Here is a 101193-nt window from a genome sequence, read left to right on the forward strand (position 1 = left end):
GATTGGAGACCATGAGGCCAATAGACGGGGCTTTCGAGGCGAACGTAAACGGCAGCGCCACAAGAGCGGGAATTGCGGCGGATTCGCCGCCAGAAGATGGTCGGGACTTTGTTATCCAGTATCGGAACGTGCTCAAAGCCAAACCATTTTCGCGGCAGTATCGGGTCTTACCGAGGCCACTCTCCCGCCATTGCTGGACATGCGCCATCCAGCGAGCCGCGCGATTCTGTGCAAACTGAGTTTTCATGAAGACCTCCTTGAATTGGAGGCCCATTATCTCACATGAAAAATTTATGGATAGATGCGGACCTGTGAGCGCTTACTTTTTTTGTGCTCTTTCTCTTACAGGGTCTTTGCGTCTTCTTCCACCTGCTCGATCATCTTGCGCCGTTCTTCAAGTATCCGTTTCGTAAGCTCAGGATCGTGAAGGGCCAGAATCTGGGCGGCCAGCCAGGCCGCATTGCGTGCTCCGACCTTGTCCAGAGCCAGCGTGCCAACAGGAAATACGGGGGGCATCTGAACTGTGGCCAGCAGCGCATCCCAGCCTCCCAGCGAGGAGGCGGAAATTGGTATCCCAAGGACCGGGCGTATCGTTTTGGCCGCCACAGCTCCAGCCAGATGTGCGGCAAGGCCGGCAGCGCAGATAAAGACCTGCACACCGTCTTCCTCCAGTTCCTTGATCAGGCGGGAGGTGCGCTCTGGAGTACGATGCGCTGACGTGATGGTGAAGGTGCAGGAAATCCCCAGTTTTTGCAGAACATCCGCGCAAGGACGCACTGTGCTCTCGTCGGACTTGCTTCCCATGAAAATAGCGACCTGTGGCATCATGACCTCCTTAAGCCCTTGTTGGCGATATCTTTACGATAATAGCTGTTCTCAAAATGGATTTTGTCCACTGCCAAGTAAGCCCGTTCCCGCGCCTGGAGCAGATCGACACCGAGGGCGGTGACACCCAGTACTCGGCCTCCACTGCTGACAGGCACGCCGTCTTGCAACTGCGTGCCGGCCTGAAAGACTTTGACGGATTCAATCTGTTCCGCGTCTTCGATTCCACAGATAGCCATCCCCTTGGGATAGCTTTGCGGGTAGCCCAGCGCGGCCATCACGACACAGCAGCTGGTCTCTGCGTGGAACTCCACCTGTTCGGGAGCAAGGGTGCCGTTTACGCAAGCTAGCATGATTTCGACCAGATCCGATTTGAGTCTGGCCATGAGCGGCTGGCATTCGGGATCTCCGAAGCGAACATTGTACTCCAGAATCATCGGGCCCTGAGCAGTCATCATCAGACCGGCATAGAGCACGCCCTTGAATGGCTGCCCGATAGAAGCCAGATGTTGGGTAATGGGCCGGATGGCCAGATCGGCCATGGCCTGGTAACGCTCCTGGGGTAGAATGGGGGCGGGGCTGTAGGCTCCCATGCCACCGGTGTTGAGGCCGGTGTCGTCGTCCCCGATGCGTTTGTGGTCCTGCAGTGACGGCATGGGTACGATCGTGGTGCCGTCACAAAAAGCCATGAAGGAAGCTTCCTCACCGATCAAGGCCTCTTCGACCACGACGGTTTGTCCGGCCTCTCCAAACACCTGCGTAACCATCATGTCCCGTAGGGCCTCTTCTGCTTCGTCCATGCTCTGGGCGATGACCACGCCTTTTCCTGCAGCCAGGCCGTCCGCCTTGATGACCATGGGCAGGGCGTGCCCGCGTACATATTCAAGGGCCCGTTCATGACTGTCGAAGACCTGAAAGTCTGCTGTCGGCACTCCGGTTTCCCGCATCATGTTTTTGGCGAACGCCTTGGAGCCTTCCAATTGAGCGTCAAAAGTGCACGGGCCGAAACAAGGGATATTCACCGCTTTAAGGGCCTCGTTCAGCCCAAGGACAAGGGGCAGTTCCGGTCCGGCGACGACAAGTCCTATTTGGTTGTCGCGGGCAAAAGCGACAATGCCTTCTATGTCGTTATCCTTGAGGGGGACGTTGGTGCCCAGAAGGGCGGTTCCACCATTGCCCGGCGCAATGAACAATTTGTCCAGAAGTGGGCTTTGACTGATCTTCCATGCCAGGGCGTGTTCCCGTCCACCGGCTCCAACTATAAGAATATTCAAACAATCCTCCTGTGGTCCAATTCTGATGGAAACGAGCGCTCTAGGAGCGGCGTTTAAACAATTTTTCCAGATCGCTTACGCCCCAACGCAGCGCAACCGGGCGGCCATGCGGGCAGTAATTTTTTTCCGGCAGTTTTTGCCAGGATTCGACAAGCGCCATCGCCTCATCCGGGGTGAGGGTGTCTCCGGCCTTGATGGCGGCTTTGCAGGCCATGATAGCCCAGAGATCTTCCATGGAGGTGGCCTTCTCGGTCAGAATGTCCTGCAGAAATTCCTTGGCCTTGGATGGTGTCAGGAGCGCCGGAATGGAATGCAGCATCAGGCGCCCAGGGGCCAGTTCAAGAGAAAACCCGAGTTCATCGAGCTTTGTCCAGATTTCCTGTGCCAGAACCGCCTGCGCGGGATGAAGGGAAATTTCGAGGGGAAGGAGAAGCGGCCGTTTGTCGCCACGCGTGCCTTGGGCGCGCAGCATGTTGAAGAGGACACGTTCGTGGGCCGCGTGCTGGTCGATAAGCGTGATTTCGTTTCGTGCGGCCAGGATCAGGTATGTTTGGGCAAATTGTCCGAGATATCGCACTTCCGACGGCGCGGGAGCTTTTGGATTGCTCTCCGTGTTGGAAGCTGGCTGGAACGCTGGTGCGCTCCCATTTGGGTGATCGGCTTCAGGGAACGCGCCGTCCGGAGTTTCGAAGAGTTTTTGCGCGGCGGCTGAGGATGCAAATTTTTGTGGCCACTGCTGGTCATAGAGGGGGAGGGCCGATCCCGTTTCGGTCTGCGTCTGAATGGGTGCGGAAAAACGAGGTTCCATCACGGGCAAGGCCGTATGTACCTGGCTGACGGAAAGCGGCTGGGAGTGATCAAAGGTCTGCGTCTGGTGGGAATTGCGCTCCAAGGTCAGAAGGACGGCTCTGCGAACGATCCGGAAAATGGAGCCGTCGTCCTGAAAGCGAACTTCGGTTTTGGCCGGGTGCACGTTCACATCGACTTCGTCCGGCGGAATGCGCAGAAAAATGACCGCCTGCGGATACTCCTTGCCAAGAATTCTTCCCCGGTACGCTTCGCGGATGGCGCTCAGGATCGTCTTGTCCTGAACCGGGCGACCGTTGACGTAGATCAGAATGCGGTCCGGGCGGGCCTGGGCCATGGCGGGGTCGCCGACAAGTCCATGAATGGACAGCGGTTCATCCTCATGGCTGACTGCGTGCATGGATTCGACGACCTCTCTCGGCCAGATGGCCGCAAGTCGCTGCGTGACTTCCTGACCTGCCAGGAAGCGGTGTACGCTGCGTTCGGCATTCAGGAATTCAAAATCTACATGGGGGTTGGCAAGGGCGATGCGAGCTACAAGTTCGGCGCATTTGCGTGTCTCGGTGCCCGGTTTTTTTAGAAATTTGAGGCGGGCCGGGACGTTGGAGAAAAGATCGCTGACCTCTATTTCCGTCCCTTGGGGCATGGCGGTTTTGTCCTGACGCACAATGCGCCCATGCAAAACTTCCAAGACCCCGCCATCGCCATCCTGGCGGGCTGAGGCGATGCGAAAGCGGGAGACCGAAGCTATGCTGGGCAGGGCTTCTCCGCGAAAGCCAAAGCTTTTTATGTCCTGTAGATCCTGAAGGTTTTCCAATTTGCTGGTGGCGTGGCGCGTCACGGCAAGTTCAAGCTGATCTTCCGGGATGCCGAATCCGTTGTCGCTGACTTTGATGGATGATTGTCCGCCGTCTCGGATTTGAATGCGGATTCGGGTCGCGCCCGCATCCAGGGAGTTCTCGACAAGTTCCTTCAGGACGCTGGAGGGCCGTTCGACGACTTCGCCGGCCGCGATCTGGTTCTGCAATTCGGGAGGCAGGAGGTGGATCTGTTTTTCCGGATGCATGTCTTAACGACCCAATGATCCCAATTGCGCGAGGATGACACGAAATTCGAAGCGGGAGTCCTCGTCGGTTTGGCTCCATGATGTTTCGGCGGAGAAGCACTGGTGATCATAGCGCAGAGTCAGCCTTTTTTCCAGATCGGTGCTGGCTTCCCAATCGACGCGGTACAAAAAGGCGGCGCTCCATTGGTTGTTTATGGCAATTCCGCCTCCGAAGGAGGCGATACGCTGGCGCTCTTGTTCCTGGCGCAGGTATTCGTCGATCTCTTCCAGAAAATCCAGGCCGAACGAGGCGTACAACAGCTCGTCGTAGTAGGCTGAAAGGGAGTGTTCATGCTCGGTGATCCGGCTTTCGTACGTGGAGAACCACGTCTTGTTGTTCAGGTAAAGCCAGGGATTGATTCTGGTGGTCAGATCCGTAAGCACGTCGGAAAAGGGACGGTTGGGGTACTCGTCCGTGTCGTCGTTCCGTCTTTCTTCGCGAAGGCTGTAGGACTGTTCGAAGCGCAGCCTCGCCATTTCAAAGAAGTCCATCTGCAGACCAGGCTGTCCCTGTTCTTCGGGACTTGGCTGCCATTTTCCGGTTTTGCAGGTGAAAATATTCGTAATGGAGTATTTGAGTTCATTTTTGGCGTCGATTCGATCAGTTTCGTCAAAATAGGGATATTTTTCCTGCTCGTCATAAGGAATATAAGTGTATTCCAGACGCGGCTGAAGAGCATGTTTCAATTTTAGCCATGTAGGAGTTTGTGCATCTTTATCGATACTGTTTTCTTCATTTATGGTAAAAATTTTAGAAAATTCAGTGTAAGCAGTTGTGGAAAAATCAGGAAAAAATCTTGTCTGAGTACTCTTGTCCGTGTCTACATTGTCATCATCGCCTTCAAAGCGCTGGATAAAATAGCTTATGCTGCGAAGGCCTGCTTTCGGTATTATGGATCCGTATTCAAAGTGCATCGGCATGCCGATTATAGGATGAATATCAAATCGGCTGCCTGTAGTTCCGTATTCTCTCCAAAATGAAGCCAGTTGAGAACTTCCTTCAACGGTCAATGGAGTATCAAAAAGCTGCGTCTGGTATAAATGAAGATTGAGTTCAGGAAGTCTCTGCAGCGTGGGATCGAAAGCTCTTTGTTTTTCGGTGAGGTTATTATTGCTGCCGTATTCAAGATTTTGCGTGTATTCCAGAAGTCCTTGGAAGCCTATGTCGCCCCAGTTACGGCTCAGGAGGGCACGGTTGATCCGTAGATTGCTGTCGCTGTCTTCAATGTCGCGTCCAAAATATTGGAGAAAATCGCGGCGGCTTTTGTTGAACCCGGAGTATCCGCGAGAAAATTCACGCAGGTAATCCTGATCAGAAACCATATCCAGATCGAATTTGATATTCCAGTCAGGCTCACCGAGGTAGCCGTCGAATTTGCCGCGCGCCCACCAGCGATTGCGGTTTTCGCGCGCCATGTCGGTGTTGTCGCTGTAAAGCGACTCGCTTTCGGTCTGCTGGTCGTAGAGATAATCGAGCTTCCAGATTCCTTTGCTGTGGATGTCGGGCACCATGCGGTATTCGGCGCCGAGCATCAGGCCCTTGTTGGTCATGAGGTGCGAGTAGAGCGTGACGTCCTGTTCTTCGTCGATGACCTGATAATAGGGCTGGTCGTAGGTGATGCCGAGGCGGTCGCTGGTGCCGATCTCCGGGAGGAGAAAGCCGCTTTGTCTTTTGGTCTTGACGGGTATTACCGCGTACGGCGCGGCAAGGACGGGTTGATCGAGAATCTGAAACCGGGGCGTCCAGAGGTGTGCATAGCCGTCCACCGTGATGTCGCCTCGTGACGACTTGATCGACCAGGCCGGCCGGTCTCCATCGCAGACCGTGATGGTGGCTTCACGAAATTCGTACGTGTCCTGGCCTGTTTTTTTGAGAACCGCGCCTTCAAAATACATATGCGGTTCTTGCATGAATATCCGACCGTTCTTGAGCCATCCGGTATTGGTGTTGAGGTCGAACTCCGCTTCCTCGGCCTTCATGAAATCGCCTTGAAATCTGGCGTCGACATTTCCCTTGAGAAAGACCCATTTCGTGGACTGATAATAACGTGCATAATCGGCACGGATGTAGTCGCTACCCCTGTCCAGCACGACGTTTCCGAATGCTTCAAGATATTGGTTGTCGTGGCTTGCGGCCGTCTTGTCGGCCAGCAGTCGCCAGGACTGAGGAGCTTCGTCCTGCGCAGCGGCTGGGTCAAAGACGGCCAAGGCCAGCAAGGAAGTGACGCAAAGCAGGGAAATGAAGAGAATTCGCAGCTTCATGGATACGCCGTTGGATGGTCGAAAGTTGGTGTGGATGTGGCGGCACAGGTAGCATAAGCGACGCTGGATGCCTAGTCCGAAGTGTGCATGCGGCCCACTGGGGAGTTGACGAATCGCATAATTTGATGGTTGAGACCCGGCAGCAGCAAGGTCGATTAAAGTATTGGATTCATGACCAAGTTTGAGCCACCCCCTTGTCTTATTTTTCACAAACAGCTTGACCTTGAAGGGGAGGTGATTTAAGAACCCCGCAAATCTGTCCTGTTCTTCCAACGCGTTGCGCGGTCAACCGGCAAATAGTATAACACGCTGTGATTTAAGGTATTTATGGAACTACAAAAATTTTTGGCCGACAACCATCACGTCATTTGTGCTCAATGGTCAGAGGCAATCATCAAGACCTATCCTGAAGAGGGCGCCAAGTTTTTTTCCGGCTCTTCCAACCAGTTCGCCAATCCCGTTGGGCATACTTTTCGTAACAACGTCGAGCGTATATATAAGGTACTGCTCAGCGATGCGGACATTGATGAGTGCTCCACCGATCTGGACGGAATCTTGCGCATCAGGGCCGTACAGGGCTTCGCGCCGTCGGTTGCTCTGTGTTTTCTTCCTGCCCTCAAGGAGATAGTTCTCCGGCAGCTTGAGAAGACTTGTCCTGCCCCAGAAGCTAGCGCCATGCTGCATGACTGGAACACTCGTGTCGATAGGCTGACAATGCTCGGATTTGATCTTTACATGAATTGCAGAGAGCTTCTTTGGAAGCAAAAAGCGAATCAGTTATATAGTAGAACTCATAAATTGCTTGAGAGGGCTAATTTATTGAAAGACGAGGAGGTAGCGGGGTAGTGTCCGTTAAGTATATTTTTTGTGTTAACCCTTTAGCGAGGTAAAAGGTACATGAAAGCTCTTTACTCCCTTTTCCTGGTCTTTGCCCTCGCGGCATTAGCCCTAGTGGGCGCCGGGGCGTTGGGTATGGAAAAAGCCTTTGGGCTGTACATACCCTTCCTGGCAGTCGCGGTTTTTGTGGTGGGATTCTGTATGAGAGTTGTGGATTGGGGGAAATCGGCTGTGCCGTTTTGTATCCCTACTACATGCGGCCAGCAGGAATCCCTGCCATGGATCAAGCAGAGCACCATCGAAAATCCATCCACCACGGGCGGCGTCGTGATGCGGATGCTTTTGGAAGTGTTGTTGTTCAGGTCGCTGTTTCGCAATACCAAGGTTGATCTGCAGGAAGGTACAAAGGTTACCTACAGTTCAAGCAAATGGTTGTGGCTTGGCGCCCTGGCTTTCCACTATTCCTTTTTGATCATCGTCCTGCGGCATATGCGCTTTTTCACAGAGCCGGTGCCGGGCATTATCGCCGGCATTGAAGCCATGGACAGCATGCTGCAGATCGGCGCTCCGACGCTCTATCTTACCGACGTCGTGTTTGTCGCCGCAGTGACCTACCTTTTTGTGCGCCGCGTAGTGGTTCCCCAGATCCGTTACATATCTTTGGTGCAGGATTACTTTCCGTTGTTCCTGATTCTCGGCATCGCCTTTTCGGGAATTTTCATGCGGTATTTCGCCAAGGTCGACATCATTTCCGTCAAGCAGTTGGCCATGGGTCTGGTGACATTTTCCTGGGTCGTTCCGGAAGGGATCGGGGTGATGTTCTACATCCACATGTTCCTGGTCTCCGTCCTCTTGGCCTATTTTCCGCTCAGCAAACTCATGCACATGGGCGGCGTGTTCCTTTCGCCCACGCGCAACATGAACTGTGCTTCCAGAAAGTTCAGGCACGTCAACCCCTGGAAGTTCGAGAACGTTCATTATCACACATATGAAGAATACGAGGACGAATTCCGTGAGAAGATGGTCGATAAGGATCTTCCCGTGGACAAGCCTCTAGCAGAAGGAGCCGAGTAATGTCTGATCTGCCACGCCCTGAAGCGCTTTTTGCGAATATCGACTACACTCCGCCCAAGGCGGACTGGATGGACGTGCCGGTGGAGATCAAACCCGGCCGGTACTGTTACGCAGCCAACCCGGACAGCGTGAACTACTTGAGCCTGCCTCATGCCCGCAAGTGGAATCCTCTCGACGACGACTGGAAACTCCCGGAGAACTGGCAGGAAATCATCTTCAACGGCCTGCGCGAACGTCTGCAGAAGTATCGCTCGTTCAAGATCTTCATGGACATCTGCGTGCGTTGCGGCGCTTGCGCGGACAAATGTCATTTCTTCATCGGGTCCGGTGATCCGAAGAACATGCCGGTGCTGCGCGCAGAGTTGCTGCGTTCCGTCTATCGCGGCGAATTCACGACCTTCGGTAAGATCCTTGGCCGGTTCGCCGGTGGGCGCAAGCTGACTCCCGAAGTCCTCAAGGAATGGTGGTACTATTTCTTCCAGTGTTCCGAGTGTCGCCGCTGTTCGGTCTTCTGTCCCTACGGCATTGATACCGCCGAGGTGACCATCATCGGCCGCGAGCTCCTGAACCTGCTCGGCCTCAACATCGACTGGATCGCCACCCCGGTGGCCAATTGCTACCGCACGGGCAACCATCTCGGCATCCAGCCGCACGCTTTCTTCGACATGATCGACTTTTTCTGTGACGACATCGAAGATATCACCGGTATCCGTCCAGAGCCTTCGTTCAACAAGAAGGGCGCCGACATTCTCTTTATCACCCCCTCCGGAGACGTTTTCGCCGATCCGGGTACCTATACCTGCATGGGTTATCTCATGCTGTTCGAGTACCTGAAGCGCGAATACGGTCTGGACGTGACCTGGTCCACATACGCTTCCGAGGGCGGAAACTTTGGTTTCTTCACCTCCCACGAAACCATGAAACGCCTCAACTCCAAGATGTACATGGAAGCCGACCGCTTGGGCGTGAAATGGATTCTTGGCGGCGAATGCGGCCACATGTGGCGCGTTATCCATCAGTACATGGACACGCTGAACGGGCCCGAATTCCAGCATTCGCGCATGGAAGTGCCCTCCAATCCGATTACCGGTACGGTGTTCAAGAATGCCGCCAGCACCAAGATGGTCCACATTGCCGAATTCACGGCGGATCTGATCAAGCACGGCAAGCTCAATCTGAACAAGAAGCGCAACGCCAACATCCACCTGACCTGGCATGACTCCTGTAACCCCGCTCGCGGCATGGGTCTTCTCGACGAACCCCGTTTCGTGGCCAAGAGCGTTGTCGAGAAGTTCACCGAAATGCCTGAGGGCACCATCCGCGAGCAGACCTTCTGCTGCGGTGGCGGCGCCGGCCTGAACGCCGGTGAGAACGACGAATTGCGCATGATGGGCGGACTGCCTCGCGCCAATGCCGTCAAGTATGTCCATGACAAACACGGCGTGAACATGCTCGGATGCGTCTGCGCCATCGACCGGGCTGTACTGCCCAATTCCATGCAGTACTGGGTACCGGAAGTCGATGTTTGCGGCTTGCATGAACTTGTTGCCAATGCCCTGGTCTTTCCTGGTGAAAAGGAACGCGAAACCGATCTGCGCGGTGAAGACCTGCCCGGGATGGAGGATGAATAATGTACGACAAGAATAAAATTCTGATCGGTCTTGCCGTGTTCGTGGTCTTCATGACCTATCCGTTTTGGAACAACATCGGCAGTGCCGCATATCAAAGACCCGAGTTGGAAAAGCCCAAGAACGCCAAGGACTGTGTGGAAAGCGTCGAATTCATGCGCGCCGAGCACATGGCCATGCTCAACGAATGGCGTGATGAAGTCGTCCGCGGTGGGGAGCATGAATACCACTCCACGGCCAATCATCAGGTTTTTCAGAAGAGTCTGAGCAAGACTTGCATGAAGTGCCATGAGAACAAGGATCAGTTCTGCGACAAATGCCATGCGACCGTTTCGGTGAACCCCTACTGCTGGGATTGTCATGTTGATCCGAAGGGGGAAAACAAATGAAAACTTTGCGTAGAGACTTCTTGAAGATCGCTGCGGTGGCGGCTTTGGGCTGGGGAGTCCGTCCTGCCTCCGAGCTGTTGGCTGCCGGAGGAGGGACGGCAAGAGAAGGATTGCTTTTTGCATCCCGGCATTCTGTTCACTCCGGTCCCAATGCCCTCAAGGCCTCCCGTTGGGCCATGGTCATCGACACCGCCAAATTGACCGATGAGATAATTGCGGATGTGACAAACGTTTGCCACACTACGCATAATGTTCCGAATATTCCCGGTAATCAGAACCTTAAGTGGATCTGGGAAACATCAATGGAACATCTCTTTCTGGACAACCATCACGAATATCAGCCTGAAGCCGGAGCCAAGTCGGCCCTGGCCTTATGCAACCATTGCGATAATCCCCCCTGTGTGCGGGTTTGTCCCACAAAGGCCACTTTCCAGCGTGAAGACGGCATCGTCATGATGGATTTTCATCGCTGTATCGGCTGTCGTTACTGCATGGCCGGATGCCCCTACGGTTCGAGAAGCTTCAACTTCAGGGATCCGCGTCCGTTCATTGAAAAGATTGATCTTGATTACCCCACCCGTACCAAGGGCGTGGTCGAGAAGTGTGAATTCTGTGCCGAGCGCTTGGCTGAAGGAAAAATGCCTTCGTGCGTTGAAGTCTCCGCAGGGGCCATTACTTTCGGGGACTTGGATGACCCCGAATCCAATGTTCGCCAGTTGCTAGCTGAGCGCTTTTCCATCAGGCGCAGCCCGTACCTTGGAACCAAACCTTGTGTTTACTATCTCGTGTAAGGGGTAAGTCATGCTTGAAAAAGCCATAAATGGATCAAAAATTTATTGGGGTTGGATAGCCTTTTTGCTCCTGCTGATGAGCATCGGGGCTGCTTGTTATTGGCAACAGCTCTCGCACGGTCTGACAATCACGGGTATGAGCCGTGATGTCTCCTGGGGATTTTACATCGCGCAGTTCACCTTTCTGGTCGGCGTGGCTGCTTCCGCCGTCATGCTGGTGATTCCGAAATACCTTCACAACTACCAGAAGTTCGGCAAGATTCTCATTCTTGGTGAGTTCAACGCCGTGGCCATGGTCATTCTGTGCCTGCTGTTCATTGTCGCCGACCTCGGTTCGCCGCAGCGTCTGATGAACGTGCTGCTTCATCCCACACCCAACTCCGTGTTGTTTTGGGACATGGTGGTTCTGAACGGCTATCTGCTCATCAACATACTTGTGGGCTGGGTTACCCTTGAGGCCGAGCGCAAACAGGTCGCTCCCCCCAAGTGGATCAAGTTCTTCATCTATCTGTCCATTCCTTGGGCTGTTTCCATCCATACGGTCACGGCCTTCCTGTATTGCGGTCTGCCTGGCCGCGGTTACTGGCTGACCGCCGTGCTGGCCGCACGCTTCCTGGCATCTGCCTTCGCCGCGGGCCCCGCATTCCTGATTCTGGTGACGTATATCGCCAAGATCTTTACCGGCTTTGATCCCGGCAAGGGCGTACTGTCCACGCTTGGAAAGACGGTGGTCTACGCCATGTGCGTGAACCTCTTTCTGCTCCTGTGCGAAGTGTTCACGGTTTTCTACAGCCAGATTCCTTCGCACATGGCTCACCTTCAGTACCTGTTCGTCGGCTATCACGGACACGGCGTGCTGGTGCCTTGGATGTGGTCGGCGATGATCATGGCTGTTGTCGGCATCCTTATCCTGATCGTTCCCAAGAACAGGGAGCAGGACAACCTGCTGATCATCGGCTGTCTGCTTATTTTTATCGGCGCTTGGATCGACAAGGGCCTGGGAATGATCGGCGGCGGCTTTGTGCCGAACCCGTTGCATGAGATTACGGAATACGTGCCCAGTCAGCTGGAGCTTGGCGTATCCCTAGGCATCTACGCCACGGGCTTCCTGGTTCTGACCATCCTCTACAAAGTCGCGATCGGCGTTAAGCAGGAAATCGAATAACAAGATAATCGCGGGCGTTATTTTTAGCGCCCGCGTTTCTTATTCCTTGAAATTAAAGGATTATTTCCCTTTGTCATCAAGGTCGCTATTTAGGTTTACAGCCTTTTTGAAGGTGTGTAAGGGTCCCTTATTCAACCCGCATAAGCGGGAATTAAAAAGAATTTTGGAGGTTGATCATGGGTTATTCGGTTATCGTCGACAGCGACAAGTGCATCGGTTGTGGCGAATGTGTGGATGTTTGCCCTGTTGAAGTGTATGAGCTTCAGAATGGCAAGGCCGTCCCAGTGAACGAAGAGGAATGTCTTGGTTGCGAATCCTGCATCGAAGTTTGCGAGCAGAACGCCATCACAATCGAAGAGAACTAGGTCTTTTTTTTATGGCAGGCCCTGCCGGGGCCTGCCAGTTACCTCCGGCAATTTCAATTTTGAACTTCGCGCTGCGCCCGGCACGAAGTACTTTATCCCAAGTCCCTTTTTTTTCCATGTAATCGACATTTCTGCGGGATTGAACGTATCCCAGCGAGGGAATTTCTCCATGAATCTGGATTTATCGCAATTTTTCACGGAATATGAATCGCTTGTGGCTCAAGTCGATGCCGTCTTTCAAAAGGTTTCGGGCAATTTCGCCTCTGAAGTGCGTTGCAAGGAAGGATGCAGCGATTGTTGTCACGCTCTTTTCGATGTGACGCTGATCGAGGCCATGTATCTCAATCACAAATTTTCCGAGCTTGATGAAATCCGCAGGAATGAAATTCTGATCGAAGCCGACAAGGCTGACCGCAAGGCGTATGTCCTCAAGAAAAAGGTTTCGAAAGAGGCCGGTGAAGTCGATCATTCCGAGATTCTGCTCCGGACCGCCAAGGAGCGCCTTCGTTGTCCGCTTCTTGATTCCGCGGACAAGTGCGCTCTTTACCCTTACCGTCCCATAACGTGCCGGATTTACGGCATTCCGCTTGATATCGGCGGTAAATCCCATACTTGCGGCTTGTCGGGTTTCGAACCCGGTCGCCCCTATCCAGCCGTGAAGCTTGAGCGTATTCAGGACATGCTTCTGTCGCTCAGTAACCGGGTTCTGGATTCCGTTGGATCCCAGTATGCCGATTTCCGCCTGATGCATGTGCCTGTCTCCACGGCGCTCATGACGGTTTATTCCGATGAATTTTTTGGCACTGGCGGTGTCCAGCCCGAGGCCCCCGCAGAACGGGGAGCTTCTGAACCCGGAGGCAAAGATGCATAGACCCATGAACATGACTGACGAGCACGAGGCGCAGAAGAAGGCCATCTATGAGAAAATGGCTCCACGCAGGCGCAAGTTCGTGGATCGGATAGGTTACGATCGCTGGAATCCTTTTGCCGAGCCAAAGGAACCGATCGAATGGCGGACCGATGGAACAAAGCGCACGACTCAGCAGCTTGTGCGTGAATATCTGCAGAATCATGCCCCTGAAAAGTACAGCAATGCCTACGGGCAGGGCGTTCTTGAAATGTGTTTGGGCATGGTGAACGGTGATGAGCGATATATTGGAATGTTTGAATTTTCCAGATGGTATGCTGCAGAACTTGAAAAGCATAATATCGATATCAACGACTATATGCCCTAGGTAGGTACTTATGAAACAAAGAGCTGATTATGGTCCTAAAAGTGTCGATGCATTAAAGGCCGCATTGCAAGATAATCCGGATTCTGCTGCGCTTCTCTATAATCTGGGCGTTTCCCTGGTTGCTGACCGGAACCTGGCTGAAGCAAAGAAAGCATTTCAAGAAGTGCTTGCGCTGGAGCCGAACATCGCGGAAGCTTATGTGCAGCTTGGTGGTTTGGCAATGCACGATGGAGATCTTGATGAATGTCTCAAGATGAACAAAAAAGCTGCCGAAGTACGGCCGCGTTTTGCTGTTCCGTGGGGAAATATCGGATTTGTGCATATGCAGCAGCAAAATCCGGATAAGGCTGTGAAGGCGCTTAAAAAAGCATTGAGCTTTGATCCGCAATTCATCCAGGCTCATACTACGCTTGGCAGTGCCTATCTTGCACTTGGCGATCCGGACGGATGCATCATGCAATGCTCAAAAGCCCTCGAGATCGAACCGATGTTTGGTCCTGCCTACAACAACATAGGTCTTGCCTATCTTGACAAGGGCGAACCCAAGAAGGCGATCATGTATTTCGACAAGGCTGTAGAAACGGGGTTTGAGGTTGAAGCTCAAGTGCTTGAAGAAATCAAGCAGTACCGTTAAGCCAAGCCCAGACTGGGTTGAACGAAATACCGGTTGACAAAACGGCGGCATTGTACGAAGATTCACGAGCATCAATTTTTCAGAACTAGCTGAAATTGTTAAGAGGTTGAGGGTCGCGCAGTAGTTTAATACCAGCGCGATGACTGTGCACGGTCTAATCTTTTTAAGGAGGATGTGTAATGGCTAAACATGCGACCCCGTTGCTGGATCAGCTTCAGAGCGGTCCGTGGCCGAGTTTTGTGGCGGACATCAAGGAGGAAGCCGAGAGACGTCATAAAAACGTGAATAACGTGGAATACCAGATTCCTGTTGACGTTTGCGATGACCTTCTCGGAATCCTGGAACTGTCCTATAAGGACGGCACCACTCACTGGAAGCACGGCGGCATCGTCGGCGTTTTCGGTTATGGCGGCGGCGTAATCGGTCGTTATTGTGACCAGCCCCAGATGTTCCCCGGCGTTGCTCATTTTCATACCATTCGTGTCGCTCAGCCCGCGGGCATGTACTACACGACTGATTTCCTGAAGCAGCTCTGCGACCTGTGGGACATGCGTGGATCCGGTTTGACCAATATGCATGGCGCCACCGGCGACATCGTGTTGCTGGGAACGACCACTCCTCAGCTGGAAGAATTCTACTTTGAGCTGACCCACAAAATGAACAACGACTTGGGTGGTTCCGGTTCCAACCTGCGTACCCCCGCTTCCTGTCTTGGTGACTCCCGTTGCGAATGGGCTTGTTACGACGCTCAGGAACTGTGCTACCAGATGACTCAGGAATACCAGGACGAACTGCATCGCCCTGCTTTCCCCTACAAGTTCAAATTCAAGTTTGATGGTTGCCCGAATGGTTGCGTGGCTTCCATCGCTCGTTCCGACATGTCCTTCATCGGTACATGGCGCGACGACATCCGCATCGACCAGGAAGCTGTCGCCGCTTATGTCGGTGGCGAAATCCAGCCTAACGGCGGCGCGCATTCCGGCAAGGATTGGGGAGCCTTTGACATCCAGAAGGAAGTCATCGACCTGTGTCCCACCGAATGCATGTGGATGGAAGATGGCAAGCTGCAGATCAACAACCGCGAATGTACCCGTTGCATGCACTGTCTGAACGTCATGCCCCGCGCACTGCGCATCGGCAATGACCGCGGTCTTTCCATCCTGGTCGGCGCCAAGGCTCCGATTCTCGATGGCGCCCAGATGGGTTCCCTGCTCGTGCCCTTCATCAAGGTCGAAGAGCCCTACGACGAGATCAAGGAAATCATCGAAGGTATCTGGGAATGGTGGATGGAAGAAGGCAAGAACCGTGAGCGTCTTGGTGAGCTCATCAAGCGTCAGGGCCTGGCCAAGGCCATCGCCGCTGTTGGCCTGACTCCTGTGCCTCAGCATGTTATGGAACCCCGTCACAACCCGTACATCTTCTGGAAGGAAGAGGACGTTGAAGGCGGCTGGGATCGCGACATCGCGGATTACCGTAAACACCATCAGAGATAAGAAGGGGGTTGAAAATGGCTTTTGTTTCTTCCGGATACAATCCCGAAAAACCAATGGAAAACAGGATTTCGGACATCGGCCCCCGCCATGCTTCCGACTTCTTTCCTCCGGTCATTGCCAAGAACAAAGGGCAGTGGCTGTGGCACGAAATCTGTGAACCCGGCATCCTGATGCACAAGGCCGAGAGCGGCGACGAAGTCTACACTGTTCGTTGCGGCGGCGCTCGTCTGATGTCCATCGGCCACATTCGCGAAATCTGCGAAATCGCCGACAAGTTCTGCGGTGGGCATCTGCGCTTCACCACTCGTAACAACATTGAGTTCATGGTTACCACTCTTGATGAAGCCAAGAAGCTCAAAGAATACTTGAACGCCCAGAAGTTCGACGGTGGCAGCTTCAAGTTCCCCGTTGGCGGCACCGGCGCCGGCATCACCAACATCGTTCATACCCAGGGTTGGGTCCACTGCCACACCCCTGCAACGGACGCTTCCGGTACGGTCAAGGTCGTTCTGGATGAACTCTTCGAAGAGTTCGGCCAGATGCGCATGCCTGCCCAGGTCCGCATCTCCATGGCTTGCTGTCTGAACATGTGCGGCGCCGTACACTGCTCCGACATCGCAATCCTTGGTTATCACCGCAAGCCTCCGGTCATCGACCACGAGTGGCTGGACAACCTGTGCGAAATTCCGTTGGCCGTTGCCGCCTGCCCCGTAGGCGCCATCCGTCCGACCAAGAAGGAAATCGTCACTGAAGCCGGTGAGACCAAGACCGTGAACACCGTTGCCATCAAGAACGAGCGCTGCATGTTCTGCGGTAACTGCTACACCATGTGTCCGTCTCTGCCCCTGTCCGACCAGACTGGTGACGGCCTGGTCATCATGGCCGGCGGCAAGGTTTCCAACCGCATCAGCAATCCCAAGTTCTCCAAGGTCGTCGTGGCCTTCATTCCCAACGAACCGCCTCGCTGGCCCAAACTGGCCAAGACCATCCGCCAGATCGTCGAAGCCTATGCTGCCGACGCCCGCAAGTACGAGCGTGTTGGTGACTGGGCTGAGCGCATTGGTTGGGAGCGTTTCTTCGAGAAGTGCGGACTGGATTTCTCCGAGCACATGATTGATGACTTCCGTGATCCTGCGTACTACACTTGGCGCCAGACCACGAACTTCAAGTTCTAAACTGGTCGCTGAGAACCGACAACCTATAGGGCCGACGCAAGTCGGCCCTAAACCATAAGAGAGGCGAGCATGGCAGATCCTAAAGAGATCGTGTTGGAGTACATCCAGTCCAAGTCCAAGCAGAAATCGAAGTTTTACTTCAATGACTTGGCCGCTCTTTTTCCCGATATGAAGATGCGCGAAGCCAAAAAAGTAATCAACCAGCTTGTGTCTGAAGGTGTTCTTGAATACTGGTCCAGCGGCAGCACCACCATGTACGGTGTTCCTGGCGCTGGAAAGCAGGCACACACAGAAGGCGAAGATTAAGATTTCCTGATGCCTGCCTCTTCACTGACGTGTCCTCGGATACTTGTTGCCGGCCTTGGTGGCGGTTCCGGCAAGACTATCGTCAGCTTGGGGCTGGCTCGCGCCTTCACAGAGCAAGGTCTGACAGTTCAGGCCTTCAAGAAGGGTCCAGATTATATTGATGCCAAGTGGCTAGGATTAGCCAGTCGGAGCATCACAAGCAATCTGGATCCTTTTTTATTGTCTTCCGAAGTGCTTCGGAACCTTTTTTGGTCCAGGGCGCAAAGCTTTGACCTGGCCTTGCTTGAAGGCAACCGGGGACTTTACGACGGCAAGGATGTGCTCGGGTCCTGTTCATCCGCTGAACTCGCCAAATCCCTCAAATGTCCTGTCATTATCGTAGCCGATTGCACCAAGGTGACGCGGACCATGGCCGCCATCATTCTTGGCCTGACCATGTTCGACCCCGAAGTGGATATCCGGGGCGTGATCCTGAACCGGACCGCTGGCGGCAGGCATCAAAAGATCCTGCGGCAATCCATCGAGAAGTATACCGATGTGCAGGTACTTGGCGTTCTGCCGAAGCTTCCTGACAATCCCATCCCTGAACGGCACATGGGACTCATCTCCGATGCCGAATACAGCCGGGATCCTTTTTCAGAGCTTGCCGCCTTTTTGCGCACTCATGCCGACCTTGAAGCCTGCCTGAATATCGCCCGCCAGGCTCCTGCCGTCGAGATGGATCTGGCTCCGCTTTATTCAACGTCTCGAACGCTCGCTCCTGTGCGCATCGGTGTCGCCCGCGATGCCGCGCTATGGTTCTATTACCAGGAAAATTTCGATGCCCTGCGCCATGCCGGAGCCGAATTGGTTGAATTCAGTCTTCTGGCAGACCACGAGATTCCCGCCGTTGATGCCGTTTACATGGGGGGTGGGTTTCCCGAAACTTTGGCGGAGGGTTTGACTCAAAACACTTCCATGCGAAAGTCAGTCAGAGAGCATGTCCTTGGCGGCATGCCGCTTTATGCCGAATGCGGCGGACTGATGTACTTGAGTCGAGAGCTCCAGTACGAGGGTGTCTCCTACCCCATGGCTGATGTTTTTCCCCTGGACACCAAGGTTTTCAAAAAGCCGCAGGGGCACGGGTACACGAGCGCTCTCATAGCCTCTCCAAATCCGTTCTATCCGCTCCAAGCCCGGCTGACCGGACATGAATTTCATTATTCCCGCTGCGTGGACACCAGTGGCATAGAATCCTTTGTTTTTCAGATTGAACTCGGACAGGGCATGGCCAAGGGGCACGATGGCGTTTTGCATCGAAATTGCCTGGCGGGCTATACGCACATGCACGCCCTTGGGAATCCGCTCTGGGCCGGGAATTTCGTTTCAGCCGCCAGGATTTACAGGGATTGCCGCAACGCCGGACGAGCGTGTCCTGATATCAGACTGAAATAGTCCTCTTGACGTTTCTAGTAATTGTTATTAATAATCCATCTCAAGAGAAACGGAGGTGAATTATGGGACAGTTAAGAGCTTTCAAGGACCTGATAATCGATTGGGAAATGACCCCTGAAGATGCGGTCGCCATTTATCTGGAATGGGGAAACAACGGTTATCGTGGTGGCTACCAGTACGCGGTCAAGGGAAAGGAAGATCATTCTCACTACTTTGTCGTGAATACTTGGGATGAAAAGCCGATAGTAACCCTTTTGTACCGCAACTCCGATGGAGCCGACGAACTGGCCGTGTTGCCGCTTCCCGAGAAACTGGCCGACAAGTTCATGAAGGGCGTGTACAACCACAAGGGCATTTATCCCGTCAACGCTGATGTGAAGCAGTGGCTTGAGAGTGAACTCTACAACTAGCTACTGAAGCCATCTCGCAAATATCCTCGAAAAGCCGGCAAGTCCGGCTTTTCGCTTTTCCGGGGCATTGACTGTTTTGGTCATGGGGCTATCAGAATGAAGCAGACGACGATGGGAGCTGTGAGACTGGTTTGCTGGGTGTTGAGCTGATCTTAAGACCGTGGAGAAAAAATGACGTTGAGTACATGTCGGCGATGCGGAACATGTTGTGAAAAGGGCGGGCCCGCTCTGCACGAGGCGGATAAGGGATTGCTTGAGCACATTCCCATGAAGGATGTCGTATGCCTGAGGCGAGGGGAATTGGCTTTTGATCCACGGACACAGTCCTTGCAGCCTTTGCCTTTGGAATTGATGAAGATTCGCGGGAAAGGCGCGGGCTGGGAGTGCGTGTATTTCCTGCCCCGGGAAAAGTCGTGCTCGGTGTACGGCCATAGGCCTCTTGAATGCAGGTCTCTTTTTTGTGCCGACACCGATGCGATTCACAAGGCCATGGCCGAGCCGACTTTGACCCGCGAAGACATCGTTCAAAAGGGATCGGGGCTTTGGACCTGCATCGAAGAACATGAAAACAGTTTTTCCGTGACCGAGGCTCTTGGCCTGGCCAAGGCCGAACAAGATTGCGCGGGCGCCATCTGTTCCGAGCTGGACGACCTGATCAGACGGGAGATCCATTTCCGGCGGGTTCTTGCCGAAAAGGTGGGGGCCAAGGATGAGGATTTATGGGCGTATTTCGGACGCCCTCTTTGGCTTGCGCTTTTACCGTTGAACCCTGAATTTTCGCGTTATGATCAAGTCTGAAATTTTGTGTCAAATTGTTGACTTGATTGGGCCGGGTATTATCTATTCGCGTACATTACGAGCATAAGGAGTGGTACAGCTTTGGAATATAAAGATTATTACAATCTGCTCGGAGTGGCCAAGGGTGCAAGCCAGGAAGAGATAAGCAAGGCTTTCAAGAAGCTTGCCCGAAAATATCATCCCGACTTGAACCCCAGCGATCCCGCAGCCGAAGGCAAGTTCAAGGAAATCAACGAAGCCTACGAAGTCTTGAAGGATCCGGAAAAGCGCAAGCTTTACGATTCGCTTGGACCAAACTGGAAGGAGGGGCAGAATTTTCAGCCGCCTCCGGGGTATGAGAATTTCCAGTTCCGCTCCGGCGGATTCGGCGGAGAGGGCTTCAGCGATTTTTTTGAAACGATTTTTGGTCAGGCCGGAGGTTTTGGCCAGTCCGGGGGCTTTGGGAGTCGCTTTGGCGGCGATCCTTTCGGGCGCTCCATGCGCAGCAAGGGCCGCGACGCTGAGGTGCGCCTGACCCTGAGCATGGAAGAAGCCTATCGCGGCGGTCCCAAGACCATCACCCTGCAGGAGCAGGTTCGCGGTGCCGACGGCATGCCGCACCTGCAGTCCAAGACCCTGGAGGTCAATATCCCGGCGGGTGTGAAGGATGGCGCCAAGATCCGCCTCTCCGGCCAGGGGTCGCCGGGTTCCGGCGGCGGCCCGGCAGGCGACCTGTTGTTGCAAGTCTCCATAGCCGAGCATCCCCTGTTTCGTCTCGAAGGCGTGAACGTGATCTATGATCTGCGTCTGGCGCCCTGGGAGGCCGTGCTTGGCTGCTCGGTACGCATCCCGACCCTGGACGGCCCCGTGGACATGAACATTCCGGCGGGCCTGAGCAGCGGTCAGAAGTTGCGTTTGGCCGGCAAGGGGCTGGGCAAGGGCGCGAGTCAGGGAGACCAGTTCGTGCGCATAGTCATCCGGTCCCCCAAGACATTGACGGATCGGGAACGCGAACTCTGGGACGAACTGTCCGCAATATCCACATTTCAGGCCAGGTAGGAGCAGGGAATGACACTTGTGCAGATTCACGAACATGGGCTTCCGGCAACTTCCGAGCGCATCGGCACCAGGGAGTTTCTGGAACTGACCGGCCTTACCGAAGCCACACTTTTGGAACTTGTACGCATGGAGTGGATAGTGCCATCCACAACGGCCCAGCAGGAATTTCTGTTTGTGCGCATGGATGTGCTGCGTGGTCGAAAGTACAGGCGGCTGTGCGCCGATTTCGAGCTGAGCCCTGTGGCGGGCGTCATCATTGTCGACCTGCTGGAACGCATCGATCATTTGGAAGAGCGATTGCGCGGTCTGTCGAACCGGATTTGACTGCGCGGATATAAGGAGGATTCTTATGGATCTTGGCAAATTCACGCAAAAATCACAGCAGGCAGTGGCCGAGGCCCAGGCCGTGGCCATTCGTCTGGGGCATCAGCAGGTTGATGCGGATCATCTGTTCCGCGCCCTGGTCGATCAGGAGAATGGACTGGTCCCGCGCCTTTTGGAAAGGGCCGGATACGATGTACGTGCCCTGACTGCCGCCCTGGACCAGGAACTGGGCAAGATGCCGCGTGTCAGCGGCCCCGGAGCCCAGCCCGGACAGATATACGTCACCCAGCGCATGAACGAGGTCATGCTCGCGGCCCAGGACTTGGCCAAAAAGATGCAGGACGAATACGTCAGCGTGGAGCACGTCTTGCTGGCCATTCTGGAGAAACCCGGAACGGGACCCAGCGCCGTGGTACTGCGCCAGTTCGGACTGACCAAGGACAAGATTCTGGCCGTGCTGGCAGAGGTGCGCGGCAATCAGCGGGTCACATCGGACAACCCCGAGGAGACCTACGACGCGCTCAAGAAATACGGCCGCGATTTGGTCGATGACGCTCGCAAGGGCAGACTTGACCCCGTCATTGGTCGCGATTCCGAGATTCGGCGCTGCATTCGCATTCTGTCCCGCCGCACCAAGAACAACCCGGTCATGATCGGCGAGGCCGGTGTCGGCAAGACGGCCATCGTCGAGGGCCTGGCCCAGCGCATCCTGAACAAGGACGTGCCCGAGGGGCTCAAGGACAAGACCGTCTTCGCCCTCGACATGGGCGCGCTCATCGCCGGGGCCAAGTATCGCGGCGAATTCGAGGAGCGGCTCAAGGCCGTTTTGAAGGAGGTACAGAAGTCCGAAGGGCGCGTCATCCTCTTCATCGACGAGCTGCACACCATTGTCGGCGCGGGCAAGACGGAAGGCGCCATGGATGCGGGCAATCTTTTGAAGCCCATGCTGGCGCGCGGCGAGCTGCACTGCATCGGCGCGACCACTCTCGACGAATACCGCAAATACATCGAGAAGGACCCGGCTCTGGAACGCCGCTTCCAGCCCGTGCTGGTGGAAGAACCAAGCGTCGAGGACGCCATCTCAATCCTGCGCGGCCTGCGGGAGCGCTTCGAGGTCCATCACGGGGTGCGCATCTCCGATTCGGCCCTGGTCACCGCCGTGACCCTGTCCAGCCGCTACATCTCGGACCGGCAGCTCCCCGACAAGGCCATTGACCTCATCGACGAGGCTGCGGCCATGATCCGCACGGAGATCGACTCCTTGCCCACGGAACTCGACGAGATCAACCGCAAGACCATGCAGCTGGAGATCGAGCGCGAAGCCTTGCGCCGCGAAACCGACGCTGCGTCGCGTGAACGGCTGGAGCGTCTGGAAAAGGAACTGGCCGAGCTCAAGGAAAGCCAGACGGGGCTCAAGGCGCAATGGGAACGGGAAAAGAGCGGCATCGACGAAATCAGCCAGCTCAAGAAGGATCTGGAGGCGACCAAGGAGGCCATCGCCAAGGCCGAGCGCGAATACGACCTGAACAAAGCGGCGGAACTCAAATACAGCCGCCTCATCGAACTCGAGCGCAAGCTTGAGGCGCTCTCGGGCGGAAACGACGGTGAACAGCGCCTCCTGCGCGAAGAAGTCGGCCCTGACGACATCGCGGCCATCATCTCCAAGTGGACCGGGATCCCCGTGGTCAAGCTGGTTGAGGGAGAGCGCGAGAAGCTTTTGAAACTTGGGGATATTCTCCACGAGCGGGTCATCGGCCAGGACGAGGCCGTGCAGGCCGTGGCCGACGCCGTGCTGCGCGCCCGGGCGGGTCTCAAGAATCCGCGGCGTCCCATCGGCTCCTTCATGTTCCTGGGTCCCACGGGCGTGGGCAAGACCGAGCTGTGCAAGACCCTGGCAAAAAGCCTTTTTGATACCGAAGAGAACATGGTGCGCCTCGACATGAGCGAATACATGGAAAAGCACACCGTGGCCCGGCTCATCGGGGCCCCTCCCGGCTACATCGGCTACGACGAGGGCGGCCAGCTGACCGAGGCCGTGCGGCGCAAGCCATACAGCGTGGTGCTTTTCGACGAGATCGAGAAGGCGCATCCCGACGTCTTCAACGTGCTTCTGCAGATCCTCGACGATGGCCGCCTGACCGACAGTCACGGCCGAACCGTGGACTTCAAGAACACGATCATCATCATGACCTCGAACATCGGCTCGCCCATGCTTCTGGATGGAATCAGCGAAACCGGGGAACTGCGCGAGGGCGTGCGTGAAGGAGTGATGGGGGTGCTGCGCGGGCATTTCCGCCCTGAGTTCCTGAACCGGGTGGACGAGATCGTGCTCTTCAAGCCACTTCTCATCGAACAGATCAAGCGCATCATTGAATTGCTTCTGGACAACCTGCAGACGCGCCTGGATGAGCGCAAGATCACCCTTGAGCTGACCGAAAGGGCCAAGGAATTCATCGCCCGCGAGGCCTATGACCCGGTCTATGGCGCGCGGCCGCTGCTCAGATACCTGCAACACCATCTGGAAACGCCGCTGGCCCGGGAGATCATCGGCGGACGCCTGCACGACGGGCAGAAAGTGGTGGTGGATGAAATGGACGGCACCCTTGGCTTTGAACTCTAGATACCGCGATCGGATCCGATCGGCCGGCTTCGGCAGACCATGCCGGGGCCGGTCTTTTTTTTGACTTCAGGAACAATGCGGACGCAAGGCGCGGCTTCATTTCTGGACCTCGAGCCCGAAACGGATTAACTCGTCCTGCTTTGGTTCACGAACGCAGACGCATATTTCAAGGAGCACCGGCATGACAGCCAAGACCTGTCTCATTCTCGACATCGGCAGCGGCACCCAGGACGTTCTGTTGTACCAGGAGGGCCTGGAACTGGAAAACTGCCCCAAGTTCATCCTGCCTTCGCCTGCCCGGAACGTGGCGGCCCGCATCCGGGAACTGACCGCGCTCGGCCGGGATATCTATCTTCATGGCCAGAACATGGGCGGCGGATTCTGGCGGGCGGTCAAGGCCCATCAGGACGCCGGGCTCAAGGTCTTCGCGCATCCGGAGGCGGCGCTGGCTCTGGGAGACGATCTGGATCAGGTGCGCGGGCACGGCATCGACATCACTTCGGTCCCGCCGCTCACGGCATCCCAGGTGCTCCTGACGGATTTCGATCCCGGTTTCTGGCGCGGTCTGTTGCAGCACGCCGGCCTGCCCCAGCCCGATCTCGTCCTGGCCTGCGTGCAGGACCACGGCTTCCATCCCGGCAAGAGCAACCGCATTTCGCGCTTCGCGTACTGGGAGCGTTTCATGAACGAGGATGGCGGCGATCTGTCCCGCCTCCTTTACGCGGATCCGCCGGAAGAGATGACCCGCCTGCAGTGCCTGCGCCGCTCCATCGGAGTGGGCATGGTGGCCGATACGGGTTCAGCGGCCCTGCTCGGGGCCCTCTTCGATCCCGGCGTCGAGCGCACGGCCGCCACGGACGGCGTGCTCGTGCTCAATGTCGGCAACAGCCACACCATCGCCTTTCTTGTGCTCGGGCGCCAAGTCCTGGGCGTTTATGAACACCACACCGGACATCTGGACGAGACCAAGCTCCTGGATCATCTGGCGCGGTTTAGGCGTGGGGAGCTTGATAACCAGGAAGTTTTCGATGACGGAGGCCATGGCTGCGTGACCGTTGCGGATCTGCCCGATGGTTTTCGGCGCATCGTCGTTCTGGGCCCCCGGCGCGCCCTGCTGGCCGACGCCAAAGTGGAATTCCTGGCTCCGGGCGGCGATATGATGCTGGCCGGATGCTTCGGGCTCTTGAAAGGATGGCGGGAGGCGGGCCGGTAATCCGGTCGTTCTGGCCCGTAAGGTCGGCCCTTTGACGGGCACGGGCCTTCAGCGCAAGAGCGCGTCGGCCAGATTCGACCCGAGCTGTTCGGCCCGGATGAGCGCCTCGCCGTCTTCCTTGACCTTGCCTTTCTCGAACACCCTGAACACGGGCAGCACGCCGATGACTTCGTATCCCAGCGCTTCCAGCGGCAGGCGCATGGCGTCGACTGTGAAGCCCATGTCCCTTTCGTCAACCTGTTCGCAGATGGCCCCGATGACGGCCTTGCGGCCCTGACCGGCCAAGCGGCTGGACCAGCCCCGGGGGCATTCCCGATTGAAATTGTAGAAGCAGTACAGGCGGTCGATGAAGGCTTTCATCCAGGCCGTGATGTTGTAATTGTGGGTGGGTGAGACCAGGATGAGACCGCGTGATTCGAGGATGTCCGGGTACAGGAAGGACATGCCGTCCGTGAGGCCGGTGCAGATTTTGTCCTTCCGGCACTTTTCGCAGCCGACGCAACCCTGAAAACTCACGTCGCGCAGGTGTATGCCATGGGTCTCGACCTTGTGCTTGCGGGCTCCGTCAATCATGGACCTGAGCAGGGTGTCGGAGTTTCCGCCCTTTCTGGGGCTCCCGCCGATGCCCAGTATCCTGGCTTGCGGCGGTTTGAGGTCGGTGCCTTTGCTGATGAGGTGTTCCCGTGCGTTCATGGTCAGGCCTCCTGGTAAAGGGTTTCGGGTACCGGATGTCCGTGCCGTCGTCTGGCTTCGGGTACACCGGGAAGTTTTTTCTGTCGATGAAGGAGGCGCCTGGCCTTCGCCGCGATGAAGGCGTATTTTTCGCCACCAAACCTAAGGGAGAAACACATGCCGCAGACGGACATATATCAACGCATAAGCGCTGCATGCGCCATTCCGAAGGGTCAGGTCGAGAGCGTGGTCGCGCTTCTGGACGAGGGCGGGACGGTGCCTTTCATCGCACGCTATCGTAAGGAGCGCACCGGCGGGCTTGATGAGGTCGCCATCCAGCACGTGCGTGACGCGCTCGAAAGCGGCCGCGAGCTGGACAAGCGCCGTGAGGCCATCCTCGGCAGCCTGACCGAACGGGGGCTTTTGACCGACGCCCTGGGGCAGGCCGTCCGGAAGTCTGTCACGCTGGCCGAACTCGAAGACATCTATCTGCCGTACCGACCCAAGAAGCGCACCCGGGCGACCATGGCCAAGGAGAGGGGCCTTGAGCCTCTGGCGCAGGCTATTCTGGCCGGAAAAGTGGTGCCGGAAGCCGCCGCGTCCGGGTTCGTCAACCCGGAACAGGACGTGCCGGACGTGCAGAGCGCGCTGGCTGGCGCGCAGGATATCATCGCCGAAATCATGAGCGAGGATCGCCGCTGCCGCGAGGGCATGCGCAGGCTTTTTGCGGCGGGGGGCGTTATTGCCTCCACCGTGCGCAAGGGCAAGGACGAGGCGGGCGAGAAGTATCGAGACTATTTCGACTGGCGCGAAACCGCCCGCACGGCGGCGGGGCATCGTATTCTGGCCATGCTGCGCGGCGAGCGCGAAAAGATTCTCTCCCTCTCCCTGCGTCCCGATCAGGATAAGGCCCTGACCGGTCTGGCCAATCTCTTTCCCTTCCCGAAGGGCCCTTGTCACGCGGTGGTACAGGAGGCCGTGGCCGACGGGTATTCCCGTTTGCTGGCTCCGTCACTGGAAACCGAGCTTTGGGGCGAGCTTCGGGCCAAGGCCGATGCCGAAGCCATCGGCGTTTTCGCGGCCAATCTGCGAGAGCTGCTTTTGGCCCCGCCGCTCGGCCCGCGCCGGATTCTGGCCCTGGACCCCGGCCTGCGTACCGGCGCCAAGCTCGTCTGTCTGGATGAGCAGGGCAATCTGCTGCACTGGCAGACGATTTTTCCCGTCGGAGGCAAGGGGCAGGCCGAAGAGGCTGGACGGGTCATTACCGCGCTGGTCAAGAGCCACCGCGTGCAGGCCATTGCTGTTGGCAACGGCACGGGCGGGCGCGAGACCGAGACCTTCGTGCGCGGTCTGGGTTTGCCCGTCGATGTGGATGTGATTCTGGTCAACGAAGCCGGGGCCTCGGTCTATTCCGCGTCCGAAATAGCGCGCCGGGAGTTTCCGGATCTGGATCTGACCTATCGCGGTGCGGTGTCCATCGGGCGCAGGCTCATGGACCCGCTGGCCGAGCTGGTCAAGATCGACCCCAAGTCCATCGGCGTGGGCCAATATCAGCACGACGTCGATCAGACGGCCCTGAAGAAGAGCCTGGGCGACGTGGTCGTGTCTTGCGTCAATCAGGTCGGCGTGGACGTGAACACGGCCAGTCCCGAGTTGTTGGCTCATGTATCGGGCCTTGGGCCTGTACTGGCGACGAACATCGTCGAGCATCGCCGGGAGAACGGTCCATTCAAAGACCGCAAGGGCATTCTCAAGGTCAAGCGGCTGGGACCCAAGGCTTTCGAGCAGTGTGCAGGTTTCTTGCGCATCGTGGGCGGCAAAAACCCGTTGGACGGAAGTGCCATCCACCCGGAGCGCTACGCGTTGGTGGGGCGCATGGCCAAGGACGCGGGTTGCGGCGTGGAGGATTTGCTCAGGGATGAAGGCGTGCGCAAGGGCATCGAGCCTGGCAGATATGTGGACGACGAGGTGGGTTTGCCAACCCTGAGGGACATCATGGCGGAGCTCGAAAAGCCTGGCCGCGATCCCCGTTCGGCGTTCCAGGTTTTCCGCTTCGCCGACGTGCATGACATATCGGACCTGCACCCGGGCATGACCGTGCCGGGCATCGTCACCAACGTGACCCGCTTCGGAGCCTTCGTGGATGTGGGCGTGCATCAGGACGGGCTGGTGCACATCAGCAACTTGGCCGATCGCTACGTGAGCGATCCGGGCGAAGTGGTCCGTGCCGGACAGCAGGTGCGGGTCACGGTACTGGAGGTGGATGCGAAGCGCAGGCGCATAGGGCTGTCCATGCGTACGGGGCAATAGGTTTTTTGAATTGGAGAAAATAGATCCCTGGGCCATATACAACCCATGGGACCTATACGACCTATAAAAAAACCTTCAGGAAGAAGAAGGCCGGTTGGTCAGCCACACCCCGGAAATGACCATGGCGCCGCCCGTGATGAGGGACGAGGTCACGGGTTCGTCCAGGATGACGTAGCCCATGGTGATGGCGAAGACCGGGACCAGGTTGATGAAGATCCCGGCCCTGGCCGGGCCGATGGCCTTGATTCCGGCATAGTACCAGGTGAAGGCCACGCCTGTCGCGATGACGCCCAGAAAGAGGATGTTGCCCCAGTCCACCAGCCCTGCCCGGCCGATGTCCGCCAGCAGGCCGTGGGCAAGGGCGGGGCCGATGAGCATGAGGGTACCCAGCAGGCAGGACCAGGTCACTGTCAGGAGCGGGTCGAGCCTGCGCATGACCCTGCTGCCGGCCAGGGAATAGGCGGTCCAGGCGCCCACGCAGCCGAGGATCATGAGATCCCCGCGCGAGAGTCCGCCGTGAAAAAGGTCCAGGGGATTTCCGCCGGAGAGGACGATGGCTGCCCCGCTCAAGGATAGCAGGGTGCCCAGGATTTTCGCGGTGGTGAGTTTGTCTCCCAGAAACAGGGCCGACATGACCCCGATGACCACGGGCACGGAAGCGATGATCAGCGCTGCCCGACCGGCGGGCACGGTCTGCAGGCCGGTGAAGAAGAAGGCGTTGTAGAGGAAGATGCCGGTCAGGCCGAGAAAGGCGACGGGCAGGATTTCCTTTTTGGGCAAACGCGGGAAGCCGTGGCCTGCGTGCCAGGACCACAGGAAAAGAAAAATCGAGGCGGTCACGAAGCGAAGCAGGGCGGCGGAAAACGGTCCCATGTCCTGGGCCAGGACGCGCCCGGAGATCCAGGTGGCGCCCCAGAAGAAGACGGAGCCGACGAGTTTTGCGTAGACGAGCATGCAGATTCCTGATTGTCGCAAGATGTAAAAAAAAGCTGCTTACGCTCGAAGTGGCGGAGCTTCAAGGGGCGAAAGGTCGAAATCGGTTTTGAAATGACTTGCCCCGCGCCCCCTGTCTTTGCTAGAGTCAGTGCATTCTTTGTTGAATCAATGAACCATGAATATTCCAGGAGAAAAACATGACCGCAAGACTTGCCAGAGAAGAACGCAGGGCGCACGTCATTGACGCCTTGAACCAGGCCCGCGCCATGGAGCTTTTTGCCATCACCCAGTACATGAACCAGCATTATGGCCTGGACAGCATGGATTACGGCGAACTGGCCGCCAAGATGAAGCTCATCGCCATCGACGAAATGCGCCATGCCGAGATGTTCGCCGAGCGCATCAAGGAACTGGGCGGCGAGCCGACCACTTCCTATGAAGGCGAACTGAAAAAGGCCCAGGATGTGCGGAGCATCTACCCCTACGACGCGGTTCTCGAAGACGACACCATCGATATCTACAGCCAGTTCCTGCTGGTTTGCCGTGACAACGGCGACACCATCAGCGCCAAGCTTTTCGAGACCATCATCGAAGAGGAGCAGGCCCACATGAACTATTTCGAGAATGTGGGCACGCATATCGATACCCTCGGAGATACCTATCTCTCCAAGATCGCGGGAACCTCCGCTTCCACCGGCCCTTCTACCAAGGGTTTCTTGATCAGCGGCGGCAACTGATTCTTCCCGGCCCGAAAGCCGTCAGGCGTACGAGCGTGATGCCCGTGCGCCTTTTTGTTTTCAAGGCTCGGGTGAGCCTTCAAACCCTGGTACCGGGGCGTGCTTGTCCCCTTCGGCATGCGAAGCCGATGCTTGACCGGGAATGGTTTACAGGCCAATTTATCGGGCGATCTTGCATGCGCGGGTCCTGTTATCCGTGGCATGAAACCCATTGTCCCTTATACAGACGGGAGTGTTGATGTCCAAATTGCCGGATTTTACTTCGGTCCGTGAACTGCGTTACGGCCTGGATCCCTATCTTGACGCCTGGCTGCTGCATTTCATGACCGAAAACAACATCGAGCCCACAGTCAACCCGGCGGAAAACGCCCAGCAGGAACAGCTGCGTTTCATGGTCGACGTCGATGACGACCAGGTCTTCGTGCCCTGTTCGGACGAGATGTTCGAGAATCTTCTGCACACCCGCCTCTCTTCGGCCCTGCGTCAGGAGTACCGGGAGAAATGGCGCATGCTGGTGCATCTGGCGCGCATCAACATCAAGGATCGTTACACCCGTCGCAAGATTTTCGCCCTGTCCCGGCACAAGGTCCGGCAGGTGCTTCATGCTCCGTTTCTCATTCCTTCCCGATTTTTGAAGCAGCTCATGACCATCTTCATGGCCATGAGCGGGGTGCACGATCCGCAGCGCAAGGAAAAGCGCCAGGCCAACAAGCGCGCCCTGGATTTCATGAACAGCCCGGACATGACCCGGAGCCTTTACGCCTGCCCCGAATCCAACCTGGGCTGCGCCAGTATCAAACACTTGCGCTGGGAACTCGAATTGCTTGAGATGGCCCGCCTTTGCAGGCTGTCGCTGCGTTCGCAGATCTGGGAACAGCCGGACATGGTCCGCGACGACGCCGCCTTTTTCGACAAGATATGTGCTCCGTGGCCGGAATTCGCCGAGATCATGACCAAAATCATGGGCCCATCGAGCGAACAGAGAAAGCTCAAGATTCTGTATTTGCCCGGCAGCAGCGGCGGGATCATCTTCGATCTGCGCCTCATCCGTGTGCTGATCCGGTTGGGGCACAAGGTCATCCTGGCCCTGAAGGAGGGCTTTTGTCTGGACAGCACCGTGATCTGGGACGCAGAGCACGACAAGGCCCTGCAGGAAGCCCTGGGCGAGGCTCTCTTTGTGGAAAACAGCCGCATGAGCAAGAACGAACTCCTGCGCGCCCAGCGCGAGAATCCGCTTCTGGTCATCTCCGACGGCACCCGCGAGCGACTCAACCTGTGGCGCACCAGCGTGACTTTCGCCCGCTCCTGGAAAGAGGCTGACCTGATCATTGCCAAGGATTTCCCCCATCATCGCCGGCTGATCAAGAATTCCCACCTCTTCACACGCGACATTCTGTGCCTCTACAGAGATCGGGATGGGCTGGACCAGGTCCGCTTCAAGGAAAAATCGCCGCGCGTGACCAAGATCACCGAATCTCAGATCGTGGCCCAGTCCGACGCCATCATCGCGCAGATGCGTACGGCCAGGGGAATGGGCCGCCAGGTCATGTTCTACAGCGCCATCATCGGCAGCATACCGGGTCAGACCAAGGTCGCTCTTGGCGTCGTAAACACTTTTGTCTCCCATTTGCGGTCCAGGCACGCCAACCTCCTGATCATCAACCCCGCCGAACACTTCGTTGAGGGTATGGACGGGGATGATCTCATGTACATGTGGGAGCGGGTCCAGCGCAGTGGGTTCATCGATGTCTGGCGTTTCCAGACCGTGGCCGACATCGAGACCAGCTTTGAACTGATGGGTGAGGCGGTCCCTGCGGAATGGCACGGCAAGGATTCGACTTTCTCCACCGGCTGCACCAAGGAGATGAACATCGCCCTTGAAATGCAGCAGAAGCATCCTGAAATGCAGATCATCGGTCCTGATCCCAAGCGCTTTTTCAGGCGCATGGAGTACGGAGTGGGCAAGTATTTCGATGCGCGCATCACGGACAAGGGGCGCGGCCTGTGAGGAGATTGCTTACGGCGTGCCTGTGCCTGGCGCTGCTGTGCGCCTGCGCCGTGGCTCCCAGACAGCCCCTGCTTGTCGAGCAGGGGCCCGATCGAGAGCTTGCGGCGCGTGTCGCGGCCACCGCGGCTGGTGATCCGGCCGCGCTGACCCGGGCCATCGAGCACTCCCTGGTCTACGTGCGTACCCGTCCCGCGGATGGCAAACCTTTCGGTGCGGACGGCCCGGCGTGCACCTGGGGGGAGCTTGGGGACTCGCTGGAGCACATGCGGCTGCTCGTCCCCCGGCTCGCGGAAGATCCGGACCTTCTGGTCCGTGAGTTCCGGTGGCTCGAAGTTCGGCCAGAGCCGCTCATGACCGGCTATTACGAGCCGTGGATGGACGCCAGCCTTGAGCCGGATCCGCGATTTCCGGTGCCCATATACGGACTTCCGGGCGATTTGCGCAGCGTCGATCTGGGCCGGTTTCATCCGCGCTGGAAAGGTCAGCGGCTGACGTATCGTCTGGATGAAAAGGGCATCGCGCCGTATCATTCGCGGGAGGCTATCGACGTTCAGGGCGCCCTGGCCCAGACGGAGACACCCATCGCCTGGACCCGGGATTTCGTCGACGTCTTTTTTTTGCAGGTGCAGGGTTCGGGCCGGTTGAACCTGTCGGACGGTTCGATGCGCCATGTCCTCTACGCAGGCAAGAACGGTCACGAGTACGTTTCCCTGGGCAAGGTCATGATCGAACGCGGGCTTGTTCCGGCGGAGGAAATGTCCATGCAGCGCATTCGGGCCTATCTGCGTGAGCATCCGCACGAAGTCCGGGAACTTCTGAACACCAACCCGAGCTACGTCTTTTTCCGGCTGGAGCAGGACGGACCGCTTGGGGCCATGGGGCGAACATTGACGCCGATGGTCAGCATGGCTACTGATTCAGCCTTTCTGCCCCTTGGCACGATCCTGGCCGTGGATGCCGCGCTGCCGGATGCGGGCGGCACGGAAACACGGACGGCGTTTCTGGGATTGGCCCAGGACCGTGGCGGGGCCATCAAGGGCAGCCGCCTGGATCTTTTTTGCGGCGCGGGGCAGAGGGCCGAATTTCTGGCCGGGCATCTGCAAGCCGAAAGCCGCGTCTATCTTCTGCTCAAGAAATAAGGAATGATCATGCAGCCCATGGACCCCCGGACCCTGAAGGATCTTTTGCGTCAGGCCTGGACGGCGCAGCTCGCGAGCGTGGCCCTGTGGCATGAAGAGGACGCCCCGGCGGACCTCCCGGCGCGTCCCGGCGACGGGCTCGTGGAACTTGTCCTGCGCCAGCATCTGAAGAATTTTCTGCTCTGGCACGTCGAGGACAGGGCCAGGCGCAAGGATGTGGACGACAGCGTCATCACCGGCTGCAAGCGTGAGATCGACGGTCTTAACCAGCAGCGAAACGATCTCATGGAACAGGTCGACGCCTGGCTGGTGCGTGTCGTGGCCGCCTTTACCGCCCAGAAGGACCTGCCCGAGGAGTCGCGCCGCTTCAACACTGAAACTCTGGGCGCGGCCCTGGATCGCCTCTCCATTCTGAGCCTCAAGATTTTTCACATGCGCGAGCAGACGGCTCGCGAGGACGTGGACGCTGGGCACCTTGCGAGCTGCCGGGACAAGCTCACCCTGCTTGAAGCTCAGCACCGGGATCTTTCCCGGTCCATCCTGGAGCTGATCGACGACTATGCTCAGGGCGTGAAAAGCCCCAAGGTCTATTTTCAGTGCAAAATGTATAACGATCCGGCCCTCAATCCGGAATTGTATGCCGCAAAGCCTGTCGCGGGCTGACGCGGGAAGGAGCCAGTATGCGCGATTACGAAGTGGTCATCGGCCTTGAAGTCCATGCCCAGCTGAGGACCCGGAGCAAGATCTTCTGCTCCTGTTCGACCCAGTTCGGGGCCGGGCCCAATGAGAACACCTGCCCGGTCTGCACCGGGATGCCGGGCCAACTGCCCGTGCTGAACGCCCGGGCCGTGGAATACGCGGTCAAGATGGCCATGGCCGTGGATTGCACCGTCAATCGCCGCTCCCTTTTCGCGCGCAAGAACTATTTTTATCCCGACCTGCCCATGGGCTATCAGATATCGCAGTTCGAGCTTCCCGTGGCCGAGCACGGACACATCGTCATCCACACGGAAAAGGGTGAAAAGCGCATCGGCATCACCCGCATCCACATGGAGAACGATGCTGGCAAGAACATCCATTCGTCTACAGACAACGCCTCCTACGTGGATCTGAACCGGGCCGGAGTGCCGCTGATTGAAATCGTCAGCGAACCGGACATGCGCTCCGCCGAGGAGGCCGTGGCCTACCTGAAGAGCCTGCGCGCCATTCTGGTTTATCTGGGTATCTGTGACGGCAATCTGGAGGAAGGAAGCTTCCGCTGCGACGCCAACGTCTCCATTCGCCCTCGCGGGCAGGAGGAGTTTGGCACCCGCGCGGAACTCAAGAACATGAACTCTTTCCGCAACATCCAGCGCGCCATCGAGTACGAGGTGGAGCGGCAGATCGATCTGGTCGAGGACGGGGAGCAGGTCGTGCAGGAAACCCGGCTTTTCGATACGGTCAAGGGCGTGACCCGTTCCATGCGCGGCAAGGAGGAGGCTCACGACTATCGCTATTTTCCCGACCCGGATCTCTTGCCCCTGATCATCGAGGAAGAGTGGATGGACAAGTGGCGGGCCGAATTACCGGAGCTGCCCGAGGCCCGCTGTCTTCGTTTTCAGGACGTCCTGGGGTTGCCCGTTTACGACGCCCAGGTGCTGACGGCGGAGAAAGAGGTGGCCGACTATTTTGAGACCGCGCTTGCGACCTACAACGAGCCCAAGAAGATCTCGAACTGGGTCATGGGCGAGGTTCTGCGCGAGCTGAACGATCGCGGCGTGACGCTGGATGGATGCAAGCTTCGGCCGGAGGATCTGGCCGGGCTGGTCAAGCTTGTCGATGACGGCGGGATCAGCGGTAGCATGGCCAAGGGCGTGTTCAAGGAACTTTTCGAGACCGGCGGGGATCCCGAGGCCTACGTCAAGGCCAAGGGCCTGGTGCAGATTTCGGACACTTCGGCCATCGAAGGCCTGGTCGACGAGGTTCTGACCGAGAATCCCTCGGAAGTTGAGCGCTACAAGGGCGGGGACAAGAAGCTGACCGGCTTCTTTGTCGGCCAGGTCATGAAAAAATCCAAGGGCAAGGCCAACCCGGGGCTGGTCAATCAGCTCTTGGCGAAAAAGATGGGCTAGACGGGCCGCTTAAAATTCATTCTGGGTTGCGTTGCCCCCGATTCTGAAGGGCTCTGCAGTCGGGTGCACGTTGACCTTCAAAATCGATTCGTGTTTTGCCGGAATGAATTTTGAAGATTCTTCGATTTTCTGTGGGGAGTAATTCGCCCGAGGGTATTGTGCTTAAGCCAGAACTCTTGGGCAGCGGCGAGATATGCCTCACAATAGGAATACGGGCGACCTTTTCGGGGCGCCCGTTCTTTTTTCGGAAGAGCCTTGCGAGTGCTTTGAAATCCCTTCGGACCGTACATCCGTTATGAATCAACGTTGTCGATACAGTTGCGTTTCGTTGGGCTAAGACTCGGACCCCGAATTTTTGGACGTCATCCCCGCGAAGGCGGGGATCCATCTTTATAACTACGCCGCTTGGGACGTCCGTTTTCGTCATTCCCGCGAAGGCGGGAATCCATTTCGTAATTTCAGACAATGACCCGACATGAGATGGATCCCCGCCTTCGCGGGGATGACTCTGAAGCAAACGTAACGCTCATGATTCGGCAGGTGTCTTCGCTCAAATTCGTAGATCTACGCAGTCCGGAATAGATTTGCAGAGTTGGCCTATCTTTGCATCAGCGCCGCAGTCAGTTGCACGGCTTTTACCATGTCGTCGACCCGGATGAACTCGTCCGTGGTGTGCACCCGGTTCATGCCGATGCCAAGGTTGATGCAGGATAGCCCCTGGCCGGAGAAGATGTTGGCATCGCTGCCGCCGCCCGTGCCCTTGACCGCCGCGATGAGGTTCAGATCGTTGCAGGCATGCAGGGCGCGGTGCAGGAGTTTGCTGTCAGCGGGGACGTCCATGGCCGGGTAGGAGATTTCATGGCTGAAATCGAAGTTTCCGCCCGCCTCCTGGGCCGCCTCGACGCAACACAGGCGCATGTGCTCGATCTGGGCCATGAGCCTTGCGTTGCTCTGCGCCCGGGCCTCTCCGGTCAGGGTCACGCTGTCCGGGACGATGTTCGTCTGTCCGCCGCCCTCGATGCGTCCGAGATTGGCTACGGTTTCCTCGTCGATGCGCAGGAGTTTCATGCGGCTGATCGCGTTGGCCGCCATCTGGATGGCGCTGATCCCTTTTTCAGGCTCGATGCCGGCATGGGCCGAGCGTCCATGGAAGGTTATGGTCATGCCGGCCTTGGATGGCGCGCGGACAATGATGGTGCCGACGTCCCCGCTCGAATCAAGGACCACGACCTCCCGGGCCTTGACCCGTGAAAAATCCATGTGCTTGGCCCCGAACATCCCGGCCTCTTCGCAGACCGTGAAGAGTAGGAAAAGTTCGGGATGGGGGATGCTGTTCTCCTCAAGATGGAAGAGGGCTTCCAGAATGGCGCTGATGCCGGCCTTGTCGTCGCCGCCGAGGACCGTGTTCGAGGCGGAGCGGATGATTCCGTCGGTCAGGACGGGTTCAACGCCCAGGCAGGGAGTCACGCAGTCCATGTGCGCCGAGAACGCCATGGCGTCCCCGGGGCCGGTGGCGGGCACGCGGGCAATGACGTTGCCTGAGTTGCCGCCGAAAAAAGTGCCCGCGTTGTCGACGTGGACGTCATAGCCCCGGGCGCGGAGCAGGGCACACAGATGGTCGGCCACGGGTTTTTCCTGTCCGGAGGGGCTGTCGAGGCGGACCAGGTCGAGAAATGTGTTTATCAGTCGATCTTTATTTATCATGGGAGTGAGGTTCCTTATGGATGGGAGTTGCCGGGATCATTGCTTTTTGATTAGAAAAGGTCAACAAGTCAGAAATGACTCTGCACTGGCCAGGCAATGTCCACGCTCAATTTTGATTCGCCAAATCATATGGCCAGTCGGCGGAAAATTCAATGAAACAGGGAGCATTCATGCAAAGAGATAACATGGTTGAAACACACAGCACATTCATGGGCTATCTGCTCTGGGTTTTCGGATTCACCGGAGCGCACCGTTTTTATTATGGGCGCCCCATTTCCGGAACGATCTATTTTTTCACCCTGGGTCTTCTTTTCATAGGCTGGATCGTGGACCTTTTTCTGATCCCGTCCATGGAACGCACGGCCGCGCTGCGTTTTCGGCCCGGCCGCATCGATTACTCGCTGGCCTGGATTCTGCTCACTTTTCTGGGCGTTCTGGGCGTGCACCGCATGTATATGGGCAAGTGGATCACGGGCGTCCTCTACATGCTGACCGGAGGATTCTTTCTGATCGGGTATATCTATGATTTTTGGACATTGAACGACCAGATCACGGTCCTGAACGCCACCAACGGCTAGCAGCCTGTCCCGCAACGACGATTTGCGTCGTCACGCCAAAAAATCCAGGCCCGAAGCGTAGGTAACATTACGTTTCGGGCCTGGATTATCATTCATCCTCGACCTCACCATTTTTTGCCGGCCGGCCGGGCGGGCGCGCTTTTCAATAGCCGGTGGGGAGGTACGGGCGTTTCTAGTTCCGTCTTTTAGGCGCGGTGTCCGAGAACCATTTGCGAGCCAGGGTATCGAGTTCTCCTTCGGCCTGAAGAGCCTGTAGCGCCTCGTTTATTCTCCCGAGCAATTCGGGATGGCCCTTGCGCAGCGCGATGGCCACATCGGAGCCAGGGTCCGGGTTGATGAGCGTCCGGATTTCAAGGCCCCGCCGGGTGGCCAGGTATTTTCCGACTTCGAGCGGCATGATGGCCGCCGCTGTTTCTCCGCGAGCCAGCAGGTCCATGGACTCTTCCTTGCTCCAGGTCTGCATGATGCGGATTTTCTGATGGATGCCTACTTCTTTCCAGCGCAATTCCACAAAGGAATGCCTGTCTCCGGTTATGATAAGTCCGAACAGGTCCTCGACACTGGACACGCTGCTGTTTGCCGGGACAAAGACCACATCGTGGCGCGTGGAGTAAGGGGTGGAGAACTCGAAATATCCGTGGCGGAATGCGTTGACCTCCATGCCCACGACCATGTCGACCCGGTCGAAGAGGAGCATGTTTATGATATCGTCCCAATTGCCCTGTTTGAAAAGGGCCGAAACCCCGAGCCGGGCACAGACCGCCTTTGCAACGTCCACATCGAATCCGGCAGGTTCATCATCAATGGCGAATTGATACGGCGGAAATCCGGTCGCAACGCCGCAGGTCAGCGATTCCTGGGCCAGTACGGGAAAGGTACCCAGACAAATGATCAGCACGAAAGATGGTAAAATTCGAATCATGGGAACTCCACGGGAAGTGAGGGGCATTATAATGAGCCTTACCCAATCCTCCGTGTTTGAACAAGGCCGGGATGCGAACTTTCAGGGTCTTTCGTCGCCAATCCCGGCGCCCGGAAATGAGAAACCCGGCCTGGCCGGGTTTGTGTGCTAGTCTTGATCGGGATTGAGTATCTTCTTGTCGAGCACGAAGACCGCTCCGATGAGCAGCAGGACGAACACTATGAAGGAGAAGAATCCGAACCCTCCAGACGAAGGGGCTTCAGCCGTTTCGCTGTGGCCTTCGGCCGTGGCCTTTTCCACGGCTGCTTCTGCATGGGCGGCGTCAGCAGGCTCGGCATGAGCCGGTTCCGCATGAGCCGGTTCCGCATGGACGGCGACATCTTTTGCGGGCTCGGCGTGCATGGCGGCGTCGGCGTGGGCTGGGGGCGTCACTCCACCCAGAAGTTCGGTCTGGCGTGGATGAGCGCCCAGAATGTTCACCTTGCCGGTCAGGATGTCGTACACGGCCCCAACCACCACGACTCGGCCATCTTTGGCGCGGTCAGCGATGGCGTGGCTCTTGCCCAGGAGGTCTTCGATGGCCTGCCAAATATTGGCTTCGATGGCCTTGACGATGAGCTCGGATGTGTCGGCGTCGGGGTGCTCGTGGCGGGCCTTTTCCACCGCAGGCACGATGTTGTCCACCAGGGCGGGGATGCTGCCATGGACCTCTGCTCCGGTGGTCACGGCCGTGACGGCGCCGCAATAGGTGTGACCGAGCACCATCAGCACCGGTGTGCCGAGGTGATCCACGCCATATTCGGCGGACCCGATTTCATCGGTGTCGGCCACGTTGCCGGCCACCTTGATGACGAACAAATCCCCGACGCCCTGATCAAAAAGAATTTCAACGGGGACTCTTGAATCCGAACAGGCGATGACCGTGGCGAAGGGGGCCTGGCCTTCAGTGGTGGTCAGCAGGCGTCTGGAAAAACTGGTGTTGGGGTGGGTCGATTGGCCAAGGGCGAAGCGCAGGTTGCCCTCGGTGAGCATTTTGAGTCCTTTTTCGGGACTTACAGGGTGGACTCCGGGAGCTGACGCCATGGCCGCAAGCGGAGCAAGGACGAGCAGAAATACCAGGACAAGACGTTTGATGTACATGTTGAACCCCTGATTGAATGTTTACGGTGAGCAGCCTTGGCTGCGATCTTGTGCGTGAATGATGCGTGAATGATGCTTGAGAAAAGATTCTCAATATTAGCGCAGCTTCAGGTGCATTTCAAGGAGTGTTGCGGGAAAAAGTTTCTTTTGTGAGGGGTGCCGCTGGACGGGCAATCAAAAAAGCGGCGCGAGGCCGAAGCCATGCGCCGCTTGCAAACGGAGTTTAAGTGCGCTCGCGACTAGGCTTTGAGCACGGTCTTGTCCATGAACACGATCACACCGATGAGGGCGGCGATGAATACGAGGACAAGCATGAAGCCTGAACCGCCGGATTCCTGCCCGGCCTGGGCGTCCTCGGCGGGTGCGGCGTGGGCGGTTTCGGCGGGAGCAGCATGGTTGTCTGCCTGTGCAGCGTCTTCCTGCACCACGGCCTCTTGGGTCTCGGTGTCGGCCTTTTCTTCCGTCACGGCCGCCTGCGGTTCGGTCACGGCTTCTGCTTCGGGAGCGACTTCCTGCGCGGGTTCAGCCGCCTCTTCGGTCACGGTCACGGAAGGCTGTGAGAGCAGGTACTGTCCGACCAGAATTTGCAGTTCGGGGTGAGCGCCCAAGACCTTGACGACCCCGCTCTGCGCATCGACCACAGCACCCACGGCTGAAATTTGGCCCTTCAGTACCGCGTGGATCAGGTCGGGAGAAGCCACCAGCGTGTTGGCATAAACCGCCCAAACCGCTTCTTCGGTCAGGCCGAGAACAACGATCAGGGGAGCGGTGAGATCCGCGCCCTGTACGGCAATCCCGGTCTTGGGCCCAAAGCCGCCTTCGGGCTTGACCACGGCGAGCTGTGATTCGCTGAGGCCGAAGAGATCGGTTGCGGGCACGGAAATGGCCGGATCGGCGATGACTATGGCCAGGGGAGCCGGGGCAAGGCTCTGCTCCAGGACGAATTTTTCATTGCCCAGGGACAGGGCCTTGAGGGCTGCCTCGGGAGCGGCGGCCAGAGCGGACACGGCAACGGCACAAAAGAGCACCGTCAGGGAGAGGATTCTTTTCATGTACGGTTTCCTTATGAAATGAAGTTTGTGGTCTCAAAGAGCGCCCGGGTCCGAATCATCCCCGGAGCACAAGCCTTGTTTGTACGCTTCGATGGCGTCCCGGTACGCGCTGGCCAGGACGTCGCTCCCGCAGTACCTGCAGGAGATGCGCGCCACGGCTCACCTGCCCGTGATCCGCGCGGGCTTGCCACAGATCGGGCAGGGGATGGCGTCGATATCGCGGGATTTATCCTCGCACATCATTTTTCCAGTTGCTGGATGCCTTCCACGACCCAGTGCTTCTCTCCGCCGGATTCATAACGGCTGAAGTGCCATGCCTCGCGAACCTGTTCGGCTGGCGCCGAGGCCGAGTCCTCGCGCAGCATGGTGTCGAAAAGAACCGTGGCGATGGTCTGATTGCCCAGAGTCTTGACTTCAAGAAGAGTGGCTTCGAGCAGCAGGATTTCCGTCTTTCCGGGGTTGGGGTCCGCCGTCGCCTGAGCCTGGATTTCGGCAAAGACGTCCTCAGAGGTGAACTGCCGCAGGTCATTCATGTCGCGGGCGTCCCAGGCTGCCTGAAGGCGGGTGTATGCGGCCTTGGCGCCTTGCAGGAAGTCGTCGGCGTCAAATCCTGCCGGGTAATCGGGGCCCGTAGATGCGGCGTGCTGCTGCGAGCTGCGCAGGTTGTCCCAGGCGCCCCGGTTCATGTCGTGGACCCGGGCGGGTCCTCCTGCGGTCTGCGTAGCCGGTTGGCGGCTTCGCAGAAAGCGCATGAGCAGAAAAAGACCGCCTCCGATGAGCAGGATGTCGATAAACGAGATCCCGGAAAATCCGCCGCCAAAAAAGAGCGAACCAAGCAGGCCGCCCATGAGCATGCCGCCGAGCATTCCTCCGAACATGCCGCGTCCACCCATGGGTGAGGCTCCGGGTGCCGCCTGTTTCGTCTGCGAGGAAGTGGGCGCTGCGGGTTTTTGATAGCTTTTGGAATAGGACGGCCTGCTCCCGAAAGAGCCACCGCCACCCATGCGCCTTGCTTCGGCCAGGTCGGGCATGGTCAGCAAGACAATTCCAAGGCTGAGAATGATGGCTCCCAAGAATGAGAATTTTGTCACAAGTCCTCCTTGATGAGTTTGATCCTGTAACCGATATGGGCACGGGATGGAAACTGGAAACATGAATGCGCGTTATTGGTGAATATAATGATCCGATGAGGATGGGGAAGGGTTGTGCGCGCGGAAGAACAACTCCAAATGTAAAAAAAAAAGGCAGGAGCGAAAAATTTCGCACCTGCCAGGGAAGCCGGGTACCCGAAAACAACTGTTACCGCTGCTTCCTTTCGGACCTGACGGGGTTGGCAGCGTTTCCGCCACCCGGCTTCCCTTTCATTTTTCAAAAATTGGCGGAGAGGAGAGGATTCGAACCTCCGGTACCCGTTGAGGTACACACACTTTCCAGGCGTGCGCCTTAAACCAGACTCGGCCACCTCTCCGCGATCGGGAAAAACGTCTCTATGTCAGAGGACTTTGTTTGGCAAGGGAAAAATTGTCAGGATGAGCATTTTTCCTGGCAATTTCATGTCTTGCTTAGGAATACCGGCATGAACAGGGCGTTTGGACTTGCACGGAGCCATAAGTGTCGCGAAATCGAAAACAGGTTAAAGCTGTTGCCGAACCCAGGCCTGGATTTGGGCGGCGGGCATGGCTCCGGCCTGGCGAGCGGTTTCCCTGCCCTGCCTGAAGAGGACCAGGCTCGGGACGGACTGGATGCTGAAGCGTGCAGGAACGGCGCGCTGGGCCTCGGTGTCCATCTTGGCCAGGATCACCTGGCCCTGGAGGGCTGCGGCGGCCTGGCTAAAGGCCGGAGCCATCATCTTGCACGGCCCGCACCAGGGCGCCCAAAAATCGACCAGTACGGGCAGAGTGGAACGGGTGATGAAGCGCTCGAAGGTCTGATCCGTGAGTTCCACGGGGTGAGCTGGCAGGAGGGACGTGGCGCACTTGGCGCAGACGGGGTTCTGGCGGATGCGCTCGGTGAGGACGGCGTTGACGGTCTGGCAGCTTGGGCAGACAGCGTGTATTTTTTCCATGAGGTTGGCCTCCGGTTTGTGGTGAACTCGAGAACTAACAGGGGATAAACATCCGGCTACGATGGGCAAGGTGATAGGAAGAAATGTGAATGGCACGCGATGCCACAACGTCATCCTCGTGAAGGCGAAAGCCCGCGATTCTCTCAAGATTCGAGCTGCCGTTGCGGCACGCAGCCCATTGTCGGCATGGCCCTCGACCCCGCCGGAACTCCTTCTCCGGCCTCGTAGAGTTGAATCGTTGCATGCAGAACGGGAAATTCAGGCCGTGCGTCAGGCAACGATTCAACAAACGATACCTGGCTCAGTCAGACAGCCGACGAGGCCGAGGGCCATGCCGACAACGGGCCTTGAGGCGGTGGTGGTGTGCGTTAGCTCGACGATGAACTGTTGGAAGATGGATTCCCGCCTTCGCGGGAATGACATGGAGATATGCAGAAATGACATGAAGATATGCGGGAATTAAATTGAGTTGTGCGGGAGTCAGTTTTGTTTAGGCAAACGGGACAGAGCACATAATTGTCGGAATCAATAGGCGTCATTCCCGCGAAGGCGGGAATCCATCTTCTCTCTTTGTACCACGCATGTCGAACCGTGAATGACGATACCACGTGGCAAAAGGCAAAAAGTGAAACGGAAGCCAACAAAAAACCCCTTCGCGGGAAGGGGTTGATGTCAGTAGCGGGTTGGCAGAGGCTCAGATGCCCATGATGTTGTAGCCCGAATCCACGTAGTTGGCCTCGCCGATCATGGCGCGGTGAGGCGGGGTTACTGCTGGCTCATGAAGACCGGGAGGCATGGGGATGGTTTAGTTGAGCGATCGGCGCAGCATTTCTTCGGTGACTCTGTTTGGGATTCTCCAGTGGGAATAAAAGTTTCGCCGGTGCAGAATGCGCGCGTTCGTTTCCAATGCGGAGTCGGAAATTTCCAGGGATGATGCGTAAGACGCTTCCAGAATGTCGAAAAAGATATCAGGCCGATTGGGCCCAAGCAGAAATTTTGGTGAATGGAATTCAACGACGGGAAATGAGTCAGTGTTCAATGACGTGATACCTTGCGTCATCGTCTGCAAAGAGTTGTTGTCGAGATAATAGAAGCTCAATAGCGATCCAGGTGTTTTGATGTGCATGTCTTCAAATTTTTTGCGGATTTCTGAATTGTCGAACAGGTAGCTCAGGCGTTCCGCATTGATTTCAAGGGGCTGCATTGAACTGAGCAAAAATGTGTCGGTCCCGGACATCCAGAGGTGTACATAGGGAAAGACGCTTTGAAGGGATTTTATGATCAGTTTAAAATGTGAACTGTCCATATTGTAATACGGAATCCACTGGCACAGGATGCCTCCTTCATTGAGTTTGTTCCCGGCTATACGGAAAAAATCTGCCGTGAAGAGGTTGGCGTTGCCCGTTTGCCAGGGATTTGAAGGCTCTGAAATGATCATGTCATATTTCTTAGGCATGGAAGAGAGCCACGTGCGACCATCGAGGATCCGAATTGTGGAGCGGGGATCGTTGAAAACGCGGTCATTCAATGCGGAGAAAAAGCTCGCTGCTTCAACTACTTCCGGAGAGATCTCGATGCTTTCGACGGAGTCCACGGGAAGATCGAGCACACATGCCGAGGTGATGCCTGTTCCCAGACCGATGACAAGGGCGTCTGCGGTGTTTCGTGCGTATAAGTATGGCAGATAGCCCAAAAGCATCTGTGTGGTATTGTCACCTTCGCTGGAACCGTCCGTCTTGCCGTTGACCCTCAGGAACCTGTGTCCAAGCGCGGATTCAAGAACTGCAACGCTTGCGGATCCTTCCTTGTAGAAAATCAGATCGTAGTTCTTCATTTCCCGTTCCATGGCACTTTCGGAGTCAAAGAACTTTGAATAGACATAGACGCCCGAGTTCATTTTTACTGCATCCCAGGTGGTGAAGAAGACTGGGGCGGCCAGGGCGATAAGGAAGATGAAGCTTGCGAAAGCCTTGCGGTAAGAAGTCTGGGGCCTGGTGCCGAGGATAACCACTGCCGCGCCGCCCAGTGCCAGGCTGGCCGCGATGATAAGGCAGCGTTCCGATCCCACCAGAGGTATGATGATAAAACCGGCGACCAAGGCTCCGCAAATGCTTCCAGCCGTGTTCCAAATATAGGCGATGGATGTTGACACACCGGTGCTTACGGACTGGTTTTGCCTGGAACGTGTAATGATGTGTAAACAGAGGGGGAACGTCGCTCCTCCGATGAAAGTCGGAAGGAACATGAGCGCGGCGCAGGCCAGGAATTCCTTGGCCACGACCATGTGCCACTGGGCCTGCATGTCGCCAAAGATGGTGATGAACCATGCGGGCAGAAGGCCAATGACTGGTGTGATGGCCAAAATGGTAAAGCCGTCGAGGATGAGCAGGCCAGCAAGAAATCTGATGGAGCAATAGGGAAGCAGGTATCTTGCCGCAAAATAACATCCGGCCGAAAGACCGATGAGATAGGCTGTGAGCATGGTCGAAAATGCGTAAACCGAAGTTCCGAAGACCAGAACAAGGGCATGACTCCATGCGTTTTCGAGCAGCATCCCAATTGTCCCGATGAGAAAAAGAATGAAAATCGGAATCGCAAAAGGAATCATGGCGGCATCATCAAGACGGTCTTTTTTTGTTTCGTCTTTTTTTTGTTTTTTTGAAGTCGTCAGTGGCTTCTCAGTACTTTCTATGAACGTGTCGCGTAGCAGGAAGATGCATGCCAGCCCTATCAGTACATTTAAAGTCGCCGCGAAATATATGGTCCAGTTGAGTCCGTAGTACGGTATCGCGAGAAACGCGCTGGAGAAGGAGCCAAGAGCTGCTCCGAAGGTGTTGATGGCGTACAGGGTTCCGATACGTGACCCGGCTTTCCCTGCATCCTTTTCGATATACTGTGCAAGCACGGGCAAGGTCGCACCCATGATAGACGTAGGAATGATGAGCAATACCAGCGCGATGAGGAATCTATACAGGGCAAGAGAGATCTCGGAATCATACGTCGCGGAAAATATGGCGGCATGTACAGATTCAGCGTTGGAAAGAATGAAGGGGAAGGCTAGGGCATAACATCCAAGCGCGATTTCCAGCCAGCCGTACATAATGCCAAGATTTATCCCTCGCCTGCTCAGTTTTGCACCGGCGTGACTCCCTAAGGCCAGACCCAGCATAAAGACAGCCAGAACAGTGGATATGGCCTGATTGGTACTGCCGAAAACGAGGGAAAGCATTCTGGCCCAGACAACCTGATAGGCTAGGGCACACATGCCCGACAGGAGAAACGCCAGTATAAGAATCACAAGTATGCGTGTAGGCAGGGCGTAGGAGGAAGATCGCGGCGAAGTCATTCGATGCTCCGGAAATGGCATGTTTAGTTGCAGTCGATTTCAGGTGAAGCTGAATACTTTAGTGCACAAAAAAACCCCTTCCGTGGGAAGGGGTTGCCAGAGGCTATGGGGGAGGCTCAGATGCCCATGATGTTGTAACCTGAATCCACGTAAATGACCTCGCCGGTGATGGCGCGGGAGAGGTCCGAGGCCAGGAAGAGGCCGGTTTTGCCCACGTCTTCCTGGATGATGTTGCGGCGCAGGGGGGCGCGTTCCTCGATGGTGGAGAGGATGGTCTTGAAGCCGGAGATGCCTGACGAGGCCAGGGTCTTGAGCGGACCTGCGCTGATTGCGTTGACGCGGATGCCGCGTTCGCCCAGATCCATGGCCAGGTAGCGTACGCTGCACTCCAGCGCGGCCTTGGCAACGCCCATGATGTTGTAATGGGTTATGACTTTTTCCGCGCCGTAGTAGGTCATGGCCATGACGGAGGAGTTGTCGTTCAACAGGGGTTCGTAGGCCTTGGAGATGGCCACCAGCGAGTAAGCCGAGATATCCATGGCCAGATGAAACCCTTCGCGGGAGGTGTCCACATAGCGGCCCTTCAGGTCGTCGCGGTTGGCGAAGGCAACGGAGTGGACCAAGATGTCGAAGTTACCCCATTTTTCCTTCACCATTTCAGCGGACTGGGCGATGGCGGCATCGTCGGCCACGTCACACTGAAACAGGAAATCGCTGCCAAGTTCCTCATGGATGGGCTCGACGCGTTTTTTGAGCGCCTCTCCTGCATAGCTGAGGGCAATGGAAGCACCGTTGTCCTTGAGTTCCTTGGCAATGGCGTAGGCAATGCTCTTGTCGTTGGCCACGCCAAAAATCAGGGCTTTCTTCCCTTGAACGAGCATGGATTATCTCCAGTTGTGTTTGTGCCTTACGGCAATTGCAAAGGGGAACCAGTCAGCAGTTCAAAAGCTTCCAGGTATTTTTTCTGTGTTTCGGCGATGACCTCAGCGGGCAGAGTCGGAGGCGGCGGGGTCTTGTCCCAGTCCGTTCCGCTCAGCCAGTCGCGCAGGTACTGCTTGTCAAAACTTGGCTGCGACTGACCGGGGACATACTTGTCCGCAGGCCAGAAACGGGAAGAATCCGGGGTCATGACTTCATCGATGAGCAGGATGTCCTTTTCGTTCAGGCCGAATTCGAATTTGGTATCAGCGATGATTATCCCGCGTTCGGCAGCCAGATCTCTGCCACGTGAATAGATGGCCAGGGAGAGTTCCTGGATCTTTTTGAGCAATCCCTCGCCAATGCGTGATTTGGCGTCGGCCAGGGTGATGTTTTCATCGTGAGCGCCAAGGTCCGCCTTGGTGGACGGGGTGAAGAGCGGCGTTTCGAGTTTGTCGGAATCCACCAGCCCGGCGGGCAGCTTGTAGCCGCAGACCGATCCGGTGGCCTTGTAGTCCTTGAAGCCCGAGCCGGTCAGATAACCGCGTACGATGCACTCGATGGGCAGCGGCTTGGCTTTTCGAACCACGACCGCGCGGCCTTCCAGTTCATCCCTGTAAGGAGCGAGGGCAGCAGGAAAATCGCGTACATCAGTGGCCAGTAGATGGTTGGAAACCAGATCCTTGAACGCGTCCATCCAATAGAGGGTGATCTGATTGAGGACCACGCCCTTGTAGGGGATGGGCTCGTTCATGATTACGTCAAAGGCGGACATGCGGTCCGTGGTTACGATCAGCAGGGTCTGTGGGTCGACTTCGTAGATATCGCGGACTTTTCCGCGAGAGATGAGCGGAAATTCACGAATTTTTGTTTTGGTAACGATTTTCATGGGTTCTCCAAACGTTGTTCGACGCTGCGGGCATGAGCTTCCAGGCCTTCCAGGCGGGCCAGACGGGCCACCTTTGAGCCGTGGGTGCCAATGTAGGCCTGGTCGGTGCAGATCAGGTTGGTTTTTTTGCAAAAAGTGTCCACCGACAGGGCGGAGGAAAAGCGTGCCGTGGAAAGAGTTGGCAGCACGTGGTTCGGGCCCGCGAAATAATCGCCCACGGGTTCGGGGGTGCTGTGGCCCATGAAAACCGCCCCGGCATTGCGCACCGAGCCGATCCAGGCCCAGGGGGCGGCCACGCTCAGTTCGAAATGTTCGGGCGCGAGACGGTTGATGAGTTCCATGCCCGTTTCAATATCGGGCACATGAATGAGCGCGCTCCATTCGGCAAGGGACTTGGACGCGATCTCCTGACGTGGAAGCGAGGAGAGCTGCAGGGCAAGTTCCTTTTTGACCTCGCCAAGAAGGTGGTTGTCCGAAGAAATGAGAATGCTTGAAGCCAGCGGATCATGCTCTGCCTGGGAAAGCATGTCGGCGGCCAGCCATTTCGGATTGGCCGTGGAGTCGGCCAGGATGGCGATTTCACTGGGTCCTGCGATCATGTCGATGCCGACTTGCCCGACGAGCAGGCGTTTGGCCGTGGTAACAAAGATGTTGCCCGGACCCGCGATGACATCGACCTTTGGAATGGACTCGGTGCCGTAGGCCAGGGCCGCTATGGCCCAGGCGGAACCGCACATGAAAATGGTGTCGATTCCCAGAATGGCGGCGGTGGCCAGGATATATGGGTTGAGCGTCCCATCCTTGCGTGGCGGACTGACCACGCAGATGGTTTTCACGCCCGCGACCTGCGCCGGGATGGCGTTCATGAGCAGGCTTGAAATGAGCGGGGTCTCCCCGCCTTGCCCGCCTGGCACGTATAGCCCCGCACGGTCCACGGGCAATACAAGCTGGCCCAGTGTGGTTCCGGGGGCGGGGGTGGTGATCCAGGAATTCTGCTTCTGGCGCAGATGAAAATCGCGGATGTTGGCGGCGGCTTCACGGATGATGTCCGCATCCTCTGCCGGTATCTGCTCCAGGGCGCGGGCAATGTTCGCTTTGGGGACGGCCAGTTGCGTGGGCGTAAGGCTGGGGCAGTCAAAACGACAGGTGTACTCGGCCACGGCTTCGTCACCACGGTCACGAACATTGGCGAGGATGTCCCGCACCAGCGGTTCGACATTGTCCTCACCAGCGTCCCGGCGCACGAGCCAGGACGTGATTCCGGCCCAGTCATTGGAAGATGTATACTCAAGGAGTCTTAACGGCATGAATGCTCTCGCATGTGTTCACTGTGGGATGAAGGGTCGATAAATGCAGGATTCCCGTTTTCACGGGAATGACAGAAATTCGCTCGCCGTTTCGTGTCATTCCCGCGAAGGCGGGAATCCATCCTTTCGATCAGGAAGTTGTTTTACGCAACGACAAAATGTCTATGCCCCGAACCTCCTAAAAGTCAATTCCTTCATCATTGGTGAAGTGATCACCGCGTGGTTCATAACTCATGAAACCGGTTTGCAATACTTCCCCGAGCCCGAGCAGTTAACATTTTGCAGGCAACTCTCAGGCCAGCAAACGTTAGCGGGCAAATGATGCCAACTTTTTCCTTGGTGGAGTAATAAAAGAGGGCCGGAGTTTTGCGTCTCCGGCCCGTGTGGCGTCAGATGTCAAAAGCTGCGTTAGAACTTGTACGAGAAACCGAGGGTTGCGAAGTAGGAAGAGTCAAGGTCGTAGTCGACATCTTCAAGAACTTCGCTGGAGCCTTTGAAGTAACCGAGTTCGTTAATTGCGGCCAAGTTTTCGTAGATCATGTACTTGTTTACCAAGTATACCTCAAATCCCGAGTCTTCCTTGGTAAAGTTGCAGGTATCGTCGTCGCTGGTGCCTCGAGCGTAGGCGAGGACCAGTTTGTGGGTCAGCTTCTCATCCACGAAGGACATCTGGTCAAAAACGACGCCAGCGGTCCACAGGCCAATTCCATCGGATCCGACGCCAAGGGCGTTGGTGGCGAAGGAATCATAGGTAGTACTGAAGGCGCGCACGCCGCCAATGTAAGGAGATACCCCCCAGCCTTCAGCTAAAGTGGGCATAAATGTCTGGTCGCCGTCAGTGTCGTCCAGACCGGTGGCGTAAGTGCTGAACAGCGTCACGGCCACTTCATCGAACGCGTAGGTGCCGGCCAGAGCTGCGTACCAACCAGCAGTTTCGAAGTCTCCAGCAGAAAGATCACCGTAGATCAGGTCTGCGGCGATAGTCAGCGGATCTGAGATTTTTAAGCCCGCGTTGGCACCAAGTATCCAGGCGTGGGCATCATCTTCCAGGCCGAGGGCATTGGCACCGAGCCACGCATAGGCAAAATACGGAGCTATGCTGAAATCATTGATCTTGATGGGCGCGGCGAGAAAGGCCATGTCGATGTCATCTTTATTGCCGTTCGCGGCACCGGTGTTGTAGCTGTTGTCTACGCCGCGTGAGTAGCCGACGGTGATACCAAGCATGTTATCGATGATTGGAGCGCTGACGATCAGCGCGGCGGCATCATCTTCGAATACGGGGTTGCCGAATACGCTGGGCAGTGCCACGTACTGCAGACCGGCCGTGACTTTGATCTGTGTGTCCGGGAGAGTGAAGTCCAGATAGGCATGCTTGACCTCGATGTTGCCCTTACCGTCGGTGCCCCAGTCACCTCCAACGTTGTCAGTGTTGTCGCCCCAGACGTTGTCTATTTCCAGACCCAGGACTGCTTTGAGATTTTCGTTGGCGATATAGTCGAAGTAGGTACGCATGCGCTGGGTGGTCATGTAGTGATCGGCATCGCCCACATCGCCATTATGATCCGTGAGATTGGTGGACCACATGCCGTAGACATCCAGGTTGCCTCGAACTTTCAGCTCCGTAGCTGACGCGCTGGTCGCCAGGACGGCGCAAAACACTATTGATGCCGCACAGTACAAGATGAAACGTGTTTTCACAACTTCCTCCTTTAACATTTTGTTTTTTTTAGACATCTGACAGCCGACAGAGAAACGCATTGCATCTTTGTATAGTCTTTTTCTGATTTTGAAATTGGGAGCGCTGTTAGTTTTTAACAAAATAAGAGGTGGTAATTTTGGAGGAGTTTCTGGAGAATTGGTAGGAGTGTTTGTAAGTCATGCCAGATTTATGACCGGGAAAATTTGTTAAAGATTCAGATTGATAAAAAGTAAGATCTGGCACGCAGTGTATGCAATCAAATTGTTATATTAGATACAATATAATGTACGTCGATGAGGGGGCCGTTAGTACGGGTGGAGAGACGTATTATTGATAGCTCTGGGAGGCGGAATTCAAGCGGAGAGCAGGATCGGTAGCAAAAAAAAGGGCCGGAGTTTTGCGTCTCCGGCCCCAGTGGCGTCAGGTGTGAAAATCCGAATTAGAACTTGTACTGGAAGCCGACGGTAGCAAAGTAGGAATTGTCGTCTTCAAGGTCTTCACCGTCGAAATCAGGAGCGAAGAAGCCCAGTTCGTTGATGGCGGCCAAGTTTTCATAGATCATGTACTTGTTGACGAAGTAGACTTCCCAAGCGGAAGACTTCTTATCGAACGCTACTTCGGTATCAGCGTATTCGTCGGAGGTACCCTGAGCGTAAGCGATTGTCAGCTCATGGGACAGCTTTTCAACGAAACTGATGTCGGCGAGCTTGAGGCCAACTGCCCACAGGGCATTGTCAACGCCGGAGAAGGTATCATAGGTGGTGCTGAAGGCGCGCACTCCACCAATGTAGGGGGTGAGGCCCCAACCTTCAGCGAGCTGCGGCAGCATGCCCAAGTCGTCGTCGTCATTATCCAGGCCGGTAAAGTAGGTGCCGAACAGGGTGGCGGTCATCATGTCCATCTTGTAGGAAGCGGCCAGGGCAGCGTACCAACCGTTGGAGTCGATGTCTTCGCCTTCATATTCCCAATCAGACTGACCGTAGATCAGGTCAGCGGCAATGGTCAACGGATCGAACATGGTCAGTTCGGCGTTGGCACCCAGAACCCACACGGTGGCGTCGTCAGTAGCGAACATGTCAGCCACGTTGTCATCATCAGTGTCTATACCAGACACTGTGTTCTGGCCCAACCAGCCATAGGCAAAGTAAGGGGCGATGCTGAAACCGTCCATCTTGATCGGAGCGACGATGAACGCCATGTCGACGTCGTCTTTGTTACCGTGCTTTTTGCCAGTGTTATAGCTGTTATCGACGCCACGGGAATAGCCAACGGCCAATCCGAACATGTCGTTGATGGGGGCGCTGACTATCAGGGCAGCAGCGTCTTCTTCGAAAACGGGGTTGCCGAAAACGCTGGGCAGGGCTACGTACTGCAGGCCGGCCTTGACGTTGATCTGGGTGTCCGGGAAGTTGAAGTCCATGTAGGCGTGCTTCACTTCGATGTTGCCCTTTCCATCGGTGTCCCAATCGGCACCGACGTTGTCGGTATTGTCGCCCCAAACATTGTCGATTTCCAGGCCCAGGACGGCCTTCAGATTCTCACTGGCGACATAGTCGAAGTAGGCGCGCATGCGCTGGGTGGTCATGTAGTTGTCGGCATCGCCTTCGTCGGAATTATAGTCGGTCAGGTTGGTGGACCACATGCCGTACACGTCGAGGTTGCCGCGAACTTTCAGTTCGGTGGCGGAAGCGCTGGTGACCATGCTGAAGAGCAGGGCGGCGACCAGGGCTACGAGAGCAAAACGTTTCATGTTCTTTCTCCTTTTGCTGTGAAAAAAACTAATCATCTGACGCCTGATAAGTAGGTATTATAAGTCGAGTCCAAAAAGCAAGCCTTTTTTGGTCGATTCGGGCCGCAAAGTTTAATTTTTTTTACTGTTTAATTTTTTGAACTCCGTCTGCCCCAGAGAGGTCCAATGGGTAGGCGACAACCATAGTTCTTTTTTTGGCCGTACCGGTCATGCCTGTGTGACTGTTGATGTTCACCACCAGATCGAGCACCCCATCGTTGTCCATGTCCGCGAGCGCGTAATCAGTAACCGTGCCTTTGATTCGCGCCGTTTTCCATTGTAGACTCATGCCTATCCCGTCCCAATAAAGGCTGTGCATTTCGCTCTGAGGGTAGTCCCGATAATTTGAGAACATTTGCGCCGAGACCGAGATGTTGCGGCTGATGATCAGTTCGTAACGTTTGTCTCTATCAAGGTTGCACGGGATGGCCCGCAGGGGCACGTATGCTGTGTACTGAGGTGAATTTTTCGCGGAGGGTGCTTTGAGCCCAAGAGCGGCGGGGTGGTATTCGATTCCCAAGTTCGAACCGGCGTATGTTTCTTCCGTGACGGTCAGCAGGCCTCCTGTGGAACTGTACACGCGCATGCGGTCATAGTCGTCGATGACGAGAACCTGATGCCCGTCTTCGACGGGAAGGAACGTCACGTTGAAGACAGAGCCGCCCTGCGGCAGACTGACAGTGGGGCCCAGTTCGTACTTGCCTCCGGTTTTGATCATTTGATGGATTTGACTCTCCATGTATTTAACCCTTCCGACGCTTTGACCGACAAGCGTCGGGGAAAAGGTCGGGGGCATGTTCAGCACGCCGAGAAAATAAGGGATGCGATCTTGCTGGATCGAAAAGCCATTGTCAAAGCCGATGATGAGTGAGTAGGGATTTTGCTCGGCTGCTGCAGCGATAACCAGTTCGTGGCGACCGTCGCGGTTAAGATCTATGCTGTTCAGACGGACATAATTGCGGCCGTTGGGCAGATCCATCTCTGCGACTTGTCGCATCTGACCTTCCGCAATCTTGTAGGCGATGATTGAAGATGACGTCATCAGGAACACTTCATTCTGTCCATCCCCATCCCCATCACACACCACCATCCCGCGCGAAGCGAACGGCAGGGTCTGGCTGCGCCAGCGGCCCATGGTGGAGTCGGCGTCTTCGTATTTCAGGGAGGGGTTGGCGTAGGCCGTGCCTGCCTTGGTTTCGTTGACGATGAGGGCTTCGTTCATGGGGGTGACCACGGGCTGGGCCTGGGCCACGGCTGATTCGGGCTTGCCGAAGACCTGGGTGTTGATGTCCTGGGCCACCGTTTCGAGGGTCGGGATGACCTTGCTCAGTTGCGTCTGCGTGGGGCGGGGCTGGTTTGCGCCCGCGGGGTCTATGGTGTTGACGTCCAGGCTGCATTCCTGACCCATGACGGTCAAAGATCCCCAGACCAGATAGTCGACGCCCAGCGCCTGGCGGATCTTTTCGGCCGCGCCGGAATCAGCGGGCAGGCTGGTCACGGTCTTTTTGACTGTCCCTGCATCAAGGGGAGTGAAATTTTCGGGCCAGGTCAGGCGCGTGGTCAGCATGCTCTGAATGCCCTGGCTCAAATATTGATACTCCTGCGGTCCATGCACCCCAAAGGGCAGCACCGCGAAGGTCTTGGCCTCCTGGGCCAGGGCCGGGGCGGCGCAAAGAAGCAGGACGGCGAGGTTGATGAGAAGTCTCTTGAACATTGTCTCCTCCGGGAATACAGATTTCGGACTTTGTCGGTTGAATGGCTAACAATAAAGTGGTTCTTCATGGTAAGGAATCTGGGGAATGTCAACAACTGCGGTGGATGCGACGGGTCGGGTTCGGTGTCATTCCCGCGCACGTTTGCCCGGCATGGGTAGGCGGGAATCCATGATTTTGTTTTTCATCGCATCTTAACAATAACAATAGAGGTACCCATGATCTCAAGACGCGATCTTCTCTTCGGCATGGCCCGGCGCCTGCGCGAGTCGGGCGGGGACAAGCCCGTTTCCGGCATCGGGGCGGACATTGGCGCCGCTGATGCCGCCTATGTCCGCAAGGAATATGGCCCTGCCAGAGATCTGTACAAGGAAGTGCTCAAGGAGAACCGCGCCCACAAGGAGGCCAGGATCAGGCAGGGCATGTGCCATTACCATCTGGGCGAATACGTGCAGGCCAAGGACCAGTTGCTCATGGTCTGCAAGCAGCATCCCGGTGAATACTTGGCCTGCCTGTATCTGGGCCTGGCCTATGCCCGGCGCGACCAGCTTGAGAAATGCATGGAGGTCTGGAAGGGCTTCGTGGACCGCGACCACATCGCCGTCATGCGCGAAATCAACGTGCATCGCGCTCTCTTTGAAACCGGCGAGCCCTTGACCGGAATGGAAGTGGCCGAGGCCGTGGAAAAGGCGCTGATGCAAGCGTAGCGCTTTCAGCCTTTCGATTTTTGACCTGTGTCCGTTTTTTGCGGTTGGCCCGGCAAGGACTTTTTTTGCGGGTGAAAGATACTTCTTTGCGCGCCCGATGTTTTTGTCTTCCAGACCGGGGCAAAACGCCCCGCTTGCTTCTCCCTGTGGAGATTTCCTCCATGATTCCAGATGATTTGTCTTCCGAACTCGCCGTTTGGGGCGAAATGTCCCTGTGGGGCGAAACGCCCCGATTTTGGGCTTGAAATCGCTTTATAGCCGGTTCCGGCACGCTTCATTGACGAATCCTCCAGCAGTCTTTTTTTTAGCGCACAATAAAATCAAGTATTTATAATAATTGTTTGGGTCCGGCCTTGTCTGGTCAAAGACAAAAGTTGGCGCACGTTGGCATGCGCGTTGCTTTAAGCGATTGAACCAGAAGGAGGCTTGCTTGCCGATCAGGCGGGCAGGCCAGTCAAGGAGGACTGAGTGACCGACGCCAATATCTTGCTTGTCGACGACGATGCGCAGTTCATCGAAATCATGAAGAAACGCCTGACCATGCGGCGCATGGAAGTGTTTCACGCAAGCAGCGGCGAAGAGGCCATGCAGAAGCTTGCTGTGCATGGCGAGATCGAGGTTGTCATCCTTGACGTGAAGCTGCCCGGGCGTAGCGGCATCGAGATGCTGCAACTCATCAAACAGCAGTTTCCTCTGGTGGAGGTGATCATGCTGACCGGACACGCTACCGTGGAATCGGCCATCGACGGCATGCGGCTGGGGGCTTCGGATTATCTGATGAAGCCCTGCGCCATTGATGTGCTGGTCGAAAAGGTCAAGGAAGCGGTGGAGAAGAAGCGCAGGCATGAAGAGAAGATAGTCGACGCACGGGTTCGGGAGATCGCCAGTCGCCGCACGTAGCGGCGATCAAAATGGAGCGCTCATGACTGACAGCATCCTTCTTGTCGATGACGAGACGCAGTTCCTGGCCACAATGGCCAAGCGTCTGCGCAAAAGGGGTTTTCTCGTCAGGACGGCAGGCAGCGGCCTTGAAGGTTTGCGAGCGCTGCAGACGGAACCCGCCGATGTGGTAGTGCTTGATGTCGGCATGCCGGACATGGACGGCATTCAGGTCCTGCGGGAGATCAAGCTGCGTTTTCCGCAGGTGCAGGTGCTCATGCTGACCGGGCACGCCGACATGGAAGTCGCCATTTCGGGCATGGCCATGGGCGCGTTCGACTATCTGATGAAGCCAGTGGAGCTTGATGTCCTGATAGGCAAAATCCGGGAGGCCTGTTCCCGGAGCAGGAAAGCGGGTGAGAGGCGCGGGTTGGAGTAAGCCACCTGCACAGGGAACATGGTCCTGTATACACAAGATTACGAGGAGGCGGTAACGCGTATGGGATTCTTTAAAGATTGGGGATCATTCATGGTGGAGGGCTCACGGTCCTTTGCCCGGTGGGAAGTGGAAAACGCCCGGATCATCCTGGGTGACAAGAAGCGGATCTGGTTGCTCTGCCTCATGCTCATCCCTGCATTGCTTGGCGGATGGGCCTATGCCGATGAAATCGGACAGGCCTTGCCGACAGTGATCGGAGGCAAGGAAGCTTACAGTCCGTCCTTTTACAGCCTTTATATTTTCTTCGTGTCGATTTTCGTCGGCGTGGGAGCGGGCCTCATTTCGGGCTGTATCGGCGCGGGCGGCGGCTTCATCATCGCACCGGCGCTCATGAGCGCGGGCGTCAAGGGCATCCTGGCCGTCGGCACGGACCTCTTTCACATCTTCGCCAAGGCCATCATGGGCAGCGTCCTGCATCGCAAGATGGGCAACGTGTCCGTACCCCTGGCCTTCGTTTTTCTGATCGGCGCCATCGTCGGCACGACCGTGGGTGCGGGAATCAACCGTGCGCTCTACAATGTGAATCCGGTTTTGAGCGACGCCTTCATCACCACCGTGTACACGGTCATGCTCGGTTTTCTGGGCTTTTACGGCATGTACGACTACTTCAGCGCCAAGAAGGCCGGCCATTCCGGCGGCGCGCATGATACCAGCGAAGGCGCCGGCATGACCGGCATCGCCAAGAAACTGCAGTCCGTGAATCTGCCGCCCATGGTCTCCTTCGACCAGGGTCTCATTCCCGGCGGGCGCAAGATCTCCTGGGTCTTCCTGGTTCTGTCCGGCATCCTGGTCGGCATGGCCGCAGGCATCATGGGCGTCGGCGGCGGCTTCCTGACCTTCCCGATCTTCGTCTACATCCTGGGCGTCTCTTCGCTCACCACCGTCGGCACGGACATCTTCCAGATCGTGTTCACGGCCGGTTATGGCGCCATCACCCAGTACGCCATCTACGGCTTCATCTTCTACACCCTGGCCATGGGCATGCTGCTCGGTTCTCTGGTCGGCATCCAGGTCGGCGCACTGGTGACCAAGGTCGTGCCCGGTATCACCATCCGCGGCTTCTTCGCCCTTTCGGTCATGGCCGGTTTCGTGAACCGGTTCTTCGCGCTGCCCAAAAAGATGGTCGCCATGGGCTATCTGCCCGAGTCGCTGGCAGGTTTCACCAAGGGCATGGATACGGTGGGCATGTACCTGTTCTTCATCGTCATTGCCCTGTTCGGTATCTGGGTATTCGGGGCATTTTTCAAGAATATCAAGACTCTGAAGTATGAGGACTGATGCTATGATTCATAACAAAAAGGAATTCACCGGGGGACTTGTCCTGATCGTGGCCTTCTTCGTAGTCCTTATTGCGATGTTCCAGCCCATTTTCGACGGGCACAACGCCATGGGATATCTGGACAATCTTTACAATTCTATCTCCAAGGGTTCGGCCTACTATGTGGACAACCTGAAGGAAGAGGCCAAGACCGTGTCCGGCTATCAGGTCAACGTGACCATGAAGATGGAAAACGAGACGCAGGCCGCCGATAGCGTCGCACTGATCGCCGCCACCGGAGCAACGGCGACGGCTGAAGGAAAGGACCTGACCATAGCCGGCGATTATTTCGCCATCCTGAGCACCATTCTTGATGATGCGGACCGCATGTATCACAACGACGGCGCGGCGCTCAAGACCAAGTATCCGGCGTTCCAGTCCAAGGATGATCGCCAGGCGCTCTACAACTGGAGCACGATCCTGGCCGGTTTCGACAAGGAACTGAAGGAACAGAAGGCGTTCGCCGAAGCCAAGGTTGCCTTCAACATCAATTCCAAGGTCGTGGAGACCGCCTACAACTACTACAGCGTGGTGCCCGAGCAGATCAGGGACAAGGCCGGGATCGTCATCTTCTCCCTGGTTTTCTATGTCGTCTACACCATGTGGTACGGCTTCGGCATCCTCTTCATCTTTGAAGGCTGGGGCCTGAAGATCAGCGGTCATTGATCATAAACGCATTGCAGGGGCTTTCCCTGCAAGAGAATCATCATCGTCGGCGTGGCCTCCCCTGGAGGCCGCGCCGAAATTTTTGGGCCGGGCGAATGTCCTTTGCCAGGTGGCGCGGCTCAAGGTACGGGAGAGCACATGAATCTTTCCGAATATTACAATACCGTCATGGAACTCAGCCACGGCATCGTCATCACCCTGGACGAGGACGGGCGGATCATCCATGGAAATTCGCGTTTCGAGGCGCTTTCCGGATACGAGATCGGCGACATCGCAGGTCGGGACTGGTTTGAGCTTTGCGTGGATGCCAAGCGGGTGGACTCTTTACGGGCGATTTTTGCCGGGATTGTTGAGGCCGGGACCCTGGCGTTCATGAAAGGCTCGCTCATGGCCAGGGATGGCCGCAAGATTTATATCGACTGGAACATGAAGCCCTTGTTCGACTCCCGGCGCAGTCTGGTCAGTGTCCTTTGCGTAGGCCAGGATGTCACGGCCCATGTACTGCGGCAGCATGAATTGCTGATCGAGCACGGGCGGCTGGTGGCCCTGAACAAGGAGCTGTCCTGCCTGCACGCCATGAATCGCATCGTCTCGAACATGGACAGCGAGCTGCCGGACATTCTGCGCGAGATATTGGCCATCATCCCGCCCTCGTTCCAGTATCCCCAGTCCACCGGCGTGCGCTTGCTGCTCGACGGCGAGGTGATCATCAGCGGAAAGTTCACGCCCGACGCCTCGTGCCGCCTGGAGCAGGATGTGCTCGTGCATAAGGTGAAGCGCGGGCACTTGAGTGTCAGCCTGTCGGGGAGCGCCGAGGACGGGACCAAGTTCGCCTTTCTGTCCACGGAGTCCGAACTGCTTGGGGCCCTGGCCAAGCATGTGGGCTGGATCATCGCCAAGCGCGAGGCCCTGTCGACAAAAAGGAACCTCGAACGTCAACTGCAGCATGCCGATCGGCTGGCCAAGATCGGCCAATTCGCTGCCGGCGTGGCGCATGAGCTGAACGAGCCACTGGCCAACATTCTGGGTTTTGCGCAGTTGGCCGAACAGACTCCCGGCCTTCCGGCGCAGGTCATGAAGGATCTGGACAACATCATAAAAGCGGCGCTGCACAGTCGCGAGGTGATCAAGAAACTGATGATCTTCGGTCGCCAGGTGCCGCTGCGCAAAACCCTGATCGACTTGAATCAGATCATCCGCGATTCCCTGTACTTCATCGAGATGAGCGCCTCCCGGGGCAAGGTCGAGGTGCGCATGAACCTGGCCGAAGGACTGCCCTCGATCATGGCCGATCCGCAGCATTTGAAGCAGGTCATCGTCAATCTGGTGGTCAACGGCATCCACGCCATGCCGGGGGGAGGGGTCTTGACCATAGAAACCCTGTCCTTCAAGGATGACGTCTATCTTCTGGTCAGCGACATCGGAGTAGGCATGACCCCGGAAGTCATGCGCCAGATTTTCAACCCGTTCTTCACCACCAAGGACGTGGATCAGGGTACGGGCCTCGGTCTTGCTGTGGTGCACGGGATTATCCATGCGCACGGAGGGATCATCGAAGTTGAAAGCGAACCGGGCCAGGGCACGCGTTTCGAGATCACGTTTCCATGCAGCCGGAGCGTGCGCGAAACCAATTCGGCCATCGACGACAAATAAGGACGAAAGAGCATGCAGGACAAGGCTACGACAATTCTGGCCGTGGATGACAGCCCCGCCACCCTCGAAGTCATCTCGCGCAATCTGACCGGGGCGGGGTATGTGGTGCATACCTGCGGCAGCGTCGAGGAAGCCGGGGCCTTTCTGGACGAGACGCCCGTGGATCTGATCATCACCGATTACAAGATGCCCCGAGCCAACGGACTGGAACTCATCAAATATGTGCGGGACAATTTTAAAGACACCGAGATCATGATGATCACGGGCTATCCCTCGATCAGCGGGGCCGTGGAGGCCATGCGCGACGGGGCCGGGGAATACCTGGCCAAGCCGTTCACCGGCGAGGAGCTTTTGGCCGTGGTTCGGCGCATTCTTGAAAAACAGGCCAGAAGACGCGCCGCCCATGCCGACGACCAGGAGCTCAGCGCTTTTGGGATCATCGGCAACTGTCCGGAGATGCAGGCCGTTTACGGACTTATCCGCAAGGCCGCGCAGACCAGCGCCAATGTGTTCATTTCCGGAGAATCGGGCACGGGCAAGGAACTGGTCGCCCGCGCGGTGCATTACAACAGCGATCGCAGGGCCTCTGCCTTTGTGCCGGTCAACTGCTCGGCCATTCCCGACACCCTGCTTGAGAGCGAACTCTTCGGCCACGTCAAGGGAGCCTTCACCGGGGCCAAGGACAGCCGGGCCGGTTTTTTCGAGATCGCCAACGGCGGGACCATCTTTCTGGACGAAATCGGAGACGCCAGCCCAAATCTGCAGGCCAAGCTGTTGCGGGTCATGCAGAGCAAGGAATTCTGCATGGTCGGGTCGTCACGCACCCGCACCGTGGACACCCGCATCATCGCGGCCACGCACAAGGATTTGAAGCGGCTGGTGGAGCAGGGCCTTTTCCGGGAGGATCTCTTTTACCGCATCCACGTGGTGGAGATCCGCCTGCCATCCCTGGCCGAGCGCGGGGACGACATTCTCATGCTGGCCAATCATTTCCTGCGCAAATTCGCTGCGGACATGAACTGTGAGCCCCCGCGCATGACCGATGAGGCTCTGGACGCCGTGGCGCAGTATGCCTGGCCCGGCAATGTGCGGGAGCTTGAGAACCTGTTGCAGCGTCTGGTCATCGTCGGAGACGGGCCGGTCATCGACATCACCGATCTGCCAGAGTCCATGCGCTTTTCCATCACTCGCGGCCGCCATGGGGACAAGACCCTGGCCGAGGTCGAAGCGGATCACATCCGCGCGGTCCTGGCCCGCATCGGAGATAACAAGACCCGTGCCGCCGAGATCCTGGGCATCGACCGCAAGACGCTCAGGGAGAAGTTGAAGCGTTTGGGATTGGGGTGATTTTTTCCATTGACCAGGATGTTGAAAATGAAAATGGCGGGACGCGGGGAATAAAAGCCGCTGCAAAGCGCCGTCATCCCCTTGAAGAAAGGGATCCATGTCTTTTTTTGAAGGCATCTCATGGCGGTCGCGGGCCGGGTTGGAGCGGGCAAGGGCCGTCGAAACTCCTTCTCCGGCCTCGTAGAGTTGAATCGCTGCGTGCAGGGCGAAAAATCCGGATAGCGCGGTGGGCAACGATTCAACAAACGATGCCTGGCTCAGTCAGACAGTCGGCGCCCCTCGCCCGCCCCAACCCGATCCGCTCGTTCGGTGGTGGGGCGAACTGTCTGAAAATTTCAGATGCCCAGATTGTCGAAAATGTCGGGACGCGGGGAATAAAAGCCGCTGCAAAGCGCCATCATCCCCTTGAAGAAGGGGATCCATGACTTTTCTTTGAAGGCATCTCATGGCGGTCGCGGTCCGGGTTGGAGCGGTCCAGGTGATTTCCGCTTTCTACAGATACTTCTTGAAAACCGCCCCCAGACTTTCGGCCGTGAAGGGCTTGCGCAGGATGTCGTTGACTCCGGCCTCCAGGGCCGCCTTGTTGTCGTTGGCTTCGTCTTGGGTCGTGACCATGATCACGGGCAGATCCTTCTTGGAGAAGGACTTGCGGATTTCCCGGGTCAGGTCGATGCCGGTTATGTCCGGCATGTTCAGGTCCGTCAGCACCATCTCCGGCGTGTTCGATTGCAGCCATTCCAGGGCGCTGGCCGGGAATTCGAAAAGCACGGGCTCATAGCCCAGCTCATGCAGGGTGGACTTGTAGATGTTAAGGATCATGCGCGAGTCATCCACGGCACAGATGCGCTTGCGGACCGTCTTTTTCTCTTCCGGGGCCAGAAGCTTCAGGGCCAGTCCCGAATATCCGTGTTCTTTGAGAATGGAGTAGAAGAAGTCCCGGATGTCCTGATGGGCCTTCGACAGCTGACTGAGGGCCATGGGCTGGAAACGTTCCTCCTCCATGAGGCTCAGGAATATTTGTTTGGCCTGGGCGTTGATGGCGGTCCTTATGATGCGCTGGGCGTCCTCATCCCTTTCGCTGGCCAGATTCTTGATTCCGGCGGCCATGATCTCGTTGAAATTGCGGTCGATGGCCTTGGCGGCGGCGATGCACACGTGATCCACCGGATCGCTCAGGCCCTGCGTCAGCACGTAAGCCCCACGGTCCAGCGGCAAGAGGCCCAGGGCTTCGTAGGCGGCGAAGCGCACGTTGGCGTTGGCGGGGTGGGTGTGCAGCAGCTTGCGGATGGGCGAGATGGCGGCCGGGTCACCGATGTCGCCCAGCACATTTAATGTATGGATGCGCAGATCTGCGTCGTCGAAGAGTAGATTCTCGGTCAGGATGGGCACGGCCTTGGGACCGATGCCGACCAGGGTTTTTTTGGCGTAGGTGCGCAGATGGGCGTAATGGGAGCGCATGGCCTCGTTGAGCTTGTCCAGGGAGATGGAGTCCTGGACCTTGGCGAAGATGTCGAGGATGAGCAGATCGAGCTGGTTGTCCGTGCCCATGCGTTCCGCAAGCCGCAGCATGGCGGTGGGCGTGCCCAGCTTGCCAAGGGCCTTGGTGGCGGTGATGATCAGGGTCCGGTTGCCGGAGTAGAGAAACTCGCTCACGGTGTTGGTGGCCTGTGGATCGCCGATTTCACCCAGGGTGTCGAGGATCTGGTTGATTTCGCCTACGTCCGTGGCCGCGAGCAGGGCTTCGATCAGATTGTCGACCACTTCCTCCAGGCGCAGCTCTCCGGCCATCAATATGTACATGTCGCGGCACGGAGTCTGAGGGTCGCTTATGGCCTTGGCGAGCAATTGGGGCTGGGCCAGCATCTTGACGGCCAGAAGTTCCCTGACCATCGGTAGATTTGCGACCATGTCCCGGTGTTCGGAAATGAACCGGCAGAGGACAGGCACGGCGAACTCGGGCGCGGCTTCCCGAAACGCGCCAAGCACCTGCTCACGGATATTTTTATCCATGTTCTCCAGGTAACCCAGCACCAGACGCGCCTTGATGGGGTCTTTCCCTCGGATATTGTCCTTGATCTCGGCGAGCAGATGAGCGTGATCAGCCATGGCGACCTCCCAGGTTGGGGATGAGGGCGGACAGGAGCGAGCCCAGGGCATCGGCGGAGGCATTGGCCTGGTCCAGAATCTCTGCGTGAGACGTCTGGGCCATGCAATCCGGCAGGTTCTTGTTGGTCAGGCAGGATATGCCCAGGATTTTGAGGCCCATGTGGTGGGCGGTGATGGCTTCGGGCACCGTGGACATGCCGATGGCGTCGGCTCCCATGATGCGATACATGCGCGTCTCGGCCGGAGTTTCAAGGCTGGGGCCGGCCACGGCCACGTAGACTCCCTGTTCCAGGCGCTGTCTGCAATTCATGGCGGCCTGCATGGCCTGCTCGCGCAGGACGGGGCAATACACCTGGGACATGTCCGGGAAACGCGGTCCCCAGTCGTCGACATTGGGGCCGGTCAGAGGGTTGTGTCCGGTCATGTTGATGTGGTCGGTCAGCAGCATGAGCCCGCCGGTGGCAAACAGGGGATTCAGGGCTCCGGCGGCATTGGTCAGGATCAGGTTTTCGGTCCCGAGCAGACCAAGGCAGGCGATGGGCAGCGTCACTTCCTGCGGGCTGTAGCCCTCGTAGAGATGAAAGCGGCCGGAAAAGACAAAGACCGGCGTGCCCTTTATCTCGGCCACAAGAAGGGCCCCTGCGTGTCCTTCAACGGTGGAGACCGGGAACCCGGGGATGTCCGCATAGGGGATGCTTTTTTGAATCCATGCCGATTCGATCCATTTTCCCAGGCCGCTGCCGAGCACAAGAGCGGTGTTGGGGATGGAGGGGCAGTTTTTTCTGATCCAGTCGGTGGCGGTGCGGGCTCTGGTCTGTATATCGGTCATTATCGTTATCCTTGAATTTTTGGGTCACGGAGCGTTTCTGCCCGTTGATCTGGACAGCGCTCCAAACGCTGGTGTACTGATTTGTCAAGCTGGCTTTTTGGAACTCCCCGGCTTGTTTCAAGGCGTCCATGTCGCAAAGAAATCAGACTTATCTTTCATCTTTCTTGCGGATTGTTTTGGTTTTGGCAAGGATTCCGAAGAGTTTATTTCCGTTTTTGACGAGGAAAGCCAAGCCTGCCGGACTTGCCCCGATGCGATTATGGATATAAGCGGGTCCGGCTTTATGAAGGAATTTTATCTTTTTTCAACGCCCAACAGTTCACACAAGGAAAGGCTCTTTTAGACATGAAGAACCCCATCGAATCCAAGAAACATAAAGTTCTCATTGCCAATCGGGGTGAGATCGCCATTCGCATCATGCAGGCCTGCCGCAAGCTTGGCCTGGCATTCGTGGCGCTTTTCACCGAGCCGGACAAGGACAGCGAGCACTGCGTCCTGGCGCGCAAACTCGGCGGAGACGAATCCCTGTACCGTGTCAGCTCATATCTCGACGCCAACGAAATCTTTGCCGTGGCGGATCAGGCCGGAGCTACGGCGATTCATCCCGGATACGGCTTCTTTGCCGAGGATTACCGCTTTGCCCGCCGTGTGGCCCAACGCGAGCAGAAGCTCATTTTCATCGGGCCTTCCTGGCAGGTCATCCGCGAGCTCGGCGACAAGATCAACACCAAGCGTCTGGCCCGCAAACTGGGCGTGCCCACGGTGCCCGGATCGGACAAGCCCGTGACGGACGATCTTGAAGCCGAACACATCGCCAAATCCCTGTTCGATTTTCAGAAGGAACAGGGCATCAACAAACCCGTCATCCTGGTCAAGGCCTCGGCCGGGGGCGGCGGCATGGGCATCGAGGAAGTGGACGACCTGGACAAGTTCCGAAGCGTCCTGCGACGCATCAAGAGCTATTCCAAGCGTCAATTCCGCGATGAAGGCGTGCTCATTGAACAGCGCATCTTCGACTTCAACCATCTGGAAGTGCAGATCGTGTCCGACCGCACTGGCCAGAATCCCGTCCATTTCGGCACCCGCAACTGCTCGGTGCAGTCTCTCGGACACCAGAAACGCATCGAGGTCGCGCCCGGGTTCGATCCGTCCTCCCTGCGCTACGCCTTCGACGCGAAGAAGGTGCTCGAAGACATCACCGAATATTCCCTGCGCATGGCCCGCGAAGCCGGTTATGACAATGTCGGCACCTGGGAATGGATCGTCAGCCCCACGGGGCAGCCGTTCCTGATGGAGGTCAACACCCGCATCCAGGTCGAGAACGGGGTCTCCGCGCGCATCGCGGCCATCAAGGGCAAGGGCGAGGTCGATCTCATCGCCGAGCAGATCCGGGTCGGTCTGGGCGCGCCGCTTGGCTACACCCAGAAGGACATCACCCTGAACGGCGTCGGCATCGAATACCGCATCATCGCCGAGGATCCGGACAACAAGTTCTCTCCCTGGGTGGGCCGTATCACCTCCTTTGGCTGGCCGGAGCAGGATTGGCTCAAGCTGCACAGTCAGGTGCCCACGGACCGGGAATACGAGATTCCGACGGACTTCGATCCCAACCTGGCCCTGGCCATCATCTGGGGCAAGGATCTGGCCGAGGCCAAGGCCCGTGGCGTTGAATTCCTGAATTCGCTGAACCTGCAGGGTGAGAACGCTTCCGGCGAAGCCCTGAAGTCCAATGTCGAATTCCTGAAACGCAAGACCGAGGGCATCCTGGCTTTCTAGGTTTCAAGCCGGCGCCTGGATCACATCCGCGCCGAGCACTGATTAAGCGCTCAAGCTACGCCGGAAAATCCGGCATAACCCAAGCATGCGAGGCAATCGCGCACTCTTATGGATATCGAAAAACGCATACAAGAACTTCGGGACCGCCTGAAATATATTCTGGACATCTTCGGACCCGATGAAAATACCAATGTCATCATGCTTGAAGCCAAGCTCGGCGAGTATGTCGCTCGCGAGCCGGGCCTGCCCAAGCAGGAAGCCATAAGGCAACTGGAAACTCTGGAAGAGCTGTTTCGCTTCCTGGAGAAGAAGCTCGAACGCGAGCTGACCCCCATGAACAAGGTGCGCATCGTCCGGCACCCGCAACGCATCTGCCTCAAGGACATCCTTGAAAACGTGTACGACAACTACACCGAGATCGGCGGTCAGGACGAGTACAGCATCGATCCGAGCATGCTCATCGCCCGAGCCTACATCACCCGCAGGCGTGGCAACAAGGTCCACAACCAGGCCGTCATGGTCATCGGTCAGGAAAAGGGGCACGGCCAGGAGTTCCGCAACGGCGGTTCCGTCAAGCCCTGGGGCAACGCCAAGGCTCTGTACTACATGAAGGTCGCCGAGACCGAGAACATTCCGATCCACACCTACATCTTCACACCGGGCTCCTACCCCATCGAGGACTATCCCGGCGCGGCGCAGCAGATTGCCGACAACCTCTATGACATGGCCGGCCTCAAGGTGCCCATCGTGGCGGTCATTTCCGAAGGCGGTTCCGGCGGAGCCGAGGCCATTGGCCTTGCCGACACGCGCATCATGATGTCGCACGGCTACTATTCGGTCATCTCGCCCGAGGGCGCGGCCGCCATCGAAGGCCGCCTGCGCGGCGGGCAGCGCGCCGAACCCAAACTCATCGAGCACTGTGCCAAGCAGCTCAAGATGACGGCGGACGACAACCGCGCCATGGGTTTTGTGGACTGGAAGATCAATGAGCCCGAGCTTGGCGCGCGGCCCGAGCATTACGACTTCTTCCGCAAGCTGCGTAAATCCGTGGTCTCTTCGACGGACGAGATAGTCCTGAACGTCCGGGGAATGCGCTTTTTCCGGTCCCTTGCGCTGCGGCGTCACAAGGGCGCGGACGTGTACGTGCGCTGGAGCCTCGACAGCCGGGCCAAGGAGCGTCTGCTCTGGACCCGCTACATGAAGTTCCGTCGCATGGCCCAGGACGCCTACCTGGACAAGCGCCATTGGCTCAGCCGGGGCAGCGACTGGACCAGTGAGTTCATATCCTCCCTGTACTCCTATTTCCGCTACGATCTCTTCGGCAAGCAGCACAAGAAGGTCACGGAGCTGGCTGAGGACATGCACGCGGAGATGCAGGTCGTGGTCGGCCGCTCTTCGCGATACTGGAAGAACGTCATGTCCAAGCTGTCTTTCGGCAAGACCAAGAAGGACGTGGACAAGGCCGGACTGACTTCCCTGTCCGCCTGGGACGACGGTGCGCAGAACAGCGGCAAGTGGCAGTACGTCAGCCCCCAGGCCAAGCTCGACCGGGCCGTGGTCTGCCCCAACACCGCCGTGCACGGATGCCTTGACCAGTGGGCCCCGGATCTCTTCGGGGAGTGGGCCGGAGTGTGCAGCTTTTGCGGGCACCATTTTCCCATGGAATACCAGTGGTATCTGCACAACATCTTCGATCCCGGCTCCATCTACGAGGTCTTCAGCGAGATCGAGTCCACCAATCCCCTGAAGTTCGAGGGATTCGACCTCAAGCTCGACGAGGCCAAGCGCAAGACCGGCCACAAGTGCGGGTGCATGACCTTTGAAGCCCGCATCGAGGGCACTTCGGTCATGGTCGCCATGTTCATGGGCGCTTTCCGTGGCGGCAGCGTAGGCGCGGCCGAGGGCGAGAAGTTCATTCGCGCCATGGAAAGGGCGCGCAAGAAGCAGCTGCCTTTCCTGTCCTATGTGCACGGCACCGCAGGCATCCGCATCCAGGAAGGCGTCAACGGCGTCATCCAGATGCCGCGCTGCACCATGGCAGTGCGCCGCTACACCGAAGCCGGCGGCCTGTATCTGGTGCTCTACGACACCAATTCCTACGCCGGGCCCGTGGCCAGCTTTCTGGGATGCTCGCCGTACCAGTTCTCGGTGCGTTCGGCCAATATCGGTTTCGCCGGTCCCGGAGTCATCAAGGAGACTACAGGCATGGATATCCCGCCCAATTACCACAACGCCTATCAGGCGCTGGCTCGCGGGCATATCCAGGGCATCTGGGATCGCCGGGAAATCCGGGGCAACCTGGTCCAGTCCCTGCAAACCATGGGCGGCCGCAACCTTTATTACCGTTAGGAGACCGTAGAAAAATGGCGATCTGCCGCGTCAGCGAAAAATCCAGACCGCTCATGTATGCGCAATACACCGCGCGCCTGGATTTTTTCGCTACCTTGCATCTCACCATTTTTGAACGGTCTGCGAATTTTGAATTTTTCAGTCAGTTAGGAGTCATCAGTGATTGACGTTAAAGAATTGTTGCGGGAGCTGCGCGAGGAACCTTACGAGAAGATCTCCATCAAGGCTCCCCATAGCGGAAAAGTGGAATTCGTGGCCAAGGAGCCCGGAGTGCGGGTCGTGGGCCCCAGCGGCACCTGGAAGGAGGTCCCCGGGACTCTGTTGGTCCGGATGGAGCGCGAGAATGTCAAGAAACCTCTGTTCGCCCCGCAGAAGGGCGAGGTCATGTCCCTGGGCGAGATCGAAAACGGCCAGTTCGTGCAGGCCGGTCAGGAACTCATGACCATCCGGCATTACCTGACCCGCGAAGAGGTCATCGCCCGTATCCTGCGCCGCTCCCTGTCCCTGTTTCTGGCCCCGGAGAAGGGTAAGTATTATTTCTTCCCCGACGTGGACATCAAGATCAAGACCAAGGGCAGCCAGAGCGTGCACATAAAGGACGGGATGGAGCTTTTCATCCTTTCGCGCATGAAGCGCGAGACCTCGATCCGGTACAGCGGCCCGGACGGCATCATCTATGCCGTCTATTTCGAGACCAACGACTCCGTGGACCGGGACAGCCCGCTCATCGGAGTCTGTCCCGAAGACCAGCTTGGCCAGATTCAGGAAGTCGTCAGCCGAGTGCAGAGCGACTGGGAGGAGAGAGACTGATGGGCAAGGTCCTGCAAGTTCGAGTGTACGCCTACACCTACAGCGAGGAAGATGTCCGCAAGGCCTGGCCACGGCTGTGGAGCCTGGCCTTCGAAGAGACCAAACCCGGATTTCCCTACGAGATGGCTGGGGTGCTTGAGCTTGTCAGGGCCCTTGATGACCTGTATCAGTTCGGAGTCATTGCCGAGGCCATCAGCAAGGTTTTGGCCTCGGGACTTCCCAAGGTCGTGCAGGCGGTGGAGGAGTTGCAGCGGCACCTTGCCGACTGGAATCCGCAGGCCGCCAACCAGGCCTCCGACAGGATCGAAGAGGGGCTTGGCGAGCTGGAAAGGCTGGTGGCCAATCCATGACCGAATCAACATACACGAGGAGACGACATGGCAGGTAGTCTGAATAAAGCAATCCTGATCGGCCGTTTGGGCCGTGATCCGGAGATGCGCTACACTCCGTCCGGGCAGCCGGTGGCCAATTTTTCCATTGCCACGGATGAGACATACACGGGCAAGGACGGGCAGAAGGTCGAAAAGACCGAATGGCACCGCATCGTGGTCTGGGGCAAGCAGGCTGAATTCTGCGGCAATTATCTTTCCAAGGGCCGCCTGGTCTACATCGAGGGCAAGATCGAGACCCGCAAGTGGACAGACAAGGACGGCGTGGAGAAATACACCACGGAAATCAAGGCCGACCGCGTGCAGGGACTCGATTCCCGCCAGCCCGAAGGCGGCTACGCCCAGGCCCCGCAATACCAGCAGCGCCCCCAGGCCGCACCCCAGCAGGGCGGCGGGAAGGCCGGCTACGACGACGACATGGGCCCGGCCTTCCCTTCCGAGGCCAGCGGGATGGATGACGCGCCGTTTTAGCGAATACCTTTTTACAAACTGTAAATAATAGAAGTGGAGTCACTGAAATGACTCCACTTTTTTTGTTGTTGACAACTCCCCGATAGAGAAAATCAACAAATCCCCAGTAGGCTCTCCTTGTTGGGGATTTGTCATTCTTGTGATGTTTCTGAAGGAAATGGCGTCTGTTTTTTATCGAAAGATGGCATTGCAACAGGTCGTCATTCCCTTGGACCCGCTCGGCTCGTTTCAGACCCGGGAAATGGCGGCAACTATTTGGTCTTTGATTTTTTAAGCTCCGTGAGTGAAGACAACTGGAGCAGGGTTGAATGACGGCAGGACATGGGCTCGGTCTTTTGATGAGATAAGTAGCCATGTCGTGTGTAATCAATAAGTTGGGAAATAAAGGTGAGGAAAATGGAGAAGGCGAAGGTTTATTTTACCGATTTTCGCACGGTGGCATTTGGAGACGGGCTGCCCACCAAGCTCAAGAAGATGCTCAGAAAGGCCGGGATCGGGGAGATCGACATGGACGGAAAGTTCGTGGCCATCAAGCTGCATTTTGGGGAACTGGGCAACATCAGCTATCTGCGTCCCAACTATGCCAAGGCCGTGGCCGACCTGGTCAAGGAGTTTGGCGGCAAGCCGTTTTTGACCGACTGCAACACCATGTACCCGGGCAAGCGCAAGAACGCTCTCGAGCATCTGGAATGCGCCTGGGAAAACGGGTTCTCGCCGCTGTCGGTCGGCTGCCCCATCCTCATCGGGGACGGGCTGAAGGGAACCGACGATATCGCGGTGCCCGTGGTCGGCGGGGAATATGTCAAGGAAGCCAAGATCGGGCGGGCCGTCATGGACGCGGACGTGTTCGTCAGCCTGACGCATTTCAAGGGACATGAGATGACCGGTTTCGGCGGGGCCATCAAGAATATCGGCATGGGCTGTGGCTCTCGGGCCGGCAAGACCGAGCAGCACAGCGGCGGCAAGGCCTCCATCGACGAGGCCAAATGCCGGGGCTGCATGGCCTGCCTGAAGGAATGCGCCAACGAGGGGCTTTTCTTCGACGAGGAAGCAGGGAAAATGCGCGTCAACGAGGACAATTGCGTCGGCTGCGGCCGCTGTCTCGGGGCGTGTAATTTCGACGCCATCGCATTCAGGAATTTCGCGGCCAACGAGCTCCTGAACAAGCGCATGGCGGAATATACCAAGGCGGTCGTGGACGGCCGTCCACACTTCCACATCTCGCTTATCGTGGATGTCTCCCCCAACTGCGACTGTCACGGCGAAAACGACGCGCCCATCCTGCCCAACCTCGGGATGTTCGCTTCCTTCGACCCGTTGGCCCTGGACCAGGCCTGCGTGGACGCCTGCATGAAGGCCAAGCCGCTCCCGGGGAGCCAGCTCTACGAAAACTTGTCAAAGCCGGATTTTCTGGACCATCACGACCACTTCAAGAACTCCACGCCCCAGTCGGAATGGCGTTCCTGCCTCGATCATGCGGAAAAGATCGGACTGGGTACCCGGGACTATGAGCTGATCTCCGTCAAATAAGCCCTGTGCATGAAGCGGAGGGCTTATCGACGAGTCGGAACGGTTTTGACTTTGTCGGCCTGATTGGCCGGAATACGGCCGACACGCTGCCGCTGGTCACGTTCCTGGCTTATGCGGATCACGGCATCGTGCAGGACCCTTCCGGAAGTGAGCAGGAATCTTGTCCACGGTATGGACGCCAGGCAGGCCAGATAGGAAACAGAAAGCCGGAGGGCGTATGAGCCACGATAGATTGGCGGACATCGGAGTTGTCGGGCTGGCGGTCATGGGGGAGAATCTTGTGCTCAACATGGAGGGCAAGGGCTTCACCGTGGCCTGCTTCAATCGCACCGTGGTCAAGGTCGATGCGTTCATGAGCGGGCGTGGCGCGAACAAAAATATCATCGGCTGTCATGACCTTAAGGAACTGGTCCAGGCGCTCTCAAGGCCGCGCAAGGTCATGTGCATGATCAAGGCCGGCGAAGCCGTGGACGCGCTGATGACAGCCCTCATCCCCCTGCTCGAACCCGGCGACATCATCATCGACGGGGGAAATTCGCATTATCTGGACACCAGCCGCCGCGTGCTGGAAGCGCGCGAGCACAACATCCTGTTCGTTGGGACCGGTATTTCCGGCGGAGAGGAAGGCGCGTTGACCGGCCCCTCGATCATGCCCGGAGGCGCCACCCCGGCCTGGGAGAGCATCCGGCCCATTTTTCAGCGCATCTGCGCCGTGACGCCCGACGGCGAGCCCTGCTGCGAGTGGATGGGCGAAGGCGGGGCCGGGCATTTTGTCAAGATGGTGCACAATGGCATCGAGTACGGCGACATGCAGCTCATCTGCGAAGTCTACCACCTGATGAAGGCCGGGCTCGGGATGTCCAACGAAGACATGCGCGCCGTCTTTTCCCGCTGGAACATGGGGCGGCTCGATTCCTACCTGATCGAGATCACGGCGGACATTCTCGGTTTCCGCGACGAGGAGGGCACCTACCCCCTCGACGTCATCCTCGACGCCGCCCAGCAGAAGGGCACGGGCAAGTGGACGGTCAACGTGGCCCTTGATGTGGGGCAGCCCCTTACGCTCATCGGGGAAGCCGTCTTCGCCCGGTCCCTGTCGGCCCTGAAGGACGAGCGTCTTGCCGCCTCCAAGGTTCTCGCAGGTCCCGCGCCATCGGGCATGGACGTGCTGTTCGAAGACCTCGAACAGGCCCTCTATGCCGCCAAGATCGTCTCCTACGCCCAGGGTTTTCAGCTTCTGCGGGCCGAGGCGCAAGAACAGGGATGGGCCCTAGACCATGGGAAAATCGCCAGGATATGGCGCGGCGGGTGCATCATTCGCTCCGCCTTTCTGAAGAATATTGAAAGCGCCTTTTCCGAGAACCCGGATCTTGTGAACCTTCTGCTTGATTCTTTTTTCAGCGAAGCGGTCGTGCAGGCCCAGACCGGCTGGCGGCGCGTCGTGGCGGCCGGGGCCGTGAGCGGCATCCCCATGCCGACTCTGTCGGCAGCTCTGGCCTTTTTCGACGGCTACCGCGCGGCTGTGCTGCCCGCCAACCTGTTGCAGGCCCAGCGCGATTATTTCGGAGCCCACACCTACGAGAGGACGGACCGGCCTCGCGGCGAGCGCTTTCACACCAACTGGACCGGGAGGGGCGGCGCGACCTCCTCGACGTCCTATGAAGTCTAGGGAGCAAGGGGAATGATATTTGCGAATAAATGCGCGCGATGCGTGGGATCGGCCATCATGACGGCCGTTCTGCGTTTCTGGGCGGCAAGCGGCCCTGTCGGCGCTGCAAAATTTGAACACGGACACGGAATTTCGTTTATCTTCAAATGTCACGGGAAGGATTTCGTGCCTGGATTTTCCCCGGCATCGGGTTTCGACGGACTCAAGAACAAGGAACGGGCGGTCATGAATTTTATTGCAAAATACGTCTCCGATGAAATGCGCAGCTTCTTTTCAGGCGGCGGATATGATTTGGAGTACATCGATTACGACTGGCCCCTGAACGAACAGGAGGTCGCCCCATGAGACGTGTTGCATCTTTCCGGCAAGGCAGGGTTCTCAAGATCCTGGCGATGCTTCTCGCTGCGGGGCTGTTGCTGGCGGCAGCCCGGTACTTCGATGTGCAGACCCTTTTCCGGCAGGCCTTGCAGTGGATCGCGGATCTCGGTCCGACGGGTCCGATCCTTTTTGTCGCCCTGTACATCATAGCCTGCGTGCTGCTTCTGCCCGGGTCCATATTGACCCTCGGGGCGGGGGTGGTCTTTGGTCTGGGCAAGGGCTTCATCGCCGTTTCCGTGGGCGCGACCCTGGGCGCGACCTGCGCTTTCCTGGTGGGACGCTATCTGGCCCGGGACTGGGTGGCCGCGAAGATCGCGGGCAACGAGAAATTCAGGGCCGTTGATGATGCCGTGGCCCGCGAGGGCTGGAAGATCGTATTTCTGACCCGCCTGTCGCCCGTTTTCCCTTTCAATATCCTCAATTACGCCTTCGGCCTGACCAAGGTCGGCCTCAAGGATTTTTTTCTGGCTTCCTGGATCGGCATGATCCCCGGGACCATCATGTATGTGTACATCGGCTCCCTGGCCGGGGATCTGGCCGGTCTTGGCGCTGGCGGGCGCGAGCGCACAGCCGGGGAGTGGGCTCTGTACGGGGTGGGCTTTCTGGCCACCGTCGCCGTGACGGTTGTCGTCACACGCCTGGCCCGCAAGGCGCTGGCGGGCAAAATCGCAGCGTGAAGGAGATTCGTCATGGCGGATTCGAAGGTGCATTCTGTAAAACTTGAGCCCCGGGACGAGCACAACAGGGCGCTGGAGTCCTTGGTTCATCCATCGGGCTGGACCAATCCCAGGCCAAGGCCCGTCTACAACCTCGTGGTCATCGGCGGCGGGACAGCCGGGCTCGTGTGCGCGGCCGGGGCGGCCGGGCTGGGGGCCAAGGTGGCCCTCATCGAACGGGATTTTCTCGGTGGCGATTGCCTGAACTTCGGGTGCGTTCCGTCCAAGGCGCTGCTCCGGGCAGGACGCGCGGCAGCGGCCGTGCGGGACGCCGGAGACTTCGGCGTGCATGTGCCGGACGGGACCCGCGTCGACTTCGGTCAGGTCATGGAGCGCATGCGCAGGCTGCGGGCGTCCATCGCGCCGAGCGACTCCGCGCAGCGTTTTCGGGACCTGGGGGTGGATGTGTTCCTCGGCCAGGGGCGTTTCACGGACCCTCACACCGTGGAGGTCGGCGGGGAGCGACTGTCTTTTGTCAAGGCGGTGGTCGCCACCGGGGCGCGGGCCGCAGCGCCGCCCATCGAAGGGCTGGAGACGGTGCGCTACCTCACCAACGAGACGATCTTTTCCCTGACCGAGCTGCCCAGACGCCTGGCCGTCATCGGCACGGGACCCGTCGGCTGCGAGCTGGCCCAGGCTTTCGCCCGCTTCGGCTCCGAGGTGCTGCTGATCGAGTCTTCCCGAGACATCCTGCCCAAGGAGGACCGGGATGCGGCGGAGATCGTCCGCAAGGCGCTGCTTAAGGATGGCGTGAAGCTTCTGTGTTGTGGCAAGGAGGTCAAGGTCTCGGGGGCGGACGGAGACAAAATCCGGCTCGTGGCCAACTCCAAGGCGGGCAGCTATGACGAGGTTGTCGACGAGCTGCTTATCGCCGTTGGTCGCAAGCCCAACGTCGAGGGGCTGGGACTGGAGGAGGCCGGGGTGACGTTCTCGGCCAAGGGCGTGCAGGTCGATGACCATCTGCGCACGACCAACCCCGACATCTTCGCCGCCGGGGACGTCTGCTCCCCCTTCCAGTTCACCCACGCCGCGGACTTCATGGCCCGCACGGTGCTGCGCAACGCGCTGTTCAAGGGACGGGCCAAGGTCAGCGCCCTGACCATCCCCTGGTGCACGTATACGGAGCCCGAGATCGCCCACGTGGGCCTGACCGAGCGGGACGCTACGGAGAAAGGCATCGCGGTTGACACCTTCACCCGGTCCTTGGACGAGGTCGACAGGGCGATCCTCGAAGGGCAGACTGATGGCTTTGTAAGGGTGCATGTGCGCAAGGGCACGGACAGGATCGTGGGCGCGACGATCGTCGCCGGCAATGCGGGCGACATGATCTCGGAGATTTCGCTGGCCATGACGAGCGGTCTGGGGCTTGGAAAAATCGCAAACACCATCCATCCCTACCCGACCCAGGGCGAGGCCATCCGCCAGGTCGCCGACGCCTACAACAGGGGCAGGTTGACCCCGCTTGTGAAGTCTCTCTTTGGCTACTGGCTTGCCTGGCAGCGCAGACGGAAGTGAAGCCCGGGGCATATGCCGTTCCAGTCATGGCGATAACGTCATGGCAAGACAGAGCTGCTTCGTTTCATTGTAATTTGATATCGATTTCCGGACGGGATGAAGGCTGCGCCGCCCTTAAGGTCATGACGGCGCAGCGTTACCGATTTTTCTCATTCCGGTAGCAGGAACTGTTTGCGTATTTACATGTAAATTCCGTGGTAATTTTGGAAAAATGATGGCTTTATCAAGCTTGAATCGGCCCGGAAGAACTTGCGGATTTTTTCATGTTGGCGCTGTTGTCCGGGAAGCACGAATAGGGGGAGCGGGATTCATGAAGCGCTCGAAGATGGCGCATGGCGCTGAATGGTCGGAAAATGTTCCGGTGCCGCGATGAAGTGGAGCCTGATCGGCGTCCTGTCGCTTATGGTCCTCTTTTTGGCGTGCTCCGCGTACGGCGAGCCGCTCAGACTGAGCACGCTTGAGTGGCCTCCTTTCGTCGGTCGGGATCTTCCGGACCAGGGGACGACCGGCGCTCGCGTGCGGCGCATTTGCGCCGTCGCGGGGCTGGAGCCGCTCATGTCTTTTTTGCCCTGGAGGCGAGTGCTCATGGAGGCTCGCACCGGGGCCGCCCAAGGCTACTTTCCTGAATACCGTTCGGCAAGTCGTGAGAAGGAGTTTTACTTCTCGAAGGCAGTCGGGTGCAGTGTGGTGGGGCTGGTGCACAAAAGTGGCATGACGCGGAACTGGACCCGGCTGGAGGATCTGGCCGCCTACAGGATCGGCGTCGTGGACGGGTATGTGAACACCGAGGAATTCGACCGTCTTGTGGACATGGGCATCCTGCATCCCATCAAGTGCAATTCCGATGAGCTGGCCCTGCGCATGATCGAGGCCGGGCGCATCGACGCGGTCGTCATGGACCGGGCCGTGTTCCGGCATCTTTCAGGCCCGGTGAAACCGTCGCACGCGCCGCCTCCGCTGGTCTTCGCTGAAAAAATCCTGGTCGTGCATTCACTGCACGTCTGTTTTCCCCGGACTCCCGCCGGAAAGTCGCTGGTGGAGCGCTTTAACCGCGCAATCGTGTCCGGCGGGCTTGAGCTGATTTGCGCCTCCACGTCCGAGGGCAGACCCTGACTATTCACCGCTTTGTCCTCCTTGCATCCAAAGATGTTGGCCTTTTAGCGTATTCCGGGCAATCCGCTGAGTCGGGGTCGTTTCCTGGCGAATTTTTTCGGAGAATTCCGGTGACAGTTCTAGGACGGAAGCGCCTCTGTGTCTTCAATTGAGTGTGTGTTGTCGATATGTTGAATTGACAAACATGACCCCGTTGGTTTTGATGCGCACCTCGTGCCCAAGGATAACTCCCGGATGAGCGGCATGGTTTATTTGTTTTCAGGCACCGCAATCCACGCCGTCTGCGTGTAAAATCGGCGCTGACGGTCTTGCCAAACGGTCCCGGGCGCGGGACAAACATGGATGGTGCGGGATATGATTATCGGAGTGGGTGTCGACATTGCGGAGCTGGAGAGGATCGCGCGGTCGTATGCGCGGTTCGGCGACAAATTCAGCTCAAGAATTCTGACCCCGGCGGAGATGGCTCTTGTTCCGGCCAATGCGGTCCCTTTTCTGGCCTCCCGCTTCGCGGCCAAGGAGGCGGCGGTCAAGGCGCTAGGCACGGGATTCAGCGGAGGGATCACTTTCCAGGATATCGAGGTCCGTTCCGACGCGCTCGGGAAGCCGCTGCTCTTTTTTCACAACCAGGCCGAGCTCAGGTGCCGGGCCCTGGGGGTTCGGACCACACACATCACCCTGTCCCACAGCCGCGAAAACGCCGTGGCCATGGTCATTCTTGAGGGATGAGCTTCGCGCAGATTCTAATCCTGCGCTGAATTTTCACGCCGATGTTCGCGGAGCACCCAAGGCCGCCCCGCGAACATAAATTCATGGCTGAATTTCAACCGTCGCCTCGTGCGCGCCGGACAGGGCCTGGGGACCGGTCTTGCCCAGAAAGATGCGCCCGGCATCCACTCCAAGCTCCTGCACGAGATGATTCTTCACGAACTCCGCCCGGGTTGCGGCCAGGCGCACAAGATCGCCGTCGGTGATGCTGATCAGCTCCCTGAGCTTGGCTTCCTGTACTTCGCGGGGGACTTCCTTGTGCATGCCGAAGGCGCCCTTTTCCTTTTCCACGGGCTCTTCCTTGTAGGCCTCCCAGAGTATTTCCGGGTATTCCTCGTCCGTGAGCTCAATCTCCTCCAGCTTGGTTTTTTCACGTTCCCGGCGGGGCAGATCATCGAATTTGATGACCTGTAGCTTGCGCATGAACTGCAGGTCGGCCAAGGCCTGCCTGTCGGCGGCGGGATCGGAGTGTCCAAGGATGGAGATTTTGATCCCCGGGCGCTGTGCCAGGATGTCGGCCAGGGCCTGCATGTTCTGCAGGGCTTCGGGCGCGGGCGCGGACAGGCCCGGCGGGAAGGGGAGCCTGTTCAAATCTTCGCCGCCTCCGTCGGGGACGAGGCTGGCCAGCAGGGAGAAGGGAGAGGCGATGGCTTTGACGATGAGGCCCAGGAAGGCTTGCAGGACAATGCCGCCGATGCTGAACTTCGGGTCGCTCAGGTCACCCTTGACGGGCAGGTTGATGGTGATGTTGCCGGACATGTCCCTGAGCAGGGCGAGCCCCAGCTTGATCGGCACGTCGGCCGCGTCCGGGGATTCGACCTTGTCGCCCAGTTCAAGCTGACGGGCCTTGATGGCATTGCCCATGGCCAGCTTGCTGGCTTCGGTGCGCACGTTTATTTCCCAGTCCAGTTGTCCGCGCGTGACGGGATAGGCAATGAATTTGGAGGAATAGGACGACAGCCCGACCAGGTCCAGATTACGCAGGGTCACGGTGCTGTTTGTTTCCACGGGAGTCTTGAGCGGTGAGACCCACCCCTTGGCGGTGATGGGCGCGGAGCCGTCGATGATGGCGGTCAGGTCCAGTTGCGTGCGCTTCGCCGGGTCCAGGGAAAAACCTGTCACGGTCAAATCCAGCGGCGAGATTACGGATTCGAACTGCGGTGAAAGGGATTTGTCAGCAAAAGAGAAGCGGCCTTGGTTGATATTCACGGCGCCAATTTCCAGCGCCGTGAGTCCTTCGGATTTGGATGCCGTTTTAGCAGGCGCCTTTTTCCGGGCGGCTGGCGCGATACGGTCCAGGCTGGTCTTGCCCTGAGCGTCGATGACAAAGCCGCCGCGCGGTTCGTTCAGATCCACGCTGGCGATATTCAGGGACAGTGGCGAAAGTTGCAGATCGAGCCTGCTTACGTCCAGGGTCTTGAAGCCGAACAGTTCGGTCCTCGAACGGCCTTCGGTGACCCGCAGTCCGCTGACTCGCAGGGAGCCGGAAATCCGTTCCCCGGTCTTGCCGCCCATGCGCCATTCCAGCTTTCCACCCAGTCTGCCGGCCGGAATGTCGATGGCGGCTACATCCGCTACATAAGCCGAAGCCAGGGACAGGGGAATCCCGGACAAGTCGAGAGTCCCCCTGGTGGTCATGGTGGCCGGGACGATTTCGCCCGAGGCCTTGATGGTGCCTGATTCCTCCACCCGGCAGGACAGGGTTACGGGGACGGACCTGCCTAGGTCAGTGGACGGTTTTTTGGCCACAAAGGCGATCCGGTCCAGGTCCAGCCGCACGGGTTTGGCCAGGGTCTTGTCCGTCAGCGAAACCCTGGTCTCGGCCAGGGAGAATTGCTCCACGGCCACGGCCCAGGCGGGCGCCGATGTCTTGGCGGGAGCGGCGGCCTTGGGGGCGCCACCCTGCGCGGGAGCGAAGAGCTTAGCGAGGTTGATGTCGCCGTTTTCCTGGCGGAGGAGGGCCACTTCAAGACCAAGCTCGACAGGGCCAATGCCGACGGTCCTCGCGCCGGTATCGATGCCCACCGGTCCGACCTGCAGGGATTCAACCTTGATGGGGGTGGGGGTGTCCTTGTCCGGGGTTGTCAGGTCCAGGCCCTTCACGGATGCTCCCTCCACGGCGACGGTCCAGGCCGTGGCGTTGGACTCGGATTTTGGCGCGGCGCCCTGCGTCTTTTTGGTGGGTGCGCCCTGCAGCGCGGCGATGAGCCTGGCGCGGCCCTCTTTGTCGAGAGCGGTGGAGACAGTGCCCCCTTCAAGGGTGAACACGCCGGTGCGAACATCCCGGCTGGCCATGTCGAGGAATATCCTGTCCAGGGCCGCCCGGCTTAGCCTTATTTCCCCGGCTCCTTCCGCCGCCTTCAGGCTCAGATCGCGAATTTCAAGAGACGAATCCTCAAGGCGCGGCGCCTTGTCCTCTCCATCGATGGCAAAGCGAATACTCGCGTTTGTTCTGGCGGAGGCCAGGGTCAAGGGCAAGGCATCCTTGAAGTAGGGTTCATATGAGGGGACATCAAGATCGCGGGCCTCGATGAGGGCCTGCACGCGGAAGGGGGAAACGGAAAAGGTCGCGTTGGTGTCGATGGACTCTCCGTCGGCCGTGCGCATCCGCAGACCGGCCACGGAGGTTGCATTGAGCGAGGTGTCGAGGTCCGTGATTGTCAGATCCAGGGATTCGATGTCTTTTGTGAAAGAGGTGGTCTCGTCCAGGAAGAGCACTCGGCCGTCCGTCAGGCGGATCTTGGGGACCTGCAAAAGCAGTGTTTTTGCGGTTTCGCGTCTGGCGACCGTGGCGTTGTCGATCTCCGGGACTTCCTGCCCGGTTGCGTTATTCGCCTCGACAACAAGGGCCTGGCCCGTGTTTGCCGTTTGCGTGGCATTTTCAGCATCGGCCATGGCGACCGTGGCGTTCCCGGCCATGGCCGCGTCCGGTTGGGTGCCGTTTTTTGCGGCGTGAGCGTCCCTGCTCTCGTCGGCCACGAAATAGTGCATCCAGTTCAGGCTTCCGTCCCTCTTGCGCACGATCCGGACAAAGGGCCGCTCCAGGACCACGGAATGTAGGCCGAGCTTGAGGTTCAGGATGGATATGTCGTCGATAATGACCTCGGTCCTGGCGGCGGAAAGTACCGGTTCCCCGTCGTCGGTCAGTTCGATGTCGCGCCCTGTTATCGTGCCCTGCAGGGAGAAGGTGGGCAGGGTGTCCTCGTGCTGTTCGAAGGAGAGTTTGCTCTCCAGGTTGAGAAAGCCGCCGGCGAGTTTGAGATTCTCGCGGGCCATGGCATAGGCCCAGTATTGGGGCAATGCTAGGTCGATTACGTTCAGATCAAATTCGGTTTTGAGGGAGTCGGAAAAGGGGGTTGTCTGCCCTTCGAGGTTGAAAGGCGCGCCATTGACCCGAAAGGACAGGGTCGGCGTCATGAAGGTTTCCCAGTCCTTCTTGCGCGATGAAAACTGGGGCAGATTGAACTGGATCCGGTCCACGACATGGGTCACGCCCCGGGCCTGATCTTCGAGAACCAGCGTGCCGTTGCCAAGCGTGAAGGGTTCGATAATGAGCGGCAGCAGCATGGATTCCGAAGAGTCCTTGGGCTCTGTCGATTCGGGCGCGCCGGTAAGATCCGCAAAATTGGTTTGCCCATCTTGGTCGAGGCGAATATGAATGCGCGGACCATCCAGGCGCGCCTCGCGCACGACCAGGGCCAGACGCGGGATGGAACTGAGTTCCAAGTTGGCGTGCAGCGCGTCGAAGGCGACAAACTCACCGCTGCCGTCTTTTTCGCTGATGGCGAAATCGGAGATGTCCGCAGTCATGGCAAAAGGATTGATGCGAATTTCCCCGACGCTGACCTTACGGCTCAAGGCCGGAGAAACTTTCTCGACAAGTACGTAGTTTGCGATGCGCGGGACAAGAAGAAATCCGATTGCGGCGTAAACGGCCACACAAACAGTCGTCACGAAAAGCGACTTTTGCCACCAAGTCAGTTTTTTCCAGGATTCGATTATGGTTGTCATGCCGGACTCCATGATATTGTTTTTTGGGGCAGGTTAGCGTCCTTGGCCCTTGTTTGGCAAGAAATGGTTACAATTTGCTGTAGTTAATAGTTGTGATAGCGAAAATATCGTGCTTTTTCATGGGGACGCGCCGTAGCGCATGTCGGCCGTAAGAATGCTGCGGCTATCCGCTCAAGCCGATTTTCCTGGAGATGGGTGAATGAATTTGGGTTCCGGACAGGTCCACGCGGCGTTGCCGATGGTTGGTATATTTATGACAAGGCACGGTTACGTGCTGTCGGAGATGTGATGATCAAGATTGCGTATGTTGTTGGCGGATTGCCCTTTGGTGGCGTTGAAAATTGGCTTTTCGACGTGGCCTTGAGAATGAAAAATTCAAAGACCTATTTATGTAAAATCTTCAACGTTTCCGGAACAGGCTTGAAATTGCCTGAATTTTACGCTGCCGGTCTGGATGTGATAAATATTGACAAGAACAATTCCGCAGCATCTTCACATCGGCTTGATACCGCATTTGTGCTCAGAAAAGAACTGAAGAAGTATTCATCAGATATTATTCATACCATGCATAATAGCGGTGATTATTTTGGTAGAATTTCATCTGTAGGTATGTCGAAGGCTGTTTTGACGCATATACATAATGCAAAAAAATAAAAAATTCAGTCAAAGAATATTAAATAAATTTTATTGTGTTTACAAATTCGTTTATATATGTTTCTCGTCATAATATTTTTAAAATAAAAAAATTGTTCTACATAATGGAATAGACACGTCTCGCCTTAATTTTGAGCCGCATGACTTGCATGCGATGTATGGACTAAGTGGAAAATCATAATTGGTATTGGAAGATATGTTGAGCAAAAGAATTTTGAAGGCCTTATTGGGGCTCTGAAGATTCTTGTTGATTCCGGAAAAGACGTTTCCCTGGTTCTGGTTGGTGAAGGGAGCAAGCGCGATCTTTACGAATCAATGATTTCAGACATGGGATTGGAGGGGCGGGTTGTCCTGACCGGATACAGAACGGATGTGGGGGCATTTTTACGCGGGTCGGATATTCTTGCCATGCCGTCTCTCTTTGAAGGTTTCGGGAATGTGCATCTTGAGGCAATGTATTGCGGAATTCCTGCCGTCGTTTCTCGAGTAGTACCTTCCCTTGAAGTGTGTTCAGAAGCGTCGCTAGTCTGCGATTTTTCTGCGGAAAGCATCGCATCTCAGCTTTCTGTCTTGCTTGACGATCCTGAGTTGCACCAGAAGTTGGCGGATGCGGGGCGCAGGATTGTGGACGAATATACGATTGAACGTTGCATGGATCGGCTTTTTTCCATCTATGCCAAAACGCTTCGTGAATATCAGGCCTGAGTCTTGCGCTGGGCCAGCATCTCCCCCAATCCCGAATCGCGACGCGCCGGATTTTGTACTGCGTCTTTTACTTGTCGCGGGGTTCCGAGTAGGGTGAAGCGTTTTTTGGCCCGGGTCAGGGCGGTGTAGAGGAGTTCGCGGCCCAGAACCTGGCAGGGCTCTTCGGGCAGGACCAGCACGGTATGCCCGAATTCCGAACCCTGGCTCTTGTGCACGGTCATGGCGTAACAGGTCTCGTGCCGGGGCAGGCGGGCCGGGGAGAAGGATGTAAAGCCTTCCGCGCCGGGAAAGAAGATCCGCAGCTGTCCGTCCACGGACAGGGCGATGCCGACATCCCCGTTGAACAGGCCCAGATTGTAATCGTTTTCGAGAATCATGACTGGCCGGCCCGGGTACCAGGCTTCGAAGGCCTGACCCACCAGGATCTGGCCAGCCAGACGATTGAGGGCCTCGGTCCCGCGCGGCCCTTTGCGGATCGGTGAGAGCAGGCGCAGGGCCGCGAAAATCTCAAAAGCCCTTGCGGGCCCGTTTGTCCCGCCAAGTTCCCCGAACGCCTCGCGCAGCAGAGGCGCCACCGAAGCCTCAAGGGCCTTTGGCCCTGTGCCGTGTATCATCTCCAGATCCGCATGCCTTTCTTCCAGCAACGCAGCGGCCTCCTGGGCCTTTCCGTCCCGGATGAGTTCGCTCAAGGCCGCGATGCCGCTGTCTGGCCCGAATCGGTAACTTTTTTTGAGCTCCACCACATGATCCGCCAGCGGGGCGGGGCGTTGGGTCACGGGCAGCTTGATGGTGCAGGTTTCGGCGACAGCGGCGGCGAATCGATCCGAGAAGGCGTTGACCGCCTCCTCCCGGCACAGATTGGCCAGGACTGCCCCGGCTTCCACCGATGCGAGTTGGTTGCGATCGCCGAGGAGCACAAGGCGGGCGTGTTCCGGCAAGGCTTCCATGAGACGCGCGGTCAGCTCCAGATCCAGCATGGACGCTTCATCCACCACCAGCATGTCCAGGGCCAGACGATTGCTCTGATTGTGGCGAAAGCCTCCGGCGCTCCAGCCGAGCAGCCGGTGCACCGTCTGCGCCCCCTGGGTCATGCATGCCGCCAGTTCCGGTGGAAGGGTTCCGCCGGGGAAGGCCGTGGCCAGGGCTTCGGTCAGGCGCGAAGCGGCCTTGCCCGTGGGCGCGGCAAGACGGATGACGAAATCCCGGCCCGGGTGCATCCGGGCCGCCATCTTTAAAATCCTGGCCACGGTGGTTGTCTTGCCCGTGCCCGGTCCGCCGGAGATGACGCAGAACCTGTTCCTGAGCGCGGCAAAACAGGCCACAGCCTGCCAGTCGATTTCGTCCCTTCCGGTTTTGAAAATGTCGGCCTGCAGGGATGGCGGCAGCGGTTCGGCAGGAGTCTGGGCCAGGCGCAGGAATGTGTGGGCCAGGGTCTGCTCGTCATTGAAAAAGCGGGAAAAATACAGTCGCGTTCCGGACAGGATCAGCGGCGCCTGGCCTTTTGGATCGGTGATCACATCCGAATCGGGAAGATCATGCATGGCAGATGCGTTCGGGACCAGTTCCGTCAGATGCGCAATGACTTGCGGGTCGGCGAGATCCAGACAAACGTGTCCTTCGCGCACGGCCAGAGAGGTCAGGGCGGTCAGGGCGGCGACCATGTCCTCATGCCCGGCGCGGGCCAGGGAGGCGGCGAAGCGGGCTTGGTACAGGTCGGCGTCCGTGAAGAGGCCGCTGGCCGCAAGACGGGGCAGAATGGCGGGGTTTGCGAACATCAGCGCTTCTCCATGTCGATGAGGGCGTCGTCCAGGGCGCTCAGGAAGCCCGGGTCCGGGCAGTCTGCGTACACTCCTTGTCCGGGCCGATCCGGGTCGATGCCGCGCAGGAAGACGTAACGCACGCCGCCGAAATGCGCCGCGCGGTCGTAATCCGGCAGGCGCAGGGAGAGGTGGCGGTCCAGGGCCACGCAGTAGAGGTGGTACTGCAGGTAGTAGTGGTTGCCAGCCATGGCCGCGTGCAGGGCCTCGGGCGTGTAGTGGCCGGGCATGGGGCCGAGCCAGTTGGATTTCCAGTCGAGCAGGTAGTATTTTCCTTCGCGGCGAACCACAAGGTCCATGAAGCCGGTCATGAACCCCCGGCGTGGTTCGAAGCGCAGGCCTTCCATGCGCTCCGGCAGGTCTGCGGGCAGCACCCGGGCGGCATCTCGGTACACGGCGGCCAGGGCCTCGCGGGTCACGGGGCGCAGGGGGAAGAGGAATTCCAGCTCGACCAGCTTGTCCCGTGCTCCAATCGTCTCCAGGCGAAATTCCCCCAGATCGGCGCGCAGCGTCTGTTCGACCATGCCTCGGACTGTCCCCTCCCAGGTCGGATCAAAGCCGTATGCTTCCAGGGCGCGGGTCACCGCAGCCGGGATGGTGCCCCTGTCCGTGAAATCGATGTGCTCGAAAATCTGATGCAGGCACGATCCGGCAGCGGCTCCGCGCGGGAAGTTGGCCATGGACAGGGCGTCGCCGTCGGTCTGGCCGGATGCGTCGGCCTCGTCCAGCCCGGGCCGGGTTGCGTGTTCCGAGCCGCGTGTCAGGCCCGTGAAGCTGGCCAGCCCCTGGCCAGGACCAAGAGTGCGCTCCCAAGTCCGGCAGTCGAGATCCGGCGCGTGGGTGAATTGCGGCGGACCCTGCTCGGGCTCCGTGTCGGGCATGGCCGTCACCTCGATGTGCTCGCAGGTCAGCTCGGCAAGATCGGCGGCGACCGTCTCTTCAGGGATGACATCCCAGCTCAGGGAGCCGTTGCCGTCTGCATGACGGCCATGAAAAAGCCAGGCCGCACCGGAGGTCTCGGCCTCGCGGATGCGTCCCCAGACCACGTAGCAGCGGTTCGCCGCCCGGGTCAGGGCGACGTAAAGCAGGCGGACGCGCTCGGTGCGGGCTTCGATCTCAGCCATGCTTTTTCGGGCAGGCAGGTCCGGCGAACCCAGATCCAGCAGCAGGCCGTCATCGTGAATCAGAGCCCTGTCTTCGGGGCATCTGGCCTTTCCGTAAACAAAGGGACAGAAGACCACCGGATACTGCAGGCCCTTGCTCTTGTGGATGGTTACGATCTGGATCGCTTCGCGGTCCGTGTCCAGGCGCAGTTGCGATTCCTCGCTGGTGGCGGTGTGCAACTGCCGTGCGAACCAGGTCAGCAGGGCGTGCATGGATGCGCCCGATTCGCGTTCACGGGCGTGGAGCAGCTCCAGGCAATGCAGGACGTTGGTCATGCGCCGTTCCCCGCCCTGCAGGGAGACAAGGCGTTCGCGCACGGACAGGTCGGCGAAGAGTCGGCGCACGGCGGCCATGACGCCCCGGCGCTCCCAGAGGTCCCGGCAGGCGAGCAGGCGCTCGAACCATTTTTCAAGTTCCACGCCGTCCTCGTCCAGTCTGGCAAGTTCCGGCGCCGTAAGGCCGATCACGGACGTGGCCAGGGCGGTTTGCAGCGCTGCCGGGCGACGGCAATCGGCCATGCCCCGCAGCACGGACAACAGCTCAGTGGCCTCGGCGCTGGCGAAAACCGAGCTGGTGTGAGTCAGGACTCCGGGGATGCCAAGGCGATCAAGGGCCTGATGCACGGCTTCGCCCTGGGCGTGGGTTTCGACCAGAATGGCGATCTCGCCGGGCAAAAGGGGCTTGTCGCCGATGCGGACTCGTCCTTCGGCGCTATCGCGCAGCAGTCTGCTGATCTCGGCGGAGACGGCGCGGCAGATGCGCGGGAGCAGCGCGCCCTTGCTCAATGGTTTGTCCTCGCTTTGAACCTGCCAGATGACCATGGGCGCGCAGAGCTGCCCGTCCTGCGTGAATTTTTCCTGATCCGGGCCCGGAGCGCTGACCGGCTGGTAGGTGATGTCTTCATGCAGGAAGGGATTTTGGTTCCGGGCAAAAAGCCGGTTCACGGCCTCGATCAGCTCGACAGTGGAGCGGTAATTGACGCCAAGGGTCGTGCTCCTGGCGCAGTCCTTGGCCGCGTCCAGGTAGGTGTGCAGGTCCGCGCCGCGAAAGGAGTAGATGGCCTGCTTGGGGTCGCCGATGAGAAAGAGGGCGCGTCCATTGCCGTCATCCTCGGCGCGGGCGGCAAACAAGGTGCGGAAGATGTCGTATTGCAGGCTGTCGGTGTCCTGAAACTCGTCGATGAGCGCGGCGTGGTACTGATTCTGGGCCGCTGCGACCAGTTCGGGACTGGCCAGGGCCGCGTGCATGTTGCGCAGCAGATCGTCGAATCCCTGCACGTTGCGCCGCTTCTTGAGTTCGTCCATGCGCGCCGTCACGCCGGTCAGGAATGCGTGCCGTAGGTGGACCAGGAAGCCCGCCAGGAGTTCGCTCAGTTCGCCGATCCGCCCTAAAAGCAGCTGCAATTCATCGAAGAGCCGGTGCTCCGGAGCCGCCGCTTTTGCGTTGGGCATCGTGGCAATGTACCCAGCCGTCATCTGGGTTACCGGATCAGGTATCTTCAGCGCCGGATCACGCAGGAAATCCCGTACGGCCGTCAGGCGTTTTTCGAGCTTTTCCGGAGAAAACTTGTTTTTGTTGAAGGGATGCGGCCAGCCAAGAAACAGGTCGCGAATCTCCTGCTCTGCTGCGTTCCACGACGCGTGCAGCTTTTCGCAGGCATCTCTTACAGTCTGATCCAGGGGCGCCGGGTCCGGCGGGATGGTGTCGGGAACGATCCTGATTTTCTGGGTCAGGAAAGGCAGGCTGGCCAACTCTTCCAGATGTTCCGGGGTCAACCTTGCGCGCATCTCGGATCCGGTCAGGCCGGACAGGGGCAGGATGTGTTCGCGCCAGAAGTCCACGCAGACCTGGCGGCGCAGATCCTTGAGGTCGGGCACGAGTTCCGTGTCGAAGAGGGCCGAGCACTCGAAGCCGTTCTTGCCGAGCATGCGCTTGCAGAAGCCGTGGATGGTGAAGATCTGGGCCAGATCGAAGTTGCGCACGGCCAGGGCTAGGCGACGGGCGGCGTCCGTGCCGTCGAAACGGGGCAGGAGGTCGCGTTCAAGCTCATCATCCGCCTCAAGTTCGTCGGCCAGCACTCCGGCCATGTCTGACAGACGCTTGCGGATGCGGTCGCGCAGCTCCTCGGTGGCGGCCTCCGTAAAGGTCACCACCAGGATCTGGTCCACGGTCAGATTCTTTTCCAGTAGCAAACGTACGAAAAGTCCGGCCAGGGTGTACGTCTTGCCGGTTCCCGCGCTGGCCTCGATGAGCGTCGTGCCGTCCAGGGGCGCGGTGCAGAGGTTCATGGGCCGTTTCATGACGCGCCTCCGAGGATCGGTGCGAAAATCTCTTCGGCCACGTCCATGAAGTCCTCCCAGTCGGGCTCCTGGTCCCGGTACAGAAACGACAGGTACGGGTCATCACGCTCGGGGCTGACCATGTAGCCGCCTTCCCATTGCTTGAGCGCGCTGGCCAGGGCTTGCAGCCGCGTCTTGGGCTTGGCCGCGAAGCGTGCTTCGGCAAAGGCCAGGGAGGTGCGGGCAAAGAGGGGCAGGGGCGAAACCATGCCGCGTTCGTATGCGAGCAGAAGTTGCTTAAGCGTGTGTCCGGCGTCCTTGACCACCGGGGCCATGAAGCTGCCTTGAGTGCCTATGTGCAGCGATTGCGCGGGACAGTCGGCCGCAGCCGCTGCCAGGTGCCTGATCCAGAGGCTGAGCATGTCCCTGGCGTTGGTTTTGGCCGGGCGGCAGCCAAGAATGCGGTCGCCGTGGAGACCGATGCGGCCCGTGAGCCTGAAGCGACCGAGATGCAGGCGCAGATCGAGCTGTTTTTCCTCGGATTTGTCGATGAAAGTCCGGGCCTGTTCCGCAAGGGAATGGATGGAGGCCAGGAGCTTTCGTCCGGCGTCGGTCCCGGCGTGTCCGGGCGGCAGGATCTGCCAGGCCAGGAGCAGCTCGCCAAGATCGGCGTCAGGCGTTTGCAGAGTCCGGTCCAGGAGTGTCTGCAACGGGCCGTAGGCCTCCAGGCCCGATGGCGCCTTGAGCGGTTCTTCATCAGGAAAATCGTCCTCGCCGCCCGCCGGGTTGATGCGCATTTTCCTGAGCAGCTGACGGCAGGGGTGCATGAAAAAGCGGACCAGCTCTTCGATGTCGATTTCGATCTCGGTTTCAGGCAGTTCCTGATTGGTGGGGATCGTTTCAGGGAAAAATGTCCTGGGGACGTGGTTCCTGAAAAGGGCGCGCGCGGCGGCGAGGTTCTGTCTGGAATATGAGAATATCGGCGCATCCGCGCTGAAATAGTCCGGGTGGAAGGCCTGCAACTTGTGCCGGAAGTGGAGCGTCTCGGAGGGCTTCTTCCCGCCCGCAGTGTAGCATTTGTCGAGAAAGTCCAGCAGTTCGGAAACCAGGACCGAGGGCGGAGCCTCGGCATTGTCCGATTGGGAGAGGCCGGGATAGGTCAGGATGAGGTTGTCGCGTGCCGAGATGATGCTTTCAAGGAAAAGATAGCGGTCGTCCTCGCGCAAGGACCGATCGCCGGGCCTGGGGCGGGCGGTCATGAGATCGAAGCCCGGAGGCAGGTCCTGGCGCGGAAAGGCCGTGCTGGTCAGGCCCGTCAGGCAGATTACCCGGAAGGGGATGGAACGCATGGGCTTCAGGCCGCAGAAGGTCAGGCCCGAGGCCAGGAAGCCGGATTCGCCTCCGCTTTCGTCCAGGCGCTTGCGGATGAGATGGAGCATGGTCCGGCCGTCGGCCTCGAAATCGCCCATGTCTTTGGTCAGGTCGGACACCGCCGTGCGTATGGCGAGCAGGGCTTCGGCCTGGGTGCGGTCCTGGGCGAAGAAGGTTTCAAGAATCCACAGCAGACACTCGCGCCATTCTTGCGGCGCGTGGGTGCCGCGCAACCTGGCCCACAGGGTTGCGAGATTGTCGATCCAGGCCGTGACCTTGCCCAGCAACTCCTGTTCGGCCGCGCCGCGCAGGGCCAAAGGGGCGATGCCGCGCATGGGCTCGGCCTGTCCGGTCATGTAGCCCAGAAAAAGGCGGCCAAGTCCGCTCTCCCAGGTATTCTGGCCGTGCTCTCCCAGTCCGGCGTTCCTGCGGAAATTTTGGTCCAGGCCCCAGCGGATTCCGCTCTGCCGGATCCATTCCAGCACACGGCCCGTTTCGGCCGCGTCCAGCCCCAAATGTTCTCGCACGGGCGGGGCTTCGAGCAGGGCGCAGACCCGGGAGGCTTCGAAACGCTGCTGGCCGAATTCAAGGAACTCCAGAAAGATGCGAATGGTCTCGGCGGCCCGGGTAGGCTTGCGGTCGGAGATGGAGAAGGGGATGTTTTCCTCGGAGGTGCCGAACACGGCCTGGATCATGGGCGCGTAGCCTTCGATGTCCGGGTTCATGACCAGGATGTCCTGGGGCGAGAGGGATGGGTCCTCTGTCAGAAGATCAAGGATGAGATCCCGCAGTACTTCCATTTCACGCAGGGGGCTGTGGCAGCAATGGATCTGGATGGAGCTGTCCGAAAAATCGATCTTCTCTTCGCACGGATTCAGGTCCAGCAGATCGGCCTGGAGCCTGCCGAGCATTCGTGATGCGTCGGGCTCCTCGTAAAGTTTTGTTTCCAGGGCGTCCCTGTCGAGCAGCAGTTCCAGGAAATCCCGCCCGACCGCGCCGAGCCCGGCCAGGGGCGTTGCATCTTCGGGGCGCTCCTCGGAGGTTGAGTCCTGGGTGCGGTAGGCGCGCCTCTGCTCCCGGCGGGTCATGAGATCCCCCCAGTACGTGCGGCAGGGGCTGAGCAGGAAGATGTGCACCTGGCTGCGCCGCGCCAGGGCAGTCAGCAGGTCCAGATAGATGGGTGGCAGGGTCGGGATGCCGAAGACGCATATGCGGGAAGGCAGTTCCGGCAGGGGCGCGCCGCTGTTCAGTCTGGCGATGGCCCGGTCCAGCAGGGCGGCGCGGTGCTCTGCTGGCATGTCCCGGATCAGTTCACGCCAAAGACGGGCCTGCCAGGCTTCACTGGCCATGTGTCCGGGCAACCGGAAGTCGCCGCTCGGCGTTCCGCTCTCCCATCGTGCGGACCAGTGCGGGCGGAAGATGAGGTATTGATCGAAATGATAGGCGATGCGCTCGGCCAGTTGCACGGCCTTGAGCTGCGAGTCGTCGTGTACGTAGCGCTTCAGGGGGGCGAACTCCGGTTCGTCCAGCAGCCCGGGCAGCAGGCGCACGATGCTCCAGAGCATGCGTTCCTTGCTCAAGGGATATTCGCGGGGCACGTCATCCAGCAGTTCGCGGCAGAGGTCGTAGGCGAAGGCCACCGGAAAGGGGAAGTGAACGCCCGCGCAGATCCCGTGCTTGCGGGCCAGCTGCATGGAGACCCAGCGCTGCATGCCGCCGGATTGAACCAGGATGGTTTCCGGCTGCATGGGGTCCAACGGACCGCCAAGGACCCTGGCGAGCAGTTCGGTCAGGATTTCCAGGCGGTTGGAGGCGTGAAGGAGGAATCCTTGCATGGGATCGGGAGGATCAGGACGCCGCAAGACCCACTTCGGCCTCGATCCCCGTGATGGCGCCGATGGCCAGGGTCAGGAAGTCGCCCAGTTCCAGGCCGATCTTTTCGCACTCCCTGATGGTCTCGCGGCAGACCGAGGCCGCGAAGGCCTTGTCCTTCATCTTTTTCTTCAGGCTCTTGGCCTCCATGCCCTGCATCCGCGTGGGGCGGACCAGCGCCGCCGTGTGGATGAGGCCGGTCACGGTCTCGCCGCAGCGCAGGGCGTAGTCGAACTGGGATTCGGGCTGGTTGCCGTTGATCTCGTTGTGGCGGGAGATGGCCTGCACCGCGTCATCCGGGAGCTTGCCGGTCAGCATTTCGGCCGTGAGCAGGCCGTGCCTTTCAGGCGTCTCTTTGGTCTGGGGATAATCGAGGTCGTGCAACAGTCCGGCCAGGCCCCAGGTTTCGGGGTCATGGCCCAGGCGGGCGGCCAGGGCGCGCATGACGGCTTCGGTTTCCAGTGCGTGTATGAGTAGGTGATCCGGAGCGCTGTCCTTGATCATTGCGAGAGCTTCGTTGCGTGCGAGCATGGTTTCTCCTTGGGTTTAATCCAAAGAAACTCATGCATTTCTTGACCGGGGTCAAGGTTTCAGCAACACGATGCCCCGCGCTTGCCCGGCAGCCAGGTCTGGATGATGTAATCCGCGCAGCCCACCCCGGGGGTGACGGTGATGGCCGAGGTCGGGCAGTTCAGGGCGCAGGCTCCGCATTCCATGCAGGCCTCGCGGTCCAGTACTTCGGCCTTGCCGTCCCGCACGGCGAAAATGCGGTGCGGACAGACCGTGGCGCAAAGGCCGCAGCCCACGCATCTGTCGCGGTCGTAGGCCAGGGTGGCCACGTTTTCGAGATGGCGGAAGTTTCTCATGTTGTCCTCACAGGAAATTGGCGGTCACGAAAAGGATCGCGGCCAGGACCGTGCTGCCGGCCAGGATCGGGATGGCTTTGCGCATCTCCTTCTCTACCCCCGATGGCGAGGTGTAGGGCGTGGAGCCGGTGAAGTTGAGAGCCAGCCAGGAAGCGAGCGACACGGTCCAGAGCCCCGCGCCCGTGGTGGCGAACCAGGAGTGCTCGGGAAAGATGGCCGGCGTCAGCACGGCCAGAGCCAGCCCCAGCCCGGCACCGCCCAGGGAGAAGAGGCGCGTGCGCAGCGCGGGCAGGAGCAGGGGGAACAGGATCGCCCCGGCGGCCAGGCCAAAACCCGTGGCGGTGGAGGCCAGAGCCCAGCGTTGTAGGATGGTATCCAGGGAGAATTCGGGGCCGATGAGGCTGAGCAAGGCCGCCACCAGAGCTGCGGTCAGGATCAGCTTCCAGCCCAGGACCAGCTCCACGGGAATGACCTCGGCCCGCTCCCTCAGGCTGAAAGTCACTGCGCGCATGGCTTCGTCGATGCCGTTGTCGAGATAGCGGGGCAGGTCGCCGGCGCGCACGGGCCCGAAGACGGCCTCGAAGCCGCAGGCCTTGCGCAGGTCGCGGGCGCGCACCCCGTTGGCTCCGAGCTGGGGTAGGATGAGACGGCGATGGGAGACGATGCGATCAAGGCCGATCTTGCGCACCTGTTCGGCGATGCCCCCGGCGCTGAATGTACCCTTGCCGCCCGCGCACCAGATGTTGATACCGCGCGTGTCGGCGACCAGCAGCCAGAGTTCCCGTCCGGTCAGGGCGAAACGGACCGTGTCGAAGGTCAGTTTGTAGTTGGCCGTGACGATGACGGGCGCTTCGGGTCCGGGGCTGCCGATGGCATACAGGCCGGGGTTGACGGTGTAGTTGTTGCGGTCAAGACCCAGCCGGGCGCGGCAGGTTCCGAGTCGGTCCAGCCGGGTGGGCCTGGTTCTGACACGGGGCACCCGGGCATGCGCGGTGGGCAGAAAGCCGTCCACGTAGGGCTCGATCCGATAGCCGGCCAGGTCGTCCACCCCTGCACCAGGGGCGGGTGGCGGGCCTCAGCACGGGCCAGGAGCCGCAGAGGCGGCGCCGGGAAGCCCGCATGTCTCGCGGAGTTCGGCGCAGGAGTCGGCAGGGGCCATGGGAAAGGGCTGCAAGGGCTTCATTTTGAACCTATAGAGATGATATGAGGTTTTTGAGTTCGGCCAGACGGGCTTTGTCCGCGCAATAGCAGATGCGCGGACCTTCGATTTCGCCACGGATCAGGCCCGCCTCTTTGAGCTGCTTCAGATGCTGGCTGACCGTGGATTGGGCCAGGGGCAGGATGTTCACGATCTCTCCGCAGATGCAGCTGTCCACCTGCAGAAGATGCTTCAGGATCGCCACGCGCGCGGGATGCCCGAGGGCTTTGCAGAGAGAGGCCAAGGTCTGGTCCTGGGTCATGGTGTGCTCCGGTCAAGCGTATCGTATTTCGTAAAAATACGATGATTGAAGCCTTGTGTCAATGCGCCGGTCGTATTGAGTTTTCTTGGCGCAAGGGGCATGGTGCCTGGATACAAAGATGGAGGAAACTTACAATGCGCTGGAAACAATTCTTGACCCCGGTTCAGTCCATGAATCCCGACGAAGCCCGGGCCTATCTGTCCGACAAGACCCTGCAGGAAGTGACCATTCTTGATGTGCGTCAGCCGGGGGAATACGAGGAGGGGCACATCCCCGGAGCCACGCTTGTGCCGCTGGCGGTGCTGACCGACTCCCTGGACCAGATCGACCCGTTCAAGCCGGTTCTGGTTTATTGCGCCATTGGCGGACGCAGCCGGATCGCAGCCCAGACCCTGGCCGGCAAGGGCTATGAGCAGGTCATCAACATGAGCGGAGGTTTCAAGGCCTGGAACGGCCAGGCTGCCTTCGGCGCGGAAGAAGCCGGTGTGGACATTTTCGCGGAGATCGACAGCGCCGAAATGATTTTGGCCACAGCCTATTCCCTGGAAGAGGGGCTGCGCGATTTTTATCTACGTATGCTGGAGCGGGTCAGCGACGAGAAGGTCAAGAGCGTGTTCCGCCTCCTGGCCGACATCGAAATCAAGCACAAGGATCGTCTTTTCGCCGAATACACCCGCATCACCGGCAAGGACGATCGTGGGGATTTCGAGTGCCGGTTCGTCACTCCGCTCATGGAGGGCGGTATGACCACCGAGGAATACATGGAGCGCTTCAAGCCTGATTTCGAAAGCCCGGTCGATGTCATCTCCCTGGCCATGTCCATCGAAGCCCAGGCCCTGGACCTTTACATCCGTTCCGCCGCCTGGACGCAGAGCGATGACAACCGCGCCATCCTGGAGCAGATCGCCAGCGAGGAAAAGGCGCATCTGGAACGATTGGGCCAGCTTATGGACGAATTGGTCGGTGGCGGTTCCAGGGCAACGAACTGATTTGTGATGAGTAGGGCTTGATCCGATAATTCTACGAGTATTTATACACGTTCTGTCTCTGAGCTAGGTAGTATCAGGAAGGGTTTTTTATCAGCGCGTACCAAAAAGGATGGGTAGTGAGAGAAGTCTTGCGCACCGTGTACGGTCTTTGCGCTAGGTTTTTTGGATCAAACTACTCATATTTTGGCCGGATATCGAAAACTCAAGGCATGACGACAGGTTGTCACGGGATGGTCGCTTAGGCACGCCCTTTGCTCAATGGAAAGTCCAGGCGCTCAAAAAGAAGTGCCGATCATATCCATTAAGATCTTTGGGGGGAATGTCATGAAGCAGTTATGTTACCTTTTCTGGCTTGCCGGGATGGCGACTCTTGTTGCTTATGGCTGGAGCGATACACTTTTGAACCAGGTATCGGATGTCGTGCATTTCATGGGGCAGCTCGTTGCCTCCGTGATCGCATAGAAATCCTGGCGGCTCGGCTTTCGCGTATCTGCGGTCGGAAGGAACTGGCACCTTCCGGCCGTGGTTTTTTTGTCCTTTGCGCTTTTTTTCTGCCCGCGAACAGAGGCTCGGCGAGGATGCCCTGATGCTCCGAGGCCCGGCCATGGGCGGGACCCTTTCCCCTGTTGCGCGGCATCGGTGCGCGCGATAGGGCAACACCATGTCCGTCGCTGTCCTCTATTCTTCCGAACATTCGGCCTGGGTGCGCTACGAGCGTCCCCGGGCCATTTTTGTGGCCCGCAGGCATGACGAGGTGTCCGCGCTGCTGGCCCACCTTGAAGACGAGGTGGAAAGGCTCGGGCTCCATGCCGTGGGGTTTCTGTCCTACGAAGCAGGCAGCGCCTTCGATTCGGCCATGCCCCACGCCTCCTGCGGCGCTTTTCCCCTGGCCTGGTTCGGCCTTTTTGAATCCCCCGTCGCCATATCCCTGGGCCCGTCAAAGTCCGGTCACGCCCTTGATTGGGTCTCGGAGCTGGACGCCGATGCCCATGGTCGCGCCCTGGAACGCATCCGCGGATATCTGGCCCGGGGCGAAACCTATCAGGTCAATTTCACCCATCGTCTGCGCGCCCGTTTCGATCTGGAGCCCTGGGATTTTTTCAGCCGGCTCGTCAGCCGCCAGCCGTCGTCGCACGCGGCTTTTCTCGACACTGCCGATTTTGCGCTGTGCAGCGCTTCGCCGGAAATGTTCTTCGAGCGTGATGGGGAGGAAATCTGGTCCCGTCCCATGAAGGGCACCGCTCCGAGGGGGCGCTGGCGCGAAGAGGACGAGGCCTTGGCCCGGGGCCTTGCCGTCTCGGAAAAGGAGCGGGCCGAAAACGTCATGATCGTCGACATGGTCCGAAACGACCTCGGACGCATCTGCCTGCCCGGCAGCCTGCACGTGCCCGAGCTTTTCCGCGCGGAGCGCTATCCGACGCTTTGGCAGCTGACCTCGCTGGTGCGCGGGCGCACGCGGGAGTCCACGGCCCAGGTCATGGCGGCCCTGTTTCCGGCCGCGTCGATCACTGGCGCGCCAAAAGTCCGGACCATGAACATCATCCAGGAACTCGAAATTTCGCCGCGCCGTATCTATACCGGATGCATCGGAGCGATCAGTCCTGGCCGCAAGGCGCGTTTCAACGTGGCCATCCGTACGGTTCTGGTCGAAAAGTCCCTGGGCATGGCCGAGTATGGAGTGGGCGGGGGCATTGTCTGGGATTCTGATCCAGAGGCGGAATTTCGCGAGACGCGCATCAAGGCCCGCGTGCTGGCCGACCCTGAGTCGGAATTCTCGCTGCTTGAAACCATGAGCTGGAGCCGGAGCGAAGGCATTTTTCTGCTCGACGAACATTTGCGGCGCTTGGAAGAGAGTGCCGCGTATTTCGACTACAGGTTTGACCCGAAGGCCCTGCGGAACGCTCTTGACCGGGAAGTCTCGCAGGCTTGTGGCATGGAAGGATTGCTGCGCCTGACCGTGGACGCTGCCGGGGTCTGGAGTATTGAACATCGCCCCTTGCCCGAACCATCCCCCTGCCGGGTGTCCCTGGCCCTGTCGGCGGTGGATGCGGCCGATCCGTTTCTTTTTCACAAGACCACACGGCGCGTCGTTTACGATCAGGCCAGGGCGCAAGTGCCGGGGGTGGATGATGTGCTGCTCTGGAACGGACGCGGCGAGGTGACGGAATCGACCATCGCCAATCTGGTCGTCGAACTTGATGGCGAACTGCTGACACCGTCTCTTGCCTGCGGACTGCTGCCGGGCACCATGCGTGCCCGGTTGCTGCAAGAGGGTCGGATCAGGGAAAAAGTGGTGCGGGTGGATGATTTGCCCCGCTGCACCCGCCTGTGGCTGATCAATTCCGTGCGGGGATGGCGGGAATGCGTTCTGGCCGGTCCTGTGCCGGGGTCGGTCTAGTCCGCGTCGAGCCCGCGCCGGTGGAACCAGGCCGCCATCAGGCCGATGGCCACGAAAATGACGTCGCGAACGATATAGAAGACCATGTCGCCGGAAGCTCCAGGCGTGCTTGAGAAGCATCCGCAGTTCAGGTCGATGCCCCGGAAGTATGCGCCAAGGATCGCGCCCAGGAAGACGATGAGCATGGCGTTGGCCAGGAACAGGGCGGGCCCGGTCCAGACTCGGCACACGAGCAGGAAGGCCACGATCATTTCCAGCCAGGGCAGGGTCAGGGCCGTGAAATTGATGAGCACGTCCGGCAGGATGAGATAGCTGCCCACGCTGGCGGCGAAATCCGCCGGAGCCATGATTTTCTGCGGAGCGGCAGCCACGAAGATGAGGGCCAGGGCCAGGCGCGAGCCCCGGGACAAGGATGCTGCGTTCATGATTTTTCTCCCAGGGGTTTTGAATCAAGGGGAGGGGACTGAGTCGCCGGTTCCTCAGGCGCGGTTTCCAATGGAGCGGATTCCAGCGGGGCGTTTTCCACCGGGGCGTTTTCCACCGGGGCGGTTTCAAGCGGAGCTGGCTCCATCGGCGTAGAGTCCAAAGACGGCTGTTCCTGGGGGGCGGGTTCTTGATGCTGGTCCAAAGGCGCGGACTCGGCCGGGGCGGCGTCCAGGGGCGCTTGATCCGGGATTGTCGGCTCAAGAGGGGGCTCCAATGGCGCGGGTTCCAGAGGGCCCGCCTCCATAGGGGTTTCCATAGGCGCTTGCGGCGGCGCGGTTCCGTTTGACTGCTCGGCCGGAGGCGTCTCTTCTTCGTTCATCGGCGCCGGGGAGGTCTGCTCCGGTGCTGCCTGGCTGCCCGTGGCGGTGGGCATTCCCTGGTCGCGCCACAGCGTCCAGCCGTTCTTGAGCACGCGGACGTCCTGCAATCCCATACTTTTCAACTGCTCGGCCAGTTCCCGGCTCAGTTCGCAGTACTCACCGTCGCAATAGGTCACGATCGTCGTCGCCCCTTCCAGTTGCTCCCGCAGTGCTGGAAAACTCTGTCCGAAGGAGAGCGGGTCAAGGGACAGCGCGCCTCCAATGTGTCCACGCTCATATTCATCTGCTTCCCGCGCATCGACAAAAACGGCTTCTCCCGATTCAAAAAGAAGAACCGCATCGGCGAGGGATATCTCCCCGCGCTGGACGGCGGCCTGCGCCGCGACTTCCGGATCATGGACCAGAGGCAGCCTGTCCGGCCTCGTGGCGTTGAAGGCCAATGCCAGGCCTACAGACAGGCCGATGATGATCACGGTCTTTATGCCAAAAGAAATGGGTGGTTTCATGTATTGCTCCTGGGTGCTTGGCCGTGTTTCTACGATCTCAAGCCTTGCAAGGCAAGGGCGGGGTGCGCAAGGTGCGTTTCGCTGGTGAAGGAAGAGGCAAGAGCGGAGCATACTGGGTGGTTTACTATTACCACAGTGAGGATATCCCCCTGTTTGTCCTGGCTTTGTTCGCCAAGAATGAAAAGGCGAATCTGACCAAGGCAGAGCGGAACGAACTTAAGGCCCTAATGCCGCAAATTGTTGAGGCCTATATAGCAAGGAAGAAGTGATGAGCAGAATTGTACAAGGTGCGCGGGAAGCCCTGGCCATGGCCAAGGACGAGGCGAATCCGAATGACTACGCGGTCAACATTCCGGAGACCATCGACGTCTGGCGGATACGGAAAAAGCTTGGTATGACGCAGGCAGCGTTTGCCGGTATTTTTGGATTCCGTCTCGCAACGCTGCGGCATTGAGAGCAGCAGAGGCGGATCCCGGAGGGGCCGGCCAGGGCTTATCTAACCGTCATTGACCGGGAACCGGACGCGGTACGCAAGGCGCTACGCGCGGGAGAGTGAATAGACCTCCCATTGGCCCGAGGGAGAAAGGTCCTGATCTTGGAGTGATGTTGAAAAAAAGAAAAAGGGGTTAGATTTTTAGATCTAACCCCGTGTTTTTCTTATGGTCGGGATGAGAGGATTTGAACCTCCGGTCTCTGCGTCCCGAACGCTACTCTCGCCTAGGTAATTATCTGTTTTTATTAACTTTTGTTTCTGCTGAATACCTCAAAAAGGGTCGAAAATGGGGCGAAAGTATTCAAAACTAGTATTCAAATCTGGCTTTCAATTTTAATCACTAGACCTTGAATTTATATGATAAGTTGTCGCTGGTCAATCATTGGGCATCAGCCAGGCTGATGGCTGCTCTGGATACCAAGCTTTTGGCGAATCGGACGGCATCATCCACGTTGGCCGCATGGCCCACATCCGCTGTAAATTTGTTTACGTACTGAAGGTGACCTTGGAGACGGCTAGGCACGCGACGGCCAAGGATATTTCGGATCTGATCGGTCTGCTCTACTAGGTCCAACACAATATCAAAGATCTATCGCCAGAGGAAAAGGTTTCTCTGCATCGTGAACAGGCCGTTCCCATCTTGGAGTCGATTTGGGCCATCCTCGATAAGCGTATCGCCCACATCCCGCCCAAGAGCCTTCTCGGCAAGACCATGTCCTACGCCCGCATCCAGTGGTGCCAGGCCCTGCGCTTCGTGGGCTGCGGCTTGCTCACGCCCGACAACAACGCGGTTGAGAACACCATCCGTCCCGTGGCCCTGGGTATAGAATTGGCTCTTTGCCGGAACTCCCCCCAGGGTACTGGCGCCAGCGTTAGATCTTATCCCTTGTGGAAACAGCCCGCAGCCAAGGCCAACGAGATTGAGCCCCAAGCCTAGCTGAAATTTTTGTTCGAACGGTTTCCCGCCGCCATTATCACGTAAGACATGCGAAAACTTATGCCGCAACACGTAGGAAAATCCCCTTTTTCAAGCCTAAATCGTTCTAAATAATGGGGGTGTCTTCCCCATCAAGCTTTATAGCAGGTGAATCGGATATGAAAGATAGGAACGCTTGAGCGCATACGAACAGCATAAAAATGGTTCTGTATGACAGTTATAATAATTGCTTAGCAAACCGCTGTGAGTTATTTATTATTTCTATCTGAGTAAAGTCAATGCGCTTAGTCGCATCATTGACCATGCACTACTTTAATCGGATTAGAAGTTTTAGCACTGCTCAATATAAAAATTGTATTTTTTAGGTCTAGTTTTCCTAATAACAACGGGACGGAGTACAAACAATCTGCCACTCCATAGTTTACTGTAGTCCGAAAATTTGGTTTAAATCAGGGAAGGAACAGGCTCGATAAGGTTGTTTTTCATACACTCAGGCATACAGGGGCGACTCGGTTATCACGTGCTAACAAGTCTCTCCGCGTATTGATGGACTACGGAGGCTGGAAAACAGCGGAGATGGCTTTGCGTTATCAGCATTCGGACTGGAATGATTTGCAAGGTGCGGCTGAGACGTTAAATTCTATTGTTCCGCGAATTGAGCCGGAGGTGGAAGATTTTTAGTGTGGACCCTTCTCGGTTTCCTGATGCTTGATGCTGCCTGTCATGCCCTGAATAGTTTATAAAACTTGACGCACACAACTTAAAGAGTCAAAAAATATTGGTCGATACAGGCTGTTATCTCCGGAGGAGAACCAATGGGTGCAGACACAGAGCTTAATCCGTCAATGGAACGCTTATCCGCTAAAATTTGTGGTTATAAAGGGGTGGTGGCGAACCTGATCAATAAAGGACAATGCTATTACAAGCAAGGGGACTACGCCCAAGCGGAGAGCCATTATAAGTGCTCGCTTGCGATTCTGGAGGAGGCTCTCGGCCCCGACCATCCCGATGTGGCTAGAAGTCTGTACCATCTAGGCCTGCTCTACAAAACCCAGCGCGACTACTCGCAGGCGGAGCCTTTTTTCAAGCGCTCGCTAGCGATTCGGGAGAAGGCTCTGGGTCCCGACCATCCCGATGTGGC

At 58.1% G+C, this 101193-nt stretch carries 90 protein-coding genes, 1 tRNA gene, 1 other RNA gene and 2 pseudogenes; 57 read left to right on the forward strand and 37 right to left on the reverse strand.

What is annotated here, in order from left to right:
- From tnpA to BMZ40_RS14365, 5 genes are all read right to left on the reverse strand, one after another.
- Positions 1 to 247 (reverse strand): IS66 family insertion sequence element accessory protein TnpA (gene tnpA, locus BMZ40_RS19810; protein ID WP_425429366.1); only part of this gene is annotated, 247 nt, incomplete at its 3' end.
- Between the two features lie 95 nt (positions 248 to 342).
- A complete protein-coding gene (gene purE, locus BMZ40_RS14350; protein ID WP_092377224.1) occupies positions 343 to 825 on the reverse strand; it encodes a 5-(carboxyamino)imidazole ribonucleotide mutase in 483 nt (160 codons plus the stop codon).
- The gene (purD, locus tag BMZ40_RS14355; protein ID WP_092377227.1) at positions 825 to 2099 is read right to left on the reverse strand and encodes a phosphoribosylamine--glycine ligase; all 1275 of its coding nucleotides are present in this window, start codon (positions 2097 to 2099) and stop codon (positions 825 to 827) included. The genes purE and purD overlap by 1 nt, the downstream gene beginning before the upstream one ends.
- Positions 2100 to 2139: 40 nt before the next feature.
- On the reverse strand, positions 2140 to 3972 hold the full coding sequence (mutL, locus tag BMZ40_RS14360) for a DNA mismatch repair endonuclease MutL (protein WP_092377231.1): 1833 nt from the start codon (positions 3970 to 3972) through the stop codon (positions 2140 to 2142).
- Positions 3973 to 3975: 3 nt separating this feature from the next.
- Positions 3976 to 6546: an LPS-assembly protein LptD gene (locus BMZ40_RS14365; RefSeq protein ID WP_143075651.1), complete on the reverse strand. Its 2571-nt coding sequence runs from the start codon at positions 6544 to 6546 to the stop codon at positions 3976 to 3978.
- 54 nt (positions 6547 to 6600) lie between these two features.
- Between BMZ40_RS14365 and BMZ40_RS14370 the strand changes: the two genes are divergently transcribed.
- The 20 genes from BMZ40_RS14370 (at position 6601) to BMZ40_RS14465 (ending at position 25202) form a co-directional block, all read left to right on the forward strand.
- Positions 6601 to 7119: an RsbRD N-terminal domain-containing protein gene (locus tag BMZ40_RS14370; protein WP_092377237.1), complete on the forward strand. Its 519-nt coding sequence runs from the start codon at positions 6601 to 6603 to the stop codon at positions 7117 to 7119.
- A 51-nt stretch (positions 7120 to 7170) separates the two neighbouring features.
- On the forward strand, positions 7171 to 8184 hold the full coding sequence (gene dsrM, locus BMZ40_RS14375; protein ID WP_092377239.1) for a sulfate reduction electron transfer complex DsrMKJOP subunit DsrM: 1014 nt from the start codon (positions 7171 to 7173) through the stop codon (positions 8182 to 8184).
- Positions 8184 to 9815 carry a sulfate reduction electron transfer complex DsrMKJOP subunit DsrK gene (dsrK, locus tag BMZ40_RS14380; RefSeq protein ID WP_092377242.1) on the forward strand — a complete coding sequence of 544 codons (1632 nt, stop codon included), beginning with the start codon at positions 8184 to 8186 and terminating at the stop codon, positions 9813 to 9815. Before dsrM ends, dsrK begins: the two co-directional genes overlap by 1 nt.
- The gene (gene dsrJ, locus BMZ40_RS14385; protein ID WP_092377245.1) at positions 9815 to 10201 is read left to right on the forward strand and encodes a sulfate reduction electron transfer complex DsrMKJOP subunit DsrJ; all 387 of its coding nucleotides are present in this window, start codon (positions 9815 to 9817) and stop codon (positions 10199 to 10201) included. Before dsrK ends, dsrJ begins: the two co-directional genes overlap by 1 nt.
- Entirely contained in the window at positions 10198 to 10992 is a 795-nt protein-coding gene (dsrO, locus tag BMZ40_RS14390) for a sulfate reduction electron transfer complex DsrMKJOP subunit DsrO (RefSeq protein ID WP_092377248.1), read from the forward strand. Before dsrJ ends, dsrO begins: the two co-directional genes overlap by 4 nt.
- Positions 10993 to 11002: 10 nt before the next feature.
- A complete protein-coding gene (gene dsrP / locus BMZ40_RS14395) occupies positions 11003 to 12157 on the forward strand; it encodes a sulfate reduction electron transfer complex DsrMKJOP subunit DsrP (RefSeq protein ID WP_092377251.1) in 1155 nt (384 codons plus the stop codon).
- Positions 12158 to 12333: 176 nt separating this feature from the next.
- Positions 12334 to 12522: a ferredoxin gene (locus BMZ40_RS14400; protein ID WP_012805487.1), complete on the forward strand. Its 189-nt coding sequence runs from the start codon at positions 12334 to 12336 to the stop codon at positions 12520 to 12522.
- Between the two features lie 169 nt (positions 12523 to 12691).
- Positions 12692 to 13393, forward strand: a complete 702-nt coding sequence (locus tag BMZ40_RS14405) for a YkgJ family cysteine cluster protein (protein ID WP_092377254.1) — start codon at positions 12692 to 12694, stop codon at positions 13391 to 13393.
- Positions 13386 to 13757, forward strand: coding sequence for a hypothetical protein (locus BMZ40_RS14410; RefSeq protein WP_092194126.1), 372 nt, complete (start codon positions 13386 to 13388; stop codon positions 13755 to 13757). Before BMZ40_RS14405 ends, BMZ40_RS14410 begins: the two co-directional genes overlap by 8 nt.
- Before the next feature lie 10 nt (positions 13758 to 13767).
- Positions 13768 to 14391: a tetratricopeptide repeat protein gene (locus tag BMZ40_RS14415; protein ID WP_092377257.1), complete on the forward strand. Its 624-nt coding sequence runs from the start codon at positions 13768 to 13770 to the stop codon at positions 14389 to 14391.
- 179 nt (positions 14392 to 14570) lie between these two features.
- Positions 14571 to 15884, forward strand: coding sequence for a dissimilatory-type sulfite reductase subunit alpha (gene dsrA / locus BMZ40_RS14420; RefSeq protein ID WP_092377260.1), 1314 nt, complete (start codon positions 14571 to 14573; stop codon positions 15882 to 15884).
- 14 nt (positions 15885 to 15898) lie between these two features.
- Positions 15899 to 17059 (forward strand): dissimilatory-type sulfite reductase subunit beta, encoded by a 1161-nt coding sequence (gene dsrB, locus BMZ40_RS14425; RefSeq protein ID WP_092377263.1) that lies wholly within the window; start codon positions 15899 to 15901, stop codon positions 17057 to 17059.
- Positions 17060 to 17128: 69 nt separating this feature from the next.
- Entirely contained in the window at positions 17129 to 17365 is a 237-nt protein-coding gene (locus BMZ40_RS14430; RefSeq protein ID WP_092377266.1) for a dissimilatory sulfite reductase D family protein, read from the forward strand.
- 9 nt (positions 17366 to 17374) lie between these two features.
- Positions 17375 to 18799: a cobyrinic acid a,c-diamide synthase CobB gene (locus BMZ40_RS14435; RefSeq protein WP_092377269.1), complete on the forward strand. Its 1425-nt coding sequence runs from the start codon at positions 17375 to 17377 to the stop codon at positions 18797 to 18799.
- A gap of 62 nt (positions 18800 to 18861) precedes the next feature.
- Positions 18862 to 19209 (forward strand): DVU0772 family protein, encoded by a 348-nt coding sequence (locus BMZ40_RS14440; protein ID WP_092377272.1) that lies wholly within the window; start codon positions 18862 to 18864, stop codon positions 19207 to 19209.
- 171 nt (positions 19210 to 19380) lie between these two features.
- Positions 19381 to 20007, forward strand: a complete 627-nt coding sequence (locus tag BMZ40_RS14445; protein WP_092377275.1) for a YkgJ family cysteine cluster protein — start codon at positions 19381 to 19383, stop codon at positions 20005 to 20007.
- Between the two features lie 81 nt (positions 20008 to 20088).
- Positions 20089 to 21045, forward strand: coding sequence for a DnaJ C-terminal domain-containing protein (locus tag BMZ40_RS14450; RefSeq protein WP_092377278.1), 957 nt, complete (start codon positions 20089 to 20091; stop codon positions 21043 to 21045).
- Positions 21046 to 21054: 9 nt separating this feature from the next.
- Positions 21055 to 21369, forward strand: coding sequence for a chaperone modulator CbpM (locus tag BMZ40_RS14455; protein WP_092377281.1), 315 nt, complete (start codon positions 21055 to 21057; stop codon positions 21367 to 21369).
- Between the two features lie 25 nt (positions 21370 to 21394).
- The gene (clpB, locus tag BMZ40_RS14460; protein WP_092377284.1) at positions 21395 to 23989 is read left to right on the forward strand and encodes an ATP-dependent chaperone ClpB; all 2595 of its coding nucleotides are present in this window, start codon (positions 21395 to 21397) and stop codon (positions 23987 to 23989) included.
- A gap of 181 nt (positions 23990 to 24170) precedes the next feature.
- Positions 24171 to 25202: a DUF1786 domain-containing protein gene (locus BMZ40_RS14465; RefSeq protein WP_092377287.1), complete on the forward strand. Its 1032-nt coding sequence runs from the start codon at positions 24171 to 24173 to the stop codon at positions 25200 to 25202.
- A 48-nt stretch (positions 25203 to 25250) separates the two neighbouring features.
- Here the strand turns inward: BMZ40_RS14465 and BMZ40_RS14470 are convergent, their stop codons facing one another.
- Entirely contained in the window at positions 25251 to 25895 is a 645-nt protein-coding gene (locus BMZ40_RS14470; protein WP_092377290.1) for a flavodoxin family protein, read from the reverse strand.
- A gap of 156 nt (positions 25896 to 26051) precedes the next feature.
- Between BMZ40_RS14470 and BMZ40_RS14475 the strand changes: the two genes are divergently transcribed.
- Positions 26052 to 28184 carry a Tex family protein gene (locus BMZ40_RS14475; protein WP_092377292.1) on the forward strand — a complete coding sequence of 711 codons (2133 nt, stop codon included), beginning with the start codon at positions 26052 to 26054 and terminating at the stop codon, positions 28182 to 28184.
- Positions 28185 to 28259: 75 nt separating this feature from the next.
- On the opposite strand, the gene BMZ40_RS14480 is transcribed toward BMZ40_RS14475, so the two are convergent.
- Positions 28260 to 29138, reverse strand: a complete 879-nt coding sequence (locus tag BMZ40_RS14480; protein WP_092377296.1) for a DMT family transporter — start codon at positions 29136 to 29138, stop codon at positions 28260 to 28262.
- Positions 29139 to 29317: 179 nt separating this feature from the next.
- On the opposite strand from BMZ40_RS14480, the gene BMZ40_RS14485 reads away from it, so the two are divergent.
- The 5 genes from BMZ40_RS14485 (at position 29318) to gatB (ending at position 35115) form a co-directional block, all read left to right on the forward strand.
- A complete protein-coding gene (locus BMZ40_RS14485; RefSeq protein WP_092377300.1) occupies positions 29318 to 29857 on the forward strand; it encodes a bacterioferritin in 540 nt (179 codons plus the stop codon).
- 238 nt (positions 29858 to 30095) lie between these two features.
- Entirely contained in the window at positions 30096 to 31865 is a 1770-nt protein-coding gene (locus BMZ40_RS14490; RefSeq protein ID WP_092377303.1) for an ARMT1-like domain-containing protein, read from the forward strand.
- Complete coding sequence (gene mltA / locus BMZ40_RS14495) at positions 31862 to 33004, forward strand: murein transglycosylase A (protein ID WP_092377306.1); 1143 nt, start codon at positions 31862 to 31864, stop codon at positions 33002 to 33004. Before BMZ40_RS14490 ends, mltA begins: the two co-directional genes overlap by 4 nt.
- A 9-nt stretch (positions 33005 to 33013) precedes the next feature.
- Positions 33014 to 33667: a DUF4254 domain-containing protein gene (locus BMZ40_RS14500; RefSeq protein ID WP_092377502.1), complete on the forward strand. Its 654-nt coding sequence runs from the start codon at positions 33014 to 33016 to the stop codon at positions 33665 to 33667.
- 17 nt (positions 33668 to 33684) lie between these two features.
- Positions 33685 to 35115 carry an Asp-tRNA(Asn)/Glu-tRNA(Gln) amidotransferase subunit GatB gene (gene gatB, locus BMZ40_RS14505; RefSeq protein ID WP_092377309.1) on the forward strand — a complete coding sequence of 477 codons (1431 nt, stop codon included), beginning with the start codon at positions 33685 to 33687 and terminating at the stop codon, positions 35113 to 35115.
- A 597-nt stretch (positions 35116 to 35712) separates the two neighbouring features.
- On the opposite strand, the gene BMZ40_RS14510 is transcribed toward gatB, so the two are convergent.
- Entirely contained in the window at positions 35713 to 36819 is a 1107-nt protein-coding gene (locus tag BMZ40_RS14510) for a M20/M25/M40 family metallo-hydrolase (protein WP_092377312.1), read from the reverse strand.
- A 170-nt stretch (positions 36820 to 36989) separates the two neighbouring features.
- On the opposite strand from BMZ40_RS14510, the gene BMZ40_RS14515 reads away from it, so the two are divergent.
- A complete protein-coding gene (locus BMZ40_RS14515) occupies positions 36990 to 37397 on the forward strand; it encodes an NINE protein (RefSeq protein ID WP_092377505.1) in 408 nt (135 codons plus the stop codon).
- A 172-nt stretch (positions 37398 to 37569) separates the two neighbouring features.
- Here the strand turns inward: BMZ40_RS14515 and BMZ40_RS14520 are convergent, their stop codons facing one another.
- The 16 genes from BMZ40_RS14520 to BMZ40_RS14585 all read right to left on the reverse strand — a co-directional run bounded on the left by BMZ40_RS14520 (position 37570) and on the right by BMZ40_RS14585 (position 54241).
- Positions 37570 to 38319: a transporter substrate-binding domain-containing protein gene (locus tag BMZ40_RS14520; protein WP_177193192.1), complete on the reverse strand. Its 750-nt coding sequence runs from the start codon at positions 38317 to 38319 to the stop codon at positions 37570 to 37572.
- A gap of 147 nt (positions 38320 to 38466) precedes the next feature.
- Positions 38467 to 39459, reverse strand: a complete 993-nt coding sequence (locus BMZ40_RS14525) for a carbonic anhydrase (protein ID WP_092377318.1) — start codon at positions 39457 to 39459, stop codon at positions 38467 to 38469.
- Between the two features lie 239 nt (positions 39460 to 39698).
- Entirely contained in the window at positions 39699 to 40511 is an 813-nt protein-coding gene (locus tag BMZ40_RS14530) for a hypothetical protein (RefSeq protein ID WP_092377321.1), read from the reverse strand.
- A 33-nt stretch (positions 40512 to 40544) separates the two neighbouring features.
- A complete protein-coding gene (locus BMZ40_RS20065) occupies positions 40545 to 40667 on the reverse strand; it encodes a hypothetical protein (protein ID WP_281243804.1) in 123 nt (40 codons plus the stop codon).
- A gap of 83 nt (positions 40668 to 40750) precedes the next feature.
- Complete coding sequence (locus BMZ40_RS14535; protein ID WP_245751119.1) at positions 40751 to 41602, reverse strand: Tim44 domain-containing protein; 852 nt, start codon at positions 41600 to 41602, stop codon at positions 40751 to 40753.
- A 175-nt stretch (positions 41603 to 41777) separates the two neighbouring features.
- Positions 41778 to 41873: signal recognition particle sRNA small type (gene ffs, locus BMZ40_RS14540), an RNA gene on the reverse strand.
- A 14-nt stretch (positions 41874 to 41887) separates the two neighbouring features.
- Positions 41888 to 41979, reverse strand: a tRNA-Ser gene (locus BMZ40_RS14545).
- 165 nt (positions 41980 to 42144) lie between these two features.
- The gene (gene trxC / locus BMZ40_RS14550) at positions 42145 to 42576 is read right to left on the reverse strand and encodes a thioredoxin TrxC (RefSeq protein WP_092377328.1); all 432 of its coding nucleotides are present in this window, start codon (positions 42574 to 42576) and stop codon (positions 42145 to 42147) included.
- Between the two features lie 282 nt (positions 42577 to 42858).
- Entirely contained in the window at positions 42859 to 43020 is a 162-nt protein-coding gene (locus BMZ40_RS19665) for a hypothetical protein (protein ID WP_177193193.1), read from the reverse strand.
- 361 nt (positions 43021 to 43381) lie between these two features.
- A complete protein-coding gene (locus BMZ40_RS14555; protein WP_177193194.1) occupies positions 43382 to 45922 on the reverse strand; it encodes a fused MFS/spermidine synthase in 2541 nt (846 codons plus the stop codon).
- Positions 45923 to 46038: 116 nt separating this feature from the next.
- A complete protein-coding gene (locus tag BMZ40_RS14560; protein WP_092377334.1) occupies positions 46039 to 46803 on the reverse strand; it encodes an enoyl-ACP reductase FabI in 765 nt (254 codons plus the stop codon).
- Between the two features lie 26 nt (positions 46804 to 46829).
- Complete coding sequence (locus tag BMZ40_RS14565) at positions 46830 to 47729, reverse strand: phosphoribosylaminoimidazolesuccinocarboxamide synthase (RefSeq protein ID WP_092377337.1); 900 nt, start codon at positions 47727 to 47729, stop codon at positions 46830 to 46832.
- Positions 47726 to 49036, reverse strand: a complete 1311-nt coding sequence (hisD, locus tag BMZ40_RS14570; protein WP_092377340.1) for a histidinol dehydrogenase — start codon at positions 49034 to 49036, stop codon at positions 47726 to 47728. Before hisD ends, BMZ40_RS14565 begins: the two co-directional genes overlap by 4 nt.
- A gap of 408 nt (positions 49037 to 49444) precedes the next feature.
- Positions 49445 to 50737, reverse strand: a complete 1293-nt coding sequence (locus BMZ40_RS14575) for an outer membrane homotrimeric porin (protein WP_092377343.1) — start codon at positions 50735 to 50737, stop codon at positions 49445 to 49447.
- Positions 50738 to 51177: 440 nt separating this feature from the next.
- On the reverse strand, positions 51178 to 52488 hold the full coding sequence (locus BMZ40_RS14580; protein ID WP_092377345.1) for an outer membrane homotrimeric porin: 1311 nt from the start codon (positions 52486 to 52488) through the stop codon (positions 51178 to 51180).
- A 121-nt stretch (positions 52489 to 52609) separates the two neighbouring features.
- Positions 52610 to 54241 carry an FG-GAP-like repeat-containing protein gene (locus tag BMZ40_RS14585; RefSeq protein WP_092377348.1) on the reverse strand — a complete coding sequence of 544 codons (1632 nt, stop codon included), beginning with the start codon at positions 54239 to 54241 and terminating at the stop codon, positions 52610 to 52612.
- A 216-nt stretch (positions 54242 to 54457) separates the two neighbouring features.
- Here BMZ40_RS14585 and BMZ40_RS14590 point away from each other — a divergent pair, with 216 nt between their 5' ends.
- On the forward strand, positions 54458 to 54946 hold the full coding sequence (locus BMZ40_RS14590; protein WP_092377351.1) for a tetratricopeptide repeat protein: 489 nt from the start codon (positions 54458 to 54460) through the stop codon (positions 54944 to 54946).
- A 5-nt stretch (positions 54947 to 54951) separates the two neighbouring features.
- Here the strand turns inward: BMZ40_RS14590 and BMZ40_RS14595 are convergent, their stop codons facing one another.
- Positions 54952 to 55224, reverse strand: a complete 273-nt coding sequence (locus BMZ40_RS14595; RefSeq protein ID WP_092377354.1) for a hypothetical protein — start codon at positions 55222 to 55224, stop codon at positions 54952 to 54954.
- Between the two features lie 190 nt (positions 55225 to 55414).
- Here BMZ40_RS14595 and BMZ40_RS14600 point away from each other — a divergent pair, with 190 nt between their 5' ends.
- The 6 genes from BMZ40_RS14600 (at position 55415) to BMZ40_RS14625 (ending at position 61308) form a co-directional block, all read left to right on the forward strand.
- Positions 55415 to 55846, forward strand: coding sequence for a response regulator (locus tag BMZ40_RS14600; protein ID WP_092377357.1), 432 nt, complete (start codon positions 55415 to 55417; stop codon positions 55844 to 55846).
- Between the two features lie 22 nt (positions 55847 to 55868).
- Positions 55869 to 56264 (forward strand): response regulator, encoded by a 396-nt coding sequence (locus BMZ40_RS14605; protein WP_092377360.1) that lies wholly within the window; start codon positions 55869 to 55871, stop codon positions 56262 to 56264.
- Between the two features lie 60 nt (positions 56265 to 56324).
- Positions 56325 to 57602, forward strand: coding sequence for a sulfite exporter TauE/SafE family protein (locus BMZ40_RS14610; protein WP_092377363.1), 1278 nt, complete (start codon positions 56325 to 56327; stop codon positions 57600 to 57602).
- A gap of 4 nt (positions 57603 to 57606) precedes the next feature.
- A complete protein-coding gene (locus BMZ40_RS14615; RefSeq protein ID WP_092377366.1) occupies positions 57607 to 58308 on the forward strand; it encodes a hypothetical protein in 702 nt (233 codons plus the stop codon).
- Between the two features lie 138 nt (positions 58309 to 58446).
- Complete coding sequence (locus BMZ40_RS14620; protein ID WP_092377369.1) at positions 58447 to 59961, forward strand: PAS domain-containing sensor histidine kinase; 1515 nt, start codon at positions 58447 to 58449, stop codon at positions 59959 to 59961.
- A gap of 12 nt (positions 59962 to 59973) precedes the next feature.
- The gene (locus BMZ40_RS14625; protein ID WP_092377373.1) at positions 59974 to 61308 is read left to right on the forward strand and encodes a sigma-54-dependent transcriptional regulator; all 1335 of its coding nucleotides are present in this window, start codon (positions 59974 to 59976) and stop codon (positions 61306 to 61308) included.
- 492 nt (positions 61309 to 61800) lie between these two features.
- Here BMZ40_RS14625 and BMZ40_RS14630 read toward each other — a convergent pair whose 3' ends face one another.
- Positions 61801 to 63414: a response regulator gene (locus tag BMZ40_RS14630; protein WP_092377376.1), complete on the reverse strand. Its 1614-nt coding sequence runs from the start codon at positions 63412 to 63414 to the stop codon at positions 61801 to 61803.
- Positions 63407 to 64243: a purine-nucleoside phosphorylase gene (locus BMZ40_RS14635; RefSeq protein WP_092377381.1), complete on the reverse strand. Its 837-nt coding sequence runs from the start codon at positions 64241 to 64243 to the stop codon at positions 63407 to 63409. The genes BMZ40_RS14630 and BMZ40_RS14635 overlap by 8 nt, the downstream gene beginning before the upstream one ends.
- Between BMZ40_RS14635 and BMZ40_RS19330 the strand changes: the two genes are divergently transcribed.
- The 14 genes from BMZ40_RS19330 (at position 64215) to BMZ40_RS14700 (ending at position 77685) form a co-directional block, all read left to right on the forward strand.
- Positions 64215 to 64586, forward strand: a complete 372-nt coding sequence (locus tag BMZ40_RS19330) for a hypothetical protein (RefSeq protein ID WP_143075652.1) — start codon at positions 64215 to 64217, stop codon at positions 64584 to 64586. The two genes, BMZ40_RS14635 and BMZ40_RS19330, sit on opposite strands and share 29 nt — an antisense overlap.
- A gap of 2 nt (positions 64587 to 64588) precedes the next feature.
- The gene (locus BMZ40_RS14645) at positions 64589 to 66019 is read left to right on the forward strand and encodes a biotin carboxylase N-terminal domain-containing protein (RefSeq protein ID WP_092377389.1); all 1431 of its coding nucleotides are present in this window, start codon (positions 64589 to 64591) and stop codon (positions 66017 to 66019) included.
- Between the two features lie 108 nt (positions 66020 to 66127).
- Positions 66128 to 68368 (forward strand): carboxyl transferase domain-containing protein, encoded by a 2241-nt coding sequence (locus BMZ40_RS14650; RefSeq protein ID WP_092377393.1) that lies wholly within the window; start codon positions 66128 to 66130, stop codon positions 68366 to 68368.
- Positions 68369 to 68382: 14 nt separating this feature from the next.
- Positions 68383 to 68535 carry a hypothetical protein gene (locus BMZ40_RS19670; protein ID WP_177193195.1) on the forward strand — a complete coding sequence of 51 codons (153 nt, stop codon included), beginning with the start codon at positions 68383 to 68385 and terminating at the stop codon, positions 68533 to 68535.
- Entirely contained in the window at positions 68528 to 69178 is a 651-nt protein-coding gene (locus BMZ40_RS14655; protein WP_092377397.1) for a biotin/lipoyl attachment domain-containing protein, read from the forward strand. Before BMZ40_RS19670 ends, BMZ40_RS14655 begins: the two co-directional genes overlap by 8 nt.
- On the forward strand, positions 69178 to 69528 hold the full coding sequence (locus tag BMZ40_RS14660) for a hypothetical protein (protein WP_092377400.1): 351 nt from the start codon (positions 69178 to 69180) through the stop codon (positions 69526 to 69528). The genes BMZ40_RS14655 and BMZ40_RS14660 overlap by 1 nt, the downstream gene beginning before the upstream one ends.
- Before the next feature lie 27 nt (positions 69529 to 69555).
- Positions 69556 to 70038 carry a single-stranded DNA-binding protein gene (locus BMZ40_RS14665; protein WP_092377403.1) on the forward strand — a complete coding sequence of 161 codons (483 nt, stop codon included), beginning with the start codon at positions 69556 to 69558 and terminating at the stop codon, positions 70036 to 70038.
- Positions 70039 to 70434: 396 nt separating this feature from the next.
- On the forward strand, positions 70435 to 71568 hold the full coding sequence (locus tag BMZ40_RS14670) for a DUF362 domain-containing protein (protein WP_092377406.1): 1134 nt from the start codon (positions 70435 to 70437) through the stop codon (positions 71566 to 71568).
- Positions 71569 to 71785: 217 nt separating this feature from the next.
- Positions 71786 to 73237: a decarboxylating NADP(+)-dependent phosphogluconate dehydrogenase gene (gene gnd, locus BMZ40_RS14675; RefSeq protein ID WP_092377409.1), complete on the forward strand. Its 1452-nt coding sequence runs from the start codon at positions 71786 to 71788 to the stop codon at positions 73235 to 73237.
- Positions 73238 to 73249: 12 nt separating this feature from the next.
- Positions 73250 to 73582, forward strand: coding sequence for a hypothetical protein (locus BMZ40_RS14680; protein ID WP_092377412.1), 333 nt, complete (start codon positions 73250 to 73252; stop codon positions 73580 to 73582).
- Entirely contained in the window at positions 73579 to 74292 is a 714-nt protein-coding gene (locus tag BMZ40_RS14685; RefSeq protein WP_092377415.1) for a TVP38/TMEM64 family protein, read from the forward strand. Before BMZ40_RS14680 ends, BMZ40_RS14685 begins: the two co-directional genes overlap by 4 nt.
- Positions 74293 to 74304: 12 nt before the next feature.
- Positions 74305 to 75846 carry a mercuric reductase gene (locus tag BMZ40_RS14690; protein WP_092377420.1) on the forward strand — a complete coding sequence of 514 codons (1542 nt, stop codon included), beginning with the start codon at positions 74305 to 74307 and terminating at the stop codon, positions 75844 to 75846.
- A 369-nt stretch (positions 75847 to 76215) separates the two neighbouring features.
- On the forward strand, positions 76216 to 76959 hold the full coding sequence (locus BMZ40_RS14695) for a substrate-binding periplasmic protein (protein WP_177193196.1): 744 nt from the start codon (positions 76216 to 76218) through the stop codon (positions 76957 to 76959).
- Between the two features lie 354 nt (positions 76960 to 77313).
- The gene (locus tag BMZ40_RS14700) at positions 77314 to 77685 is read left to right on the forward strand and encodes a holo-[acyl-carrier-protein] synthase (RefSeq protein ID WP_092377426.1); all 372 of its coding nucleotides are present in this window, start codon (positions 77314 to 77316) and stop codon (positions 77683 to 77685) included.
- Between the two features lie 81 nt (positions 77686 to 77766).
- Here the strand turns inward: BMZ40_RS14700 and BMZ40_RS14705 are convergent, their stop codons facing one another.
- Positions 77767 to 81735: a DUF748 domain-containing protein gene (locus BMZ40_RS14705; protein ID WP_177193197.1), complete on the reverse strand. Its 3969-nt coding sequence runs from the start codon at positions 81733 to 81735 to the stop codon at positions 77767 to 77769.
- A 195-nt stretch (positions 81736 to 81930) separates the two neighbouring features.
- On the opposite strand from BMZ40_RS14705, the gene BMZ40_RS14710 reads away from it, so the two are divergent.
- Together BMZ40_RS14710 and BMZ40_RS14715 are read left to right on the forward strand one after the other, a co-directional pair.
- Positions 81931 to 82389: a glycosyltransferase family protein gene (locus BMZ40_RS14710; RefSeq protein WP_143075653.1), complete on the forward strand. Its 459-nt coding sequence runs from the start codon at positions 81931 to 81933 to the stop codon at positions 82387 to 82389.
- A 180-nt stretch (positions 82390 to 82569) separates the two neighbouring features.
- Positions 82570 to 83094, forward strand: a complete 525-nt coding sequence (locus BMZ40_RS14715) for a glycosyltransferase (protein ID WP_281243807.1) — start codon at positions 82570 to 82572, stop codon at positions 83092 to 83094.
- Here the strand turns inward: BMZ40_RS14715 and recD are convergent.
- The 7 genes from recD to BMZ40_RS14750 are packed head-to-tail and all read right to left on the reverse strand — an operon-like array spanning position 83085 to position 93923.
- Positions 83085 to 84869: an exodeoxyribonuclease V subunit alpha gene (gene recD, locus BMZ40_RS14720; RefSeq protein WP_092377438.1), complete on the reverse strand. Its 1785-nt coding sequence runs from the start codon at positions 84867 to 84869 to the stop codon at positions 83085 to 83087. The two genes, BMZ40_RS14715 and recD, sit on opposite strands and share 10 nt — an antisense overlap.
- The gene (gene recB / locus BMZ40_RS14725) at positions 84869 to 88375 is read right to left on the reverse strand and encodes an exodeoxyribonuclease V subunit beta (protein ID WP_092377441.1); all 3507 of its coding nucleotides are present in this window, start codon (positions 88373 to 88375) and stop codon (positions 84869 to 84871) included. The genes recD and recB overlap by 1 nt, the downstream gene beginning before the upstream one ends.
- Positions 88372 to 91560, reverse strand: a complete 3189-nt coding sequence (gene recC, locus BMZ40_RS14730) for an exodeoxyribonuclease V subunit gamma (protein WP_143075654.1) — start codon at positions 91558 to 91560, stop codon at positions 88372 to 88374. The genes recB and recC overlap by 4 nt, the downstream gene beginning before the upstream one ends.
- A gap of 13 nt (positions 91561 to 91573) precedes the next feature.
- The gene (locus BMZ40_RS14735; RefSeq protein WP_092377448.1) at positions 91574 to 92128 is read right to left on the reverse strand and encodes an HDIG domain-containing metalloprotein; all 555 of its coding nucleotides are present in this window, start codon (positions 92126 to 92128) and stop codon (positions 91574 to 91576) included.
- A gap of 59 nt (positions 92129 to 92187) precedes the next feature.
- Positions 92188 to 92463, reverse strand: coding sequence for a mercury methylation ferredoxin HgcB (hgcB, locus tag BMZ40_RS14740; protein WP_092377451.1), 276 nt, complete (start codon positions 92461 to 92463; stop codon positions 92188 to 92190).
- A 7-nt stretch (positions 92464 to 92470) separates the two neighbouring features.
- Positions 92471 to 93646: a mercury methylation corrinoid protein HgcA gene (gene hgcA / locus BMZ40_RS14745; RefSeq protein WP_281243806.1), complete on the reverse strand. Its 1176-nt coding sequence runs from the start codon at positions 93644 to 93646 to the stop codon at positions 92471 to 92473.
- 7 nt (positions 93647 to 93653) lie between these two features.
- Complete coding sequence (locus BMZ40_RS14750) at positions 93654 to 93923, reverse strand: ArsR/SmtB family transcription factor (protein ID WP_092377455.1); 270 nt, start codon at positions 93921 to 93923, stop codon at positions 93654 to 93656.
- 134 nt (positions 93924 to 94057) lie between these two features.
- Here BMZ40_RS14750 and BMZ40_RS14755 point away from each other — a divergent pair, with 134 nt between their 5' ends.
- Positions 94058 to 94912 carry a rhodanese-like domain-containing protein gene (locus BMZ40_RS14755; protein ID WP_092377458.1) on the forward strand — a complete coding sequence of 285 codons (855 nt, stop codon included), beginning with the start codon at positions 94058 to 94060 and terminating at the stop codon, positions 94910 to 94912.
- Between the two features lie 661 nt (positions 94913 to 95573).
- On the forward strand, positions 95574 to 97310 hold the full coding sequence (gene pabB, locus BMZ40_RS14765; protein WP_092377464.1) for an aminodeoxychorismate synthase component I: 1737 nt from the start codon (positions 95574 to 95576) through the stop codon (positions 97308 to 97310).
- On the opposite strand, the gene BMZ40_RS14770 is transcribed toward pabB, so the two are convergent.
- Together BMZ40_RS14770 and BMZ40_RS14775 are read right to left on the reverse strand one after the other, a co-directional pair.
- Positions 97307 to 97735 (reverse strand): MauE/DoxX family redox-associated membrane protein, encoded by a 429-nt coding sequence (locus BMZ40_RS14770; protein WP_092377467.1) that lies wholly within the window; start codon positions 97733 to 97735, stop codon positions 97307 to 97309. The genes pabB and BMZ40_RS14770 overlap by 4 nt on opposite strands.
- Positions 97732 to 98622, reverse strand: a complete 891-nt coding sequence (locus BMZ40_RS14775) for a rhodanese-like domain-containing protein (RefSeq protein WP_177193198.1) — start codon at positions 98620 to 98622, stop codon at positions 97732 to 97734. The genes BMZ40_RS14770 and BMZ40_RS14775 overlap by 4 nt, the downstream gene beginning before the upstream one ends.
- A 23-nt stretch (positions 98623 to 98645) precedes the next feature.
- On the opposite strand from BMZ40_RS14775, the gene BMZ40_RS14780 reads away from it, so the two are divergent.
- From BMZ40_RS14780 to BMZ40_RS14805, 5 genes and pseudogenes are all read left to right on the forward strand, one after another.
- Entirely contained in the window at positions 98646 to 98891 is a 246-nt protein-coding gene (locus tag BMZ40_RS14780; RefSeq protein WP_245751121.1) for a type II toxin-antitoxin system RelE/ParE family toxin, read from the forward strand.
- Positions 98891 to 99076, forward strand: a complete 186-nt coding sequence (locus BMZ40_RS19945) for a helix-turn-helix domain-containing protein (RefSeq protein ID WP_245751122.1) — start codon at positions 98891 to 98893, stop codon at positions 99074 to 99076. The genes BMZ40_RS14780 and BMZ40_RS19945 overlap by 1 nt, the downstream gene beginning before the upstream one ends.
- A gap of 421 nt (positions 99077 to 99497) precedes the next feature.
- Positions 99498 to 100052, forward strand: a pseudogene (locus BMZ40_RS19950) (IS66 family transposase).
- A 438-nt stretch (positions 100053 to 100490) separates the two neighbouring features.
- Positions 100491 to 100733: pseudogene (locus BMZ40_RS20195) on the forward strand (tyrosine-type recombinase/integrase); the annotation flags it as partial.
- A gap of 134 nt (positions 100734 to 100867) precedes the next feature.
- Positions 100868 to 101193, forward strand: a 326-nt coding sequence (locus BMZ40_RS14805; RefSeq protein ID WP_143075656.1) for a tetratricopeptide repeat protein, incomplete at its 3' end; no start/stop codon positions are given.

The sequence above is a fragment of the Desulfomicrobium apsheronum genome, assembly GCF_900114115.1.
GTDB lineage: Bacteria > Desulfobacterota > Desulfovibrionia > Desulfovibrionales > Desulfomicrobiaceae > Desulfomicrobium > Desulfomicrobium apsheronum.

What these genes read in the sequence shown, in the direction of transcription:
- BMZ40_RS14620 (WP_092377369.1), top strand. Translation starts at nt 58,447, where the DNA reads ATGAATCTTTCCGAATATTACAATACCGTCATGGAACTCAGCCACGGC.
- BMZ40_RS19945 (WP_245751122.1), top strand. Translation starts at nt 98,891, where the DNA reads ATGAGCAGAATTGTACAAGGTGCGCGGGAAGCCCTGGCCATGGCCAAG.
- mutL (WP_092377231.1), bottom strand. Translation starts at nt 3,972, where the DNA reads ATGCATCCGGAAAAACAGATCCACCTCCTGCCTCCCGAATTGCAGAAC.
- BMZ40_RS14475 (WP_092377292.1), top strand. Translation starts at nt 26,052, where the DNA reads ATGCCGCAGACGGACATATATCAACGCATAAGCGCTGCATGCGCCATT.
- recD (WP_092377438.1), bottom strand. Translation starts at nt 84,869, where the DNA reads ATGTTCGCAAACCCCGCCATTCTGCCCCGTCTTGCGGCCAGCGGCCTC.
- BMZ40_RS14635 (WP_092377381.1), bottom strand. Translation starts at nt 64,243, where the DNA reads ATGACCGATATACAGACCAGAGCCCGCACCGCCACCGACTGGATCAGA.
- dsrA (WP_092377260.1), top strand. Translation starts at nt 14,571, where the DNA reads ATGGCTAAACATGCGACCCCGTTGCTGGATCAGCTTCAGAGCGGTCCG.
- BMZ40_RS19665 (WP_177193193.1), bottom strand. Translation starts at nt 43,020, where the DNA reads ATGTCATTTCTGCATATCTCCATGTCATTCCCGCGAAGGCGGGAATCC.
- BMZ40_RS14405 (WP_092377254.1), top strand. Translation starts at nt 12,692, where the DNA reads ATGAATCTGGATTTATCGCAATTTTTCACGGAATATGAATCGCTTGTG.
- BMZ40_RS14510 (WP_092377312.1), bottom strand. Translation starts at nt 36,819, where the DNA reads ATGATAAATAAAGATCGACTGATAAACACATTTCTCGACCTGGTCCGC.
- purE (WP_092377224.1), bottom strand. Translation starts at nt 825, where the DNA reads ATGCCACAGGTCGCTATTTTCATGGGAAGCAAGTCCGACGAGAGCACA.
- BMZ40_RS14705 (WP_177193197.1), bottom strand. Translation starts at nt 81,735, where the DNA reads ATGACAACCATAATCGAATCCTGGAAAAAACTGACTTGGTGGCAAAAG.
- BMZ40_RS14555 (WP_177193194.1), bottom strand. Translation starts at nt 45,922, where the DNA reads ATGACTTCGCCGCGATCTTCCTCCTACGCCCTGCCTACACGCATACTT.
- dsrP (WP_092377251.1), top strand. Translation starts at nt 11,003, where the DNA reads ATGCTTGAAAAAGCCATAAATGGATCAAAAATTTATTGGGGTTGGATA.
- dsrJ (WP_092377245.1), top strand. Translation starts at nt 9,815, where the DNA reads ATGTACGACAAGAATAAAATTCTGATCGGTCTTGCCGTGTTCGTGGTC.
- gatB (WP_092377309.1), top strand. Translation starts at nt 33,685, where the DNA reads ATGCGCGATTACGAAGTGGTCATCGGCCTTGAAGTCCATGCCCAGCTG.
- BMZ40_RS14650 (WP_092377393.1), top strand. Translation starts at nt 66,128, where the DNA reads ATGGATATCGAAAAACGCATACAAGAACTTCGGGACCGCCTGAAATAT.
- BMZ40_RS14500 (WP_092377502.1), top strand. Translation starts at nt 33,014, where the DNA reads ATGCAGCCCATGGACCCCCGGACCCTGAAGGATCTTTTGCGTCAGGCC.
- BMZ40_RS14435 (WP_092377269.1), top strand. Translation starts at nt 17,375, where the DNA reads ATGCCTGCCTCTTCACTGACGTGTCCTCGGATACTTGTTGCCGGCCTT.
- hgcB (WP_092377451.1), bottom strand. Translation starts at nt 92,463, where the DNA reads ATGAGAAACTTCCGCCATCTCGAAAACGTGGCCACCCTGGCCTACGAC.
- BMZ40_RS14445 (WP_092377275.1), top strand. Translation starts at nt 19,381, where the DNA reads ATGACGTTGAGTACATGTCGGCGATGCGGAACATGTTGTGAAAAGGGC.
- BMZ40_RS14645 (WP_092377389.1), top strand. Translation starts at nt 64,589, where the DNA reads ATGAAGAACCCCATCGAATCCAAGAAACATAAAGTTCTCATTGCCAAT.
- BMZ40_RS14610 (WP_092377363.1), top strand. Translation starts at nt 56,325, where the DNA reads ATGGGATTCTTTAAAGATTGGGGATCATTCATGGTGGAGGGCTCACGG.
- BMZ40_RS14625 (WP_092377373.1), top strand. Translation starts at nt 59,974, where the DNA reads ATGCAGGACAAGGCTACGACAATTCTGGCCGTGGATGACAGCCCCGCC.
- BMZ40_RS14455 (WP_092377281.1), top strand. Translation starts at nt 21,055, where the DNA reads ATGACACTTGTGCAGATTCACGAACATGGGCTTCCGGCAACTTCCGAG.
- BMZ40_RS14775 (WP_177193198.1), bottom strand. Translation starts at nt 98,622, where the DNA reads ATGAAACCACCCATTTCTTTTGGCATAAAGACCGTGATCATCATCGGC.
- BMZ40_RS14525 (WP_092377318.1), bottom strand. Translation starts at nt 39,459, where the DNA reads ATGTACATCAAACGTCTTGTCCTGGTATTTCTGCTCGTCCTTGCTCCG.
- BMZ40_RS14580 (WP_092377345.1), bottom strand. Translation starts at nt 52,488, where the DNA reads ATGAAACGTTTTGCTCTCGTAGCCCTGGTCGCCGCCCTGCTCTTCAGC.
- BMZ40_RS14470 (WP_092377290.1), bottom strand. Translation starts at nt 25,895, where the DNA reads ATGAACGCACGGGAACACCTCATCAGCAAAGGCACCGACCTCAAACCG.
- BMZ40_RS14530 (WP_092377321.1), bottom strand. Translation starts at nt 40,511, where the DNA reads ATGAAAAGAATCCTCTCCCTGACGGTGCTCTTTTGTGCCGTTGCCGTG.
- BMZ40_RS14400 (WP_012805487.1), top strand. Translation starts at nt 12,334, where the DNA reads ATGGGTTATTCGGTTATCGTCGACAGCGACAAGTGCATCGGTTGTGGC.
- BMZ40_RS14595 (WP_092377354.1), bottom strand. Translation starts at nt 55,224, where the DNA reads ATGAAGCGTGCCGGAACCGGCTATAAAGCGATTTCAAGCCCAAAATCG.
- BMZ40_RS14615 (WP_092377366.1), top strand. Translation starts at nt 57,607, where the DNA reads ATGATTCATAACAAAAAGGAATTCACCGGGGGACTTGTCCTGATCGTG.
- BMZ40_RS14680 (WP_092377412.1), top strand. Translation starts at nt 73,250, where the DNA reads ATGATATTTGCGAATAAATGCGCGCGATGCGTGGGATCGGCCATCATG.
- dsrO (WP_092377248.1), top strand. Translation starts at nt 10,198, where the DNA reads ATGAAAACTTTGCGTAGAGACTTCTTGAAGATCGCTGCGGTGGCGGCT.
- BMZ40_RS14735 (WP_092377448.1), bottom strand. Translation starts at nt 92,128, where the DNA reads ATGCTCGCACGCAACGAAGCTCTCGCAATGATCAAGGACAGCGCTCCG.
- BMZ40_RS14490 (WP_092377303.1), top strand. Translation starts at nt 30,096, where the DNA reads ATGTCCAAATTGCCGGATTTTACTTCGGTCCGTGAACTGCGTTACGGC.
- BMZ40_RS19670 (WP_177193195.1), top strand. Translation starts at nt 68,383, where the DNA reads ATGGCGATCTGCCGCGTCAGCGAAAAATCCAGACCGCTCATGTATGCG.
- BMZ40_RS14670 (WP_092377406.1), top strand. Translation starts at nt 70,435, where the DNA reads ATGGAGAAGGCGAAGGTTTATTTTACCGATTTTCGCACGGTGGCATTT.
- BMZ40_RS14440 (WP_092377272.1), top strand. Translation starts at nt 18,862, where the DNA reads ATGGGACAGTTAAGAGCTTTCAAGGACCTGATAATCGATTGGGAAATG.
- trxC (WP_092377328.1), bottom strand. Translation starts at nt 42,576, where the DNA reads ATGGAAAAAATACACGCTGTCTGCCCAAGCTGCCAGACCGTCAACGCC.
- hisD (WP_092377340.1), bottom strand. Translation starts at nt 49,036, where the DNA reads ATGCCGTTAAGACTCCTTGAGTATACATCTTCCAATGACTGGGCCGGA.
- BMZ40_RS14770 (WP_092377467.1), bottom strand. Translation starts at nt 97,735, where the DNA reads ATGAACGCAGCATCCTTGTCCCGGGGCTCGCGCCTGGCCCTGGCCCTC.
- BMZ40_RS14520 (WP_177193192.1), bottom strand. Translation starts at nt 38,319, where the DNA reads ATGATTCGAATTTTACCATCTTTCGTGCTGATCATTTGTCTGGGTACC.
- BMZ40_RS14430 (WP_092377266.1), top strand. Translation starts at nt 17,129, where the DNA reads ATGGCAGATCCTAAAGAGATCGTGTTGGAGTACATCCAGTCCAAGTCC.
- BMZ40_RS14515 (WP_092377505.1), top strand. Translation starts at nt 36,990, where the DNA reads ATGCAAAGAGATAACATGGTTGAAACACACAGCACATTCATGGGCTAT.
- BMZ40_RS14750 (WP_092377455.1), bottom strand. Translation starts at nt 93,923, where the DNA reads ATGACCCAGGACCAGACCTTGGCCTCTCTCTGCAAAGCCCTCGGGCAT.
- BMZ40_RS14605 (WP_092377360.1), top strand. Translation starts at nt 55,869, where the DNA reads ATGACTGACAGCATCCTTCTTGTCGATGACGAGACGCAGTTCCTGGCC.
- pabB (WP_092377464.1), top strand. Translation starts at nt 95,574, where the DNA reads ATGTCCGTCGCTGTCCTCTATTCTTCCGAACATTCGGCCTGGGTGCGC.
- BMZ40_RS14560 (WP_092377334.1), bottom strand. Translation starts at nt 46,803, where the DNA reads ATGCTCGTTCAAGGGAAGAAAGCCCTGATTTTTGGCGTGGCCAACGAC.
- BMZ40_RS14590 (WP_092377351.1), top strand. Translation starts at nt 54,458, where the DNA reads ATGATCTCAAGACGCGATCTTCTCTTCGGCATGGCCCGGCGCCTGCGC.
- BMZ40_RS14630 (WP_092377376.1), bottom strand. Translation starts at nt 63,414, where the DNA reads ATGGCTGATCACGCTCATCTGCTCGCCGAGATCAAGGACAATATCCGA.
- BMZ40_RS14700 (WP_092377426.1), top strand. Translation starts at nt 77,314, where the DNA reads ATGATTATCGGAGTGGGTGTCGACATTGCGGAGCTGGAGAGGATCGCG.
- BMZ40_RS14695 (WP_177193196.1), top strand. Translation starts at nt 76,216, where the DNA reads ATGAAGTGGAGCCTGATCGGCGTCCTGTCGCTTATGGTCCTCTTTTTG.
- BMZ40_RS14755 (WP_092377458.1), top strand. Translation starts at nt 94,058, where the DNA reads ATGCGCTGGAAACAATTCTTGACCCCGGTTCAGTCCATGAATCCCGAC.
- BMZ40_RS14565 (WP_092377337.1), bottom strand. Translation starts at nt 47,729, where the DNA reads ATGAAAATCGTTACCAAAACAAAAATTCGTGAATTTCCGCTCATCTCT.
- BMZ40_RS14685 (WP_092377415.1), top strand. Translation starts at nt 73,579, where the DNA reads ATGAGACGTGTTGCATCTTTCCGGCAAGGCAGGGTTCTCAAGATCCTG.
- BMZ40_RS14370 (WP_092377237.1), top strand. Translation starts at nt 6,601, where the DNA reads ATGGAACTACAAAAATTTTTGGCCGACAACCATCACGTCATTTGTGCT.
- BMZ40_RS14480 (WP_092377296.1), bottom strand. Translation starts at nt 29,138, where the DNA reads ATGCTCGTCTACGCAAAACTCGTCGGCTCCGTCTTCTTCTGGGGCGCC.
- BMZ40_RS14415 (WP_092377257.1), top strand. Translation starts at nt 13,768, where the DNA reads ATGAAACAAAGAGCTGATTATGGTCCTAAAAGTGTCGATGCATTAAAG.
- BMZ40_RS14585 (WP_092377348.1), bottom strand. Translation starts at nt 54,241, where the DNA reads ATGTTCAAGAGACTTCTCATCAACCTCGCCGTCCTGCTTCTTTGCGCC.
- BMZ40_RS14485 (WP_092377300.1), top strand. Translation starts at nt 29,318, where the DNA reads ATGACCGCAAGACTTGCCAGAGAAGAACGCAGGGCGCACGTCATTGAC.
- gnd (WP_092377409.1), top strand. Translation starts at nt 71,786, where the DNA reads ATGAGCCACGATAGATTGGCGGACATCGGAGTTGTCGGGCTGGCGGTC.
- dsrM (WP_092377239.1), top strand. Translation starts at nt 7,171, where the DNA reads ATGAAAGCTCTTTACTCCCTTTTCCTGGTCTTTGCCCTCGCGGCATTA.
- BMZ40_RS14660 (WP_092377400.1), top strand. Translation starts at nt 69,178, where the DNA reads ATGGGCAAGGTCCTGCAAGTTCGAGTGTACGCCTACACCTACAGCGAG.
- recC (WP_143075654.1), bottom strand. Translation starts at nt 91,560, where the DNA reads ATGCAAGGATTCCTCCTTCACGCCTCCAACCGCCTGGAAATCCTGACC.
- BMZ40_RS14690 (WP_092377420.1), top strand. Translation starts at nt 74,305, where the DNA reads ATGGCGGATTCGAAGGTGCATTCTGTAAAACTTGAGCCCCGGGACGAG.
- BMZ40_RS14410 (WP_092194126.1), top strand. Translation starts at nt 13,386, where the DNA reads ATGCATAGACCCATGAACATGACTGACGAGCACGAGGCGCAGAAGAAG.
- BMZ40_RS14665 (WP_092377403.1), top strand. Translation starts at nt 69,556, where the DNA reads ATGGCAGGTAGTCTGAATAAAGCAATCCTGATCGGCCGTTTGGGCCGT.
- BMZ40_RS14465 (WP_092377287.1), top strand. Translation starts at nt 24,171, where the DNA reads ATGACAGCCAAGACCTGTCTCATTCTCGACATCGGCAGCGGCACCCAG.
- recB (WP_092377441.1), bottom strand. Translation starts at nt 88,375, where the DNA reads ATGAAACGGCCCATGAACCTCTGCACCGCGCCCCTGGACGGCACGACG.
- dsrK (WP_092377242.1), top strand. Translation starts at nt 8,184, where the DNA reads ATGTCTGATCTGCCACGCCCTGAAGCGCTTTTTGCGAATATCGACTAC.
- clpB (WP_092377284.1), top strand. Translation starts at nt 21,395, where the DNA reads ATGGATCTTGGCAAATTCACGCAAAAATCACAGCAGGCAGTGGCCGAG.
- dsrB (WP_092377263.1), top strand. Translation starts at nt 15,899, where the DNA reads ATGGCTTTTGTTTCTTCCGGATACAATCCCGAAAAACCAATGGAAAAC.